This window comes from Acinetobacter sp. Gutcm_16, from assembly GCF_028649355.1.
Taxonomy (GTDB): domain Bacteria; phylum Pseudomonadota; class Gammaproteobacteria; order Pseudomonadales; family Moraxellaceae; genus Acinetobacter; species Acinetobacter johnsonii.
Window position 1 is genome coordinate 1 of the sequence record NZ_JAQSUV010000023.1, and the last position, 101,092, is coordinate 101,092.

The 101,092-nt window shown below is 40.8% G+C and carries 97 protein-coding genes and 1 other RNA gene; 42 read left to right on the forward strand and 56 right to left on the reverse strand.

Translation table 11 applies throughout. The features are described 5' to 3' along the window. Together PTT44_RS04705 and prpB are read right to left on the reverse strand one after the other, a co-directional pair. Positions 1-950, reverse strand: a 950-nt coding sequence (locus PTT44_RS04705) for a citrate/2-methylcitrate synthase (RefSeq protein ID WP_273795553.1), incomplete at its 3' end; no start/stop codon positions are given. Between the two features lie 2 nt (positions 951-952). Next, a complete protein-coding gene (prpB, locus tag PTT44_RS04710) occupies positions 953-1,837 on the reverse strand; it encodes a methylisocitrate lyase (protein WP_062033198.1) in 885 nt (294 codons plus the stop codon). Positions 1,838-2,083: 246 nt separating this feature from the next. Here prpB and PTT44_RS04715 point away from each other — a divergent pair, with 246 nt between their 5' ends. The 3 genes from PTT44_RS04715 to PTT44_RS04725 all read left to right on the forward strand — a co-directional run bounded on the left by PTT44_RS04715 (position 2,084) and on the right by PTT44_RS04725 (position 4,340). Continuing rightward, positions 2,084-2,734, forward strand: coding sequence for a TetR/AcrR family transcriptional regulator (locus tag PTT44_RS04715; RefSeq protein WP_005401081.1), 651 nt, complete (start codon positions 2,084-2,086; stop codon positions 2,732-2,734). 121 nt (positions 2,735-2,855) lie between these two features. Beyond that, complete coding sequence (gene argF, locus PTT44_RS04720; RefSeq protein WP_010326946.1) at positions 2,856-3,776, forward strand: ornithine carbamoyltransferase; 921 nt, start codon at positions 2,856-2,858, stop codon at positions 3,774-3,776. Between the two features lie 90 nt (positions 3,777-3,866). Then, positions 3,867-4,340, forward strand: a complete 474-nt coding sequence (locus PTT44_RS04725; protein WP_168158801.1) for a hypothetical protein — start codon at positions 3,867-3,869, stop codon at positions 4,338-4,340. Positions 4,341-4,367: 27 nt separating this feature from the next. Here PTT44_RS04725 and PTT44_RS04730 read toward each other — a convergent pair whose 3' ends face one another. The 8 genes from PTT44_RS04730 to rpiA all read right to left on the reverse strand — a co-directional run bounded on the left by PTT44_RS04730 (position 4,368) and on the right by rpiA (position 12,294). After that, entirely contained in the window at positions 4,368-4,721 is a 354-nt protein-coding gene (locus tag PTT44_RS04730) for a YnfA family protein (RefSeq protein ID WP_168158802.1), read from the reverse strand. A gap of 87 nt (positions 4,722-4,808) precedes the next feature. Next, on the reverse strand, positions 4,809-7,085 hold the full coding sequence (gene clpA / locus PTT44_RS04735) for an ATP-dependent Clp protease ATP-binding subunit ClpA (RefSeq protein WP_004981809.1): 2,277 nt from the start codon (positions 7,083-7,085) through the stop codon (positions 4,809-4,811). Positions 7,086-7,094: 9 nt separating this feature from the next. Next, positions 7,095-7,511 carry an ATP-dependent Clp protease adapter ClpS gene (gene clpS / locus PTT44_RS04740; RefSeq protein WP_004981811.1) on the reverse strand — a complete coding sequence of 139 codons (417 nt, stop codon included), beginning with the start codon at positions 7,509-7,511 and terminating at the stop codon, positions 7,095-7,097. Between the two features lie 17 nt (positions 7,512-7,528). Then, positions 7,529-8,275, reverse strand: coding sequence for a DUF6776 family protein (locus tag PTT44_RS04745; RefSeq protein ID WP_004696694.1), 747 nt, complete (start codon positions 8,273-8,275; stop codon positions 7,529-7,531). A 79-nt stretch (positions 8,276-8,354) separates the two neighbouring features. After that, positions 8,355-9,410: an N-acetyl-gamma-glutamyl-phosphate reductase gene (gene argC, locus PTT44_RS04750; protein WP_171304193.1), complete on the reverse strand. Its 1,056-nt coding sequence runs from the start codon at positions 9,408-9,410 to the stop codon at positions 8,355-8,357. A 110-nt stretch (positions 9,411-9,520) separates the two neighbouring features. Further along, positions 9,521-10,552, reverse strand: coding sequence for a GGDEF domain-containing protein (locus PTT44_RS04755; RefSeq protein WP_168158803.1), 1,032 nt, complete (start codon positions 10,550-10,552; stop codon positions 9,521-9,523). Between the two features lie 259 nt (positions 10,553-10,811). After that, positions 10,812-11,495 carry a YgjP family zinc-dependent metalloprotease gene (locus PTT44_RS04760; protein WP_168158804.1) on the reverse strand — a complete coding sequence of 228 codons (684 nt, stop codon included), beginning with the start codon at positions 11,493-11,495 and terminating at the stop codon, positions 10,812-10,814. Between the two features lie 127 nt (positions 11,496-11,622). Beyond that, on the reverse strand, positions 11,623-12,294 hold the full coding sequence (gene rpiA, locus PTT44_RS04765) for a ribose-5-phosphate isomerase RpiA (RefSeq protein ID WP_004696685.1): 672 nt from the start codon (positions 12,292-12,294) through the stop codon (positions 11,623-11,625). A 107-nt stretch (positions 12,295-12,401) separates the two neighbouring features. On the opposite strand from rpiA, the gene ilvA reads away from it, so the two are divergent. Continuing rightward, complete coding sequence (ilvA, locus tag PTT44_RS04770; RefSeq protein ID WP_168158805.1) at positions 12,402-13,940, forward strand: threonine ammonia-lyase, biosynthetic; 1,539 nt, start codon at positions 12,402-12,404, stop codon at positions 13,938-13,940. A 40-nt stretch (positions 13,941-13,980) separates the two neighbouring features. On the opposite strand, the gene PTT44_RS04775 is transcribed toward ilvA, so the two are convergent. Then, a complete protein-coding gene (locus PTT44_RS04775) occupies positions 13,981-14,475 on the reverse strand; it encodes a hypothetical protein (RefSeq protein WP_168158806.1) in 495 nt (164 codons plus the stop codon). Between the two features lie 150 nt (positions 14,476-14,625). Here PTT44_RS04775 and PTT44_RS04780 point away from each other — a divergent pair, with 150 nt between their 5' ends. Then, positions 14,626-15,279, forward strand: coding sequence for a potassium channel family protein (locus PTT44_RS04780; RefSeq protein WP_168158807.1), 654 nt, complete (start codon positions 14,626-14,628; stop codon positions 15,277-15,279). Beyond that, positions 15,276-16,625 carry a TrkH family potassium uptake protein gene (locus tag PTT44_RS04785; RefSeq protein ID WP_168158808.1) on the forward strand — a complete coding sequence of 450 codons (1,350 nt, stop codon included), beginning with the start codon at positions 15,276-15,278 and terminating at the stop codon, positions 16,623-16,625. Before PTT44_RS04780 ends, PTT44_RS04785 begins: the two co-directional genes overlap by 4 nt. A gap of 62 nt (positions 16,626-16,687) precedes the next feature. Here the strand turns inward: PTT44_RS04785 and PTT44_RS04790 are convergent, their stop codons facing one another. From PTT44_RS04790 to PTT44_RS04800, 3 genes are all read right to left on the reverse strand, one after another. Then, positions 16,688-17,827, reverse strand: coding sequence for a phospholipase A (locus PTT44_RS04790; protein WP_168158809.1), 1,140 nt, complete (start codon positions 17,825-17,827; stop codon positions 16,688-16,690). 17 nt (positions 17,828-17,844) lie between these two features. Continuing rightward, entirely contained in the window at positions 17,845-20,784 is a 2,940-nt protein-coding gene (locus PTT44_RS04795; protein ID WP_168158810.1) for an insulinase family protein, read from the reverse strand. A 159-nt stretch (positions 20,785-20,943) separates the two neighbouring features. Continuing rightward, positions 20,944-21,393: a GNAT family N-acetyltransferase gene (locus tag PTT44_RS04800; protein WP_058869792.1), complete on the reverse strand. Its 450-nt coding sequence runs from the start codon at positions 21,391-21,393 to the stop codon at positions 20,944-20,946. Between the two features lie 139 nt (positions 21,394-21,532). Between PTT44_RS04800 and PTT44_RS04805 the strand changes: the two genes are divergently transcribed. The 8 genes from PTT44_RS04805 (at position 21,533) to PTT44_RS04840 (ending at position 27,548) form a co-directional block, all read left to right on the forward strand. Further along, complete coding sequence (locus PTT44_RS04805) at positions 21,533-22,537, forward strand: adenosine kinase (protein WP_168158975.1); 1,005 nt, start codon at positions 21,533-21,535, stop codon at positions 22,535-22,537. Positions 22,538-22,551: 14 nt separating this feature from the next. Then, positions 22,552-22,863 (forward strand): Rieske (2Fe-2S) protein, encoded by a 312-nt coding sequence (locus PTT44_RS04810; RefSeq protein ID WP_010326961.1) that lies wholly within the window; start codon positions 22,552-22,554, stop codon positions 22,861-22,863. 18 nt (positions 22,864-22,881) lie between these two features. After that, positions 22,882-23,499 (forward strand): OB-fold-containig protein, encoded by a 618-nt coding sequence (locus PTT44_RS04815; RefSeq protein WP_058951796.1) that lies wholly within the window; start codon positions 22,882-22,884, stop codon positions 23,497-23,499. Positions 23,500-24,202: 703 nt separating this feature from the next. Continuing rightward, on the forward strand, positions 24,203-24,394 hold the full coding sequence (cydP, locus tag PTT44_RS04820) for a cytochrome oxidase putative small subunit CydP (RefSeq protein ID WP_004696660.1): 192 nt from the start codon (positions 24,203-24,205) through the stop codon (positions 24,392-24,394). Beyond that, the gene (locus PTT44_RS04825) at positions 24,394-25,974 is read left to right on the forward strand and encodes a cytochrome ubiquinol oxidase subunit I (RefSeq protein ID WP_004696658.1); all 1,581 of its coding nucleotides are present in this window, start codon (positions 24,394-24,396) and stop codon (positions 25,972-25,974) included. Before cydP ends, PTT44_RS04825 begins: the two co-directional genes overlap by 1 nt. Further along, entirely contained in the window at positions 25,971-27,116 is a 1,146-nt protein-coding gene (cydB, locus tag PTT44_RS04830) for a cytochrome d ubiquinol oxidase subunit II (protein ID WP_168158811.1), read from the forward strand. The genes PTT44_RS04825 and cydB overlap by 4 nt, the downstream gene beginning before the upstream one ends. A gap of 24 nt (positions 27,117-27,140) precedes the next feature. Beyond that, entirely contained in the window at positions 27,141-27,242 is a 102-nt protein-coding gene (cydX, locus tag PTT44_RS04835; RefSeq protein WP_002120988.1) for a cytochrome bd-I oxidase subunit CydX, read from the forward strand. Positions 27,243-27,245: 3 nt separating this feature from the next. Further along, positions 27,246-27,548, forward strand: coding sequence for a cyd operon YbgE family protein (locus PTT44_RS04840; protein ID WP_004696655.1), 303 nt, complete (start codon positions 27,246-27,248; stop codon positions 27,546-27,548). 54 nt (positions 27,549-27,602) lie between these two features. Here the strand turns inward: PTT44_RS04840 and PTT44_RS04845 are convergent, their stop codons facing one another. Together PTT44_RS04845 and PTT44_RS04850 are read right to left on the reverse strand one after the other, a co-directional pair. Then, positions 27,603-28,217 (reverse strand): MarC family protein, encoded by a 615-nt coding sequence (locus PTT44_RS04845; protein WP_004981851.1) that lies wholly within the window; start codon positions 28,215-28,217, stop codon positions 27,603-27,605. Between the two features lie 12 nt (positions 28,218-28,229). After that, positions 28,230-30,290 (reverse strand): choline transporter, encoded by a 2,061-nt coding sequence (locus tag PTT44_RS04850; protein WP_067767122.1) that lies wholly within the window; start codon positions 30,288-30,290, stop codon positions 28,230-28,232. A gap of 546 nt (positions 30,291-30,836) precedes the next feature. Here PTT44_RS04850 and betI point away from each other — a divergent pair. The 6 genes from betI (at position 30,837) to PTT44_RS04880 (ending at position 38,735) form a co-directional block, all read left to right on the forward strand. Next, entirely contained in the window at positions 30,837-31,463 is a 627-nt protein-coding gene (betI, locus tag PTT44_RS04855) for a transcriptional regulator BetI (protein ID WP_168158812.1), read from the forward strand. Continuing rightward, positions 31,456-32,928 (forward strand): betaine-aldehyde dehydrogenase, encoded by a 1,473-nt coding sequence (gene betB / locus PTT44_RS04860; RefSeq protein WP_168158813.1) that lies wholly within the window; start codon positions 31,456-31,458, stop codon positions 32,926-32,928. Before betI ends, betB begins: the two co-directional genes overlap by 8 nt. 120 nt (positions 32,929-33,048) lie before the next feature. After that, a complete protein-coding gene (gene betA / locus PTT44_RS04865) occupies positions 33,049-34,713 on the forward strand; it encodes a choline dehydrogenase (protein WP_168158814.1) in 1,665 nt (554 codons plus the stop codon). 497 nt (positions 34,714-35,210) lie between these two features. After that, entirely contained in the window at positions 35,211-36,845 is a 1,635-nt protein-coding gene (gene mqo / locus PTT44_RS04870) for a malate dehydrogenase (quinone) (protein WP_168158815.1), read from the forward strand. 73 nt (positions 36,846-36,918) lie between these two features. Continuing rightward, the gene (locus PTT44_RS04875; RefSeq protein WP_168158816.1) at positions 36,919-38,193 is read left to right on the forward strand and encodes an MFS transporter; all 1,275 of its coding nucleotides are present in this window, start codon (positions 36,919-36,921) and stop codon (positions 38,191-38,193) included. A gap of 56 nt (positions 38,194-38,249) precedes the next feature. Continuing rightward, complete coding sequence (locus tag PTT44_RS04880) at positions 38,250-38,735, forward strand: hypothetical protein (protein ID WP_168158817.1); 486 nt, start codon at positions 38,250-38,252, stop codon at positions 38,733-38,735. 82 nt (positions 38,736-38,817) lie between these two features. Here PTT44_RS04880 and rodA read toward each other — a convergent pair whose 3' ends face one another. The 6 genes from rodA to PTT44_RS04910 form a co-directional block, all read right to left on the reverse strand. Then, complete coding sequence (gene rodA, locus PTT44_RS04885; protein ID WP_004696637.1) at positions 38,818-39,954, reverse strand: rod shape-determining protein RodA; 1,137 nt, start codon at positions 39,952-39,954, stop codon at positions 38,818-38,820. Between the two features lie 113 nt (positions 39,955-40,067). Further along, positions 40,068-40,787 (reverse strand): 2-C-methyl-D-erythritol 4-phosphate cytidylyltransferase, encoded by a 720-nt coding sequence (gene ispD / locus PTT44_RS04890; protein WP_168158818.1) that lies wholly within the window; start codon positions 40,785-40,787, stop codon positions 40,068-40,070. Beyond that, the gene (locus PTT44_RS04895) at positions 40,747-41,148 is read right to left on the reverse strand and encodes a septum formation initiator family protein (RefSeq protein ID WP_010326966.1); all 402 of its coding nucleotides are present in this window, start codon (positions 41,146-41,148) and stop codon (positions 40,747-40,749) included. The genes ispD and PTT44_RS04895 overlap by 41 nt, the downstream gene beginning before the upstream one ends. Positions 41,149-41,155: 7 nt before the next feature. Then, positions 41,156-42,445 (reverse strand): phosphopyruvate hydratase, encoded by a 1,290-nt coding sequence (gene eno / locus PTT44_RS04900; protein WP_004696631.1) that lies wholly within the window; start codon positions 42,443-42,445, stop codon positions 41,156-41,158. A gap of 60 nt (positions 42,446-42,505) precedes the next feature. Beyond that, positions 42,506-43,363, reverse strand: coding sequence for a 3-deoxy-8-phosphooctulonate synthase (gene kdsA, locus PTT44_RS04905; RefSeq protein WP_005401052.1), 858 nt, complete (start codon positions 43,361-43,363; stop codon positions 42,506-42,508). A 31-nt stretch (positions 43,364-43,394) separates the two neighbouring features. After that, positions 43,395-45,035 carry a CTP synthase gene (locus PTT44_RS04910; protein ID WP_168158819.1) on the reverse strand — a complete coding sequence of 547 codons (1,641 nt, stop codon included), beginning with the start codon at positions 45,033-45,035 and terminating at the stop codon, positions 43,395-43,397. A gap of 226 nt (positions 45,036-45,261) precedes the next feature. Here PTT44_RS04910 and PTT44_RS04915 point away from each other — a divergent pair, with 226 nt between their 5' ends. Beyond that, on the forward strand, positions 45,262-45,663 hold the full coding sequence (locus PTT44_RS04915) for a hypothetical protein (protein ID WP_004696625.1): 402 nt from the start codon (positions 45,262-45,264) through the stop codon (positions 45,661-45,663). A 58-nt stretch (positions 45,664-45,721) separates the two neighbouring features. On the opposite strand, the gene PTT44_RS04920 is transcribed toward PTT44_RS04915, so the two are convergent. Further along, entirely contained in the window at positions 45,722-46,612 is an 891-nt protein-coding gene (locus PTT44_RS04920) for a LysR family transcriptional regulator (RefSeq protein ID WP_168158820.1), read from the reverse strand. A 110-nt stretch (positions 46,613-46,722) separates the two neighbouring features. Here PTT44_RS04920 and dkgB point away from each other — a divergent pair, with 110 nt between their 5' ends. Together dkgB and PTT44_RS04930 are read left to right on the forward strand one after the other, a co-directional pair. Next, complete coding sequence (gene dkgB, locus PTT44_RS04925) at positions 46,723-47,529, forward strand: 2,5-didehydrogluconate reductase DkgB (RefSeq protein ID WP_168158821.1); 807 nt, start codon at positions 46,723-46,725, stop codon at positions 47,527-47,529. Between the two features lie 8 nt (positions 47,530-47,537). After that, entirely contained in the window at positions 47,538-48,707 is a 1,170-nt protein-coding gene (locus tag PTT44_RS04930; protein WP_168158822.1) for an MFS transporter, read from the forward strand. Positions 48,708-48,767: 60 nt separating this feature from the next. Here the strand turns inward: PTT44_RS04930 and PTT44_RS04935 are convergent, their stop codons facing one another. The 3 genes from PTT44_RS04935 to PTT44_RS04945 all read right to left on the reverse strand — a co-directional run bounded on the left by PTT44_RS04935 (position 48,768) and on the right by PTT44_RS04945 (position 52,576). Then, the gene (locus PTT44_RS04935) at positions 48,768-49,865 is read right to left on the reverse strand and encodes a YheT family hydrolase (RefSeq protein WP_168158823.1); all 1,098 of its coding nucleotides are present in this window, start codon (positions 49,863-49,865) and stop codon (positions 48,768-48,770) included. Between the two features lie 81 nt (positions 49,866-49,946). Beyond that, on the reverse strand, positions 49,947-50,360 hold the full coding sequence (locus PTT44_RS04940; RefSeq protein WP_168158824.1) for a nuclear transport factor 2 family protein: 414 nt from the start codon (positions 50,358-50,360) through the stop codon (positions 49,947-49,949). 191 nt (positions 50,361-50,551) lie between these two features. After that, positions 50,552-52,576, reverse strand: a complete 2,025-nt coding sequence (locus tag PTT44_RS04945; RefSeq protein ID WP_168158825.1) for an NADPH-dependent 2,4-dienoyl-CoA reductase — start codon at positions 52,574-52,576, stop codon at positions 50,552-50,554. Positions 52,577-52,745: 169 nt separating this feature from the next. On the opposite strand from PTT44_RS04945, the gene PTT44_RS04950 reads away from it, so the two are divergent. Then, positions 52,746-53,285, forward strand: coding sequence for a PadR family transcriptional regulator (locus PTT44_RS04950; protein ID WP_039890479.1), 540 nt, complete (start codon positions 52,746-52,748; stop codon positions 53,283-53,285). 22 nt (positions 53,286-53,307) lie between these two features. Beyond that, the gene (locus PTT44_RS04955) at positions 53,308-54,219 is read left to right on the forward strand and encodes an alpha/beta fold hydrolase (protein ID WP_168158826.1); all 912 of its coding nucleotides are present in this window, start codon (positions 53,308-53,310) and stop codon (positions 54,217-54,219) included. A 158-nt stretch (positions 54,220-54,377) separates the two neighbouring features. Here the strand turns inward: PTT44_RS04955 and PTT44_RS04960 are convergent, their stop codons facing one another. Genes PTT44_RS04960 through PTT44_RS04970 form a run of 3 tightly spaced genes read right to left on the reverse strand, consistent with a single transcriptional unit; the run spans position 54,378 to position 56,393 of the window. Further along, complete coding sequence (locus tag PTT44_RS04960) at positions 54,378-55,157, reverse strand: glutathione S-transferase N-terminal domain-containing protein (protein WP_094148189.1); 780 nt, start codon at positions 55,155-55,157, stop codon at positions 54,378-54,380. A gap of 49 nt (positions 55,158-55,206) precedes the next feature. Beyond that, positions 55,207-55,719: a ribonuclease E activity regulator RraA gene (gene rraA, locus PTT44_RS04965; RefSeq protein ID WP_062033117.1), complete on the reverse strand. Its 513-nt coding sequence runs from the start codon at positions 55,717-55,719 to the stop codon at positions 55,207-55,209. Between the two features lie 8 nt (positions 55,720-55,727). Then, a complete protein-coding gene (locus tag PTT44_RS04970) occupies positions 55,728-56,393 on the reverse strand; it encodes a nucleoside-diphosphate sugar epimerase (protein WP_094148188.1) in 666 nt (221 codons plus the stop codon). 213 nt (positions 56,394-56,606) lie between these two features. On the opposite strand from PTT44_RS04970, the gene rpsT reads away from it, so the two are divergent. After that, positions 56,607-56,873, forward strand: a complete 267-nt coding sequence (rpsT, locus tag PTT44_RS04975) for a 30S ribosomal protein S20 (protein ID WP_004696602.1) — start codon at positions 56,607-56,609, stop codon at positions 56,871-56,873. 231 nt (positions 56,874-57,104) lie between these two features. Here rpsT and PTT44_RS04980 read toward each other — a convergent pair whose 3' ends face one another. Further along, on the reverse strand, positions 57,105-59,720 hold the full coding sequence (locus tag PTT44_RS04980) for a M66 family metalloprotease (RefSeq protein WP_273795556.1): 2,616 nt from the start codon (positions 59,718-59,720) through the stop codon (positions 57,105-57,107). Between the two features lie 468 nt (positions 59,721-60,188). Here PTT44_RS04980 and PTT44_RS04985 point away from each other — a divergent pair, with 468 nt between their 5' ends. After that, entirely contained in the window at positions 60,189-60,629 is a 441-nt protein-coding gene (locus tag PTT44_RS04985; protein ID WP_004981895.1) for a hypothetical protein, read from the forward strand. Positions 60,630-60,766: 137 nt separating this feature from the next. Here the strand turns inward: PTT44_RS04985 and PTT44_RS04990 are convergent, their stop codons facing one another. The 4 genes from PTT44_RS04990 to PTT44_RS05005 all read right to left on the reverse strand — a co-directional run bounded on the left by PTT44_RS04990 (position 60,767) and on the right by PTT44_RS05005 (position 63,724). Then, positions 60,767-61,498, reverse strand: coding sequence for a histidine phosphatase family protein (locus PTT44_RS04990; protein WP_159128723.1), 732 nt, complete (start codon positions 61,496-61,498; stop codon positions 60,767-60,769). A gap of 54 nt (positions 61,499-61,552) precedes the next feature. Beyond that, positions 61,553-62,407, reverse strand: coding sequence for a 3'(2'),5'-bisphosphate nucleotidase CysQ family protein (locus tag PTT44_RS04995; RefSeq protein ID WP_168158828.1), 855 nt, complete (start codon positions 62,405-62,407; stop codon positions 61,553-61,555). Positions 62,408-62,905: 498 nt separating this feature from the next. Further along, entirely contained in the window at positions 62,906-63,157 is a 252-nt protein-coding gene (locus PTT44_RS05000; RefSeq protein ID WP_125273307.1) for a hypothetical protein, read from the reverse strand. Between the two features lie 321 nt (positions 63,158-63,478). After that, the gene (locus tag PTT44_RS05005; protein WP_004696593.1) at positions 63,479-63,724 is read right to left on the reverse strand and encodes a hypothetical protein; all 246 of its coding nucleotides are present in this window, start codon (positions 63,722-63,724) and stop codon (positions 63,479-63,481) included. A gap of 653 nt (positions 63,725-64,377) precedes the next feature. On the opposite strand from PTT44_RS05005, the gene PTT44_RS05010 reads away from it, so the two are divergent. The 4 genes from PTT44_RS05010 to PTT44_RS05025 all read left to right on the forward strand — a co-directional run bounded on the left by PTT44_RS05010 (position 64,378) and on the right by PTT44_RS05025 (position 67,358). Next, positions 64,378-65,052, forward strand: coding sequence for an HAD-IA family hydrolase (locus PTT44_RS05010; RefSeq protein WP_273795554.1), 675 nt, complete (start codon positions 64,378-64,380; stop codon positions 65,050-65,052). Then, complete coding sequence (locus PTT44_RS05015) at positions 65,045-65,488, forward strand: RNA-binding S4 domain-containing protein (protein ID WP_004696588.1); 444 nt, start codon at positions 65,045-65,047, stop codon at positions 65,486-65,488. The genes PTT44_RS05010 and PTT44_RS05015 overlap by 8 nt, the downstream gene beginning before the upstream one ends. 114 nt (positions 65,489-65,602) lie before the next feature. Continuing rightward, on the forward strand, positions 65,603-66,646 hold the full coding sequence (gene recA, locus PTT44_RS05020; protein WP_005401034.1) for a recombinase RecA: 1,044 nt from the start codon (positions 65,603-65,605) through the stop codon (positions 66,644-66,646). A 106-nt stretch (positions 66,647-66,752) separates the two neighbouring features. After that, on the forward strand, positions 66,753-67,358 hold the full coding sequence (locus PTT44_RS05025; RefSeq protein WP_168158829.1) for a regulatory protein RecX: 606 nt from the start codon (positions 66,753-66,755) through the stop codon (positions 67,356-67,358). Between the two features lie 110 nt (positions 67,359-67,468). Here the strand turns inward: PTT44_RS05025 and PTT44_RS05030 are convergent, their stop codons facing one another. Together PTT44_RS05030 and ffs are read right to left on the reverse strand one after the other, a co-directional pair. Then, complete coding sequence (locus tag PTT44_RS05030) at positions 67,469-68,683, reverse strand: hypothetical protein (RefSeq protein WP_252726128.1); 1,215 nt, start codon at positions 68,681-68,683, stop codon at positions 67,469-67,471. A 33-nt stretch (positions 68,684-68,716) separates the two neighbouring features. Continuing rightward, an RNA gene (gene ffs, locus PTT44_RS05035) (signal recognition particle sRNA small type) lies at positions 68,717-68,813 on the reverse strand. A gap of 274 nt (positions 68,814-69,087) precedes the next feature. Here ffs and PTT44_RS05040 point away from each other — a divergent pair. Continuing rightward, positions 69,088-69,933 carry a YbgF trimerization domain-containing protein gene (locus tag PTT44_RS05040; protein WP_058869820.1) on the forward strand — a complete coding sequence of 282 codons (846 nt, stop codon included), beginning with the start codon at positions 69,088-69,090 and terminating at the stop codon, positions 69,931-69,933. Positions 69,934-69,992: 59 nt separating this feature from the next. Here PTT44_RS05040 and lpxA read toward each other — a convergent pair whose 3' ends face one another. The 12 genes from lpxA to rimO form a co-directional block, all read right to left on the reverse strand. Then, positions 69,993-70,781, reverse strand: a complete 789-nt coding sequence (gene lpxA / locus PTT44_RS05045) for an acyl-ACP--UDP-N-acetylglucosamine O-acyltransferase (protein ID WP_168158830.1) — start codon at positions 70,779-70,781, stop codon at positions 69,993-69,995. Then, complete coding sequence (fabZ, locus tag PTT44_RS05050; RefSeq protein ID WP_010326983.1) at positions 70,778-71,263, reverse strand: 3-hydroxyacyl-ACP dehydratase FabZ; 486 nt, start codon at positions 71,261-71,263, stop codon at positions 70,778-70,780. The genes lpxA and fabZ overlap by 4 nt, the downstream gene beginning before the upstream one ends. Positions 71,264-71,270: 7 nt before the next feature. Next, positions 71,271-72,338, reverse strand: coding sequence for a UDP-3-O-(3-hydroxymyristoyl)glucosamine N-acyltransferase (gene lpxD, locus PTT44_RS05055; RefSeq protein ID WP_168158831.1), 1,068 nt, complete (start codon positions 72,336-72,338; stop codon positions 71,271-71,273). Positions 72,339-72,341: 3 nt separating this feature from the next. Then, the gene (locus PTT44_RS05060) at positions 72,342-72,836 is read right to left on the reverse strand and encodes an OmpH family outer membrane protein (RefSeq protein WP_010326985.1); all 495 of its coding nucleotides are present in this window, start codon (positions 72,834-72,836) and stop codon (positions 72,342-72,344) included. Between the two features lie 33 nt (positions 72,837-72,869). After that, a complete protein-coding gene (gene bamA / locus PTT44_RS05065; protein WP_029575049.1) occupies positions 72,870-75,359 on the reverse strand; it encodes an outer membrane protein assembly factor BamA in 2,490 nt (829 codons plus the stop codon). A gap of 44 nt (positions 75,360-75,403) precedes the next feature. After that, positions 75,404-76,759, reverse strand: coding sequence for an RIP metalloprotease RseP (rseP, locus tag PTT44_RS05070; protein ID WP_168158832.1), 1,356 nt, complete (start codon positions 76,757-76,759; stop codon positions 75,404-75,406). 2 nt (positions 76,760-76,761) lie between these two features. Beyond that, positions 76,762-77,958 (reverse strand): 1-deoxy-D-xylulose-5-phosphate reductoisomerase, encoded by a 1,197-nt coding sequence (gene ispC / locus PTT44_RS05075; RefSeq protein WP_010326988.1) that lies wholly within the window; start codon positions 77,956-77,958, stop codon positions 76,762-76,764. Then, complete coding sequence (locus PTT44_RS05080; RefSeq protein ID WP_004981939.1) at positions 77,959-78,783, reverse strand: phosphatidate cytidylyltransferase; 825 nt, start codon at positions 78,781-78,783, stop codon at positions 77,959-77,961. It abuts the gene before it with no gap. Between the two features lie 3 nt (positions 78,784-78,786). After that, complete coding sequence (gene uppS, locus PTT44_RS05085) at positions 78,787-79,539, reverse strand: polyprenyl diphosphate synthase (protein ID WP_058869827.1); 753 nt, start codon at positions 79,537-79,539, stop codon at positions 78,787-78,789. Positions 79,540-79,547: 8 nt separating this feature from the next. Beyond that, complete coding sequence (gene frr, locus PTT44_RS05090) at positions 79,548-80,102, reverse strand: ribosome recycling factor (RefSeq protein WP_010326990.1); 555 nt, start codon at positions 80,100-80,102, stop codon at positions 79,548-79,550. A gap of 79 nt (positions 80,103-80,181) precedes the next feature. Next, a complete protein-coding gene (gene pyrH, locus PTT44_RS05095) occupies positions 80,182-80,910 on the reverse strand; it encodes a UMP kinase (protein ID WP_004696558.1) in 729 nt (242 codons plus the stop codon). 43 nt (positions 80,911-80,953) lie between these two features. Further along, a complete protein-coding gene (gene rimO / locus PTT44_RS05100; protein WP_004696556.1) occupies positions 80,954-82,297 on the reverse strand; it encodes a 30S ribosomal protein S12 methylthiotransferase RimO in 1,344 nt (447 codons plus the stop codon). 351 nt (positions 82,298-82,648) lie between these two features. Between rimO and glnL the strand changes: the two genes are divergently transcribed. After that, the gene (gene glnL, locus PTT44_RS05105; RefSeq protein WP_004696555.1) at positions 82,649-83,758 is read left to right on the forward strand and encodes a nitrogen regulation protein NR(II); all 1,110 of its coding nucleotides are present in this window, start codon (positions 82,649-82,651) and stop codon (positions 83,756-83,758) included. After that, the gene (gene glnG, locus PTT44_RS05110; RefSeq protein ID WP_168158833.1) at positions 83,745-85,226 is read left to right on the forward strand and encodes a nitrogen regulation protein NR(I); all 1,482 of its coding nucleotides are present in this window, start codon (positions 83,745-83,747) and stop codon (positions 85,224-85,226) included. Before glnL ends, glnG begins: the two co-directional genes overlap by 14 nt. A 41-nt stretch (positions 85,227-85,267) precedes the next feature. On the opposite strand, the gene PTT44_RS05115 is transcribed toward glnG, so the two are convergent. Next, positions 85,268-85,594 carry a hypothetical protein gene (locus tag PTT44_RS05115; RefSeq protein WP_168158834.1) on the reverse strand — a complete coding sequence of 109 codons (327 nt, stop codon included), beginning with the start codon at positions 85,592-85,594 and terminating at the stop codon, positions 85,268-85,270. A gap of 62 nt (positions 85,595-85,656) precedes the next feature. On the opposite strand from PTT44_RS05115, the gene PTT44_RS05120 reads away from it, so the two are divergent. Together PTT44_RS05120 and PTT44_RS05125 are read left to right on the forward strand one after the other, a co-directional pair. Continuing rightward, positions 85,657-86,088, forward strand: coding sequence for an HD domain-containing protein (locus tag PTT44_RS05120; protein ID WP_094148173.1), 432 nt, complete (start codon positions 85,657-85,659; stop codon positions 86,086-86,088). 111 nt (positions 86,089-86,199) lie between these two features. Then, positions 86,200-87,108: a LysR family transcriptional regulator gene (locus PTT44_RS05125; protein ID WP_168158835.1), complete on the forward strand. Its 909-nt coding sequence runs from the start codon at positions 86,200-86,202 to the stop codon at positions 87,106-87,108. A 302-nt stretch (positions 87,109-87,410) separates the two neighbouring features. On the opposite strand, the gene map is transcribed toward PTT44_RS05125, so the two are convergent. Then, entirely contained in the window at positions 87,411-88,205 is a 795-nt protein-coding gene (gene map / locus PTT44_RS05130; RefSeq protein ID WP_168158836.1) for a type I methionyl aminopeptidase, read from the reverse strand. A 350-nt stretch (positions 88,206-88,555) separates the two neighbouring features. Between map and brnQ the strand changes: the two genes are divergently transcribed. Further along, the gene (brnQ, locus tag PTT44_RS05135) at positions 88,556-89,842 is read left to right on the forward strand and encodes a branched-chain amino acid transport system II carrier protein (RefSeq protein ID WP_058951725.1); all 1,287 of its coding nucleotides are present in this window, start codon (positions 88,556-88,558) and stop codon (positions 89,840-89,842) included. A gap of 493 nt (positions 89,843-90,335) precedes the next feature. Continuing rightward, positions 90,336-90,572, forward strand: a complete 237-nt coding sequence (locus tag PTT44_RS05140; protein WP_004696541.1) for a hypothetical protein — start codon at positions 90,336-90,338, stop codon at positions 90,570-90,572. 67 nt (positions 90,573-90,639) lie between these two features. Here PTT44_RS05140 and PTT44_RS05145 read toward each other — a convergent pair whose 3' ends face one another. Continuing rightward, positions 90,640-91,098: a hypothetical protein gene (locus tag PTT44_RS05145; protein WP_078424894.1), complete on the reverse strand. Its 459-nt coding sequence runs from the start codon at positions 91,096-91,098 to the stop codon at positions 90,640-90,642. Between the two features lie 123 nt (positions 91,099-91,221). Between PTT44_RS05145 and PTT44_RS05150 the strand changes: the two genes are divergently transcribed. From PTT44_RS05150 to PTT44_RS05160, 3 genes are all read left to right on the forward strand, one after another. Further along, positions 91,222-92,079: an alpha/beta hydrolase family protein gene (locus PTT44_RS05150; RefSeq protein ID WP_168158837.1), complete on the forward strand. Its 858-nt coding sequence runs from the start codon at positions 91,222-91,224 to the stop codon at positions 92,077-92,079. A gap of 216 nt (positions 92,080-92,295) precedes the next feature. Continuing rightward, on the forward strand, positions 92,296-93,660 hold the full coding sequence (locus PTT44_RS05155; RefSeq protein WP_168158838.1) for an amino acid permease: 1,365 nt from the start codon (positions 92,296-92,298) through the stop codon (positions 93,658-93,660). A 216-nt stretch (positions 93,661-93,876) separates the two neighbouring features. Next, complete coding sequence (locus tag PTT44_RS05160) at positions 93,877-94,362, forward strand: Lrp/AsnC family transcriptional regulator (RefSeq protein WP_004696532.1); 486 nt, start codon at positions 93,877-93,879, stop codon at positions 94,360-94,362. Positions 94,363-94,592: 230 nt separating this feature from the next. On the opposite strand, the gene gltS is transcribed toward PTT44_RS05160, so the two are convergent. From gltS to PTT44_RS05185, 5 genes are all read right to left on the reverse strand, one after another. Continuing rightward, entirely contained in the window at positions 94,593-95,816 is a 1,224-nt protein-coding gene (gene gltS, locus PTT44_RS05165) for a sodium/glutamate symporter (protein WP_168158839.1), read from the reverse strand. Positions 95,817-96,018: 202 nt separating this feature from the next. Continuing rightward, positions 96,019-98,241 carry a TonB-dependent siderophore receptor gene (locus tag PTT44_RS05170; protein ID WP_168158840.1) on the reverse strand — a complete coding sequence of 741 codons (2,223 nt, stop codon included), beginning with the start codon at positions 98,239-98,241 and terminating at the stop codon, positions 96,019-96,021. 415 nt (positions 98,242-98,656) lie between these two features. Beyond that, entirely contained in the window at positions 98,657-98,872 is a 216-nt protein-coding gene (locus tag PTT44_RS05175; RefSeq protein ID WP_168158841.1) for a hypothetical protein, read from the reverse strand. Positions 98,873-98,937: 65 nt separating this feature from the next. Next, positions 98,938-99,585, reverse strand: a complete 648-nt coding sequence (locus PTT44_RS05180) for a hypothetical protein (protein WP_273795555.1) — start codon at positions 99,583-99,585, stop codon at positions 98,938-98,940. A 7-nt stretch (positions 99,586-99,592) separates the two neighbouring features. Then, positions 99,593-100,066, reverse strand: coding sequence for a hypothetical protein (locus PTT44_RS05185; RefSeq protein WP_168158843.1), 474 nt, complete (start codon positions 100,064-100,066; stop codon positions 99,593-99,595). Positions 100,067-100,107: 41 nt separating this feature from the next. On the opposite strand from PTT44_RS05185, the gene PTT44_RS05190 reads away from it, so the two are divergent. After that, a complete protein-coding gene (locus tag PTT44_RS05190; protein WP_195728735.1) occupies positions 100,108-101,040 on the forward strand; it encodes an IS5-like element ISAha1 family transposase in 933 nt (310 codons plus the stop codon). Positions 101,041-101,092 lie beyond the last annotated feature (52 nt).

Consider the following 101,092-nt stretch of genomic DNA (forward strand, 5'->3'; position numbering starts at 1 on the left):
GATGCATGGAAGAAGTCTGCGTTACAGAATAATTTCTTCTCACGCCACATCACTTCTTCACAACGTACTGATACTGGATAAAGAACCGTGTCACCGACATCTTTGGCTAAGCGCTCTGACCAGATTTTGATGATGCCATTACGTGGGTCATTGTCTTTGTAGATTGCATGTCCAAAGCCCATGATCTTTTCTTTACGTTCCAATTTGCCCAGCATTTCTCGCTCAGCTTCTTCAGGGGACGTCCAGTTTTCAATCATTTCCATCGCTGCTTCGTTTGCTCCACCGTGTAATGGACCCCGCAGTGAACCAATTGCACCGGTGATGCATGAATGCATATCGGATAAGGTTGATGCGCATACACGTGCGGTGAAAGTCGATGCGTTGAATTCATGCTCTGCATAGAGGATCAGTGATACGTTCATCACTTGTTCATGCAGTTCATTTGGTTTTTCACCACGCAGCAGGTGTAGGAATTGAGCACCGATTGAATCGTCATCAGTGTTTTCTTCAATGCGTACGCCATCATGGCTAAAACGGTACCAGTAGCAAATGATTGCTGGAAGCGTTGCGAGAATTCGGTCTGCAACATCTTGCTGTTCGGCAAAGGATTGTTCTGTTTCTAGGTTGCCCAGCATCGATACGCCTGTGCGCATCACATCCATTGGGTGTGAATCTGCTGGGATACGCTCAAGGACTTCTTTGAGTGCTTGTGGCAGTTGGCGCAGTGATTTGAGTTTAGCTTTGTAAGCGGTGAGCTGTTCTGCTGTGGGTAGTTCACCAAAGAAGATCAGGTAGGCCACTTCTTCAAACTGGCAGTTTTCAGCGAGGTCTTGGACGTCATAACCACGGTAGGTTAAACCTGCCCCGCTTTTGCCTACGGTTGATAGTGCTGTCTTTCCTGCGACTTGTCCGCGCAATCCTGCGCCTGTGAGGACTTTTCCTTCAGCCATTTTTAATTCTCCTGTTTAAACAGCTTGTCTAATGTGTTTTCAAAGGTGTGGTAATCGAGAAATTCGTAGAGTTCTTTGCGCTGTTGCATTTTGTCGAGGACGTTGACTTGGGTACCGTCATTGCGAATGGCATGCATGACTTCCAGTGCTGCCTTTTGCATGGCACGGGTCGGTGACAGTGGGTACAGCACCATCGAGATGCCTTGTTCTGCCAGTTGTTCTTTGGTGTAGTATGGGGTATCGCCAAATTCGGTGATGTTGGCTAGTACAGGGACACCAACTGCATCACAGACGGTTTTGTACATGGTAATGTCAGTCATTGCTTCAGCAAAGATCGCATCAGCACCGGCTTCTACACAAGCACAGGCACGGTCAATCACCGCTTGTAGGCCTTCTTTTTGTAGAGCATCGGTACGTGCCATCACCACAAAGTTTGCATCGGTTTTGGCATCGACAGCCGCTTTGACGCGGTCGACCATTTCTTGTTGGGTGACGATTTCTTTATTTGGGCGGTGGCCACAACGTTTTTGGGCCACTTGGTCTTCGATGTGAACTGCGGCTGCCCCTGCGGCAATCATTTGTTTCACAGTGCGGGCAATGTTAAATGCCCCACCCCAACCCGTGTCGATATCGACCAGTAACGGGGTGTCTACACGTTCGGTAATCCGGCGTACATCTTCCAAAACATTATCCAGACTGGTCATGCCTAAGTCAGGCAATCCATAAGAGTAGTTGGCTACACCAGCACCCGAAAGGTAGATGGCCTTGTAGCCCACCTGTTTCGCCATCATTGCTGCATAAGCATTGACTGTACCGATAATTTGTAATGGTTTTTCCACTTCCAGTGCTTGTCTAAATCTTAAGCCTGCAGATTTTTGTTCTGTCATCGTCCTTTCCACGGCATTTACTTTAATTTTCGAGTTTTGAGTATAGCCATAATGACTGAATTGGCTATGACATTTTAGAATGAAAACTCTAAAACTTTAGTCCCATGGTTCACGCTTTTATTGTGTAATTTTCTTCCATGCATTGGGGTTTAGTGGTAAACAGGTAAGCCCCAAAACAACAATGTGTACATATTTTTGCTATGATAGCAACTAGAGACCCACATTTATTAGGCTGTTGTTAGTTATATGCACGACTCAGTTCAACTAGAACCCCTTACACGTGACATACCTCACACAAAACGAGGTCATGAACGCTGTCTTGCATTTTTATTAAGTGCAAACGAGTTGTTTTTGCAACATGGCTACGATGCAGTTTCACTTGATGATATTGTCAATCATGCGGGTGGTTCAAAAGCATCGATTTACAAATATTTTGGAAATAAAGACGGTCTTTTTACAGCAATTTGCGACTACCGTCGTGAGCTGTTTTTTAAAGATATTTGTATGCCTTTTGATTTCACTAAGGACAATTTGCGCGTTTATTTAATACAAACCATTTTAAATATTCAAACGCATCTTGTGCTTCCAGAAAATGCCTCTTTTTTAAGACTCATTATGGAACAAGTACAACGTAATCCACAGTTGGCTTTTCATATTCACAAACAAGGACCTAAACATATTGAAGATGCCGTGGCTTGTGTTTTAACCAAAGCAGATGAAATAGGCATTATTCGATGTGAACATCCGAATTATTCTGCGCAGCTTTTTTTTGGCATTGTGCGCGAATTAGAGTGGCGAGTACTCATGAACATCTATGTTGAAGAAAATGAACAAGAAAATCTAGAATATGTTCATTATTGTGTAGATCGTTTCTTAGCAGGTCATCAAAAAGTCTAGTTTTTTTGCAATTTCCTTTGCATATAGTATATTAATCGACTCTCTTTTTTCTTTTCACCAACCAACAACTAATTGTTGTTCTGTACCTATTTCGGTTTTCAGCAATTATTGTGGAGTAACAATGGCTCTACGTCACTTTCTTACCTTACGCGATTTATCTACTTTAGAACTGAACCAAGTTGTGCAACGCGGTATCGAACTAAAGCGTAAACAGCACAACAGCGAAGTATTCCAACCGTTTGTTGGTAAAGTCATGGGTATGATTTTTGAAAAATCGAGCACCCGTACCCGTGTATCGTTCGAAGCAGGCATGAGCCAGTTTGGTGGCAGTGCAATTTTCCTCTCACCACGAGACACCCAATTGGGTCGTGGTGAACCGATTGAAGATTCAGCACGCGTAATTTCAAGCATGTTGGATATTGTGATGATCCGTACTTTTGGACATGACATTGTTGAACGTTTTGCCTCTTATTCAAAAGTTCCTGTGATTAATGCTTTAACCGATGATCACCACCCTTGCCAACTACTTGCAGATGTTCAAACTTTTGTTGAACATCGTGGGCCCATTGCAGGCAAAACGGTAGCGTGGATTGGTGATGGCAACAACATGTGTAATTCATATATTGAAGCTGCACATATGTGGGGCTTCAAGTTAAAAATTGCTGCACCTAAAGGTTATGAACCCAAAGCAGAATTTTTAAGTGAATTTGCGCATTGTGCAGAACTGGTTAACTCAGCTGAAGATGCTGCCGTAAATGCAGACCTCATCGTGACCGATGTATGGGCAAGCATGGGCCAAGAAGAAGAGCAAAAAATTCGTGAAGCTGCTTTTGCAGACTATCAAGTGAATGAACGTCTTATGGATCTTGCTCATCCTGATTGTTTATTTATGCATTGTTTACCTGCGCATCGCGGCGAAGAAATTTCTGAAAAGATGCTCGACCATAAAAATGCTGTGGTTTGGGATGAAGCTGAAAACCGCTTACATGCACAAAAAGCATTGGTTGAGTTTTTAATCAATGAAAATACCAAGAAAGATTAATTAATTTTCCCAACGAAAAGCACCTAAGGGTGCTTTTTTTATACGGGCAAAGCTATAATCAGAACATAATTTTTATAAGCGACACTTTCCATGCATTTCAAAAAAACTGGCCTGTGCCTTGCTACAATCCTAAGCTCTACTTTTTTTCAGGTTCAAGCCTCAGAATTTGATGACTACTTACAGTCCAAAAAAATTATTGATCAAAATTTTAAAATTAAACAGCCTGAAACCCTGAACGAGATTTTAACTGTATTAACCGCAGAAGACTCACGAACTCTCCCAATTGAAATTGATAACAACACCATCATTGAACAATTTAATCTATATGCAGACCGTACTGAGCTTAAAGGCTTGATCATTACCCCTGATTTCGCGCAGTTTGAGCAAGATTTAGGTGCTAAAGAAGTTCAAAAAGTGATTAAAAAGAATGTTGTGCAAAACTGCAATATTTTCTTCGAGCATCAATATCAACGCCATAACCCCTACATTGTAAAATTACAGCTCAGCTCTGAGAAAAATAGCTACGATTTAGAATTAAAGCAAAAAGATTGTGGTATCAAATAGTACCTTTCTAGCGATTGGTTCTCTACTTTAGCGAACCAATCCTTGCGGTTGTAAGATAATCATGGCCGCACCAATTAATACCACTGCCCCACCCATTATGTCCCAACGGGTCAAATATACTTGATCAACATAACGCAACCATAGCAATGCGGTAAAAATATAAATTCCGCCATAAGCGGCATAAATACGTCCTGACGCAGCCGGATGTAAAGTCAACAACCACACAAAAGCACCTAGCGCTAAAGTTGTAGGAATCCACAACCAATGGCTTCTTCCCTGATTTAAAATCAAATAAGGGAAATAACAGCCTAATATTTCCATCACAGCGGTTACCAAAAACAGTACAAATGTACTTAAAACTTTCGTCAATTGAATATCCATGCAACCTACTTTTATTACTTCTAACTGTTAAATACTTTTTCAATAAAAAACCCGTGCGAACACGGGTTTTAAATTATGTAGCAATTCTTAAGCAGGCTCAGCCGTTTGGTCTTCAAAAACTTCAAGTTTTAGACCCACCGCTTTACCATTTTCGTTCTTCACAGAGACCGCAACATTGCCACCATGTTCTGCAAGCTCACCAAATAGAATCATTTCAGCCAGTGGTTTTTTCAAATGCTCTTGGATGAGTCGTTGCATTGGGCGAGCGCCCATTAAACGGTCATAGCCATTTTCAGCCATCCACTCACGCGCACTTTGATCCACTTCTAGAATGACTTTTTTCTCATCCAGTTGCGCTTGTAGTTCAGTTAAGAACTTATCCACCACATTTTCAATTACTGTCGTTGGTAAAGCTTTAAACTGAATCACACTGTCCAAACGGTTACGGAACTCTGGAGAAAATGCTTTCTTCATTGCATCTTGGTTATCATTACTGTTGTCTTGATCCATAAAACCAATACTCACGCGAGAAATACTTTCCGCGCCAATATTTGTGGTCAGGACCAACACCACATTACGGAAGTCTGATTTACGACCATTGTTATCGGTCAATGAACCATGATCCATGATTTGTAGCAATAAGTTGAACACGTCTGGATGCGCTTTTTCAATCTCATCTAGCAATAATACACAGTGCGGATTTTTATGAATCGCATCAGTCAATAGACCGCCTTGATCAAAGCCCACATAACCTGGAGGCGCACCAATCAAACGTGAAACTGCATGGCGCTCCATATACTCTGACATATCGAAGCGAACCAGCTCAACACCTAGTAATTTCGCAAGCTGCTTGGTGACTTCTGTTTTACCTACCCCAGTTGGGCCTGCAAAAACAAAACTACCCACAGGTTTATCTGGTGATTTTAAGCCTGCACGCGACAGTTTAATTGCTGAGCCTAAAGCTTCGATGGCTTCATCTTGACCAAAGACCACACGTTTTAAATCACGTTCAAGATTTTCAAGAACGGTCTTATCATCTTTAGATACGGTTTTTGGTGGAATACGTGCAATTTTCGACACGATATCTTCAATATTTTCCACGGTAATCAAGGTGTCATCTTGTTCAGCTTTCAGACGACGTTGTGCCCCTGCTTCATCAATGACATCAATGGCTTTATCCGGCAAGAAACGATCATTAATGAACTTCGCAGATAACTCAACCGCAGAAATTAAAGCTTTGTCATCATATTTAACATGATGGAAATCTTCAAACTTGCTCTTCAAACCGCGTAAAATATCAATCGTTTCTGAAATAGATGGCTCATTGACATCAATTTTTTGGAAACGGCGTGACAATGCATGGTCTTTTTCAAAGACTTGGCGGTATTCTTGGAATGTGGTTGAACCGATGCAGCGCAATGAACCATTGGCCAAAGCGGGTTTAATCAAGTTTGACGCATCCATTGTGCTGCCCATACTTGAGCCTGCACCAATAATCATGTGGATTTCGTCAATAAACAAAACTGCTTCTGGTTTCTTTTTCAACGCGTTCAAAAGCTGTTTTAAACGTTTTTCAAAGTCACCACGGTATTTGGTTCCTGCCACCAAAGCACCAATGTCCAAGCTATACACTTCAGCATTTGCCAATGGTTTCGGTGCTTTACCATTAACAATGAGCCAAGCTAAGCCTTCAGCAATCGATGTTTTACCGACGCCAGGATCACCGACCAATAACGGGTTATTTTTACGGCGACGACATAGAATTTGTGCTGCGCGCTCAATTTCTTTTTCACGACCAATTAAAGGATCTGTTTTACCCTTTTGTGCCTCAACATTTAAGTTGGTTGTATACAGCTCTAAAGGGCCTGCGTTGCTTGAACTGGTCGATTCACCATCAAGATCTTCAATTTCTTCTTCCACTTGCACTTCGTCTTTACGTGTGCCGTGGGCCAAGTATTGTGTCAGTGTTAAACGGTTAATTTGATGGCGTTTCAAGAGGTAGACTGCAAAAGAGTCACGCTCAGAGTACATCGCCACTAAAATGTCTGCGCCTTCAACTGTACGATCACCACCGCTTGATTGCACATGAAAAATTGCACGTTGTAAGATACGGTCAAAACTTTCAGTTGGATGCGGGGCTTGGTCACTGTTTTCGCCCAGCTTAGGAGTGTGCTGTTCTACATATTCTTCAAGCTCTTTGCGAAGCACAATAATATCTGCACCACAGGCTTTCAATGCATTTACGGCCGAATCATTATCGAGTAAAGCCAATAATAAATGTTCAACGGTTAGGAATTCATGTCTCTTTTGTCGAGCCATACTAACAGCCAAACGTAAGGATACTTCTAATTGACGACTGAGCATGGAACCCCCTTAATCTTTCGGCTCAATCTGACAAAGTAAAGGATGACCTTGAGACCGAGCGTAATTATTGACTTGGTTTGCTTTTGTTTCCGCGATGTCTCTCGGGTAAACGCCTGCAACACCTTTTCCTTCATAATGTACAGTTAGCATTACTTGAGTGGCTTGGTCAAGATTCAAAGCAAAGTATTGTTGTAAAATTTCAATAACAAAGTCCATTGGGGTATAGTCATCGTTCATTAAAACGACAGCATAGAGTGGAGGACGCTTAAGTTCAGGTGGTGCGGTTTGGACAGCGACATCCCCATTTTCTTCTTCATGCGGTTCATCATTGCTCAAGCGCGGGCTGATATGCCAGTCGACATAGCCAGATTCATGAAAAGACTGCTTGATTTCATTTAAACACGTTGAACGCTTAGAGATACCCATAAACTTACAATTCACAATTATTGTGCATTCGCCTCAGCCTGAGGAATTTCAGAGACAAATGCTGATTGACTTTCTACGGCTTCACCACGTGACCAACTAAAGCGTCGTGTCACTGGTGTGCTACCTGTTAAACGGACTTCGATAAACTGTGGCGTAAAGCCTTTAGGCATTGTCCAACGCCCTGTTAAACGCTCATAGTTTTCAAAGTTAAAGTTTTTGTCTTCAAGAGGTACAACTAAAACCTCTGTACCACGAATGAGTCGGAGTTCAACGGTACCTGAAGCTGCACGTTTAGATGGACTAACTTGAACCAAGTCAAGTTGATATTCAAATGCATTTTCAGGCAACGGTTTAATCGCAATATGCTGCACAGCCAGTGGAATACCACCGCGTTGACGCAAAACCTCACGGTAAATCACAGCAGTGGTTTCAGATTGCGCTTGTTGATCTAGAGCTTTTTGCAATGACAAATACAGCTCATTTGAATTGGTTACAGCAACGTCACGCTCCTGAACAGCAGCATTGTAGTTTTTATTTAAAGCATCCAGACTGGTCTTTTGCTTTTGTACCACTTCCACCAGTTGCTCAGCATCTGCATCAAAACCTACCACCGTTAAACCCTGACGATGTCCGACGGTATAGCCCAATACCCCACTTGCAACCATCAATATTGCAGCACCAATTGCCAAGGGCTTATTGGTCTGTAAAAACGGCTTTGCAGGTTCAGGCTGTTGTGACGTCATATTTGTGTCAGTGTTCGGCATCGTCATCTCTTATTTTGATTCAATTCAAAACACACATTTAAATCGAAATCTAAATGTGTGTGAAGTTTTAAAACGTTTTTTATGGTAATAAACCAATTCCGTCTAGGCCTGCAGTTTCAGCAAACCCAAACATTAAGTTCATGTTTTGAACGGCCTGACCTGCTGCCCCTTTAACTAAATTGTCTTGTACAGAAATTACCACTAATTTTTTCGGTTGTGGTTTATACAGCGCAATACGTAGTTGATTTGCACCCCGCACAGAACGTGTCTCTGGTGAACTTCCCGCAGGCATCACATCGACAAAAGCTTCATTGGCATAAAACTGTTCATATAAACTTTGCACATCAGCAGCTTCACCCGCATCGGTTAAGTCCACATAAATCGTGCTCAGCATGCCACGAATCATTGGCACCAAATGCGGAACAAACAAAATGTGGTTAAACACCTCTTTTAAGCCTGAAATATTTTCCAACGCTTCCACAATTTCAGGATGATGACGGTGACCTGCAACGCCATAGGCTTTAAAATTATCAGCATTTTCAGAATAGATCATACCAAGGCTGGCTTTACGGCCTGCACCAGACACACCCGATTTTGCATCAATAATAATACTTTCAGGTTTAACTAATGTGTCATTTTGCTTAAATAACGGCGCTAAACCCAGTTGTACTGTCGTTGGATAACAACCAGGGTTACCAATAACATTGGCTTGTTTAATCTGCTCACGGTTTAATTCAGACAAACCATAAACCGAGTCTTTCAACAGTTCAGGGCACGCATGCTGCATACCATACCATTTTTCAAACTGTTCTAAATCTTGTAAACGGAAGTCTGCGGCAAGGTCAATCACTTTAGTATTTGCAGCCACCAACTCTTCGGCATGCTTCATGGCAACGCCATGCGGTGTCGCAAAGAACACCACATCACATTTTTTCAGTTCATCAATATTCAAATCTGAATATTTGAGTTCGGTATGTCCACGTAAGCTTGGGAACATATCATCTACACGGCGACCGTCTTCTGTACGCGATGTTAATACGCTTACTTGCACATTTGGGTGTCGTAGTAAAAGACGCAATAATTCAACGCCTGTATAACCTGTACCGCCGACAATACCAACTGAAATCACGTGTATTACCTCAAACTTAAACTGTCCATTTCGTAACTGCCTAGTATGACAGGAAGTTTCTGCTTTCTAAACTGTTTTACTTGGAATTTATGCGTTTTTAGTGCTATCGACACCTATTAAGGCACATCCAATATACTCTGTGCAGGCTCAAAACCAATCTGATTTCGTCCCGAATGTTTCGCCTGATATAACAATTGATCGGCAGCTTGTATGGCATATTTTAAGTTGGAATGATGTACTGCAGCCAGTCCAAAACTTGCTGTCACGGCAATATTTTTTGAGGATAATCGTGCATCGGCAATACCTAAACGAATACGATTGGCAATGTTATAAGCCAGCGTGGGGTCATCAATTTGCAATAAGACAATGAACTCCTCTCCGCCGAAACGCCCCACCAAATCGTGCGCACGGACATTTTGCCCAATAATTTGACCGACTTGTTGTAAAATTTGATCACCCACCAAATGCCCATAGGTGTCATTAATTTTCTTAAAATGATCAATATCACACATGAGCAAGAAATAAGACTGTTTAGAGAGCTGATGCAACTTTCGTTTAGCCGCTTCGTTAAAGCCACGTCGATTGAATAAATGTGTTAGCGGATCTCTGAGCCGCTCATCATTGAGTTGATGGATAATATCGCGTACCAAGGTTCCGAGCAGCACTATTGCAAACCACATACTTAAGATAATGCTCGCAGCAAGCATCATCAGCCACCAAACTGAATTTGCCAGCATATCTGCTTCAATATTTCTTAAAAAGAGAAAAATAATGATTCCGCGAACAAAGGTATACAGCACAATAAACAAGTAAGAAAAATCGACTATTTTATTGAGCAAATCAATCCCTTGATAATGTTTAAACATTGAAAACAAAACCAAAGACTCAACCAATGCAATTGAAATGTTCAGAATCAGCATTCTGATCCACAGTTGATCATCTACGTAGGAATAATAACTGAGTGAAAGTAAAGCCATCACGACCAAGGCCAGACACCAATATGGACGTGCATTGGCATTCTTTCTTAAGCCCATGACGTAGGCGCTGGCCCATGCGCCAAACAAATACATACTGCCTAAAATGGGTGCCGACAAAGCCAACTGCTTATTCGACATCAAACTTTGTGCCGCCACAGAAAACGAAGGCACAATATATCCAAGCCCGAGCCACAATAAATATGAGGGAGCCCTAAAAGCAAAATGACATATTAAAAGCAAGCTTCCCATTAAAATCAGGCAAGCTGGAACGATTAATATAAAATAGTGGATATCTGTAAAATTCACATTTGAGGTCTTTGGACTAAAATTGAGGAATGTTTACCTTAGATCATGAAGTTTAGAGCATTTTTTGACTAACGCTCAATCAATCAGAAAAAATTATTTTTAAATTCTGCACGTAAAATTAACTTTAAACGCTTGCCCACCAATGCGGCAATGCGGTTGTTTTTAAGGTTTTTCGATGCTGTTGAAAAGCAGCATCATATTTGGCAACTTCCGCCCAAAAACGTGCACTATGATCAAAATGTTGCGTATGTGCGAGTTCATGCACACAGACATAACGCGTAATGGCTTCAGGAAACAACACTAAAGCACTGTTAAGCATAATGTCGTGTTTGGCACTACAACTCCCCCAACGTGTTTTGGGCTGACGAATTGAACATTGTGCAAATTTTAAACCAGTTTCATGACTAATCTGTTGCAAATAAATAGGCAAGTGCTGTTTGGCATATACAATCACAAAAGATTTTAAATAACTTTCAGGCTGACGGTCACTGATCCAAAGCTGGTGATTGTGCTCATCCAAAATATACGCATTTTTTTGTGTTTTATAGCTCACCGTTAAAGCATTTTGGCGATTAAATAACTGCAACTCTGTGGGCAGGGTTTGATCTATCTGTACCAGATTGGCTTGCTGCTTCTGCCACGTTTCAACCATCCACTGTTCAGATTGATTTAAAAAATCCTGAATTTGCCGTTTGCTACAAAACTTAGGCACGGTTAAACGAATTTGAGTCGGTTCAACACGAAGTCGTAACCGGGTCGCACGTGCATGATGGGTGATTTGAATTTCAGGTAGGTCTGCTAAGGTCATTAATATTATTCTTTTATTGAATCATCCTCCCGACCCTCCTTTTGAAAGGAGGGAGAAAAACATAAGATAAAAATGTTTTTGCTTTTAGCCCCTCTTTTTCAAAGAAGAGCTTAGGGAAGATTTAAAATTAAACAGCGGTACGTTCTTCAATACCGCTGTCTGTTGCAACAACTGCCACATCTGCTTTATTGATTGCAAAAATACCATTACACACCACACCTGGAATGTCGTTAATGGTTTTTTCAAGCTCAAGCGCATTTAAGATATTTAAGTTATAAACGTCTAAAATCACGTTACCATTATCCGTCACCACGCCTTCACGGTAAGCAGGATCACCACCGAGCGCTACAATTTTACGTGCCACAGCTGAACGAGCCATTGGAATCACTTCAATCGGAAGTGGGAAGTCACGCCCCAATTGATCAACCCACTTAGAGTCATCCACAATACAAACAAATTTTCTCGCAATTGAAGCTACAATTTTCTCGCGAGTAAGTGCAGCCCCGCCACCTTTGATCATATGCATATGACGGTCAATTTCGTCCGCCCCATCTACATAAGCATCTAGACCGCCCACAGAGTTCATATCAACCACTTCAATGCCTAATTTCTTTAAGCGCTCAGCCGTTGCTTCTGAACTTGCCACAGCAGCTTCAAGCTGAAGCTCTGGTAAAAGTTCAATTAAGAAATTCACGGTACTGCCTGTCCCTACCCCTAAAATGCCACCTTTAGGTAAGTGCTTTAAGGCAGCTTTTGCAGCAGCTTGCTTTTTTTCATCTTGGGTAGCATACAGACTCATAATTTGGCTCAACTATTTTTTGACATTTGTTGCTGATTTTACAGCCCAAATGTACAGGGGTTTGTTACAATGATCCTCTATTTTAAACTGTTAAATGGGAAATTAACATGCTGTCTCGTTTGGTTCGACAAATATTACAAGCAACAGTCTACGATGTTGCAATCGAAACTCCACTCGAAGCGGCACCTCGAATTAGTGAGAAACTCAATAACAACATTCGTTTTAAACGTGAAGACTTACAACCAGTTTTTTCATTTAAGCTGCGCGGTGCCTATAACCGCATTAGCCAACTTCCTAGAGCTCAACTTGAACGTGGTGTGATTACTGCATCTGCTGGCAACCATGCGCAAGGCGTAGCACTGTCAGGTAAAAAACTCGGCATTCGTGCCATTATTGTGATGCCGAAAACCACCCCAGATATTAAAGTTCAGGCAGTCAAACGCTTAGGCGGTGAAGTGGTTCTCCACGGTGACTCTTTTGATGTTGCCAACAAATATGCAATTCAACGTGCCACAGAAGACGGTATGAGTTTTATCCCTCCCTATGACGATGAACTGGTCATGGCAGGTCAAGGCACGATTGGCAATGAAATTTTGCGTCAATGGCGCGATGTCGACTATGTCTTCGTCGCTGTTGGTGGCGGCGGTTTAATTGCTGGTGTAGCAGCCTACTTAGGCGATGTTGCACCACATGTCAAAGTCATTCCTGTTGAATATGACGAATCTGCTTGTTTAAAAGCCGCATTTGAAGCAGGTGAACGTGTTGTACTGCCTCAAGTCGGTCTATTTGCTGATGGTACTGCGGTAGCACAGATTGGTGAAAAACCATTTGAAGTGATTCAACTCCAAAAGTCGGATAACTCAGGTCCGATCGTTGAGCGTGAAGTGGTTTTAGTCAATACCGATGAAATTTGTGCCGCCATTAAAGACACCTATGATGAGTGTCGTAGCATCGTTGAACCATCAGGTGCCATGGCCTTGGCAGGGATTAAAAAATATGTTGAAAAACACGAGCTGATTGGGCAAAACATCGTCTCAATTGTATGCGGTGCCAACATGAACTTTGACCGTTTACGTTATATTGCAGAACGTACCGAATTGGGTGAACGAAAAGAAGCTATTTTTGCTGTGACCATTCCAGAGAAAAAAGGTTCATTCCTGAATTTCTGCCGAGCGCTACAGGGCCGTAATATCACCGAGTTTAACTACCGTGCGAGCGATGCCAGTGCAGCACAAGTCTTTGTCGGGATTAGCTTAAAAGGCGGCGAAAAAGAGCGTCACGATATTTTTGAAGCGCTGAAAACTCAGTTCGATGTCGATGACTTATCTGATGATGAAGTGGCAAAACTGCATATTCGCTACCTAATTGGTGGGCATGCAGACCTTGAAAACGAGCGTTTGTTCCGTGTTGAGTTCCCTGAACGTCCAGGTGCGCTATTAATGTTCCTCGAACGCCTTGGCCCTACGCATAACATTACCCTATTCCACTACCGTAACCATGGTGCGGCGGAAGGTCGTGTCCTTGTTGGTTTAGAAGCAAGTGATGCGAAACAAAACCCAGATGGTTTGATTGAAACCTTAGAAAGTATTTCGTATCCATATGAAGAAATTACCAATAACCTAGGTTATCAACGTTTCTTAAAATAAAAGATTCAATACATACATAAAACCGCCCTTCGAGGCGGTTTTATTCTATGAGCTGAATCGGCTCTTCATCACCGAACGTATGGTTATACGTGACAATAATTCTGTCAATCAGTTCATCATTATGCGGTACCAACAGCCAATAGGGGTTCTGCCGCTCGATAACCAGTAAACTGAGTTCATAAGGCTCAATAAAAATTTTAATGTGGTTAAAAATAACATCAAAACTAAATTCAAAATCATAACCATGCATGTCTGAGGTTTCTTCTTCCTCACTCTCATACATTTGATAAAAAGACGCCATATCATCATTGATTTGGTTTTTCAGCTCGTCTAAGTCAATACCTAACTGTTGGAGTCGATGGCATTCATCAATACCATTTTGTCGAAAATCATCGAGTTCTATTTTTTGAATGTTTGAATAATAGCTATTCAACCAACGTACAAAGTGCTCGAACTCATCTTGTTCTTCTGGAATTGCGGTATCATTCAATTCTGGAAACGCGATCCTGAGGGATTCATACAGTGTCTTCCGCATTTATATACTCCTTTGGATGAGTGATATATTGGTATAAGGCAAAGCGCGGTTGATCGAAAAAAGCGTGTCTGTATAAAGATGACATCTTGTGAAATTTGGCACAACATTCGTTAACAATCGACGTATAAAAAAATTTAAAGGAAAGATGACATGGCACAATTTGCAGTGATTGGTTTAGGAAGCTTTGGAGCCACAGTTGCAACTCAACTCATTGAACTGGGACATGATGTCATTGGTATCGATAGTGAAAAAAAATATGTTGAAAATATTTCTGAGCAGGTGACCCATGCTGTCATCGCCGACGCAACAGATGAACATGTCCTCGATGAATTAAATATTAAAAACTGCGATGCCGTGGTGGTCGCAATTGGTGAAAATATTGAAGCCAGTATTTTGTGTGTGCTGCACCTCAAAAATATTGGGGTTGAAAAAATTTGGGTCAAAGCCAAATCAAAGTCGCACCATATGATTTTAAGCCATTTAGGGATTAGTAAAATTATTCACCCTGAAGAGGACATGGGCGTACGGATTGCGCAGTCTTTATGCTACCCCATGGTCAGTCGCTATATGGCGCTTGAAGATAACCACTATATTGTCAAAATTGAAATTGATGAAAAACTACAAGGGACTCGCTTCCGCCAATTGATGGATCAAGCACCTGATGTGAAAACATTACTCCATAAACGTGGCAAAGACGTTTTGTATAGCATTGACCCCAATTTAATTTTACAAGTGGGTGATATTCTAGTTGTTGAAGGTTTACTCGAAACATTACGTCGTCTTTCAGCACGGTTCAAATCATGAAAAAAGTCAAAGAATGGCAAACCCAACCAAACAGCACCATTAATTTAAGCCCGCCCAGCCTGCTGGCCTTGGGTTTTTTGAGCTTTATTATTATTGGGACTCTATTATTAAAGCTACCCATTTCACACCACGGTGAACTCAGTTGGATTAACTCTTTGTTCACCGCCAGCTCAGCCGTCACCATTACTGGACTGTCTGTGGTGAATGTCGGTGAAACTTTTACCGTAACAGGTAAAATCATCATTATGCTGCTGATTCAAATTGGTGGCTTAGGCTTTATGACTTTTGCAATTTTAGCCGCACTAAGTCTGTCGACTAAACTGGGTTTAAAGCAACAAATCATGGCGCAAGAGACCATTGGCCAAACCAGCTTATCCAAAGTGTCTTTCACCATTAAAGGGGTACTGCTGTATTCCTTATTTTTTGAAGCGATCGGCACGGTTATTTTGACCATAGCATGGTTAGAAGATTACAACTTCAATCAAGCTCTGTTTTATGCGGCTTTTTATAGTGTATCCGCATTTAACAATGGTGGCTTTTCACTGTTTCCCAACAGTCTAATGAGCTTCTCGGGTCAGTATCTCATTACCTTTACCATCAGTATGTTATACATCATTGGTGGGACAGGTTTTGTGGTATTAATGGACATTAAACGCAGCAAACGTTGGAAAGGCTTAAGTACCAATAGCAAACTGATTTTATCAACCATTGCAGGTTTGAACCTGATTGCTTTTGTTCTTTTATGGGCAATTGAATCGAACAACCCCCTCACCTTAGCGCCAATGAGCTTAGGTGACCAAGCTTTAAATGCATGGTTCCATGCCACAGTGCCTCGTTCATCGGGTTTTAACAGCCTCGATTTGGCACAAATGAAAGATGCCTCGACCCTCGTCACCATGTTACTGATGTTCATTGGGGGCGGCTCGATGAGTACCGCGGGCGGGATTAAAGTAGGTACTTTTATTATTGTTTTACTCAGCGTGATTAGCTTCCTTAGACGTGAAGATGAAATTCGTGTGTTCAATCACTCTGTTTCTCAAAAAACCTCTTTTAAGGCAATGGCTGTCGTCTCTATTACCGCAGCACTTATTTTCTTAGGCATCTTTACTTTATCCTTAATCGAGCCTAATCATCAGTTTATGGATTTGTTATTTGAAGCCATTTCAGCCGCGTGTACAGTCGGTTTATCACGGGGCATCACCGGTGAACTTCAACCTGCAAGTTTATTTATTCTGATGCTCTTGATGTTTGCAGGTCGTTTAGGTCCTTTAACGCTAGCCTACCTGATTGCGACGCCAAAAAAGAGCCGTTTAAAACATCCAGCTGCCGATATTCAAATTGGTTAAAACACCTAACACTTAAACATAAAAAAACCACGTATCAAACGTGGTTTTTTTATGTTTCTAAATTAGTACCAATTCATTAAGGACACGCCCAAGCCCACATAAGTCGCTCGGTGGTTATAATCAATTAAGCTCTCGCCATAACCATCAAACAACTGGAAATGGCCACGCAACTTCCCTGAAATAGGAAAAGCCCAGTCAAACTGTGCAGCACCGCGCGCGTCATCGCCACCTTTTAAACTATGACGCAGCATGAGTGAAAAGTCATGTTCATTCCAACGGTAGAATGCTGTTAAGTCACCCCGTCCGATATAATCCTTAATATCCGGGTTATTATCATCACCTGCATCTTCATCTAGACGGTACCAAGGGCGCAGCATGAGCGCAAAGTTGTCTCTTTCAAACCCCACATTCAACATGACACGGTTCCAACTACGTGACAACGGATCGGAACGACCATTAGACTGGTGGTTGAAAGTTAATCCCAGTAAGCGACCATTTAAACCCAACAGTTCATAATTGGTACGGAAAACCAAACTGGCTTCAGGCTCATAGTTCGTTTCACGGAACGGACGTGATTCATCACTATTATAAAGCTGCCAACGAGAAGACTGGGTATAACCTAACCAAACATCGCCATTGTCCCCAAATAGGTTTTCCACAGCTTTGGTTTTTAAAGACAGTTGGAATTTCGCTTCCATTGACTTTAGGTTCTGATCTTCATCCACCGTATTGGTCGGATTTGGACTTTGTGGAAATTCATTTTTATCTGTTGTCCAAAAACCAGGCATTAAATAGACAGGTTGATAGGCACGAATATTCCAAGTCCCCAGTTTACTTTCGGGTGAAAGCTCCCAACGACTATCCATTAAAGATAAATTTGGCGATATTTTAGGACCTTCAGAAGCGAAAACAGAGCTCACACTTTGTGTAATCTTCCCCGTGATATTTTCGGGTTCTGGCGCAATTTCCATAGCTGCACGTTGCTCAGAAACAATGCGCGGCTTTACTGCTTCAGGAATTTTAAATAATGCATCATAACAAGCCAAACGGTCTGCATTCGATGCCAATGCAACACATGCCTCGGCTGTTGCAGGAGCTGCAGGTACTTCGGAAATTTGTGCATGTGTTTTAGCGACACCCAAAGTACTGAGCACAGTCATGCTCAGTACTAAAGTTGAACGCTCAAATGATTTGAACGCCATACGACCCTCTTATTGTTTTACTGAACTTGTTGAATACTAAAACCTAACTCAATTAAAGTATCACGCTTCGCCATAGGTGCAACCACGGCTTTCGTTGGTTTTTGTTCAAGCAAGTATTGTACCGCCACACGTTGCAAGTCCTCTAAACTCACAGCCAAAAGACGGCTACGTAACTGCTTACGGAAGGCTGGTGTACGTGCATGCAAAAGTGCATAACATGCCGTAATCGCTTCACCCGCTGGTGAACCTGGTTTGTCCATACCAGCAATCAAACCTAAAATTGCTTCTTCAAGCTGATGTGGCTTTTGCTCAGTATTGAGCAACCATTGCACACTGGCTTCAAAGTCATTGAAGGTTTCAGCCAAACGCGGGTCACGGTAGCTATAGAAGCGGAATGAGCATGCGTTGCCATCATAGCTTGCACCACCACCATAGGCCCCACCTTTTTCACGAATTGCACTGTGTAAGAAACCATTACGCAAGTACGCTGCCAGCACCATCAGCGGGGCAGCATCTGGATGTGACACCTCAACGGCTTGATAAGCCGATGAACAGAATTGAACATTCGCTTGAATTAACCATGCCTCATCTGCATCGGTATCAACCTGCTCAGTAGCTTTTAAAGTCACAGTTTGCTCAGGAATAGCTAACTTGTCCCACACGTTTTGAACTTCTTCAACCAAACGGTCTGACTGATGTTCTTCACACACCAGTAAGAACTGTTTTGGTGCTTGTAAAAGTTTTAAGTGAATCGCTTTTAATTCATTGATCAAATCATCATAAGCTGCTGCATCTTTTTCAATACGGCTGACTAGATCGCCTAACCAGTTTAATGCACCCAAGCCCGTGTTGTGATAATCACGTTTTGCCAAAGCACTGTGGTTACGTCCTGCAATTTGCATGGCATAACTGTGGCCTGAACCTGAAAGACGGGATGCCCAACGTGTTTTACGTTGTTGCAATAACTCAACAATGCGATCTTTTTCGTCAAAACGCAGTTGTTCAAAAGCCAGTTTCAACAATGCAATACTGTCAAAATTACTCACCAACGATTTTGTGGTCAGCGTTAACCATGCACTGATTTGATTTTTATCATTTACTTGAGATCGTAAAGAGGCGCCCATACCTAAACCACCACTCACCGCAGTTTGTAGTTGTTGTAGTTCTAGATAGTCATATTGACCTGCACCAACTTCACCCATCAAAATGGACAGCAAGTTAAAGTATGGCGATTGCACTACATCTTGCGGAATCTGGATCAGCACTTGGTTGTAGTAAATACCATTCGTACCCGCATGATAAAGATTCAACGGATAATCGATACGATTTGAGATAATCTCGCGCAACTGCCCTTGTACAATGTGCAGTTCAGCAGGCACATCTTCCAAGCCCACTTTTGGCAAAAGATTAAGGTCATCTGGGGTATCTTGACGGACTTTGAGTGCTTCAGTTTGTGCTTCAATTTCTGCTTTTTCAGCTTCTGTTAGCTGCGCACCAATTTCGGTTAAACGTGCTTTTTCTGCCGCCGCTTCCACCGCAGATTTATTGGCATCAGGCACCAACGTCATTTGTACACGGTGCGGGTTATCAATCAAATAGGTTTTGATTAAGTTTGACAACCACATTGGATCTTTCAGTTCTTCTTTCACCGCAGCAATGGCTGAGTCTACATCCCATACAGTGACTGGGTCACTGTGGTGAATTGCACTGCCCAAACCATTTAAAATCAGGCTTAGACCATAAGGCATGCCATCACCATTGATTTCACGTTGGTGCAATTCAATTTGATGTAAAATCGCATCGACCATATTTCGATCGACAGGTTTTGAAGCGACATCTTCTAAAACCTTAAACACACCTGCTTTAAACTCAGCTGTATGCTCAGGATTTGAACCTTGTACGCCACAGTAGAAGGTCATTTCATAATTTGAATCATCTACTCCCATAATCGGGCCAGTAGACTGTGCATAACCACAGGTCTCAAGGTAGTGACGTAACGGAGAAGCCGAATCTTCTAACAGCACACCTTCGACAAGGCGCATACCTAAGCGTAGTTTGATCTCACTGGCTTTAGGCAATAACCACGAAATGATGTGATAAGTTTTGTCTTTTAAATCTTCTGCATCTACCGCATAGGTTTCAGTCACTTCTAGCGGCGCAGTCAAACGGCGCTCTTCTTTAGAAAAGAGCGTTTCACCTTTTGAAAACTTGGCCAAGGCTAAAGTTTCAAACTGCTCTTGTAGATTGTAAGCAGGCTCATTACCAAAGGTCATAAAAACTGCGTTACTTGGGTGATAATGCGACTTGTAGAAATCCACCAACTCAGGATAAGTCAAGTCCGGAATATCTTTAGGGTCGCCACCTGAGTTGTAGTGATAAGTGGTTTCAGGGAATAAGTGGTGCGCTAACTGATGATACAACTGGTCTGAAGGCGAACTCATAGCCCCTTTCATTTCGTTGAAAACCACACCTTTATAAACAGGCTCACCGTTTTCAAGCTCAATGCGGATTCCTTCTTGGGCAAAATCCAACGGATTCAAATTGGCTGCAAAAGCCGCATCTAAATACACTTCAAGTAAATTTTGGAAATCTTTTTTATTCTGAGTCGCAAATGGATACGCTGTCCAGTCCGCCGCAGTAAAGGCGTTCATAAAAGTGTTCAGTGAACGACGAATCATTAAGAAGAACGGATCACGAACAGGAAATTTTTCCGAACCACACAGTGCTGTGTGCTCTAAAATATGCGCTTCGCCTTTTGAATCCATAGGTTGGGTGCGAAATGCAACCAAGAATACATTTTCATCATGATTGGTGGCTAAGTGATAATGCACTGCCCCAGTGACTTTATGTTTATATTCAGACACTAAAATGTCTAAAGCTTCAACATGGTGTTGACGTACCAACTGAAACGCAGGATGTACAGTTTGAGAAATGGTTTCAGTGACATCTACAGTCATGTGATCTCCTAACAATAATTAATACACTGCCTGCATTATAGCTGTAGTTGTCAAAAGATTTCACGCTGAAAACCCGAGTAATTTGCTGGAAATTTGAAAAGCATCTCGGTGCTTTCCAATTTTCAGTCTTTTTGAGGGAAGTGTTCTCAGAAAGTAAAACTAGATGAGATATTTAAAATAATTATAGTTCGGGTGATTTTCCACAAAAACATAGTTTTGCTTTTGATAAAAACTGGCTGCGGATAAATCTGCGGTATTTAAACACAGTGCAGAAAAGTTTGGACGCGCACATTTTTCTAGATGCGCCAACAACTGACGACCCACACCGCTCTTACGGTATTTAGGATGTACATAAAAACGGCGTACGCGCCCAATCCGCGCCTCGATTTCATTTTCACCCCATTGTTGATTTAAACCGCCACAGGCAATCAATTGGTCTTGATCATAGGCCAATAACAACACTTCACCCTTTTGATCAAAACGATTTTTTCCACTTTGATATTCTTCGATCAAGCGGGTCAACGGTTCATATCCTTCTTTTGCTGCATGTTGTGCCAAAGCTTGTATTTGAGGAGGTAATTGTTCTGCCGCTTGAATTAAAATTTCCATCTAAACTTCCTTGAATATGAGCAAAGCCATTTCACTACATTTGCCACGTAAATAAAATGAATTTTCCTCAACAAACTACAGCAATCTTGAGCATTGGTGTAAAATGTCGCTTTATTTTCAATACGTGACGAAAAAAGACATGGCAACTGTTGATCTTTTTGCAATTGGTAATGCACTAATCGACCAAGAATTTAAAGTCTCTGACGACTTCCTTATTCAACAACATTTGCAAAAAGGCACTATGCAGTTAACTGATGGTGAAACACAAGCAGATCTTTACAAAAAATTAAAAGAAACACAAAGCTATAAAGGTCAGGCTTCAGGTGGTTCAGCAGCCAACACCACCGTTGCTTTTAGTGCCTTGGGTGGTTCAGCATTTTATGCATGCCGCGTGGGTAATGATGAGCTAGGGCAAACTTACCTCAATGGTTTACACGAAGCAGGCATTAAAAACACTGAAAAATCAATCAGTGAAGGCGTAACAGGCACGTGTATGGTTTTAGTCAGTGAAGACTCTGAACGCACTATGCATACCTATTTGGGGATCACGGCCGAGTTAACTGAGCAACAAATTGACTTTGAACCCTTAAAAACAGCGAAATGGCTCTATATCGAAGGTTATCTTTCTACCAGCGATAGCGCACGTTTAGCTGTTAAGCAGGCGCGTAAAATTGCCAAAGCTCATGGTGTTAAAATTGCATTAACCCTATCTGACCCTGCGATGGTGCAATACGCGCGTCATGGTCTAGATGAAATGATTGCGGATGGTGTGGACTTATTGTTCTGTAACCAGCAAGAAGCCATGATGTACACTGAAACTGAAACAGTTGAGGCAGCTTTAGCAAAACTTAAAACACTGAGCCAGCATGTGGTGATTACGCTTTCGGCGGAAGGTGCACTTATTTCAAATGCACAGGAAACATTTAGTGTTGAAGGTCGTAAAGTACACGCTATTGATGCCAATGGTGCAGGTGATGCCTTTGCTGGTGCCTTCCTCTATGCCGTGAATGCAGGCTTAGGCTTACATACAGCTGCGCAACTTGCAATTTTGATTTCAAGTGAAGTGGTGTCACAGTTTGGCCCTCGTTTGGCTGTGGCAGATTACGCTGAATTGTTCCAACAACTGCAAAAGGAATGTGCATGATGCAAAAAATTTGCATGACGGAAGACATCCCAGAACGCGAAGCGCGTTCTTTTGAAACACCTAAAGGGGATACGATTTTTATCACCCAACGTGACGGTGCCTTCTTTGCTTACCAAAACATTTGCCCACATTTGCAAGTTGAACTTGAATTTTTGGAAAACCAGTTTTTAGACCGCGACCAAGAATTTATTGAGTGTTCGACCCATGGTGCGCTATTTATGGTGGAAACAGGTGAATGCATTTCTGGCCCATGCCAAGGTGAAGCACTTGAAAAAGTAGCGATTACCGTGCATTCTGACGGCGGGATTTATCTCACAGAAGAATAATGAAATTGGACGTTCACCATGTATGAGTTGCTACATCACCCTGACTTGATGCTCTTTCATTTCAGCTTATTGACTTTAGTCATACTCAGCATGGTGGAAACCTTAGGCTACTTTTTTAAATCACGTCCAAGTCATTTCCTCAAAAGGCTCTCCCCGCAAAAACTGACTGAATCTCCACTGCTGGACGTTAAGTTTTCTAAAGTGCTGATTGTGGTTTTTCTCTTACTTAATTTTAGTGTTGCAGGTTATTTCCTTCAGTTCTGCATCTATGCCAAAGAACAAACGTTTACTTCAGCTTACTATCTGATTTTGCCCGCGCTAATTATTGCAATTTTCTTTACCGTTTTTATGATCCACTGTTTGGATCAAGTTATTAAACCCAGACCTGATAAAAAACAAACCAACTTACTGGGGCGTCTGGCAACCATCTCCAGCGGGAATGCACGTCCTGGTTTTTCGGCTCAAGCTCGCGTTCGCGATGAATATGGTCAACTCCACTATGTGCAAGTTGAACCTGAGTTTGGTGAGCTTGAGTTTCAGTCACAAATTATTCTCATTCGTCTAAAAAAGTCGCATTACATAGCAAAGAAAATTTCAAAATCCAATCAACTTTTTAGTGGTGAAAATACGCGCTAAACAAGCACTCAATCTGACCTCGTTTCAACGCTGTACGTCTATATAAGCATGTTTATCCTTTGCCATGGCCTATACCCTACCAAGATATTGATAGCGTCAGCCTTCAACAAACGCCTTACAACGCGCTGTTTAAATCGAACCCTTGCCTCATCTTCTTGCTCAATCTTTTTAAAGTAATCTTTCATTCACAATCCAGCTTTCTACAATTTAAAAATATTTGCGCAAAATAAGATCAGGATGAGAATTTTACTCTCCGCCTCTGCCTTCAAGCTCATATGACACAATAAAAGACTTTTTAAATATTAATTCGATTTTCAATTCCTAATTTCCTTGTGATGTATGCGACAGATCAAATCATCCATGATTCATATCCGTTAAAATCCATCATTTAAAAGCCCTATCACTTTTATTATCTTAAGACGAATTATCAATAAAATAACGATGAACGTTAAATATAAGCGTTTTAGTCGGATTTAAAGTAAATATATACAAGTATTTTAGTCAGGTATTTAAATATAAACATAAGTAATTTGGTCAACTTTAAAATACAAAAATATTAGTTTATTTTTCATCACATCATTATTTTAAGTTCATGTATTTAAAAGACTTAATAATATATTTTTTATTTAAGTTTAAAGACTATTTATCTTTTGTATGTTTTTGTTTAATAATATATAGCAAGTTAAAAAATAGGCTTTGTGAAATGAGCTTAGTCCCCAAAAATCTCAATCAAAAAGTCACCAGAGAGATTGTGGCCATTTTAATCATTAAGGTGATTATTTTAATGGTTATTAAGAACATCTGGTTTGACGCCCCGACTATTCCTAAAAATTTTGACAATCAAGTTGCTGAGCGTATTGCAGGCAATCCATCCCCAATCAAGGAGACACGTTGATGATATCTGAAAGCGTGGTCGATCTTTCGCGGTTCCAGTTCGCTATGACCGCGATGTATCACTTTATTTTTGTTCCACTTACACTGGGGCTTGCCTTTATTCTTGCCATTATGGAAACCACCTATGTGATTTCAGGTAAAGAAATTTATAAAGACATGACCAAGTTTTGGGGGAAACTCTTCGGTATTAACTTCGCTTTAGGGGTCACTACTGGCTTAACCATGGAGTTCCAGTTCGGGACTAACTGGGCATATTACTCACACTATGTGGGGGATATTTTCGGTGCTCCATTAGCCATTGAAGGATTAATGGCATTCTTCTTAGAATCGACATTCATCGGTCTGTTCTTCTTTGGATGGGATCGCTTATCCAAAGTGCAGCACTTATGTGTGACATGGCTGGTTGCACTCGGTTCTAATATGTCTGCCTTATGGATTTTGGTTGCAAATGGTTGGATGCAAAACCCTGTCGGTTCTGTCTTTAACTATGAAACCATGCGCATGGAACTGGTAGATTTTGGTGCTCTCATTTTTAACCCAGTTGCACAGGTAAAATTTGTACATACCGTGTCTGCGGGTTATGTGACAGGTGCTATTTTCGTCCTTGCTATTTCAAGCTACTACTTACTGAAAAAACGCGATATTCCGTTTGCGCGTCGTTCATTTGCCATTGCCGCAATTTTTGGTTTAGCTTCAACACTTTCAGTGATTTTACTGGGCGATGAGTCAGGTTATGAACTGGGTGATGTTCAAAAAACTAAACTCGCGGCCATTGAAGCAGAATGGGATACTCACCCTGCACCTGCACCCTTTACTTTGTTTGGTATTCCAAATAAAGAAACCATGACTACAGATTATGCAGTGAAAATTCCATATGTGATGGGTCTTATTGCAACACGTTCTTTAGACAAAGAAGTGACTGGTATTAAAGATTTGATCGTACAGCACGAAGATCGTATTCGTAACGGTATGGTGGCTTACTCACAACTGGAAAAACTACGCGCAGGTGATACTTCTCCAGAGCTAAAAGCTGCCTTTGCTGAAACTCAAAAAGACTTGGGTTATGGCTTACTGCTGAAGAAATACACACCAAATGTAGTTGATGCATCTGAAGATCAAATCAAATCTGCTGCAAAAGACACGATTCCGCACGTACCAAGCTTATTCTGGGCATTCCGTGCCATGGTTGTATCTGGTTTCCTTATGCTGTTGTTATTTGCTCTAGCAACCTTTGCTGTGGCAAAACGCAATGCAGAAAACAAACCATGGTTACTGAAGTTCGCACTTTTCGCTCTGCCTCTGCCATGGATTGCTGCACAAACAGGTTGGTATGTTGCTGAAGTAGGTCGTCAGCCGTGGACGATTGGTGAAGTTCTACCTACACACTTGTCAGCATCGAGCTTAAGCACAGGTGATGTATGGGGTTCTATCGCTGCTTTAGCTGCGTTCTATACCGTTCTTTTGATTATTGAAATGTATTTAATGATCAAATTCTCACGTCTTGGTCCAAGTTCGCTTCACACTGGTAAATACCATTTTGAAAAACTTGAAGCAGCTCGTAATGAGGAGACTCAAGCATGATCGAATATGAATTACTCAAAATCATTTGGTGGGTTTTAGTCGGCGTCTTGCTGATTGGCTTTGCCCTCACCGATGGCTTCGATATGGGCTCTATGGCGATCATGCCATTTGTGGGCAAAACAGATGAAGAACGCCGTGCGGCCATCAATACCATCGCTCCGCACTGGGATGGTAACCAAGTTTGGTTCATTACTGCTGGCGGTGCATTGTTTGCCGCATGGCCAATGGTTTATGCAACAGCATTCTCAGGCATGTATTGGGCGCTACTGTTGGTACTGTTTGCCCTATTCTTACGACCTGTAGGTTTTGACTACCGCTCTAAACTGCAAAATACCAAATGGCGTACGTCATGGGACTGGGGTTTAGCCGTGGGTGGTGCTGTGCCTGCACTGGTCTTCGGTGTGGCGTTTGGGAACATGTTCTTAGGCGTGCCATTTAGCTTAGATGATACCGTCCGTTCAACTTATACAGGGAGCTTCTTTGCCCTACTCAACCCATTTGCTTTAGTCTGCGGTCTCGTTAGCTTATCAATGCTATGTGCACACGGCGGTGCATGGCTCATGCTTCGTACCAATGGTGACTTACGCAGACGCTCAGCTCAAGCAACGAAACTTATGGGCATTGTTTACCTCATCTGTTTCTTAGGTGCTGGTGCTTGGTTGTACTTTGGTGGAATCGAAGGTTATACCTTAGTCACTCCATTTGACACCAACGGTGTTGCTAACCCATTGGCAAAAGAAGTGTTGACCAATGCCAACCATGGCTGGATGAACAACTACTCGACTTACCCAATTACCATGATTGCGCCTATCGCTGGTATCTTAGGTGGTTTAATTGTGGTGCTTGCAGCAGGCAAAAACAAAGCGGGCTTTAGCTTCTTAGGTTCGAGTTTAGCGGTCGTGGGTGCAATTTTAACTGCTGGTTTTGCGCTGTTCCCATTCTTAATGCCATCAAGCATTCAACCTGTTGCAAGCTTGACCATGTGGGATGCAGTTTCAAGTAAAACGACGTTAACTGTAATGACAGTTGCAGCATGTATCTTTGTCCCACTCATTTTGTGCTATACCACTTGGTGTTACTACAAAATGTGGGGTGTTATTACCAACACACACATTAAAGAGAATTCACACAGCCTTTACTAAGGCTGTGTCTAAGGAGATCAAATTATGTGGTATTTTGCATGGATTCTCGGCATTTTGATGGCTTGCTTTGCAGGTGTACTCAGTGCTTTGTATATCGAACATCATCAAGACCTTGATGAGGAATAAACCATGACAGACGTTGCTATGGAAAACCAAACTGTAGATAAAAAGCCGAACAAATTTGCGATGCTAATTTCCTGCCTATTGGCCTTTCCACTTGCAGCGGTGTTGTTAGTGCATCCTGCTGCTATGTTGGATGACAATGGTCACTATAGCCATAGTGCACTGATGTATATCATGATTGGTATCTCAGGTGGCTTTATCCACGGCGTCGGGTTCGTGCCACGCCACTGGATTTGGAAATGGCTATTTAGCCCGTTTCTATCGTGGCCACTGATGATCTGGGGTTATTACACCTGGTTCTTCAGTTAAATAAAAAAGCCCTCATTGACTGAGGGCTTTTTTATAGTTCGTTTTTCTTGGATTCTACATTTCAGCCATGACACCAATAATGCCATTAATAATCATATCTACCGCAATCGTTCCAATCAGTAAGGCCGACAGTCGCCCGACAATATCAACATAACGGTCAATATATTTGGCATGCTTATAACGCAAATGGTCATGCGCAAATTTCATTAAAATCATCAAACCACAGGTCAACGCCAAAGTCAGGAAAATAATCATGGCTGCGCCGCTGATTGGCAGTGCCATACCTGTCACCACAGCAGCACTGATGGTTCCTGGGCCAATCATAAAAGGCATGGCAATGGTTCCTGCCAAATGCTCAGGCGCACCACGCATTTCACCAATGGTATCTGCCCCCTGAAACACGTAACGATAACCAATCACCAAGAAGATCAGACCACCAAATATTTGAAAGGCTTCAAAGCGTACATTTAAATATTTACTAAAAATCGCTTCTCCGCCCCATGCAAACAGCATAAATACTATAAAGGCAATGAGACAGCCCTGAATCAAGGCCTTATTAAACACTTTAGCTTCGGAGTTCCGAATCATGCCAATCATGTAAATACTCATTAAAAACGGATTCAGCAATGAGAAAAACAAAGCAAAAGCATGTAAATATGAGGTCAACATGGTTCCTCCTAATTATCCTTGAGGGTCTGGAAATAAGGGACGATTCCCTGGACTGATTCGATTGATATGTAAGAAGGTCATGTGACGTTCATAACGATCCAGCACATCATTAATCACTTGCTCTTTGGTATAACCAACAAGGTCGTTGCCTTGAGAACCTTCATACAAATAAGTTTCAAGACGGTAGTAGAAGCGTTTACCTAGTTTGCCACGCTCACTAAAGGTCGGCGCGATATAACGTACTGGCCAAATTTGATAGACAAAGTTTTGTTCTTCTTCCAAATGTATCATCAAATCTAAATGATACAGATTAGGATCTTCTTCTAGCGCACTCTCTTGAACACTGATGTCGATACCTCGTTTTTGCATTTCCTCTGCAACCGCCATCACAGCCGGTCGGCAGATGTCATCGAGCATACGCCGAGTATCAGTTGTTCCTGGATGGTGCATGACTCGGGACAAACGCTTTTTCCAGTTGAGGATGTCGACATTGCCCACCACGGGTGCAGCATTTAAACTGCTACTGGCTTGTCGGTAGTCTTCTAACCGCAGTGATTTATACAAACCTGCCATGACCAAGAACATCACAAAACTAAACGGCAACCCCATAATAATCGTGGCATTTTGTAGTGCCGTAATCCCGTTAGCCATCAACATTGCAAGGGTCAACAAACCAATGGCTATGGCCCAGAATACACTCAACCATCGCGGTGCATCATGATCGACATTGGTAAATTGAGTGGTGAAATTACCCAATACCAGTGCACCAGAGTCCGCTGAGGTCACATAAAACAATAAGCCCGTAATTGTGGCTACACCTGCAATAAACGGAAACCATGGATACTGTGCTAGCAAGTCATAAAAACCATGCGCAGGATTTGCAATGACACTTTGTGCAAGGGCCAAATTACCATCAAAAATCACACTATGTAGTGCACTATTTCCAAATATTGATAACCACGTGAGTGTGAAAAATAAAGGAATAATGAGCGTTCCGCTAACAAATTCACGAATGGTTCGACCACGTGAAATCCGTGCTAAAAACAAACCTACAAATGGTGACCAAGCCACCCACCATGCCCAAAAGAACAATGTCCAACTGTTCATCCATTCTTTGGGTTGTTGAAAGGCAAAACTTTCCAAAGTCATACTTGGAAAACGGTTAATGTAGTCCCCAATATTTTGCACAAAAGCATTCAGTAAAAATTCGGTATTGCCTAAAAACAAAATAAACAGCATCAACCCGACAGAAACATAAATATTGATCTCGGAGAGAACTCGCAGTCCCTTATTCACCCCTGAAGTCACTGAAATAATGGTCATTGCCACCGCAACCACAATTAATGCGGTTTGCATCCAGAGGTTTTCAGGTAAATCGAACAACACATGTAAGCCATAGTTCAGCTGTACTACCCCGATCCCGCAGGTCGTGGCAATACCAAAAATAGTCCCGATGACCGCAGCGGTATCAACACTATGACCGATCGGCCCATGAATCTTATTGCCAAAGATCGGATATAAAGCAGAGCGAATGGTCAGTGGTAAGTTATAGCGATAACTAAAATACCCTAATGCCATGCCAATCAAGGCATACATACACCATCCAGTTAGACCATAGTGAAATAGCGTCCACACCATGCCTTGACGTGCAGCTTCTAAGGTCTGCCCCTCACCCACAGGTGGATGCATATAGTGGGATAAAGGTTCCGCCACCGAGAAGAACATTAAATCGATGCCGATCCCAGCTGAGAACAACATTGCAGACCAACTTAAAAGACTAAATTCAGGTTTGGAATGTTTGGGGCCTAATTTGATGTTGCCGTAGCGAGAACAGGCAATAAAAATGACAAAGACCATATACAAAGTCGCTGCGAGTAAGTAATACCAACTAAAAGTTGAACTCACCCACGCCAAGACTGTATTTAAGGTTCGATTGGCAAAGTCATTAAACAAAATGGTGGTAATAGAAAAAATTAAAATAATGAGAGCTGAAATATAAAAGACCACACCATTTAAACGGTCTTTAGGCGCTAATGTTTGATCATCAACTGCTCTTGGATTATCTGTCGCCATACAATCCTCAAGAAAGTAAATAAAAAAAGACAAAAGCCAATTTTTAAACTTCTCGTGGTCGAGAGCTTAAAAATCGACTAACGAAAACGACAGTATTTTTATCAGAAATAAAAACGCTATCTTCTTTAAACCTGAAGGTTTAAATCATTTATGCGGTGCATTTGCTACACAGTTTTAAAATGTGAGCCACCCTTGTTCATCGATATTTTGATAGAAATCTTACACATATCTCCCTTCAACATGACTATAAGAGCTTTCTCAACTCGAAAAAAGTATAAAACCGTAAGCCTATAGCTCATCAGCTCACTTTTCTGAATGATGTTCTGCAATTAAACCCTTATGGCACATCCTTTTGATAAATAAAAAGTTATTTCGAATACTCAAAGCAATTTAGCAGTATTTTGCTTCGAATTTAACCATAAGTGTACTTTTTATTGATTGAACGTTCAATCAATAAAAAGTATCATAAAAAAATGCTATGATGCTTTCCATGTAAGTTATTGAATCTAACGTCTTTAAATTTAAGGAAAATTGTTCTGGATTGTCATGAATAAACGTAGAGTAAAACCTGAGCATGAGCGTCGTGAAGAAATCATTAATGCTGCCTATGCAGTCATTTATGAGGTGGGCTTATCCAACACCACCATTGCTCAAATTGCGAAAAAAGCACAGCTTTCTACGGGCATTGTGAGTCATTATTTCGGTGATAAACAAGGCCTCATTCACAGTTGCATGCGTCAAATGCTGAATGTCTTAGCCGAGACCACGGCGAGCTATAAAGCAAAGGTGGTGCAGCCCAGTCCAGAACATTCGCTCAAAGCCATTATTGATGCAAACTTTGACATCAGTCAGGTCAACAACACTGCTATGCGGGTTTGGCTCGATTTTTGGTCTGCCAGTATGCACCTACCCGACTTAGGTCAACTGCAACGAATTAATGACCAACGTCTTTATTCAAATTTGAAGTTTTATTTCTTGCAGCTCATGCCGAAGTCACAGGCAAGCCAAGCCGCTAAAGGGCTAGCAGCACTGATTGATGGATTATGGTTACGTGGAAGTTTAAGTGGTCATCAAGCATTTGATCGTGATTTGGCACGTTCTATTGCATACGACTATGTCGATATGCAACTTCGCTTAATTCAACAGATACGGCAGGAACAACAAAATGAATGATGTACAGCTTCACTCGCTTTATATTCACGGACAATATTTCAATGCCACCAGTGGTCAAACCTTTGACAGTATCAACCCTGCTACAGGTGAAGTCATTGCTACCATTCAACAAGCATCCAAAGCTGATGTCGATACAGCCGTGCAAAGTGCTGTACAAGGGCAGCGTGAATGGGCTGCCAAGACGGCAATCGAACGTGCCCGTATTTTACGTCGAGCAGTCGATATTTTACGTGCACGTAATGATGAGTTAGCACGCCTAGAAACACTCGATACAGGTAAAGCATTTAGTGAAACTTCTACTGTGGACATTGTCACTGGTGCAGACGTTTTAGAATACTACGCAGGACTTGCAACTGCCATTCAAGGTGAACAAGTGCCACTACGTGAAAGTAGTTTTTTCTACACGCGCCGTGAACCTTTAGGCGTAGTGGCAGGGATTGGCGCTTGGAATTATCCAATCCAAATTGCACTTTGGAAATCAGCTCCTGCCCTCGCTGCTGGGAATGCCATGATTTTTAAACCCAGCGAAGTGACCCCTCTTACCGCCTTAAAGTTAGCAGAGATCTATAATGAAGCAGGCGTACCTGCTGGTGTTTTCAACGTGGTACAAGGTTTTGGTGCTGACGTGGGTCAATGGTTGACTGAACACCCCGACATTCAAAAAATTTCGTTCACAGGTGGTGTGGCAACGGGTAAAAAGGTCATGGCGAGTGCTGCGGCTTCTAGTCTCAAAGAAGTCACCATGGAACTTGGCGGTAAATCCCCTCTGATTATTTGTGCTGATGCCGACCTTGACCACGCAGCCGATATTGCAGTGATGGCAAACTTCTTTAGTTCAGGCCAAGTGTGTACCAATGGGACACGCGTTTTTGTCCCTAAAAATTTGAAATCTGCATTTGAACAGGCTGTGATTGAACGTGTCAAACGTATCCGTATAGGTGACCCTATGCAGGCTGAAACCAACTTTGGACCTTTAGTCAGCTTTCCGCATATGGAAAAAGTCTTGTCTTATATTGAGTCGGGCAAACAACAAGGTGCGACCTTATTGACTGGTGGACAACGTGCCACTGAAGCAGCGCTTGCTCAGGGCGCATATGTATTACCGACCGTGTTCACCGACTGTCATGACGACATGCACATTGTGCAAGATGAAATCTTTGGTCCGGTCATGAGCATTTTAAGCTATGACAGTATTGAAGAAGCTATTCAACGTGCCAACAACACCAGTTATGGTTTAGCTGCGGGTGTGGTAACACAAGATATTTCCCAAGCGCATCGCATTATTCATCAGCTTGAGGCAGGGATTTGCTGGATCAATACATGGGGCGAATCCCCTGCTGAAATGCCTGTAGGGGGTTATAAACAGTCAGGAGTCGGACGTGAAAATGGCATCACCACACTTGAACACTATACCCGTATCAAATCGGTTCAAGTTGAACTGGGTGAATACCAAAGTATTTTTTAAAGTCTGAATTTTAACTATCTAAATCCTTACTTCCTTTTTATTTATTCTTTTTTTCATCCTCAACTCAACATGTGGCCACGTTCTCATGCAACGTGGCCCTGCCATAGAAAAAGGATCATTATGCATTCTCAACACTACGATTATATTATTATTGGTGCAGGTTCTGCGGGTAACGTACTGGCTGCTCGTTTAACAGAAGACCCCGATGTTTCGGTACTGTTACTCGAAGCAGGTGGTCCTGATTATCGTCTCGACTTCCGTACCCAGATGCCTGCTGCCTTAGCCTATCCCTTGCAAGGTCGTCGTTATAACTGGGCGTATTTAACCGACCCAGAACCTCATATGAATAACCGCCGCATGGAATGTGGTCGCGGCAAAGGCTTAGGCGGCTCATCCCTAATTAATGGCATGTGCTATATCCGTGGAAATGCCATGGATTTAGAACAATGGGCCAGCTTGAAAGGCCTTAAAGACTGGAGCTATGCGGACTGTCTGCCTTATTACAAAAAAGCTGAAACCCGTGATATTGGTGGCAATGACTATCATGGCGATGCTGGCCCTGTTTGTGTCGCCACACCTAAAGCAGACAATAACGTGTTATTCCACGCCATGGTTGAAGCGGGTGTGCAAGCAGGCTATCCACGCACTGATGACTTAAATGGTTATCAACAAGAAGGTTTCGGCCCAATGAATCGAACCGTAACCCCTAATGGGCGACGCTCAAGCACAGCACGTGGCTATTTAGATATGGCCAAAGGCCGAGCGAATCTAACCATTATCACCCACGCCATGACCAATCAAATTTTGTTTAGTGGCAAACAAGCGATTGGTGTTGAATATATTCAAGGTGCTAATCAAAACAACTTGCTTCAGGTCTATGCCGATAAGGAAGTTTTACTTTGTGCAGGGGCGATAGCATCACCGCAAATTTTGCAACGTTCAGGTGTGGGTTCAAGCACCTTACTTCAATCCCTCGACATTCCAGTCGTGCATGACTTACCGGGTGTCGGTGAAAACCTGCAAGACCATTTAGAAATGTACTTACAATATAAGTGTAAGCAACCTGTTTCTCTCTACCCTGCTTTAAAATGGCAAAATCAACCTGCAATTGGTGCAGAGTGGTTGTTTAACGGAACAGGGATTGGAGCAAGCAACCAGTTTGAAGCAGGTGGCTTTATTCGATCATCCAAAGAGTTTGCTTGGCCAAATATTCAATACCACTTCTTGCCTGTTGCAATTAACTATAATGGCAGTAATGCCGTCAAAGAGCATGGATTCCAAGCCCATGTCGGTTCGATGCGCTCACCTTCACGCGGTCGAGTACAGGTGACATCTAAAAACCCTTTCGACCATCCAAGTATTTTATTTAACTACATGTCGACAGAACAAGACTGGCAGGAATTTCGTGACGCGATTCGAATCACCCGCCAAATCATGCAGCAACCTGCGCTTGATCCTTACCGTGGCGAAGAAATCAGTCCCGGAAAAGATGTGAGTAGCGATGCTGAATTAGACGAATTTGTACGTAATCACGCCGAAACGGCTTATCATCCATCCTGTAGTTGTAAAATGGGTGAAGATGATATGGCGGTAGTTGATGGGCAAGGTCGCGTGCATGGCCTGCAAAGTTTACGTGTGGTGGATGCATCAATTATGCCGCTGATTATCACGGGTAACTTAAATGCAACCACCATTATGATGGCTGAAAAAATCGCGGATCAAATCCGTGGCCGCACAGCCCTACCTCGCTCTCATGCACCTTTTTATCAAGCTGAAACTGAATAAGTTTTAATAGCTCAGCACCTGACTTTAATTATCTTTAAAATAATAAGGTCAGGTGATTATTCATTTTTTCTTAAACAACCATGCTGCGTTTTGTATACATAATGCTATTTCTATTAGTATCCAATTTATTCATTTTAGCTTTTAAAATATTGAATGCCTGTATATATATTCAACATCAATATCTTAATTATCAAATCTTAACAAGAATAAACACCAATAAAAACAATGATTAATCTTACACATCACTCATATTTATAGTTCAACCCAACCCATTTACAATAAAAATTACTAAGTCAATACATATTTAGTCTAAAATATTCATAAATCAGGACTGTGTGATAGGCTCAAAACTTATATTTTTGTGCGCTTTTCAGCTTTTAAGTATTACTTCAACTATACCAAGCTGGTCATTTATAAGCAGCTCTATCATTCTTCTTATTTTTTTATTCTTTTCGCTATAAAGCGATCCAAAACCTGCTCCCCAAGGTCATAATCGCATGAACAAATTCTTAAAATACCTTTTGGTATTAATCGTACTGCTTATTATTGCAGTCGTAATTTTCTTATTTAGACCCGTCACGTCTAAAAAAATCCAAACCACCAGCAATGAGCCTGTTGTTGACGCAGTCTTAGTCGGCGGTGGGATCATGAGTGCAACTTTAGGCACATATCTAAGCGAGCTTGAGCCAAACTGGCAAATTCGCATGTATGAACGCCTAGACAATGTTGCACAAGAAAGCTCAAACGGCTTCAACAATGCTGGCACAGGCCACTCTGGCTTTATGGAAATGAACTATACCTCTGAAAAAGATGGAAAAATGGACATTTCTAAAGCTGTGAACGTTGCGGAACAATTTGAAGTTGCAAAACAGTTCTGGTCTTATCAGGTGAAAGAAGGCGTTTTGGGTCAACCAAATAGCTTTATCAACCCTGTACCGCACATTGCCTTCGTTTGGGGCGATAACGTGAATTTCCTCGAAAAACGTTATGCTGCAATGGTTAAAAACCCAATGTTCTATGGCATGAAATTCTCTGAGAATCCTGCTGAAATTAAACAATGGGCACCATTGGTAATGAATGGCCGCGATGCTGCACAGAAAGTAGCTGCAACACGCATGGATGTAGGTTCGGATGTGAACTATGGTTCGATCACCACTCAATTGGTCGATCACCTTAAAAAACAATCTAACTTCAAACTACAAACATCGACTGAAGTGACTGGCATTAGCCAAAACGATGATAAAACTTGGACGGTTGCATTTAAAAACCTCACCACAGGTAAAACAGATCACGTGAAAACGCGCTTTGTCTTTATTGGTGCAGGCGGTGCAGCGGTTAAGCTTTTACAAATGACAGGCTTACCAGAAGCGAAGCAATATGCTGGCTTCCCTGTAGGTGGCGTGTTCTTAATGACCGACAACCCGAAAGTCACTGAAGGTCATACTGCAAAAGTTTATGGTCGTGCTGAATTAGGCGCGCCTCCAATGTCTGTTCCACATATTGATACACGTTATATCGACGGTAAAAAATATGTATTATTTGGTCCATTTGCGACTTATTCAAACAAGTTCTTAAAACAAGGTTCTCAGCTTGATTTATTGAAATCAACCACGAAGAACAACGTTTTACCAATGACTGCTGTTGGTATGGAAAATCTTGATTTGGTGAAATACTTAGTTAGCCAAGTCATGATGACCGATGCCGACCGTTTTAATGAATTGAAAAAATACTACCCTGATGCAAAACCAGAAGACTGGCGTATGAATCAAGGTGGTCAACGTGTACAAATCATTAAGAAAGAACCAGGCAAACCTGCAAGCTTACAATTTGGTACCGAGATTTTTGCATCACAAGATGGTGCTGTGACTGCCCTATTAGGTGCTTCACCAGGCGCTTCGACTTCTCCTTATATTATGTTGAGCTTGCTTGAAAAAGCATTCCCACAACAAGTAGAAGGTAAATGGAATCCGAAATTACATGAAATTGTAAAATCGTACCAACAAGAACTCAGCACCAATCCTGTTCTTCTTGACCAAATTCGCCAATACACCAGCACAACCCTAGGTTTGAAATATACACCTATGGCTAAAGCTGCAAATGACGAAACTGTTGCGGTAGCAAAAGCACAGTAATCTGTTTTAAACCCTAAAAAGGATGGACTTTGCACCATCCTTTTTTTAATTCATATTTGAAACTATTCTGTTTATGTCGCTTTTCCATTCCGACGCTTTTTTGGCTTTTCGTTCACGTGATTTTTCACTTCTGAGTGTAAATCAATTGTGCTTAATTCTAGCCATCATGATTCAAGAAGTCGTCATTGCCTATAGTGTCTATCAACTCACTCAAAATCCACTCAGCCTTGGCATGATTGCCTTAATTGAGTTACTTCCCTTTATTTTCCTCTCCCTTATTAGTGGCGACTGGGCTGACCGCTATAACCGACAAAAAATTGTGCAGTGGAGTTTTAGCTGTAGCACCCTAATTCCCTTATTATTTATTGTTCTTTTTTCTCAATACCAACAACAGCACATTCAACAAAATACACTTTTATGCGGCATTTATAGCCTCATCTTTTGCTTAGGTATACTTAGAGGTATTTACAGTCCATCTTTTAATTCATTACGCCCTTTTCTAACCCCAGAGTCAGCCTATAGCAATGCAGCCACATGGACTGCCCTCATTTGGCAAATGGGCGGGATTTTAGCGCCCTTATGCGCAGGACTTTTACTCGGCCAACTTGGGCTTAAAAAAACCCTCTTGATTGTTTTTTTCTTGTGTTGCGTGGGTAGCATCTGCTTATTCGGATTAAGCGCTCGCGACTTCCCTAGCACGCATAAACAACATTTAAGCAAAAGCTTAAAAGAGGCCTATTTATTTATCTTTAAACATCCACTGATGTTTTGGAGTATGTTACTTGACCTCAGTGCCATGCTTTTTTGTAGTGTCATTATCTTACTGCCTATTTTTGCACACGACATCCTACATCTCGGCGTTGAAGGCCTAGGTATACTCAGAGCAGCACCAGCCATTGGCGCCTGTATCATGATGTTGATGTTGACCTGTTATTCTCCGATGCAAAATGCATGGAGAAACATGCTCTATAGTAGTTTTGCAATTGCTTTGTGCACTTTAGCCTTTGCACTATCCCCCCATATTTGGCTCTCAGTCTTCTTCCTTGTTTTGATTGGCGCCTTTGATAGCATCAGCATGATCATTCGACAAACTTTATTACAGCAACTCCCCCCAAAAGCACTATTAGGACGTGTAGCAGCTTTAAATGGCATCTTAGTGACTTCAGGTAATCAACTCGGTGCCCTACACATGAGCCTGATGACGCGCTATTTTTCTGTGGTGCCAGCAGTACTTATTGGCGGGACGCTGTGTTTAATAATCTGTGGTCTAAGCTCTACTCGTACGCGACATTTACTCAACCCATCTCCAACACAACAAAAACATGTCACCGTCACAAGAATCAAATAGCATGTTAAGCTTCAAATCTCCTTTTAATATGATGTGAGTTTTCAATAGAGCAAATTATGAAACAGATTCTCCCCTTTTCACACACTCTCTATGTCAAACTCTATTCTTTCGTACTATCCATGTTGTTGGCTTATTGCCTATTCAATGCAATCTATAGTGTGATTATTGGTGGAAAAAGTGCATACCTTTTCAGTAGTCTGATTTTAATATTTCAAACAATTACTGTTTTTAAAGCATCTGTAAATAAAAAGATCTATAACTACATGGGATTGATTGGACTCATTCTAATTCTGATTTATCTCAATCATTGGATGTTTCTTTCTCAGTATGAAAGTATTGCCATTCTTCCCTCAGTCATACTCACCGCACTTAGCTTAGGCTATTTTTCACAGCAGCACTTGCATTTAAATCTATTGAAGGCGGCTTTAATTTTTGGGCTTTTAGTATTAGCCTATACGCAATACCATGACTTGAATACTCTACAAAACTATTATAATAGCCTGCATACAGGTGAAACATGGCAGCAATATGGTGCTTTATAAAGATCAAAAAAACCGTTAGAGTTTTCTTCTTATTTTAAGCACAAAAAAGCCAGCAATATCGCTGGCTTAATTCTTTTAGACTTTAGCGATGAGTATGAATTGACATCACGATACCCATGCTGGCCAACATGGTAATCACCGCGGTTCCACCATAACTCATCAGTGGCAATGGATCACCTGTTACAGGTAAAATCCCACTGACCATCCCCGAGTTTAACAACACAAAGAAGAAGAATGTTAAGCCCACAGCACCCGCGTATAAACGCCCAAAATTATGAAAGCTGTTCATACCAATAATCAAACAACGAATGATAATGGCCGCAAACAAACTAAACAGCAAGAACACCCCAATAAAGCCAAACTCTTCCGCATACGTAGACATAATGAAGTCGGTATGGTGCTCAGGCAAATACCCCAAATGTGACTGTGTGCCCTCTGTAAAACCCTTCCCCATTAAACCACCTGAACCAATGGCAATCTTGGATTGGATAATATTCCAACCCGCACCCAATGCATCTGACTCTGGATCAAATAAAGTGAGTACTCGCTTTTTTTGGTACTCTTGCAAAAAGAACATCCAAAGTAAGGGAGCGACAACAGCCAATGCGCCACAGGCCAAAGCAATGAGCCGCCAAGAGATACCGCTGAGGAAAATGACGCACACACCAGGAATCAAGAGACCTAAGTTTAAGTCGGGCTGCAAAGCCGCCAATAAAAACGGCAACATCATGATACCCAACGAAATCACAATATGCATAAACTTAGGCGGGAATGCGCGGCCTGCAAAGTACCACGCCATCATCAAAGGCATGGCAAACTTCATAAACTCAGAAGGCTGCATACTCCCAATACCCGGTAGACTAATCCAACGTCTGGCTCCCATGCGGGTTTCGCCCACCACCAAGACCAATACCATTAAAATCACAGCGAAAATGAAAAAATAAGGACTAATGGCCTGATAGACTTTGGGTGGAATTTGCGCACAGATAATCATCACAATGAAGCCAACAGCAAAACTCGTGGCTTGGCGAAATACCATGCCCATATCTTGTGCTGACGCACTATAAATAACCAACAATCCCAACACGGCATTTAAAATCAGAAAGCATAAAAGCCATGGATCTAAATGTAATTTAGCCCAGCGAGATGAGTCATGTTTAATGCTTCTACCGTCACGTAAAGACTGACGTAAAAAACGATACTGCTGTGATGGTATCATTTGCGTAAATTGAATGAGCTAAAGACAGGGCAAATTATAAGTTCAAAGTGTTTTAGATAACATCATTCAAACCCATATTTCTGTAGTTTTAGCTCAATAAATCTAAATAATTTTTATTGTGCCGCCAAAATCAGGCGCGCAAGCTCAAGGTCATCTGGATAGGTAATTTTAATATTATCGGAGCGCCCTTGTACGACTTGAACCTTTTCACCAACAAACTCTAAAGCACTAGCTTCATCTGTAATTAAGGCTTGTGCCTCTAGTGCATGTTCAATTGCTTTTTTCAGTACCCCCAGTTTAGCAATCTGCGGGGTTTGTGCCTGCCAAAGCTGTGAACGGTCAATGGTTTCTTGAATATCTTGCGCTAAAACCACACGCTTTAAAGTATCTCTAACAGGAATAGCTAAAATCGCCCCTGTATTGGACTGAATAGCAGTATCAACCAGTCTCACTAAACAATCCTGCGTGACACATGGACGTGCTGCATCATGCACAAAGACCCAGTCGTCAGCATCAGCGATTGTGGCAAGATAGTTGAGCGCATTAAGCACTGAGTCTACACGCTCAGCACCACCTTCACAAAAATGTGCTTTTTCTATGTTGGTAAAAGGCAAGCTTTGAGCAACATCATCATCTAAACCAATCGCCAAAACATAGCCCTGCAATGGCAATTGATTAAGACGTGAAACCGTATGTTCAAGTACGGTCTTTTGTCCAATCATTTGATATTGTTTTAGTTCAGTTTTAGAAAAGCGACTACCCGAGCCAGCAGCAGGAATAATAGCCCACAATTTATGGGGTAGCTGGAGGGGTTTCAGGCTCATCGTCTTCATTGGTTCGCAAATCAATTTGGGCGTTAGGATCAATATAAACAGGCTTATATTGAGTACTGATGGTACTCATTTGAATAAACGTTTCTCGAGGTTTGATTAAACCCAAGTCCAAGCGCGCATGCTCTTCAATGGCTTCAATACCATTTTTCAAATCATACACTTCTGCCGCCAAGACACGATTACGTTCTTTTAAGTCGTTATTAATTTCAGTTTGTTGTTGGATTTTTTGTGTGAGTTGTAAATGGTCTTGATAACCACCCTCACCAAACCAGTATAAATACTGAAACCCTGCGATCAAAATGATCGCAAGGCCTAGTAGTACTTTACTCATCAACGAGTCGAATACATTGAACATTGACATCAGTCGCTTAGTTTAAACCTTTAAACTCAGCTTTACCGCGGTAAGCAGCATTTGTCAATTCTTCAATACGAAGCAATTGGTTGTATTTCGCTACACGGTCAGAACGGCACAGTGAACCTGTCTTGATTTGACCAGCCGCAGTACCCACCGCAAGATCAGCAATCGTAGAATCTTCAGTTTCGCCAGAACGGTGTGAAATTACAGTAGAGTAACCATTTTCTTTCGCAAGATAGATTGCATCTAGAGTTTCAGTCAACGTACCAATTTGGTTGTATTTAATTAAGATAGAGTTACCTACTTTCTCATTAATACCACGTTGAAGGATTTTCGGGTTTGTAACGAACAAGTCATCACCCACCAACTGGATTTTGTCACCAAGGATTGATGTCAAGTAAGACCAACCTTCCCAATCTGACTCATCTAGACCATCTTCAATAGAGATAATTGGATATTGGTTTACAAGTCCAGCTAAATAGTCAGAGAACTGGTTGCTTGTGAATGCTTTATTGCCTTCACCAGCAAGGATGTACTGACCATTTTTGTAAAATTCTGAAGACGCACAGTCAAGCGCAAGCATAATGTCAGAACCTGCTTTGTAACCAGTTTGACCAATCGCTTCAAGAATAACTGTGATTGCTTCTTCGTTTGAACGTAAGTTCGGCGCAAAACCACCTTCATCACCTACAGCAGTGTTTAAACCTTTTTTGTTTAAAACTGATTTTAGAGAATGGAAGATTTCAGCACCCGCACGTAATGCTTCAGAGAATGAGGTGAAGCCTACAGGCTCAATCATAAACTCTTGAATGTCTACGTTGTTGTCTGCATGCGAACCACCATTGATGATGTTCATCATTGGTACAGGCATAGTCAAAATGGTTTGACCACGTAAGTCTGCGATGTATTGGAAAAGAGGAATTTTCTTTTCATCAGCAGCAGCACGTGCAGCAGCGAGCGAAACAGCTAAAGTTGCATTCGCACCCAATTTTTCTTTGTTTTCAGTACCATCAAGTTCGATCATCGTATTATCGATGTCTTTTTGTTCAAATACTGATTTACCCACTAAAGCATCACGGATAATCGTGTTTACGTTGTTAACCGCAGTTTTAACACCTTTACCCAAATAGCGTGCTTTGTCACCATCACGAAGTTCTAAAGCTTCACGAGAACCAGTTGAAGCACCAGATGGTGCACATGCACGGCCAACTACGCCAGATGCTAAGATTACGTCTGCTTCGATGGTTGGGTTACCACGAGAGTCCAAAATTTCACGTGCACGAATGTCAACGATTTGGCTCATGAACAATTCCTCAGTTGATTAATAACGAGATGCTTTAGATGGCATCAATGAGTTTATAATTTAGTGTGTATCTAGCTTTTTGAAACCTTTAACCAAGGTGTCCAATTCTTTTAGCTGTGCCAAGAAAGGCTCAAGTTGAGACATACGCAATGCGCATGGTCCATCACACTTAGCTTTTTCTGGGTCTGGATGCGCTTCTAAGAATAGACCTGCTAAACCTGTTGCCATTCCCGCGCGAGCAAGTGTCGTGATTTGCGCACGACGACCGCCCGCAGAATCCGCACGACCACCCGGAGTTTGAAGCGCATGGGTCACATCAAAGAACACAGGGACATTCATTTCTTTCATGATGTCAAAGCCCAACATGTCTACAACCAAATTGTTGTAACCAAATGCCGAACCACGTTCACAAATAATGAGCTTGTCATTCCCAGCCTCTAAACACTTATGCAAAATATGGCGCATTTCATGTGGTGCAAGGAATTGTGCTTTTTTGATGTTAATGATGGCATCAGTTTTTGCCATCGCTTCAACCAAATCAGTCTGACGACTTAGGAAAGCAGGAAGTTGAATAATATCCGCAACTTCCGCTACAGGGGCAGCTTGGTAAGGTTCATGTACATCAGTAATGATGGGTACATTAAAATGTTTTTTAATGTCAGCTAACCACTCAATCCCTTTTTCTAGGCCTGGTCCTCGAAACGAGTTCAAGCTTGAACGGTTGGCCTTATCAAAACTGGCTTTAAATACGTAAGGAATCTCCAAACGCTTGCAGATATCGACATAGGTCTCTGCAATTTCAAAAGCCAAATCTTTAGACTCAAGTACGTTCATGCCGCCGAATAGTACAAATGGCAAGTGGTTTGCCATTTGTATATCGCCTAAACGTACAATTTCTTGTGGTTTTAATTGTGACATTTAAACTTCCTAGTTTATTGCTTAACCCAAATTACTTCGCTTTTTTGTACTGTGCTTTCGCAGCATCAATAAAACTAGCAAATAATGGGTGTCCATCACGTGGTGAACTTGTAAATTCCGGGTGGAATTGTACAGCAATAAACCAAGGATGTTGAGGAATTTCAACTGTTTCTACTAAGTGCTGTACAGGTGAATAGCCCGAAATTTTCATGCCAGCTTCTTCAAGCGCTGGAATAAAACGGTTATTCATCTCATAACGGTGACGGTGACGTTCAATAATATCTGCTGAACCATACACTTCACGTGTTTTAGTCCCTTCAACCAATTCTGATTTTTGAGCACCAAGACGCATCGTACCGCCAAGATCAGAGTCAACATTACGCTGTTGAACTTCACCACGCTCATCTAACCATTCAGTGATTAGACCAATCAATGGAGACTTAGTCGAACGGTTGAATTCAGTCGAACTCGCGTCACTAATACCCACGACATTACGTGCATATTCGATCACAGCCAACTGCATACCTAAACAGATACCCAAGAATGGAACACCGTTTTCACGTGCGAATTTAATCGCTTGCATTTTCCCTTCAGTACCACGTTCACCAAAACCACCCGGTACCAAGATTGCATCCATATCTTTCAATACTTCATTGACATCTTGGCTTTCAAGTTCTTCAGCATTGACATAGTCAATTTGAACTTTAACGCGATTTTGAATGCCCGCATGTAAAAGCGCTTCATTCACAGACTTATACGCATCTGGAAGTTCAACATACTTACCAACCATTGCAACACGAACCGTGTATTCAGGGTTTAGTAGCGCTTCTACAACATTGTCCCAATCTGTTAAATCAGCTTCAGGCAAGTCATTGAAACCAAAACGTTCACAGATTAAGTCGTCAACATTTTGCTCATAGAATGTACGCGGAATTTGGTAAATGCTGCGCGCATCTTTACACACCACAACTGCACGTGCTTCAACGTTTGTGAACAAGGCAATTTTACGGGTCGTGTCTGCATCAACATCATATTCAGTACGACAAATTAAAATGTCAGGCTGAATACCAATCGATAACAATTCTTTTACCGAGTGCTGAGTTGGTTTAGTTTTCAACTCTGCCGCAGATTTGATATATGGAAGCAAAGTTAAGTGCATAAGCATAGTGCGCTTATGACCTAGTTCAACCATAAGTTGACGTACAGATTCCATGAATGGGAGAGATTCAATGTCACCTACTGTGCCGCCAATTTCAACAATCGCAACGTCATAACCTTCGCCTGCGCGAAGTACACGTTCTTTGATGTTGTCTGTAATATGTGGAATAACTTGAACAGTTCCACCAAGGTAGTCACCACGGCGTTCTTTATTTAAAACGTCTTGGTATACGCGACCAGAAGTAAAGTTATTTAACTTGGTCATTTTCGCATGACGCAAGAAACGTTCGTAATAACCCAAGTCTAAATCGGTTTCTGCACCATCCTCTGTGACAAAAACTTCACCATGTTGGAACGGGCTCATAGTCCCTGGATCGACATTAATGTATGGATCCATTTTTACCATGGTTACTTTTAATCCACGGGCTTCTAAAAGCGCAGCAACTGAAGCAGCTGAAATACCTTTACCTAGTGATGAAACTACACCACCAGTCACGAAAATAAAATGGGTCATTGGGTTTCTCGTACAATCGAGCCTAATTCGGCCTGCAATGTTGCGCAATTTTACTTTACCTTGTACCAATAAAGCAAAGTCAATCCGCATCAATTCATAGAACAATAAACAATTGGATATTCTATCAGCATTTGGCAGATAAAATTAAGCTAAGTTCATAGGATTTTCATCTTGCATTTTGCTGTTATAATGGCGCGATCCTTCAAACACTCGATTTTATGTAATTATGAATAAAAAACTTTTAATTTGTGGTGCCATTGCAGCAGGCTTACTATTAACAGCATGTGTAAAGAAAGAAGCACCTAAAGAAGATGAACAAGAACAAGTTGAAGTCGTTACTACAGAGCAACAACAAACTGTTGAACTTCAACCTTTAGCAGCATCTGAGCCTGAGATTCCAGCGCAAGTTGAAGTGATTCGCGAAGAAACGCCGAATACAACTACTGAAATCCGTCGTGAAACGCCAGCACCTGCTCCAGCAGCTCAGCCTGCACCTAAAGCAGAAGCACCAAAAGCTGAAGAAAAACCAACGCAAGCACGTCCAAGTAATACAAACCCAAATACGCAAACTGAAGACGATGCGGTTGCAGCAGCCATTGCAGCAGCGACACCAGCTTTAGAAAACTAATCATCGCTATTTAGATGATTAAAAAACCCGATTGATATCGGGTTTTTTTAATGCTGGCTTATAAATAGGCTTTTAATTTTTCTGCAAGAAAGTCGATAAACAAGCGAATACGCTTTGGCACATAATTCTGTTGATAGTAGACCGCATGTATTTTCTGCTCTTTGATCTGAATTTGATCTTCCAACAAAGCAATAAACCGCCCATCTTGAATATCTTGCTCGACCATAAAGCGTGATAAACAGGCAATCCCTGCCCCCTGCAATGCCAACTGACGAACCGTTTCACCATTTGAACATTTAATTTTAGCCTGAATAATTAAAGGCTCATCCTCCAACTGAATAGGCCACGTATTTAAATGTGCAGGCTGACTAAAACCAAGCAAAGTATGTGAGCTTAATTCTGCTGCATTTTTAGGTAGACTATGTTTTTGCGCATAAACAGGACTAGCCACAATATATAAACGGCTTTTACAAAGCAGCTTGGCATGTAAGCTGGAATCCGCTAACTCACCAAACCTAATCGCGACATCGGTTTTATGTTCAAGTAAGTCTATAACCTGATCGTGATTGGTAATTTCTATATCAATTTTTGGGTAGTGCTGCATAAATTCTTCAATCAGCGGCACTATCACATGCAGTACAAAAGGCGTTGCTGAATCAATCCGAATTAAACCAGACGCCTCAGCATCAGTATTTTGCAGACTTTCTTCAGCTTCGGTCAGATCCAGTAAAATTTTACGCGCCTTTGCCAAAAACTGCTGTCCTTCATAGGTCAGCTTGAGCTTCCGTGTCGTTCGTTCCAGCAACGTCACATTCAACTTCGACTCTAAACGTTGCAAGGCACGGCTGACACCCGATGTGGTTTGATCCAACTGCTGCGCAGCTTTAACGATAGAGCCACTATCAACAATGCTCACAAAAGCCGTTAATTCTTCTATGGTTGATTTCATGTTTAATTATTGATTAATAGTCAATAATATTTTGCAAATTACCCAGTTTTTAAGCAAGTCTTTTTTCTACAAAATAGCCTCATTCCATAAAACAAGTTATCGAGTAAAAAATGAATATCGTTCCTCAATTCGGCTTAGGTACTTTCCGTTTAACAGGTGACACTGTCATTCAGTCTGTGAAAACTGCACTAGAAGTCGGTTATCGTGCGGTCGATACTGCTCAAATCTATGCGAATGAAGCTGAAGTTGGTCAAGCTATTGAACTCAGTGGTATCAATCGTCAAGATCTTTTTCTCACCACAAAAATCTGGACGGAAAATTACTCAGCAGAAAAATTGATTCCAAGCTTAAAAGAAAGTTTGCATAAACTAAAAACCGATACCGTGAATCTAACCTTGATCCACTGGCCTGCCCCAAGTACAGGTGTGAGCATTACAGAACTCATGCACAACTTATTGGAGGCAAAACAACAAGGTTTGACCGAACACATTGGTATTTCTAACTTCAATATTGAGCTAACTCAACAGGCGATTGAGAGTATTGGGCTGGAAAACATCGCAACCAACCAAATTGAACTCAGTCCTTACCTACAAAACCATCAACTGGTTGATTTCCTCCAAGCGCAAAACATTGATGTCACTTCATATATGACACTGGCTTACGGTAAGGTTTTGAATGATCCTGTTTTAATGAACATCGCGCAGCAGCATCAGGTATCGACTGCACAAATTAGTTTGGCTTGGGCATTACAGCGTGGTTTTGCAGTCATACCGTCTTCAACCAAACGTGAACACTTAATGTCCAACTTAAAGGCGCAAGAGATTCAACTGTCGACTGAAGAAATGATGGCAATTACGCAATTAGACCGAAATCAACGTGAAGTTAATCCTGATGGATTAGCACCGATTTGGGATTGAGCATCGCTATGAAAATTAATTTTCCACTTTTGGCGCTTGCGGTAGGTGCTTTTGCCATTGGAACCACCGAGTTTTCACCCATGGGCTTTTTACCTGAAATTGCCAATGATTTGTCCGTTTCAATTCCACAAGCCGGACTGCTGATTAGTGCCTATGCAGTAGGCGTCATGATTGGGGCTCCGCTCATGACCTTATGGCTGGCACGCTTTCCTAAGAAAACAGCTTTAATCCTATTGATGGCGATTTTTACGATTGGGAATGTGTTGGCAACCGTTGTACCTGATTATATGAGTCTCATGGGGGCACGTTTAATTACCAGTTTAAACCATGGTGCATTCTTTGGCTTAGGTTCGGTGGTGGCAGCCAGTGTTGTGCCTAAAGATAAACAAGCCAGTGCGGTCGCCATGATGTTTATGGGTCTCACCATTGCCAATATTGGCGGTGTGCCACTTGCAACGTGGCTCAGTCAGAATACCAGTTGGCGCATGGCTTTTGCTGCGATTTCAATCTTAGGCATTATGACCATGTTGGCACTATGGAAAGCACTCCCGCAAGATCACGATGTGGTTAAACCGAATGTAGCAAAAGAATTGCGCGTTTTAACACGTGCGCCTGTCGTCCTTGCTTTATTAACCACAGTCATGAGCGCGGGCGCCATGTTTGCGTTATATACCTACATTGCTCCGAGCCTACACGTATTTATGCAGGCATCACCGCAAACCATCACCTTAATGTTGGTGTTAATCGGGATCGGTTTCTCCATTGGTAATCATTTGGGTGGAAAGTTTGCCGATCTATCCCTTGAGAAAACCCTGATAGGCTTCCTTATACTTTTAATGGTGATGATGCTTGTTTTCCCAGTATTAGCGCAAACAACCGTTGGTGCGGCAATTGGCTTAGTGATTTGGGGTGCGGCAGCATTTGCGGTAGTACCGCCACTGCAAATGCGCGTCATGTCAGTCGCAGCAGATGCGCCTGGTCTCGCCTCTTCAGTTAACATTGGCGCGTTTAACTTAGGCAATGCCTTAGGTGCCTTTGCAGGTGCAACGGTACTGAGTATGCAACTCAGCTATGCAGCAGTTTCATATGCAGGTGCCGCACTCAGCTTTATGGCCTTGATCTTGGTCTTACTGCAAATGAAGTTCGGTCTTAGCAAGAAAGCCTGTGAAGCCGTTTAAGCCTTTACACTGCTGAACCAATCAAAAAAAGACCTACACAACTGTAGGTCTTTTTTATATCTAGTGTTTTTGTTGTTCCAGTTTCAAAAAGTCCGCAATCAGCTTGGTTGCCCAAGACTCGGTATTAAGTGCCCCTTCATAGAAGCCACAATGGCTGCCTTTTTTGGTGGTCACAACGGCAATATTCGGCATTTGACGGATCATGTCTTTATACGGTTCAAAATTTTTAATGTGACAAACGGGATCATCCTCTGCATTTAAAATCAGCAATGGAATGGTGACATTTTCAAATACATAGATTGGGTTTGTAGCTTGGTTATAACTGTCATAGTCCACAAAACCCGCCATTTCATAATAACTCGACTCAAACTCAGCCAAGGTTTTGGTCATTAAGACTTGCGACACAGACGCTGTTTGTTGCCACGTTTGTTGGTAGGGAAAAATAAATTTCTTAAATAGCTTTTTAGTCATGACCTTACTATAAAAGGGATGCACATTGACAAAACCCAACTCAGTGTTATAGCCCGGACACAGCGCAAAAGCCGCTTTAAAAGGGGTTTGACTCCCTTCTTCGCCTAAGTAACGCACCAAAAGCCCCGTTCCTGCAGAAGAGCCTACCGCATACAACGTTGAACTTGGAAATGTGCTTTGAATAAAGGCAATTTGCTCACGTAAATCATCGGTTGAACCGAAAAGATTCATTTTGGGTACAGGCATTGGAAGGTCTGCATGTCCACGGCGTAAGCACAGTGCAACACGCCAACCCGTATAGCGATTTAAGTCACGCACCACCTCACGCATACTTTCAGGAGAGCCTGTAATCGTATGCATAACCACAACCGTTGGCGTCGCTTCAGGCAAGTCATAACCGAACCACATAATGCCAGTGACCCCACCGTCTTGCATCTCTAACTGATCAAAATGATCGTATTCCAATTGAATCCGACGCTTACGAATCACATCAAAATACAAAAGATGGGCATGCGTGTTGGATAACCACGGTGTTGGTCGGTACTTTTCTTGAAGCTGTGTAAGCGCCCCAACAGTCTCTTGAATTTGCCCTTTCGGATTAATATAGAGCTTCGGTTGTTCCGCACCAGTCACTCGATCCCACGCCGTTTGGCTTAATTGGTTTAGCAAACTGAACACAGCATTCATATCAGTACCTTCTTTTTTCCTATCTTTCTTGGTGATGCATCAATTTTCGTGCCTAACTATAAATAACAAGTCACACGTTTATCATCCAGCTTGAGGTGCAAAAGCTGCCATTCGCCGTCCCATTTGTACAGCCAAGGCCTCTAACCCCGATTTAGGACGGATCATCACTTCAAAATCTACAATTTGACCTTGCTCATTAAAACGAATCATGTCAATCCCTTTGAGCTTTTTTTCGCCGACATTGGCAGAAAACTCAAGGACGACACTTAAACCATCTTCTGTAAAAAATTCACGGTGGTAAGTAAAGTTTTCAAAAACCTGAATCACATTACTTAAAATAAAAAAAACCACTTGCTTACCCGGATAAGGATTAAATGCCACCGGTGAACGGAACACGACATCTTCTGCTAAAAGCTCATTTAAGATGCTCATATCACGAGTCGTGACCATATCATGCCAGCGTACCAATGCTTGTTTTGTTGTTGCTAAACTCATTCTTATGTCCTTATGAAAGTGAATCTACTCAAATCTGCAATAAAGGCACCTTCTCTTACACCACATACGTTTCATGGAAAAGGCAACACGAGGGAAAAGATAATATTTTGGAAAATGTCTCTCCCAAACCCTCTCCGTATAGGAGAGGGAGCTTTATTACAAATTTTAAGCTGATAAATTATTGTTATCGATTAAATGGTCGCAGCCAGTTCAGCGCCTTGACGAATCGCACGCTTCGCATCCAACTCACCTGCTTCTTTCGCACCACCAATCAAATGCACATTTTTACCATCGGCTTTTAATTGGTCGTACATTGCAGTATAAGACTCTTGTCCTGCACAGATAATCACGTGATCAACCTCTAAAACCGCTGGCTGATCATTCACTGTAATGTGGAGACCTTGATCATCAATTTTGTCGTAGCTTGCACCTGCAATCATTTTTACATCGCGATGTTTTAGCCCTGTGCGGTGAATCCAACCCGTGGTTTTACCTAAGCTTGCACCGACTGCCTTCGCTTTACGCTGTAGAAGGTAAATTTCACGATCCGATTGCTCCAAGACTGGCTGTTTTAAGCCACCGACATGTGCATAGCTGGTATCGATTCCCCACTCATCATAGAATTTTTGTGGGTTTAAACTACCGCTTTCACCTTCATGGCTTAAGTATTCTGCTGTATCGAAACCAATACCACCCGCACCAATAATCGCGACTTTTTTACCAACAGGCTTACGCTCACGTAGAACTTCGATATAGCTCAACACTTTCGGGTGATCAATCCCTTCAATAGTCAGCTCACGTGGAGTAACACCTGTTGCAACCACAATGTCATCATAATTTTCAGCGCTCAGTTCCTCATAAGTTGCGGTATGATTCAGCACCAATTTGATATTGGGTTGTAATTCAATTTTACGTTTGAAATAACGCAGTGTTTCGTAAAACTCTTCTTTACCAGGAATAGTCTTCGCAATATTAAACTGACCACCAATCTGACTAGCTGTATCAAAAACAGTTACTTGATGCCCGCGGTCAGCAGCATAAGTCGCAAAACTCAAACCTGCAGGCCCAGCACCAATCACCGCAATATTTTTCTTAACTGCACTTTCTTTAAAGATCAGTTCAGTTTCATAGCATGCACGTGGATTGACTAAACACGTCGCAATTTGCATGGAGAAAATTTGATCCAAACAGGCTTGGTTACAACCAATACACGTATTGATTTCATCACTACGGCCTTGTTCTGCTTTGAGTACAAACTCAGCATCTGCAAGCATTGGGCGTGCCATCGACACCATATCCGCATCACCCTGAGCCAAAACATGTTCAGCCATTTCAGGGGTATTAATACGGTTAGACGTCACTAAAGGAATCTGAACCGAACCTTTTAGCTTCTTGGTCACCCATGTAAATGCCGCACGTGGCACTTTGGTTGCAATCGTTGGAATACGCGCTTCATGCCAACCAATACCTGTATTGATAATGGTTGCACCCGCCTTTTCAATTTCTTTGGCAAGCTGAATCACTTCTTCTAAAGTCGAACCACCTTCAACCAAATCCAACATTGAAAGACGATAAATAATAATAAAGTTTTCACCAACTTCTGCACGAGTGCGTTTTACGATTTCAATCGGGAAACGAATACGGTTTTCATAGCTTCCACCCCATTCATCATCACGATGATTGGTACGTGCCGCAATGAATTCATTGATTAAGTAGCCTTCTGAGCCCATGATTTCAACACCATCATAGCCAGCGATTTTCGACAATTTTGCACAATTTACAAAGTCTGCAATAGTCTGATTCACTTCAGCAGAAGTCAAAGCATGAGGTTTTACTGGGTTAATCGGTGCTTGAATTGCAGAAGGTGCAACGTTTTCAGCCTGATAAGAATAACGACCTGTATGTAAAATCTGTAATGCAATTTTACCACCCGCATCATGTACGGCTTGTGTGATGACTTTATGCTTTTCCGCTTCTTCTAAAGTATCTAACTTAGAACCACCGTGAAAAGTCACACCATGATCATTCGGTGAAATACCACCTGTTACGATTAGCCCTACACCGCCAGCGGCACGCTCTGCATAAAATGCCGCCATGCGATCATAACCACCTTCAACTTCTTCAAGTCCAACGTGCATAGATCCCATTAATACGCGGTTTTTTAATGTGGTAAAGCCTAAATCTAAAGGCGCAAGCAAATGCGGATAATTAGACATGTGTACTCCTTGGCGTGCTTTCGCTGGCTGGTATTTTAAATACAAGGTTAGATCAAATTATTTAATGCAACAAGTTGCATAATGTTTATCTTTATAATCGAGATTTGTTTTTTATGCAACATGTTGCATAATGACTCTACGTCCATTTTATTTGCGAAATATTACCGAAATGTCATTAGCTCATGTTTTATTGACCAGTTTGATTGAAAAACCAAGCACAGGTATTGAGTTAGCGCGTCGTTTTGACCGTTCAATGGGCTTCTTTTGGAATGCAACACATCAACAGATATATAGAGAACTCAGCGCTATGCAGAGCAAAGGCTGGATTTCAACAGTAGAAGATGATGGTGCTACCTCGCGTAAAAAAACCTATCAAGCAGAACAGCTTGGACGTACAGAACTTGCGGACTGGTTAGTAAAGCAAAGCCCACCTGCCCAGCTCCGTGAAGAACTGATGGTGAGACTGCGTGTTGAGGCTCAGCTTGGTGGCAATACAGTTTTGCCTGAACTTGAACGCCATCTGATCCTACACAAAGAAAAATTGCAGATCTACCAAAGTATTTTTGCCAAAGACTTTGGTCATGCTGAAGAAAATGATCGTACCTTATATATTCATAAAATGATTTTACAACTTGGAATTAATTTAGAATGTGGTTGGATTGAGTGGCTAGAGACCATGATTCCAGCGCTTAAAAACTTCGAAAAATAATAAGCCACGCAAAGGATGGACCATGCCACATTATTTAATGCCAGATGGCGAAAAACTCTATGTTCGAGAATTTGGACAAGGCACACCTGTACTGGTTTTATCTGGCTTAGGGATGCAAAGTTGGCAATGGCTGCCTTTTTTATATCAACACCGTAAAAAGTACCGCTTTTACATTCCTGACTGGCGGGGTTTTGGTGGTTCAGCACAGTGCAAAATTCCCACACTGGATGCAATTTCCAGCCACTGGCAAGATTTAAACTGCTTTCTAAATCAATATGCTGATACAGCATTCCATGTGATTGCCTATTCTATGGGCGCCACGACAGCCATGCATGGTATGCAATATGGTCGCTTTCAAGACCATATCAGTAGCTATTTACACATTGACCAAACTCCCAAGATTAGCGTAGATGCAGACTGGCCACATGGTTTATTTGCTGAAAAGCATGCTGACTTCAAAGTCATCCTACAAAACATTGCAGATCTATTGGCCCAAAATGCACAGTACCGTTTGGTCTCAGACTTAACAGCGTCTATGCGTACAGAACTGGTTAAACAATGGTTGGCTTTTCTTCAACTACAAGCCACACCATCTCGAACTGCGGCCTTATTTCAAAAAGCATTTCAACAGCCATACTTGCAAAAATTCATGCTCCCGATCCAGCGTTTAGACTATATGGCTTGGTATATTCAAAATTATCTTGACCATCAAGAAGACTATCGCAGTGCCCTCCGTCAGCTTGACCGACCAGCTACATTTTTTATTGGTGAAGACTCTAAACTTTATCCTGCTCAAGGACAAAAGCTGATTGCCTCAAGCGTACCGCATGCCAAAACGGTGATCTTTAAAAAATCTGGGCATACGCCTTTATTGAGTGAACCGCGCAAATTCTCCCAAGAAATTACACGTTTCCTCAACGCCACGAATATTTAAATGCATGCCGTATTATCAGCCAAATGATGAATATTTTTATAACAGCTGAAGATAAACACACTTAATCATTCCATTGTAATGACAAAAAATCAGATCAACCCTATAAAACACCAATGTTTAGGAATTAAAAAAGGCATCTCTAATTAGATGCCTTTTTCTTATGCTGCATAGGTCTGCTTGAGATAAGCAACAATATCTGCCGACTCAAACAAAGCCGTTTCTGTATTCGGATCAACCAAATATGGCACTTGAATATCACGCCCCATCACCTGCATGACTTGCTCACGCTTTCCACCTGCCAAAGGTACATACTTGCCCGGCTTTAAACGCAGTACTGCTGGGCCTTGATCTTGCCAACGTTCTTTAGGCACATTATGAAACTTAAAAGGGAGTTCCAACTCGGTCAGTAAACCACGGACAATCCTAGTATAAGGACTGGCTTCAAATCCCCAAAGTTGTAACAGCTGTTCTGGCGCTACGCGATCTTTAATACTCTTGTTGATCCACACCCCACTCGCACCATTTACCAATGTCCCAACATAAGCAACATAAGGTGTTTTGGGATAATGTGCATACTTTTTCGGTGTTTTACCACTGCGTCCATACTGTTCAAACAAGTAGTGAATAATATCTTCAGATTCGTACAGCTTGGTGTCAGTGTTCTCATCGAGTAAAAAAGGAAATTGGGTTTTTCCACCCAACTGTTTCACCAAAGGACGATATTTAGTTCCACCCTTAGGACATGGATACACTTCATAATCCAAGTTCAACAAAGTCAGTACTTCACGCACACGACGACAATATGGCGAGCCTTCAAACTCATAGAGCTTTAAAGGTTGTTTAGGTTGTTTAGGATGCGGCGTTCCAGTTACACCACGCCCACCTTGCGCAAGCCCCGAAAAAAGAGCCTGAATCACTTTAATTTGATGCTTCACCATATTACAGGTCCATATCTTTTGTTGATGTTATTATGAGTCTGGTTGCTACTTATGCATCGACCAGTTTTTCTTTTGCAATGACAATGCCGTTATTATCCGCATAGAGATAATGACCTGATTGAATGGTGACACCACCAAAATGCAGGCTGATATCAACTTCTCCTACACCCTTACGATTACTTTTTTGTGGAATGGCGGCTAAAGCATGCACACCTAAATCTAGTTCAGCAATGGCATCTACATCACGGACACAGCCATAAATCACCACACCATTCCAGTGATTTTTGACTGCTGACTCTGCAATTAAGTCTCCCATCAAGGCACAGCGCATCGAAGCGCCACCATCCACAACCAATACTTTACCCGTACCATCTGTTGCTAACAGCTCTTTCACCCGAGAGTTATCTTCAAAGCATTTAACCGTAACCACCTCACCACCAAAGGTTTTACGTGCACCATAGCTCCTAAAGAACTTACCATCCATCGATGGGCTGACCACTTGTAAATCAAGTTCAGGATGATCATCCAATAAATCGCATGTCACAAATGCTGTCGTCACCACACTTCCCCTCATTTTGTCTTTTGTATGCGTAAATTATCATATATTTCAAATTTCTCGGTCTGCGTTTGGGCAGCCTCGACCATAGTATGAGCCACTTGTTCTGCTGTCACTGGCTTATATTTAAAATGCTTTGGTATAAAATGCGATAGTTTGGTATAAGCCTTTTGGAATATATCTTCCAACATGCGACCTTCATTACGCTGTCCGATCAGTAAGGATGGCTGCAAAATACTGACCTTATATAAATCGAGTCCTCGAATAGTCTCTTCAAGCTCACCTTTGACGCGATTATAGAAAATTTTTGAATTGGCTTGCGCACCCAAGGCACTGATCAACACATAATGGGTTTTGGTCAAAACAAACAACTCAGCAAAATGTGCATTCACCACATAGTCGATGGCATAAAACTGCTCTTTTGAGCCAGCTTTCTTTAAAGTCGTCCCCAAACAACTAAAAGCATGACTGTAGCCCTGAACATCTTCATGGTTAAGTAATAAAAAATCATCCAGCTCCAGTTGCTGAACTTTGTCATAGTGATCGAGCTGCACATTATGCTTTCTGACCACAGCCAGTATTTTGCTACAACTTGGCAGTTGTTGTAATTGTTGAATCAGGTTTAAGCCCACCAAACCCGTTGCTCCAATCACAATCGCTTGTTCTATATTTTGTGTCATTTTTATACAAACTCCCATGCAGATGGCTAATCTTACCTTTTCTTTAGAATTTTTATGTATCTTAAATATAGTCAAAGCATGTCAAGACTTGACTTCACTGCGTATATTAATCAAAATATGCCACTTGTTTACGGGCTGGTGATTGTTCTTCTGATGTGGTTTTCAGTTTGAATTTCAGCCCGCCCAGACCAATCTATTTCAAGGAGTGCACGAGTGGCAAACTCTGCTCAAGCTAAAAAACGTGCTCGTCAAAACGTTAAAGCACGCAAACACAACGCAAGCTTACGTTCTATGGTTCGTACTTACATCAAACGTACAGTAGCTGCTATCGCTGCTGGTGATTACGCAGTTGCTTCTGAAGCATACAAAACTGCTGTACCAGTAATCGACCGTATGGCTGATAAAGGCATCATCCATAAGAACAAAGCTGCTCGTCATAAGAGCCGTTTAAATGCACAAGTTAAAGCTTTAGCTAACTAATTTATGCATTAAAAAAAGCCCTTTTTAAAGGGCTTTTTTTGTATCTATTTTTTGAACTTTCTAACGCCTATACCTTTTCCAATACATCTGCTACCTAAGAATACAACTTAAAACCCAAATACAATCCATCAGCCGTCTCTCGCACCCACGAGAACATCTACTTACAAAAAAAGCCCCCTTTAGGGAGCTCCTTTCATTTCATGTTAAATCATGTGCGAGATGAGCAGTGGTTTAATTCAAAGATTGAGTTTTCAGGTTTTTCACTAAAATACCAATATTTCTTGATGTTGCCCCAGCTAAAATCAAGCTTGTATTTTGGTTCAGCATTGTCCATCTTTGATTATTATTTCCAGAGCAGCCATATCGAATTGCAATCTGACGGTTATTTACCAAATTACCCGAGTTTAGATCTAAGCACTGTCCTGATTGTTTAATAGCAGACGTCGTCGCATCCATTGACCACACTTGTGCTGTATTATTCGCCACACAGTCAGTCAAGGTGACTTTAGCACTTCCTCCATTACCCGTTAAACATTGTCCCATAGCCGCTTTACTATGGATACGTCCTAAACTGTCATAAACCCACTGCTCGGTATCATCAGCAGTACAAGCCGATGGACCACTAATGTAAACATCCATTTTTTGGTTAGATGCCAGCTCTGTTTTCAAGCAATTCTTGTTATTTTTTAACAATCCACTTTGTGCAAGTGGGTCATCTTGTTGTAAACCCAGCTGTTTGATAAAAGCCTTGAGTGCATCAATCGCAGCAGGTACATCTTTGGCCAAATCATCATAATAAACATTTACCCAACGATTTAAACGCATCCATCTAGTTTCTTGCTCTTCATAACGCTCAAGTACCTGCTGTGCAGCTAAACTCATCTCATTTTTATACGATTTATAAGCCTGATAAAGCATTAAACCGTTTGGTGACAAAACAATAAGATTGTTCGCCGCCTGATTCAGTAGCTCTCGCTCAAGTAGAGGCAACTCTACATCGCGTAAGGCTTTATAACCCTGTGCTTTACCAATCTTAACTGCAGGCGTAATAGCCGTAGCATATTGGGGAATCACTGTCGTCGATAATAATTTGGCAGCAGCATTGACCTGCTTACAATATAAATCAACTTTCTGAGGATGATCTGCAAGCGCTAAATTGACATGTAATTTATTGGCATTACTACCTAATCGTGTCGGAGCCAGTGCAATATTGGTCACTGTATTTGGATACTGTACATTTAACCAACATGCATCCTGATTTAACGCAGTATCTGCAGCAGGTAAATCATAGACATTGCCCCAATTTGAACGTGCTGCAGGATAGAGTAACCCAACCTGCGCAACAGGGTCATAGCCACCCAAAATGGTCACTACAGGCTCACCAAACACACGTGGGCGTAAATAGTTTTGCTTTGGTTGATACCAAACAGGTGCAGCAGAATCTGGCATAGTAGGTTGAGCCACTTCCATCTGTCGTGTTACTTCATTCCATTTTTTATAACCCGTCGGTGAAGTCTTGTCCCACACATAACGGTTAAAGTGCGGTTGAATTTTTAAATAAGTGCTATAGCCCGTATAGTGGGTATAACGTGAAACTGAGCTTGATGCATAACCACCAGACATTGCATCTCGGCTATGTGGATATAAAGCTAAGAAATTTGCAATTCCTGTAGAAGCAGCCCATAAATCCTTATTATTCCAAATCAAATTACCCCGCATCATATTACGATACGGAATATAACCCCAACCACTGTCTGCATGATGTGAAGTCCAAAACTGGTTATCACCCGCCTGCCCAGGATAATGCCCCAGTCCATAGTGATGTCCAATTTCATGACTAAACTCATTTCCAACCGAATCATACAACGTCAGCATGCCATTACCACCACTTAAACCATGATTACTTTCGCCATTGGCATATTTTCCACGACTATGGTGCGCAACTACGGTTTGGGTTAACTGTGGTTGATTCTGACTTGCCATCGAAGCACTGGTAATGCCCCAGTTTGCTAGGTTAATGCCCACGCTAAATGTCGACTTACCCACGTTTTCACGCATGTCACCATCATAAACCCCGCCTTGGCTAACACTTACAGTATCGTAAATGGTCCCGTCTGCAATCATGACGCGATCTAACTGAATATCATCATATTTTGCAACGGTCATTTCAGCAGCTGGAATCGTTTGAAAGTAATCTGAACCTGCCCGAACAGGATCATTCAGCATATAGTGACCATTGGAAACAGGGGGAGCAGTTAACATGCCGATACGAATATTATTTAAGACCAACTCTCCCGGAGAGGCAAAATCAATTTTATCTTCCGCGATTTGCCCCTGACGTCCAAGAGAATCTTTGAGCTGAATACGCAAACCTGGACGTATCTCATCCCAATTGAGTTGAGCACTCCACGCACGCTTACTATATTGCACACGCGCACGCTCATCGGTATTGGTTTGATCAGACTGAGGAATCTGAGTTGGATCGTTAAATGTAACTGTGCGGAGCAACTGATTATTCATGTAAATATCAGCACTCAGACCATCAATTTTCCCCATGCTATCAGTTGGCGTAACTAACAATAGCGCTTCTTTTTCCATCGTCAGACGCGGCATTTTTTTACTTTCATTACCATTTGGATCAACCACATGACTCTGACCAAATTGCAGCATTGCTTCGAAGTTACCAGTTAAGTCATTTCGTATCATACGTGTTCTTGAGTTTGCATCGTAATCAAAATAACCCAATGTATTTCCATCAGCCACATCCTGTGTAGGTTCAGCATAGGTTTTCACTACAGACGTTGTAGAGTTTTCGGTTCCACTTTCTCCACCACACGCAGCTAACATCAGTGTTACAACGCAAAGACTTAGCTTGCAATACAAGAACTCATTCACACTTTTCACATCTTCCCCCAAAATAGTCACAAATAAAAATTAAGAAACCATTAATAATTTATATAAATCAAAAGCTTAATTATTTAACACTATTTTCTATACATATTCAATTTACATAATTTGTCACTTCAGGACATATTTTTTATCGGTCTTGAAACTAATGCCCGAAAAATAAAAGTTCTGTGACAGGGCTTGAATTTATGAAAAATAATGATGAGTTATACATTTAAATTTGCACCAATATAGTGCCAATATTTGTCAATCAATAAAAAAAATATATTTCAATTAATTTTCTTTGTAAGCATGTAGCTTATTTTAATTTTTAAATCCAAAATGATTAAAATTAAAATCCCATAAATAAATTATGGTATTCTGTTTTCTTATAATGAAACCACATAGAATGTTCTACTGGGGAATAGCATGATTAATAAATTTCTTCCAACACTTGAAAAATTCCAACTGACAGAACAACAATATATTGAGTATTTTCATGCCAAAGGTGAAAAAGACATACTCGCCAAAGTCATCTCAAATATGCGCGGAACCGCAGAAATTCAGGCTTCTCAGGGCGTTGACGCGTGGTTAGGCTATGGTGTCTATTTACCTGCAATTGAACGTATTTTTGCACTGCATCAAGGAGAAACGGAAGCTGAGTTTTATGACCGCACTCAATATCCAGCCGATGTTGTCAATGCTTATACCCTTTCGAATCATGAGATTGCCACGCTCATTGCTGCAGATAAATACAATCGCATTCATCAGCACAGCGTAGCGGTGAATACCTCATTATGGCCTTTAAATGATGAAGGCCTAAGTATCGACTTGCTCGACTTTCCTAATCGACTCAAAGCAAAAATTTAAACTGATGCGGTATAGCATTTAATAAAGTTGACGAATGATCGATCTATAAATCTCGTATATTCTTTTTTTCGTTCAAATGACCGCCTAAATGAATGAACGAGATTTATAGCTGATTTTTTTATTAATAAAAAAAGCACTTACAGATTTTGAAATTCATGAATATTCAGTTCATTAATTTCCCCACGCCAAATCCATTTCAATTTTGATTCCAAAAACACATCTCCCTCAAACCATACGAAAAGACCTTCCATCATTTTCGGCCAGTCTTCTTTGGTCACAATCGTGCGCCCTGAAATAACCGCCAAAATTGCGGCTAAAATAGTGTCATGACTGACCGCAAGGCTCAAACCATAAGGATTGTTCGGATGCGTGTTATATATAAGCTCCAATACATCTACGACGCCATGAATCGGATGCTTCATACCGGGTAAGGCATTATTCACAAAGCTATTAATAAACCCTAAAGCGCCTTGACGCTGAAAATAAGGCCCAGCTTGCTTAATATCCAAAACAAAACTACCTGGCTCAACCAATAAACCTTGTTCGATAATTTCAATACGGTGGGTATTCGGCTCAAGGGTTTGTCCATCTGCCCCTTGAATCATTAGCGCAGCGGTATCAATACAACGTTGAATTGGGCTAGAAATACAGTGTTGTATCACTCGATCCGTATTATCGATCAGATAGGAACCCCACGCCTCCGCCAAATCTCGCCCTTGATGCGTCAACTGTAAATCATAGCCTGCAAGCCCCTGACCCGTAACAACTTCACGAATGGAATGACGTGTAAACAACGTCACTGGCGTTTTTGCATCTGGCAATAAATCGATTGCCTTCAACATACTAGGCGGGAGTAACTCTAAGGCCATAATCACTAGCAACTCAATAATTCAAAAAACACTATAGCACGCTCAGTTTTTAGCTCAAGCCGACGAAGGCATTAGTTCAAGTGCTTGTAATGCCAGTTTTTTCATATCGTTATTTCGATATGCAATAAAACCGCCATTCAATAAACTCAATCTTTGGTTATATACGAATGGTCGTCCCTGAAAATCAACCAAACCACCACCGATCCGCTCCAATAAACACTGTCCAGCACTGGTATCCCACTCACTCGTTGGGTGAAAGCGCGGGTAAATATCGACTCGATCTTCCAACACCATACAGAACTTATATGCACTCCCAGCGCGATACTCTTGAATAGGCGTAAGTTTTTCCAACTGCTCTAAATATACTTGATACTGCGGCTTACTCTGACTACTTTGACTTAAGCCGACTTGAACAGCACTGTGGTTTTCAACTGGAACATATTCAGACCATACGTCTTTTTCAATATTGTATTTTAAAGGCTGACCTTGTAGTGGACAGAAGTAAATTTGCTGTTCACAAGGAATAGCCAGCACAGCAAAAGTTGTATGCGCACCCTCGATAAGACTGAGATTAATGGTGAATTCAGGACGTTGATGCAAAAATTCTTTGGTACCATCTAAAGGATCAAGCATCCAAAAAGACTGCCACTGCTGTCTATGCGCATGCTGACCTTCTTCAGAAAGAACAGGCAAATGAGGGAAGGTATTATTTAAAGCATCGGTAATAAATTGATTGACGCGATAGTCCGCTTGCGTGACGGGTGAATGATCGGATTTTCGTTCAACTGTAAAATCACCACCTGCAACATAAGCTTGATACTCTGCTCGTAAAATCTCACATGCCTGAGTCACAATCGGTACAAGTTGCAATATCAGCGCATCTTGAGGTGCAGTTGTGGGCTTAAACATGAGACCGCCTTTTTATTCATTAAGTTATAGATCGAGAAGTTTATCTATTGGGATAGCAGCATGCTGAGCGCCTCGTATTCAACGGTATACAGTCACCTCAGAGGAGAACACGCGAACACTTTTTCAACACTGCCTTAAAAATATTATACGCCTAAGACACTCAGGAAATATCACTCAATTCCAATTCTTCTTTTGACTTTGGGTTGAGTGGTCCAATCAACCTGACTTTACCTTTACCCACACCTAAAATATTGAGACTAGAGAAAGTCACAAGCTGACCGTTTCTAATTTGTACTCATTCTTAATTTCTTTTCAGCGCTTTTGTACATCCAAGTACTTTCTTTATGAAAAATCATCGCGCAAAAAAATCCCACGCATGGGAGCGTGGGATATAAAACAAGAAAAGCTACAGCGCTTTAATTTCGAGTGTAGTATAAACCTGCATTTAAAATACATCAATTAAAAAATGCACTCTTTCTCCAGTTTTTTTAAATTACTTTACAGCGACTCATTTTTATCTGAACACTTCACTTCTAATTGATACTCATCCTGCGTCACTTTGATCTTAATCCTTTGATACTTTCTTTTATTCGGATCCATAGCCGAACTAGCGACTTCATGCAAAAACTTTCGGTCATTCATAAGCTCGCTATATGCTTTATAACCAATCAAAATCTTTTCAGGCTTTTTATTTTTGGAAATTAATTCTTTTAGAATATCGTCTAGTTCATTTGCAGTAACAATTGACATATCGAAGCAACTCAAAATAAAAAAGATTATCCATGAATAATATGATCAAAAGATGTCAGAAATCATCTTTCTCACTATTTTCATTTCAATAGAAAAATAAAAACCCGATCAGTATGAAAACAAATCGGGGTTTTTGTCTGTAATCACTCAGACCAGAAAGTTATTATAATAAAAAACCTGTTTACCTCTCTCCAAATAAACAGGTTTAACTGCACAAACATCATCTAATTATTATATTTTCATTTCTTTATGCCACACACTCTACAGCCCAAATATTTCAAATAAATGAAACCTTAAGGCTTTTTTATCACAATTGAATACTTAATCATCATTACGTAAAAAGGTTAACTCATATTCATCATGCGTAATTTTAATCTTGGTATTACGATAAGTCCGCTTATTTGGATCTAAAGATGAACTCATTACATTTTCTGCAAATTTTTTATTCGACATAAATTTTGCATAAAGCATATAACCAATACGGATTTTTTTAATGGCCTTTTTTTTACCTTTTGCTTCATATTTATCTAAGGTTTCATCTAAAAAATCTAAATTTAATTCACTCATCCATTCCTCTCTATTTTATTCTCATTCGCCACATCTTTTTTAACCGATTCTTGTGTAAATAACCAGAAAAACCACTTTATTTTTTATTTTTGTCAGAAAACTTACTTTTATTGCGCTGGGCTGTATACAACGAATCTTTCTCCATCAGTTGAAGTGATTTAAATTTAGCTTAAAACATAAAAAATCACCCTCAGGTGGTGTTAATGGTATCGATGTAAAATGAACATTTGATGAAATAGATTAAATAGACATGAGAGCTGAAAAGCTGACCAAAACTAATGATGCTGTCCATTGTAATCCATGGCTGATTTAGGTCAGCAGCAACAGTAGAGATTTTCCATAATAATTACAGCGCTAAGCGCTCTCATCGGATGTTTACAAAAACTCTTCCTTCTCCATAAGATGAATCATTCCTTATGCTGAAGTTCAATATTGCTGTGGATCAATGTGCGATTAACACATCTTATATGCTCTTACTTAAAAAATTGAGATCCCGTATTCTTCAATTTCTGACAATGGGCTATGCAAATCCGTCATCTTATGCAGCTATACGCTATAATTACGCCATATTTGCATAAAGCAAAACTGCTAGATCGGCTGCTAACTGTTTTTTATAGCCATTGCTGAATTTTGAAACATTGGAGATTTTTTGAGTGGAAAAGCCAATTATCATTTTTGATATGGACGGTACATTACTGGATCTTGCCTATGATGATTTTATTTGGAATCATCAGCTTCCTATCCGTTATGCTGAACAACACCAGTGCTCTTTAGAACAAAGTACTCAAGCGCTGTTTCAGTTTTATAAAACTCATAATCACACACTCAATTGGTATTCTACGCGCTTTTGGACAGCTAAAGTTGGCGTAGATACGCTCGCTTTGCAGCAGGAATTTAAGCACAAAGTTGGCCTGCGTGAAGGCTGTCTTGAACTTCTCGACTATTTAAAAAGTAACGGCTACCCTTGCTGGCTTGCCACTAATGCGGACTGTGAGGGACTCAAGTTCAAACTCGAACACACAAAACTAGCCTCATATTTCGATGTCATTATTAGCAGCGAAACCCTCGGTCATGCCAAGGAGTTTACTGAGTTTTGGCAACATCTCCATGAACGCCATCCTTTTGCAGCCAAACAATGCTACTTTATCGATGACACCGAAAAAGTATTAAAAGGTGCTGAAAGTTATGGTATTCAAAACCTATTTACCATTGCTCAACCCTCATCACTAGGTCTAAGCAAGACATCCAGCCCTTATCCGATCTTAAATCAGCTCACCGATTTAATTCCTTATTTAGAGCAAGCTGAGGTCACGGCCAAATATGCGTAAATCCACTTTAGCGGAAGATGCTGTAGGCATGCGCATTGACAAATGGTTATGGGCAGCACGCTTTTTTAAAACGCGCTCCATTGCCAAAAATGCAATTGAGGGGGGCAAAGTTCACCACAATGGCGAACGTGTCAAAGTGTCAAGAGAAGTTCGGGTTGGAATGGAACTCACCATACAACAAGGTATTGACAAGAAAACCGTAGTGATCAAAGAACTCTCTGACGTGCGTGGCCCCGCTCCTGTTGCACAAAAATTATATGAAGAAACTGAAGTCAGTATTACACGACGGGAATTGATTGCAAGCCAAAGAAAGTTGCATAATCTAGCTCGACCTGATCATCGTCCAAGTAAAAAAGACCGACGCGATATCAGTAAGTTTAGACAAGAAAATGATCAACAATTTGACCAATATTGGTCTTATAATGATGATGAATGACATGCGTCATATTGTGTCGCACACGATCTGACTTTTATAGAAGATACAGACTAAATCTGTCACTATACTGAGCATATTCAGTAAATATCCGTGACATCGTTTTGAGGTTGTAAGATGGATGATAATAAAAGCAAGGCGCTCAATGCTGCGCTAAGCCAAATTGAAAAACAGTTTGGTAAAAACACAGTAATGCGTCTTGGCGATAACACCGTACAAGCTGTTGAAGCGGTATCAACGGGTTCTTTGACACTTGATATTGCACTAGGCATTGGCGGCTTACCGAAAGGTCGTATCGTTGAGATTTATGGTCCTGAATCTTCAGGTAAAACAACCATGACTTTACAAGCGATTGCCGAATGTCAAAAAGCAGGTGGTACATGTGCATTTATCGATGCAGAACACGCTTTAGACCCACAGTATGCGCGTAAACTTGGCGTAGATATTGACAACCTCTTGGTTTCTCAGCCTGACCATGGTGAACAAGCACTTGAAATTGCAGACATGCTGGTTCGCTCTGGTGCCATTGACCTCATCGTTGTCGACTCTGTTGCAGCATTGACACCACGTGCGGAAATTGAAGGTGAAATGGGCGACTCGCACATGGGCCTCCAAGCGCGTTTAATGAGCCAAGCATTACGTAAAATTACAGGTAATGCAAAACGTTCAAACTGTATGGTAATTTTCATTAACCAAATTCGTATGAAAATTGGTGTAATGTTTGGTAGCCCTGAAACCACAACTGGTGGTAATGCGTTGAAATTCTATGCATCTGTGCGTTTAGACATTCGTCGCGTAGGTCAGGTCAAAGAAGGCGATGAAATCGTTGGTTCTGAAACCAAAGTAAAAGTTGTCAAAAACAAAATGGCACCTCCATTCCGCGAAGCGCTCTTCCAAATCCTATATGGTAAAGGCGTCAACCACTTGGGCGAACTTGTAGACCTGGCTGTTCAACAAGAAATCGTACAAAAAGCAGGTGCTTGGTATTCATACCAAGGTGATAAAATTGGTCAAGGTAAAAATAATGTGATCCGTCACCTTGAAGAAAACCCTCAGTTGGCTGAAACCATTGAGAAAATCATTCGAGAAAAACTACTGACGACTGCAAACGCTGCGCCTGTAGAAGAGAATGAAGAAGAGCCAGACTTTTTAGATGCTTAATTAAAAGTATCTAAAAAGATTAAATGTTATTACACGACATTTAGGCTTACACTAAGAAACGCCCTACGGGGCGTTTTGCTTATTCAGATTCATTTCATAGCCGATTATGCCTAACTCAAAATTCCCTAAACTCCTTGACTATGATGCTCTCAAACAACAATTTGGCGAGGAAGATCCCCCTGCTACTCAATACGGTCACACGCTGGTAACACAAGAAACTGCTGCTGCTTTAGATTTTGATGAAGAGAATCAACCCAAACCCACAGGTTTAACAGGTTCCCGTCTACGCTCTTATGCCTTTGCTGTATTAACACGTAAGGAATATTCAAAAGCAGAATTGATTGAAAAATTGGCCACATGGGCAATGCACCGCGAAGAAGTGATTAAACTGGTTGAAGAGCTTTCAGCACAAAACTATCAGAGTGATCAACGTGTGGCTGAGATCACTTTATCGAGCCAAAAGCGTAAAGGCAAAGGCCCTAATCGCATTAAACTGGCGCTTAAAACTAAAAAGATTGACACTGGTTTAATTTTAGAAGAACTAAAAGAAACAGATTGGGTCGAACAAGCCTATCAACTCAAAGTTAGAAAGTATGGAATTGAGGTCGCAACAGATCCAAAACTAAAAGCCAAGCAAATCCGTTTTTTAATGTATCGTGGCTTTGAAATGGACGCGATTATGAAAGCGATTTCTAGAAAAGTGGAAGATTAAACGGCTATTTACCTGCACTAGCCCACACATGGTTAATCTGTCATCTAGCTATATCAAGAAAACGTAAACAGGCTTATCATCTATTAAACCTTAAATGCTAAAAATCTAATTTACTGCAGCTCATAAGCTGACCAAGTGATGCCTAAGTTACCTTTATGTAGTGTCATCTTATAACCACTATCAACACTTGTATTATAGTATTCACTAGATCTTACTTTGAGACGCCGCACCTCACCATCAGACATTCGAACATCCAAATAATAATTTGCATATCTATTTCTTCTACTGCTGCTCTCACTTTTTTCCTTATTTACGACCTGCACATCTTGAGAACTTAAAATACTGTTATCATTTATGCTATTCACAATACCCACCAAACTCACAGAATAAATACCGACAATAGGTAGAGCAAGTGCGATCACCATGATCATTTGCCGCTTCATTTTTTGAGCAAACTTCTTTTTAAATACAACATATAGAGCTGATAGCAGAAAGCTCATACATATCAATGAATAAAATAAAAAAGCTAAATCGTGGTGCTGGATAATATCCCGTAAAAATAAAATATTGCATGCAAGCATAATTAGAAAAGCCAGCATCTCGGTAGAGATTTTAGCCTTTTGCATATAAACAATATAAAAATTACGATGCTTTGGATAACTAAGATATAGATAAACCAATGCCATACCATGAAATAAAAAATCTGACCAATCAAATATAGTAGCTAAAAAGAAAATAATAACCGTCAATGAATCTAAAATTTTTCTAATTCTTAATGCATATTTTAAATATTTTTGTTGCTGTTCACTGGAAATATTTTTTGTATGTTCTTGTATAAAATTTTGTTCTTGCTCTCGTTTATTGACGGCCTCAATATCTTCAAAATGCGCCATAAACATATTACAAATTCTTTTATATGACTCAAAATCTGAACTAATATTGACAACTTGATGATGCTGATCGACCAACAATAGACGACTTCTTTTTTTAAAATGTAAGATTTGGTAGCCTTTTATTTCACTATAGAGTACTTTTTTGACTGAAAAAACTTTACGATAGAGAAGATGGTCTTCATTAAAAACAATTTCGGTATTTATACTTTCCAACAACAAATAAAAAATACAGAATAAAACACACAAGCAAGATAGAAAAATACCTACGACAATATAATTTGAGAATCCATTTGAAATAAAATATAGAATTGAGAAATAGATAAAAATAATGGTAATTGCAAAAAATAGAAGAAAAAGCAGAATACTTTTCACTTTCTCAGAGGATTCAATACTTACAACTAGACCTGCATCAATGCCATAGTAGTCTTTCATATTTATTCTTTTTATTTATAAAACTGGTGGCAACCCTACCAGCAAGCCTTCGGCACATCATATTTCTACTACCGTTGCTACCTTCCGGTCCTGGCGGGGTTCGTAGAGTACAATTGCGAAGTAACCGGCAGGGCTACCATTGCAAGAACAGAGTATAAAGATTTTTCCCTAAGTTGCAAGCCTATAAACGACTTTTCAATAAGTATTTCATTCAATTGACTATTTATAAAACAAAATCAAGAAAAATCGCTCAATTTTTGGTAACGACTAGGCTACATTCATTTACCTAAATATACGACAACAATGTAAAAGGTTATTGCAATTCATAACGTTGCCGTTTTTAATGAGGGAAATGAATTTTGTTTGATGTGTCCCCCATCAAAGCCTTATAACACGGATATTTTATGATGCTAAAGAAGCATAGCCTATGTGCCCTCACCCTACTTTGCACAACGCCTGTTTTCGCCAATATTCCAATTGAATCTCGCGGCTTAAGCCAAGCAACGAACAATAGTGTCAATCCAACCAGCGTCGCAGTAGACACAGGTGCGAGTGCAACAGCAACCAATATTAATTGGCAAATCATGCAAAAGAACCAACAATTAGAAAGTGATTTGCGTAGCTTACGCGGTAAACTTGAAGAGCAAGACAACGAGATCGCTCAACTCAAACATGAGTTGGAAAATCGTTACGCTGACCTAGATCAACGCTTAGAGTTACTTCAGCAAAAAGTAGACCCTGAAGCGAGTACCACAACGGAGGATAACCAACAGGATACTCCTCCCAGTAACACCACAATCACCAACCCCAGCAGTAACACAACCGCAGCCGCAGTAAACAAAGCACCTGTAGTGGTCAGTACGCAAAACACATCAGAGCCATCTGAGCTAGAAAAAGCCGCGTATACTGTCGCATTGGATGCCTATAAGCAAGGTGGTGCGAAGAAAGCGATTGCACCCATGCAAAATTTTATTAAAAACAATCCCAACAGTGTTTACATCAGCAATGCATATTTCTGGTTAGCGGAATTTAATTTAGCGATTGAACCTACCAACTATGCAGAAGCGAAAAAGAACTACGGGATTGTGGCAAACCAATACCCAAACTCTTCGCGCGCACCTCGAGCCGTCTATCAACTCTATAATATTGCCAAAGAAGTGGATAAAAACTCGACTCAGGCCAACCAATACAAAGCCAAACTTCTTAAGCAATATCCCAAGTCTGAAGAAGCCTCTTTCTTTAAAAAATAATTTTCCTACAGATATAAAAAAAGACACGCGAAGTGTCTTTTTTTATCTTTGGATTAAACTTAACGCACAATGCCACGCTCTGACTGTTCTAAGGAGTCAATGAGCAATTGTACCTCAGCGACTTCAGGCAAAATTTCTGCACGGATACGTTCTAAAGCCTGCTCTGTCGTCAAACCTTCTTTATAGATCAGTTTAAATGCTGTACGTAAACCTTGAATCACATTTTTAGACCAACCTTTACGACGCATACCTTCAACATTCATCGCAAAAGCATGTGCAGGATTACCAGAAACCATCACATAAGCAGGTACATCTTTCACAATCAATGATGCACCACCAATCATGCTATAAGAATCAATCTTACAGAATTGGTGTATACCCGAGTTACCGCCGACAATCACATAGTCACCTACGTGAACATGGCCAGCCACGCCGACGTTGTTTGCAAAAATATTATGATCACCGACCACACAGTCGTGCGCAATATGCGTATTTACCATCAATAAATTATGGCTACCAATCTTGGTTATACCGTGATCCTGAACCGTGCCACGGTGTAAACTACAATGTTCACGAATTTTATTATGGTCACCAATTTCTAACCAGGTTTCTTCACCTGCATATTTTAGATCTTGGCAGACCTCACCCACGCTTGCGAATTGGAAAATTTCATTGTGTTCTCCAATACGTGTATAACCACCGACCACTACGTGCGAATGTAACTGCGTACCTGCACCAATAGTGACATTTGGACCAACAATACAATACGGTCCAATCTTTGCATCTGCTGCAATCACGGCAGATGCATCGATGATTGCTGTTGGGTGAATAAATTCGTTATTGCTCATGATTGCTCTATTTTCTGATGCGAAACCATAATTTCCGCAGATGCTGCTACTACACCGTCAACGGTGGCAATACAATTATATTTGTAAATACCACGTTTCTGCATAACCAATTCTGATTTTAACACCAATTGGTCACCTGCAACGACTTGCTTTTTAAAGCGAACTTTCTCTGCCCCTGCGAACAAGAACAAAGAACCTTCACTTGGTTTCTCATTGTTCATGATGAAACCAAGAATACCTGAAACTTGCGCTAATGCTTCGACAATCAAAACACCAGGCATAATTGGATAATTAGGGAAATGGCCTTGAAGAAATTCTTCATTAATAGACACATTTTTATACGCCACAATTCCATTTTCAGTCACATCAACAACACGATCGACCAATAAAAAAGGATAGCGGTGTGGTAAGTACTCACGAATAGTTTGAATCGTCATTGGCAATTCAGGTTTCGTGAAACTAGTAGAATTCGACTCAGTCATCATATTTCTATTTACGCAATTTAATTGTTGATTCAAGGGACTCAATTTGAGCCTGCATATGATCAAGTTTTTTTACCAATTGGGTCAATGGCACATCTGCTAATTGTCTTAAACGAACAACGGTGCGTTTCCACTTTTGATTTTCAAACAGCCCAATTCCTGAAGAATACGTTCCAGCCACAGAAATATTATTTGTGACCATTGACATTCCAGTTAACGTAACATTATCAACAATATTTAAGTGCCCTGCAATTGCAGACCCACCACCTACGATGCAATTTTTGCCAATGGTTGTACTACCGGCTATTGCAGTATTGGCAGCAAAAGCCGAATTAGCACCAATTTTAGCGTTATGGGCGATTTGCACAAGGTTATCAATAATGACACCATCTTCCAAAATTGTGTCATCCAATGCACCGCGATCAACACTACAATTTGAACCAATCCGTACATCATTTCCAATGATGACCGAACCCAATTGAGCAATTCGATGCCATTTCCCTTGATAAGGGGCAAAACCAAAACCCTCACTACCAATCACAGTATTGGCATGAATACGAACACGATCGCCAATTTTGCATGACATCAGATTTACATGCGATTCAATTAAACCGCAGCGACCAATTTCAACCCCATCATGTATGCTGACATGTGAATGAATAATCGTGTCATCGCCAACAACGCAATTTGCACCAATGACCACATAATGTCCAATATAAGCAGTATCTGAGATGATTGCAGAAGGATGTATCTGCGCAGTGCTTTCGATGCCCTGTTCAGTGTGTTTAACCTCAAAAGCATGGGTTAAAATGGCAAAGGCTAAATAAGGATTGGCAACAACAATAAAGTTTTGATGTTCAACCAAGTGATCTTTCAGATCAGCTGTAACAATGAATGCTCCAGCTTTAGACTGCTGCGCTTGTTCTAAGTACTTTTCACCATTTACAAATGCAAGATGTCTAGATTCTGCTGAATCTAGACTTGCTAATCCCTTAAGGATTAAATCAGCTTGACCTACACACTCACCTTGGACTAAACGAGCAAGATCTTCTAAGCGATACTGTTGAGGATTCATTGATTACTTAATTGCGTTAACCTTTTGAATCATTTTATCAGTTAAATCATACTTAGCGTCATAGGCAAGTGCTGAGTTTTTATTCAAAACAACATCTAATTGATTTTCTTTACGCAATTGTTCAGCAACTTGCTTCACGCGACCATCAAATACACTACGTACTTGCTGAATAGAGCTTTGCACACTGCTTTGCATGGTTTGCTGCAAAGTATTGAACTCATTCATTTTGGTTTGATACTGAGTCACCATTTTTTGCTTATCCGCAGCGCTCAGCTTATCACCTGTTTGTAAACGCTGTTGTAAGTCTTGAAGCTCTTTACTAAGTTGATCAAGCTTCGTACTTTGCGGTTGAATTTTCTGTTGAAAACTCGAATTTTGCTGTTTTAAATAGCTACTATTTTCAACAACACGCTCAAGATCCACTACACCATAGCCAGCAGCATTCACCACTGTAGAAGTTAATGCTGTAAGTGTTAAAGCTGTAAGAAATTTTTTCATATTTATATCTTTCATGTAGAGAAACGGTCGACCTTAGAAGGTACGACCGATTTCAAATTGAATGTTCTTTGTTTCATCGCCATCTTTATCATTCAATGGGTATGCATAGCTGAGAGACAATGGACCAATCATGGTAATCCAAGTAAAGCCTACACCCACGCTATAACGCATGTTATCAACATCGAAACCGAAGTTGTCTTTACAATATTGCTTAGAGTCTACATCAGCACCATTCACATAAATGGTTGAACTCGATACATTACATTGAGTATCAAAAACTTGTGCACCTTCAGCAAACAGCACTGGACGGACTTGACGTGTCCAATCCCCTTTAAATGGTAAAGGCAAAGCCAATTCTGTACCAAATTGAATCAACGCATTACCACCGACTTCTTCAGGGTCATAATCAACATCATCAGATTCACTGTACGTTACACCTGGATACTTTGGACCTAATGTGCTGTTGTCATAACCACGGACTGAACCAAAACCACCTGCATAGAAGTTTTTATAGAATGGTAAGTCATTACCATAGCCTAACTTACCATAACCGCGAAGTACGAAGTCTTTGCCTAATGGGAAATAAGCTTGAGCATCATAAGTCAGTTTTTGATATTCAACATCACTGCCTGGTAAGGCAATTTCACCATTTACACGATGTGACATACCTGATGTAGGAAACACTGGACGGTTTAAAGTGTTATATGACCAACCCAAGTTTAAGTTATACGTTAAGAAATCACCCTTAAACTCGTTATCAAATGATTCTGTTGCAGAACACTCACTAGTTGTCTCATCCCAATTCGCATCTGGACAATATGACCCTTTACTACCCGTTGCCTTTCCACCATTTGCCAATAAATAATCACGTACATAGGTCGATACATACGGACCTGTAGTCACTTCAGTTTGGTCAATGTTTAAACCTGCACTGATGCTTTGGTTTTCATCAATTGGATAACCGAAATTGATACCACCACCAAAACTATCCGTCACATAATTGTTGACGTTATAGTCTTCATCCAACTTGGTTTTACGGTAGTACATGTTATAACCACGACGTACACCATCAATCGTAAAGTACGGATCGGTCACACTTAGGTTGTAGTAATCTTGTGTTTCTGAGCGTGATAAATCAATAGCAACAGAGTTACCTGTACCCATGAAATTAGTTTGACTTAGACCCGCTTGGAAGGTTATACCGCCGCTTTGCGAGAAACCAACTGCTAAAGTACTGGTACCTGAGTGCTGCTCTTCAACATTAATGTTTAAATCAACCTGATCAGCTGTGTTCGGAACACGTGCAGGCTTGATATCTACAGTCTTAAAGAAGCCTGTACGCTCTAAACGAACTTTAGATAAATCAATTTTCTCATTACTTGCAAGTGCACCTTCCATTTGGCGCATTTCACGACGTAATACTTCATCCGCAGTTTTCGTGTTGCCGGTAAAGTTAATACGACGCACAGTTACTTGCTGACCTGGATTCACATAATAATTTAAATCCACCAGATGAGTTTCTTTATCGATCTGAGGCACGACGTTCACTTCTGCATAGTAATAACCCGCATTACCGTATTTACGCAGAAGCAACTGTTTAACAGCATTCACTTTTTCTTGTGAATAGATATCGCCATCTTTATAAATTTGCAAAGCTTTCAGTTCTGCTGGCGTGTATAAAGCATCGCCCAAAAATTTGGTTTCGCCAAATTTAAACTGTTCGCCTTCATCCACTGAAACTTCAACAAAAATATTCTTTTTATCTTCACTTAAATTTAAGCTTGAGTGATTGATATTAAAGTTGATATAGCCTTTGTTTAAATAAAGTGCACGTAAAGACTCTAAGCTTGCAGCCATCTTTTCACGTGCATAACGGTCATTACGTGAAATAATGGAAGTCCAACCACTTTCTTTTACCGCAAACGCTTGTTCAATTTCGCTTTCTTTAAATACGGTATTACCAATAATATTGATATCTACAACTTTTGCAGCCTTACCTTCAACAAACTCAATAGTAAGATCTACACGGTTGTTCGGCTTCGCTGTTGTCACAACTTTTACATCAGCATCATAACGACCTTGCTGCATGTACTGTTGTTCAAGCTCAGACTCAACCGTCTGTAGCGCTGATTTTTTCAGCACTTCACCTTCGGTAATCCCCATCTTCTTCAAGCCTTCTTCCAAGGCCTCTTTAGGAATGAGTTTATTACCTTTAAATTCAACTTTAGAAATTAGTGGACGTTCGACAACTTTGAAAACCAGCGTATCACCCTGCTTTTCTGTTTTAATGTCATCAAACAAACCTGTTGCATATAAACTACGAATGGCATTGGCAAGTGCTGCATCGCTCACACGATCCCCACTATTCAACGGAATCATTCCATAGACATTTGCTGGCGTTAAACGAACAAGTCCATCAACCTTAATATCACGTACTATATAATCTTCTGCTGCATATACTTGTTGTACTGTTGCCATAGCACTGATGAGCGCCAAAGGCATAAATAAATGTGTGTGCTGCATGCCAGTTTTTTCCGATGTAAAATTTAATTCCGTATCTACGCTTTTTACAAACGCATAAAATCATTGAATAGTGCCAAAAGCATCATACTTCCGAGCAATACCATACCAATTTTTAAACCAACCAATTGTATTTGTTCAGAAACAGGTTTACCACGTATTAGTTCTATAAAATAATAGACCAAATGTCCACCATCAAGCATAGGAATAGGCAATAAATTTAATATCCCTAAACTTACACTCATCAGTGCCATAAATGAGATAAAAGTTTGCCAACCCATTTCCGCACTTTGTCCTGCGACTTTGGCAATCGTGATCGGTCCTGATAGGTTGTCTAGACCAATCAAACCGCGCACCATTTTCACAATCGAGTTCAAAATCATACTCGACAGTTGACCGGTTTTATCCACCGCCATCATGAAGGCTTCAGCAGGATTATATTGTATCGTTTGTTTATATTCTGTAGGAATACTGATTTTCCCAGGGTCACTTTGTACACCTAAGACACCAGAAACCTTGCCCATATTGTCGCGCTTACCTTGCGGCATCACCTCAAGTTGTACTAATTTATTTTGACGAAGCACATCAATTTTTAACAATTTCTCAGGTGAAGCTTGAACCACTTGAACCACATCAAACCAATCATTCATCTTAATGCCATCAATCGCGACAATTTTGTCACCTTGTTGCATACCCTGACGAATGGCTGCACCATCTTCGCTCAACTTAGTCACGACCGCAGGAATTTTAGGTCGATAAGGCGTAAAACCCAGAACATCAAGCGGAGACTGTGTTTGATCTTTCAAGAAGTTTTGAATAGGCAAACTAAATGTCTTAACTTGTCCCGCACGTTCGGCCTGAATTTGGATTGATCCCGTTTCACCTACACGATCAACCAAGGCAAAATTCAACTTTTCCCAAGTGGGTGTCGTTAAGCCATCAACAGCGGTAATTTTATCGCCCACTTGCATTTGAACTTGTGCTGCAGGTGTATTAGGTAGCACTTTACCCACACGTGTATTCAACTGCTCTTGTGCAGGTAAAAACAAAATCCAAAACAGAAAAATGGCGAATGCCAAGTTAATCAATGGGCCAGCTGCAACAATTGCGATACGCTTCCAAGGTGACTGACGATTAAATGCTTTGGGCGCATCCTCTTCAGCAACATCACCTTCACGCTCATCCAGCATTTTGACATAACCACCCAAGGGCAATGCCGAAAGCTGATATTGAATACCTGACTTTTTAGAAGTCCACTTTAAAACCGTTGGCCCAAAACCAATGGAATAAACTAAAACTTTTACGCCCAATTTACGCGCAACAAAATAGTGCCCAAACTCATGTATTGCAATAAGTGGGCCTAAAAGCAAAATTGCCGCAACAATCATAAACAAGGCGCTCATGCTTAAATTCCTATATTCACCACATATTGCTGAGCAACATGACGTGCGTTTTGATCGGCTTCTAAAATAACATCAAGTTGTGTTGCTGCTTGATGTGGGATGGTATTCAAAGTGTGTTCAACAATAGCAGGAATACCCATAAACCCCACCTGTTGATTTAAAAATGCAGCAACCGCAATTTCATTGGCTGCATTTAAAATCGCTGGGGCTGTGCCCCCAGTTTTCATCGCTTGACGTGCCAAGCTTAATGCAGGGAATCGATGCGTATCTGGCGCTTGAAAATCCAACTGATGATTTTTAAATAAATCTAAAGCTGGAACATGGGTTTGAATACGCTCAGGCCATGCCAACGCATGTGCAATCGGCGTACACATATCAGGATTTCCCATTTGCGCCAATGTTGAACCATCCACATATTGCACCATGGAATGAATAATACTCTGCGGATGCACAACTACTGTAACAAAATGTTCTTCGATTGAAAAAAGATGACAAGCTTCAATTAGCTCTAACCCTTTGTTCATGAGGGTCGCCGAATCAACCGAAATTTTCTGCCCCATGGACCAATTCGGGTGTTTGCACGCCTGCGCAGGCGTTACATTATGTAATTCATCTAAACTATGCTTAAGAAATGGCCCACCGGATGCGGTCAGAAGAATACCAGAGACTCCGAGTTTCGGCTGTCCGTGACGCTCAGCTTGTAAATAGGTCTGGGGCAAGCATTGAAAGATTGCATTATGTTCAGAATCTACAGGAAGTAAAAGAGCCTGATGATCATGAGCAGCCTGCATCATGATGTCACCCGACATCACCAGCGCTTCTTTATTTGCCAAAAGGACACGCTTTCCTGCTTTTACCGCTGCTAGCGTCGGCATTAAACCTGCCGCACCAACAATCGCCGCCATTACCACATCCACTTCTGGATGTTCAGCAACTGCGATGAGGCCTGCCTCATCCGCCAAAATTTCAATGTTTTGTAAATTGGCTGCGACTAGAAGCTGGCGCAGTTCATCTACTTTGGCTTGAGGTACAACTGCAATTTCAGGTTGAAACTGCTGACAAATATCGACAAGTTCTTGCATCCGACTATGTGCCGTAACAGCAAACACAGTGTAGTGTTCAGCATGTTGTTGCAATATTTTTAAGGTGCTCTGCCCAATCGAACCAGTAACACCCAAAATACAAACAGATTGAGACATTTACAAATCTACGCCAATAAGTTTTAACACATATACACCCGCAGCAAAGATAGGTGCCGCAGCCAGTAGCGAGTCAATACGATCCAATACCCCACCATGCCCTGGCAAAATACGACCTGAGTCTTTAATTCCAGCACGACGTTTAATCATAGACTCAAACAAATCACCGAGCACCGAGCTAAATACAGTCACTACAGATAAAATAAGAAATAATAAATGCTGTGCGTACGTTAGGTCTAAATAGAGGATTTCAACAGCGACCACAATGATCATGGCCGTAATCACACCACCATAGAGACCTTCCAACGATTTATTTGGACTCACTTCAGGTGCAAGTTTACGCTTACCCAGTTTACGCCCAACAAAGTATGCCCCGCTGTCAGCACCCCATACCAATAAAAACAGGTACATCAGCCACCATGGAGACATCTTCCAGAGTGCAAAAATAGCAGTCACAGCCGAAGATATCAGAACAATCCCAACCACTTTAAGGGTTGAATTATACCAAGCATCATAATTTGGATAGGATTTAACCCAATACAGACTGAGCAACCAGCATAGAATAGAGGCAGCCCAAAGTAGAAGTGCAATATCGTTAAAGTATAAAGCAAGTGTAGCAAGGCCAGCACTGAGTAAACCAAAACCCCACGCTAGAGGTTTATTAACATTTTTTGTTGTACGGGGCATGAGTTTAAACCACTCATAGCCTGCAACCCCTGCCGCAATAATCATCAGCACAAACATTGGATAGTGTGACTGGGTTGCAAACATACAACTCAGTACAACGGCCACCAAAACCAATGCGGTTATAATCCGCTCTAACATTTATTAGTTCTCAATTTTATCTTGTAGAATTTGTTCCGTCGTTTTCCCGAAACGACGTTCACGCCCACCAAATACAGCCAAGGCGTCATCAAACTCTTCTACACTGAACTCTGGCCAAAGAGTTGGAGTGAAGTAAAGCTCTGCATAAGCTGCTTGCCACAACATAAAGTTCGATAAACGAAAATCCCCGCCTGTACGAATCAATAGATCCACAGCGGGTAAATCACTCAAACTAACGTATTGGCCAAAAACATGTTCATCAATTTGCTCAGGATCTAACGCTTGAGATTGAACAGCAAGTGCAATCTGCTTAGCCGCATGCGCCATATCCCACATCCCACCGTAACTAATTGCGATGGTCAAAGTCATCTTGTCGAAATTAGCAGTGTCTTGTTCGGCATGCAACATTAAGTCACGCAATTGCGGAGATAATTTAGAACGATCACCAATAAAACGTAAGGACATTTGATATTGATGCATACGAGGCAACTGTTCATGAATCGTGTCTTCCAACAATTTCATGAGCAAATCAACTTCAGCTTGAGGGCGCTTCCAATTTTCACTCGAAAAAGCAAAAACGGTTAATGCTTGAATATTTTTTTTTCGGCAATGCTCGACAATCGGGTCAAGGACATTTTTTCCTTCACGGTGACCATCGCCCTTTTGCATTGCATTTTTTTTGGCAAAACGATTGTTGCCATCCATGATGATGGCAACATGTTTTGGAAGAGTAAGCTTATCTTCTGAATCGGTCATTATACAAATTAGACCTTCAACAACTCAGCTTCTTTATTCGCAAGACGTTTGTCGATTTCAGCAACAAACTTATCTGTGATTTTTTGAATATCATCAGATGCACGACGTTCATCATCTTCAGAAATTTCTTTTTCTTTCAACAATGCTTTGATGTCGCCCAGTACATCACGGCGAATATTACGTACTGCAACTTTTGCATTTTCAGCTTCGTTACGCGCAACTTTTTGCATGTCACGACGTGTTTCTTCCGTCAATGCAGCCATTGGAACTCGAATCGCATCAGCCGTAATTGGGTTTAAGCCCAAATCTGACTCACGAATCGCTTTATCAATTGCCGCAACCATCGTACGCTCAAATGGCTGAACCAACAATGTACGCGAGTCTTCAACACCCACGTTTGCCACTTGGTTTAATGGCACATCTGAGCCATAGTAAGGAACCATTACCCCGTTTAAGATAGATGGATGCGCACGTCCAGTACGAACCTTGGCAAAACCATGTTCTAACGAGTCAAGTGACTTGTTCATACGGTCTTCTGCGTCTTTTTTAAGATCGTTAATCATGTGATCTTCCTTACTTAATTCGAAAAGATATAAATTCTAAAATAGCGTGTAGTATAAAGAGCTTTCGAGGTCACGTACATTAGTTCGTTACGTGAGTACCCTCTTTTTCACCCATAACCACTGAAAGCAATGAACCTGCTTTATTCATGTCAAAGACTTGAAGCGGCACATTGTGGTCACGACACAAGCAAATCGCTGTTAAATCCATCACACCCAATTTCTCATCTAACACTTGGTCAAAAGTTAAGGTGTCATATTTAACGGCATCATCGTATTTGCTTGGGTCTTTGTTGTAGACACCATCAACTTTCGTTGCTTTTAGGATCAGGTTGGCTTCAATCTCGATACCACGTAAGCATGCTGCTGTATCTGTGGTAAAGAACGGATTACCTGTACCTGCGACAAACACACAAACTTCACCTTGTGTTAGATGACGAATGGCATCACGGCTTGAGTATGATTCAACTACAGCACCAATTGGCAATGCTGACATCAAACGAGTTTTGATATTACGGCGTACCAAAGCATCACGTAATGCCAAACCATTCATCACGGTTGCAAGCATACCCATTTGGTCACCGGTTACACGACCAACCAAACCATCTTTTTGTAATTGACTACCGCGATATAAGTTACCACCACCCACAACAATCCCGACTTGCACACCCAAACCCACTAAGTGCGCAATTGCCAAAGACATTTGATCAAGGACTTGAGCATCAATACCCATATCTTTATTTCCAGCCAATGCTTCGCCAGAAAGTTTCAGTAAGATGCGTTCAAAACGTGGTTTTTTAGAATCCAACATCGCAATAACTCCAATATCTAAATTTTAAAATTTTATTTGTGTCTTAATTCGATTTAATCGAAATCAATTGTGCATACAGATCATATTCATCTGCATCGGTAATTTCGACTTCTAACAAATCGCCTGATTTAATCTGGCTTTTATCAATATCTTCCACAAAGACATTGCCATCAATTTCAGGAGCATCTGCGTATGAACGTGCAATCGCAACTGGGAATTCTTCATCAAGCTCATCGACCAGCACCGTCATTTTCTGACCAACACGCTTTTGAAGTTTTGCAGCAGAAATCGCCTGTTGCACTTCCATAAAGCGTTCATAACGCTGTTGCTTAATCTCTTCAGGCACGTGATCTGGCAAGTCGTTTGCTGTCGCACCTTCAACAGGCGAATAGGTAAAGCAGCCTACGCGATCAAGTTGTGCTTCTTTTAGCCACTCAAGCAAGATTTCAAAATCTTCTTCAGTTTCGCCAGGGAAACCCACAACGAAGGTTGAACGAATTACTAAGTCAGGACATTTTTCACGCCACAGCTTTAAACGCTCAAGTGTATTTTCACTATGCGCAGGTCGTTTCATCAGTTTTAGAACTTTTGGGCTGGCATGTTGGAATGGAATATCCAAATAAGGCAAAATTTTGCCTTGTGCCATCAAGTCAATCACTGCATCCACATGTGGATATGGATATACATAGTGCAAACGCACCCAAATACCGAGTTGACCTAAGGCCTCACACATGTCATAGAACTTCGTCTTAACAGGTTGACCATTCCAAAAGTCTAATTTGTATTTGGTATCGAGGCCGTAAGCAGAAGTATCTTGGGAGATAACGAGTACTTCTTTTACACCGGCACGTTTAAGCGCAGCCGCTTCTTCTAAAACAGAACCGACTGGGCGAGACACTAAGTCACCACGCATACTTGGAATAATGCAGAAGGTACAACGATGGTTGCATCCTTCTGAGATTTTTAAGTACGCATAATGCTTCGGCGTTAAACGAATCCCTTGTTCTGGAACAAGGTCAATAAATGGGTTGTGTTTTGGTGGCTCAGGCACGTATTGGTGCACAGCTTCCATCACTTCTTGATATGCAGCCGCCCCTGTCACTTTTAAGACATTTGGGTGCATTTGGCGAATTTTGTCTTCGTCTTTACCTAGGCAGCCCGTAACGATTACACGACCGTTCGCACTCATGGCTTCGCCAATGGCATCTAAAGACTCTTGCACTGCAGACTCAATAAAACCACAGGTATTTACAACAACTAAATCCGCACCGTCATAATCTGATGCTACATCATAACCTTCAGTCTTCAACTGAGTTAAAATTCGTTCGGAATCAACCAATGCCTTAGGACAACCTAAAGAAACAAAACCGACTTTGGGGGATTTCATGAATCTGCGCTCCACTAGAATGCGCGTATTGTATGTCTTTTCTGTTTATAAAAACAGATCGATTCCACACTCTTTGTTTAATGCACCAAAATAAAACCAACACTGTAGTAGAATTAACATAACGCACCATTTTAAGCCACTTTCGGTTTACTTGATTTTTAGAATCCGCTATATCTTTAGCTAATCGTTCATTTACAGCGCATTCCGCAAAAAAAGTGTGCTCATTTCACTATACAAAATCAAAGTTGGCGTGCATTTTGCTTTATTTGCATCAATTCAGTCCGCTATTTGGAACGGTTAATGCTTTATCAAGATGCCATTGCGCTATTTTAATACAGGATACATTCGCTAATGGATCACCCTATTTCTATCGACTATCGCCTTTTAGTGGACAATTTGACCACTGCGATTTTATTGGTCGACAGTAAATTAAATATTTTTTACTTAAATTCCTCTTGCGAAGCATTATTTGATATCAGTCTTTTACGTGCCTCTGGTCAACCTGCGCTTAATTTACTCCATGCACCCAATGATGAGTTCAATACAGAAGAAGCTCTTCTCAATACTTTAAACTCGGGACAACACTACACCCGCCGTGAAGCCATCATTAAGGTCAACTTTAAAGATATTCATGTTGACTATACCGTGTCACAGTTGAATTCAAATAAGCCCTATCATCCTTTGCTTTTAATTGAGATCAACCCGATTGATCGGATGCTCAAAATTTCCAAGGAAGAAAACTTCTTACAACAACATCAGGTCGCACGCCAACTCATTCGTGGTGTTGCACATGAAATTAAAAATCCGTTGGGCGGAATTCGCGGCGCTACACAACTGTTAGCGCGTAGCCTCAATGATCCGCAATATAGCGAGTTCACCGACATTATTATCAGTGAAGTCGATCGCTTACGTAATTTAGCAGACACCATGCTTGGTTCTCGTCAGCTCCCAAGTTATGAGTTGGTCAATGTACATGAACCTTTAGAGCGTGTCCGCTCACTCATTACCAATCAGACCAAAAAGAAAATTAAGATCACCCGTGATTATGATTTGTCATTACCAGAAGTGATGGCCGATCGTGATCAACTAATACAAGTCATGCTGAACATTAGCGTTAATGCAGTGCAAGCCATGACTGAAAATAAAGAGTTCTTTGTCGACCACCAACCTGAGCTGATGTTACGTACCCGTATTCAACGTTTAGTGACCATTAATGGTGTACTGCAACGCTCCGTAGTGCGGATTGATATCGAAGACAATGGTCCAGGCGTTCCAGAAGAAATTTTAGAATCTGTGTTTTACCCGCTGGTCACGGGTCGTGCTAAAGGCACAGGACTAGGTTTAAGTATTGCGCAAAATATTATGCATCAACATAACGGAATGATTGAATGTCAATCTGTTCCCGGAAAAACAACTTTTAGCTTATATATACCTTGGGAGTTAAACCATGTCGCGAAATAAAATATGGGTAATTGATGACGATCGCGCCATGCGCTGGGTGCTGGAAAAAACATTCAAAGAAGAAGGTTTCGACGTCACAAGTTTTGAAGAAGCTCAATCCGCTTTAGACCAGCTCAGTTTAGATGCACCCGATGTGATCTTGACCGATATTCGCATGCCCGGCATCGATGGCTTAACTTTTTTAGCGAAAGTTAAAGCCAACTATCCTGATCTACCTGTCATTATTATGACGGCTCACTCTGACCTAGAGTCTGCTGTTTCAAGTTATCAAACGGGTGCATTTGAGTATTTACCCAAGCCTTTTGACATTGATGAAGCATTAGCCTTGGTGAATCGTGCGATTTTGCACATCACCAAAATGCAGCAGCAAGAGTCGGCAAAAACTGTACAACCGATTCAATCGACCGAAATCATTGGCGAGTCTCCTGCTATGCAGGAAGTTTTCCGTGCGATTGGTCGTTTGTCTCAATCACACATTACAGTGTTAATTAATGGTGAATCAGGTACAGGTAAAGAGTTGGTTGCACATGCTTTACACCGCCACTCACCACGTAGCAGTAAACCTTTTATTGCACTCAACATGGCTGCAATTCCAAAAGACCTAATTGAAACAGAGCTTTTTGGTCATGAGAAAGGTGCCTTTACAGGGGCAAATACACAACGCCAAGGTCGCTTTGAACAAGCCAATGGCGGAACACTGTTTTTAGATGAAATTGGCGATATGCCTTTCGAAACGCAAACACGTTTACTGCGTGTTCTAGCTGATGGCGAGTTTTACCGTGTCGGTGGGCATATCCCAGTAAAAGTGGATGTACGTATTGTCGCGGCAACGCACCAAGACTTAGAAAAATTGGTACATGATGGTCGCTTCCGTGAAGACTTATATCACCGTCTGAACGTAATTCGCATTCACATTCCAAAACTGGCGCATCGTAGCGAAGACATCCCAATGTTAGCGCAACACTTCTTGGCACGTGCAGGCAAAGAATTAGGCGTCAGCCCTAAAATCCTTCGCCCTGAAACGCAAGAATATATGCAACAGCTGCCTTGGCAAGGAAACGTACGTCAGCTCGAGAACACCTGCCGCTGGTTAACGGTCATGATTACAGGGCGTGAAGTTTATCCTGAAGACTTACCATCAGAGCTGAAGCAAATTCCAATTACCCGCTCAGGTGAAGATGCGCAAGCCGCGCAAAACTTAGATCGGATTGCAGTCCACCATTGGGATGAGTTGTTGGGTCAATGGGCTGTGCAAAAGCTGAAAAATGGCGAGATGAAAATCCTCGATATCGCAACCCCAATGTTCGAACGTACATTGATCATTGCTGCGCTGCAACAAACCCGTGGCCGTAAACGGCATGCTGCTGAGTTACTCGGTTGGGGGCGTAACACCCTTACGCGTAAACTTAAAGAGCTAGGTATGGATACCGCAGATGATGAAAGTGAAGAAGAAGCTTTAGAAAACTAAGGCAGATTCAAATAAAAGCGCCACAATGGCGCTTTTATTTATTAAGCCGTAAAGCCTAAATAGCGTGAATAGCCTTCAACACCAAGTGGTGCTTTTAACATGATAAAATTTGGGTAACTGGCTTGAGTTAACTCTTCAAACATAATGACTTGATCATCATGTGCATGGAGATCATCAACACTGCGCTGCATAGTCGCTTCAAATTCATCTGTGATATATTCAAAGCCAATATCCATCGCAATAAATAAGGTATGTTCACAAGGCTGAACGTATTGTTCATGAGACCAATCAATTACCTGTTGTTGGCAGTGTGGACACGCTACGGGATCTGTCGCTTCACAGTCTAGTGGGATCAATTGATAAGTCATAATTTAGTTTTTAAACAAAGATGCTGCGAAGTTTAGCATAGGATAAAGTACCTAGAATAATCATGTCGACTTTAGAAAAAGCCATTGCACTGGCTGCAACCCAACATGCGGGGCAACTCGATAAGGGCGGACAACCTTACATCTTGCATCCATTACGCCTCATGTTGCAATTTTCCAATCCTACCCTACAAATCATTGCGGTGTTGCATGACATTTTGGAAGACACCGCAACGACTGCTGAAGACTTAGAAGCGCTTGGCTTTAGTGCCGAGATCATTAAATCCATACAAGCACTGACCAAACAAACAGGTGAATCACGTTTGGAAGCGGCTAAGCGCACTACATTAAACCCTCTTGCAACCCAAGTAAAATATGTCGATGTACTCGATAATATGAACCTTTCGCGCATAAACAACCCAACAGCACGCGACTTTGCACGACTTGAAGAATATAAAGAGGTGCTTGAAATACTCAAACAAGCGAAAACTCAGTGAAACCCTTAAAATAACTGAGTATTTTCAATTAAATCTCTACAATTTCAAAATTGACAAACTGAAACGATCACTTTTTAATTAAGCCTATCGTTGCACAAATGGACATGGTGAATGTTAAGCGATTTAGATGATTTTTATTGTTTTGCTCAAGTGGTTGAACATGGTGGTTTTAGCGCAGCCGAACGCGCAACAGATATTCCTAAATCCAAGCTCAGTCGACGCGTGTATAACCTCGAAGAACGATTGGGTGTACGCCTAATTCAACGCAGCTCTCGACACTTCGCAGTGACCGATATTGGTATGAATATTTACCGTCATGCGCAAGTGATGATGAATGCAGCACAAGCCGCACACGATTTGGTCGATCATCTCAGTTTACAACCGCGTGGGGTCATTAAACTCAGTTTGCCTGTATCGATTGCACAAAATGAAATTGCACGTATTTTACCGAACTTCTTAAAAACCTATCCCGAAATTAAAGTGCAAATGATGGTAACCAATCGCCGTGTGGATATTATTAACGAAGGTTTTGATATCGCGCTGCGGGTTCGCTCCAATCTAGACGATGATCCAAGTTTGGTAATTCGTAAATTTGAAAATATCGAGCAGCATTTATTTGCCAGCCAAGCTTACTTAAATGAATTTGGCGAACTGAAACAACCTGAAGATTTAAGCCAACATCATATACTCAGTATGGTTGATGAGCATTTAGATCAACATATCATCGTGCATAATGATGCACAGCAACAAAAGAAAATACGCGTCAATCCTGTAGTGATGGGCTCTGATTTGAGTATGTTGGCTCAACTGGTCCGTAAAGACTGCGGCATTGCATTACTTCCAGATAGCATCGTACAAGATATGGTGAAAAGTGGTGAGCTGGTTCGTGTCCTGCCCGACTGGAAAGCACCACACGGTATTTTTCATGCGGTGTATCCTTCACGCCGTGGTTTACTGCCTGCTGTCCGTGTGTTTATTGACTATTTAATTGAACACCTTAGCTCAAATAAATCACTTTAAACCCTACACATGCTCAATGACATTGAGCCAATCCATGAGGCAAAAAAAAGAGCTTAACCGAGGTGGATAAGCTCATAAACTTTCAAAATAAGAAACTACAGCGAGTATCTTGGAAACAATTTTAGTGACAAAATAAAGTTTAGACCAATAGCTTACATGTATAAGTTTTAATCAAAAAATATCAAAAACACGACAAATAAAGGGTTTCAGAAATATCACTTATTGCTTCTAAGACTTAATTTAGCTTTTAGGCTACAAAGCTAGACCAAAGTCTAAAATTTAATCACCTACAAAACATCAACTTAAATTTCTGGATAAGTGCCCGTACCTTCAGGCCAAGGTGATAGTAACTCAAAACCTGTTTCAGTCACGAGTACCATATGCTCCCATTGCGCAGTTAAAGACTTATCTGCAGTCACGACTGTCCAACCATCCTTAAGTTCTTTGACATGCGCTTTGCCCATATTAATCATCGGTTCAATCGTGAACACCATGCCCGCTTTAAGCTGCATCCCCTTACCTGGTTGACCGTAGTGCAATACGCTTGGCTGTTCGTGATAAACCTTGCCGATACCATGACCACAATACTCGCGTACCACACTATACCCTTCACGGTGTGCAACTGTCTGGATGGCATAACCAATATCGCCCAAAGTTGCACCTTGCTTCACAGCATGAATACCTGCAACCATTGCATCATAAGTCGTATCGACTAGCTTTTTGGCTTCCGGTTTCACTGTACCCACATAGTACATACGACTGGTATCACCAAAGTAGCCATCTTTAATAATCGCCACATCAATATTAATAATATCGCCATCTTTGAGTACAACATTCGGCGATGGAATACCGTGACAGACCACTTCATTTGGAGAAATACAGGTGGTTTTGGTATAGCCATGATAACCAATATTGGCAGGCGTCACTTTTAAGGTATTTACAATGAAGTCATGACAAATATCATCCAGATATTCAGTCGTGACACCCGGCTTTACATGCTCACCAATCATCGCTAAAACTTCGGCAGCCAAACGACCAGATATACGAAGTTTTTCTACATCTTGTTCAGTTTTTATGCTCACATTTAAGCCACGCATTGAAATATCCTCAATTATGAAGTCGCAAGTATAGACCTTTTCTCAATATTTTTGTTCAAACTTAAATCTTAGGCTAGCCTTCAACAACTGACCTCTAAATAATTTGTGTAATTTTAAAGCATTTGCACTACAACTTTTAATTTAGGAAAAACAGTGCCTCAAGCTTTTCATATTTATAATTTTTCTATTTTAAAATGGATAATCAATCACATATATCAACCTATTTTTTACAAGTTGATATATTCACTTTTCATCTTATAAAAAAATTTAATACTACCCATGAAATAAATTAGCCAAAAAAACACATATGCACTAAAATCGTCCCCTTTGTTCAACTCGATCTCCCTTTTATGACAAGTCTGCGTACTCGGGATATTGTTGCTTTGGGTTTTATGACTTTCGCACTCTTCATTGGTGCGGGCAACATTATCTTTCCACCGATTGTGGCTCAACAAGCGGGTGAGCATGTATGGTTAGCAGCTTTTGGTTTCTTAATCACTGCTGTCGGCTTACCTGTAATCACCATTATTGCGCTGTCACGTGTCGAAGGTTCGATTCAAATTTTAAGTTCACCTTTGGGTAAAATAGCCAGCCTGATTTTAACCATTACGTGTTACCTAACTGTCGGGCCACTCTTTGCGACACCACGTACTGCAACCGTTTCTTATGAAATTGGTTTTTCATCCTATCTTGGAACATCAAGCAGTAGCTTGCTGATCTACAGTGCAATCTACTTTAGTGTAGTCACCCTCATTTCACTGTATCCAAACAAGATTTTAGACACGGTTGGTTATGTACTCTCGCCACTGAAGATTTTATCTTTAGCCATCCTTGGCATTGCGGCGATGATGATTCCAACGGGTTTCGTTCCGCCAGCCATCAATAATTATGTCGACAGCCCTGTTTCTGAAGGTTTTGTAAATGGTTATTTAACCATGGACACTTTAGGTGCTTTGGTTTTTGGTATTGTGATTATTCAAGCCATTCGTTCACGCGGTGTCAGCAACCCTAAACTGATTACGCGTTATGCAGTTATTGCGAGTATCATTTCTGGTATTGGTTTAACTGTAGTTTACCTCAGCTTATTTAAACTTGGCCTTGGAAGCCATGAAGTCGCAGCAAATGCGAGCAATGGTGCAGTGATCCTGCATGCATATGTTCAACATGCATTTGGTGACTTAGGTTCTATCTTCCTTTCTGCCATGATTTTTATTGCGTGTATGGTCACTGCGATTGGCCTGACCTGTGCATGTGCTGAATATTTCAGTTCAATCACTAAAATTGGCTATAAAGTTTGGGTCTTCATTCTGATTGGTTTCTCTTTCATTATTTCAAACTTAGGTTTAACCAAACTCATTGCCTTTTCTGTGCCTGTTTTAAGTGCAATTTATCCACCTGCAATTGTGGTGATTATGCTGAGCTTTGGCTGGAAATTCTTTAATCATCCTCGCCGAGTGATTGCACCTGTTACAGCAGTGTCTTTGGTCTTTGGTATTCTAGACGGTTTAAAAGTTGCGAACTTTGAACTGCCTTATGCGCTAACTCACTTACCTCTTGCAGAACAAAACCTTGCATGGCTTATTCCATCATTAGTGGTTTTTGCAATTGCCGTTGTAATCGACAAAGTGAAAAAGTAAGCAAAAACTGATGTTGTTAAAGTCTGGTTTTACCCAAACCTGATTTTAAGCATGATCAATATTTGTCACATTTTATCCAAATGGACACATATTGTTTCATTTCTTTCTACATCAGTTTTTGTACATACTGACACATTTCATATACACCGCTAAAGTCGTATATCAACACCTTCATATCTCTTATAAATTTAATATTAGAAAATAAAAAATTCTTTAAAGCCTGTCCTAGCAAGCCATTCATGGCATCAATATTGCTTTATATAATCTATGTATAAGCTTACATGCATCATTTATTTGCCATCTTATACCGTAACGAAATACTATTTATTCACTAAAAAAATGCTACATACATATTTTCTGATTGGTATAGCATAATTTCTCTGAAAAATAGTTGTTTTTGCTCTTGATCAACGCAAGTTTTAGCAGTACAACATTAAGAACTAATCCGACTAAACACATTGGTTTTTAGTCAAAAACTCAAGGAGGGATGGAGATGTTATCATTACATTTCAACAAGCAAGTCTTCATTAACGCTCTGAAGGCAAACAAGAATATGGTGACGTATTTAAGTACCACCATTGCCCTGATGGTCATTATGATCATGCATGGCTTAATTCAAGGTAACCTTAAAGCTGAATATTTTGCTTACGCTATTGTCGTATCATTTGCCTTTTATTTATGGGCAGTGGTCGATCAAAAATTCCGAAAGGCCACACAGTCAATTGACTAGCAAACAGGTGGATGATTAGTCATCCACCTTTGTAAAAGTATAAAAATTAAAAAACTATAAGAACAACTTAAAACAAACCTAAAAACATTCCCCACAACAAACCCAACGTCGCCACAATTTCCCCCACAACCAATGCCATCATTGCCATCAGCATGATTGATTTGGGTAAAGTCCATTTGCCTAGAACATGCGGACTACGAAATTGGTTATTGGTGTCTTGCAATACCCCATGCACAATATAGCTCAGTATAGAGAAGCTAAAAAAGAATAAATTAATTCCCACAAACAGCATGTTCACAGGTTCAGGCCAGACTGAAATTGCGGCCATTACCGCAATAATTAAACTTGCAGGTGCATATAACAAACTGCTGCGGTGGGCGATATCGACATAATAGTGTGCGCGAAACTGCGGTGAATGGCGTATTTGTGCATATTTCCATACCCCTGTCAGCATCCCAACAAACAGAAAAATCCCACTAAACAAAAGTGCAAATTTTACCGACATATCTAATTCAACAAACTGCATGTGTTTTCCTTTTTTATTTTCACTCTATTCTATACAGATCTACTTGACTTCAAAGTCATAGATTAGACAAGTTTCTTTTTGGAACTTAGGTAGAGTAGAAAAAATTTCTATGCTTAACCGATTATGCAAAATTACGAAACTTTAGCTATTACCTGCTCTGACCATTATTCACTCAGTGGACGCTTTTATGCAGCGCAAGGTACACAACAAACCCTACCTGTTTTAATCTGCCCTGCCACAGGTATTACTCAACAGTTTTACCACCATTTTGCATCATGGCTTGCAGAACAAGGCTATGCCGTTTTGGTTTTTGACTTTCGCGGCATTGGTGAGTCTTTGCATGAACCACTTAAAAAGTCGAAAGCCAGCATCGTGCAATGGGGGCAATTGGATATCCCAGCGGCGATGGAGGTGTTATTGAATAAAACCCAAGCGACACAAGTCATTTTGCTCGGTCATAGTGCAGGCGGGCAACTTTTAGGCATTAACCCAAACTATGAAAAAGTCGCAAAAGTCGTTGCTGTTGCAGGCTCAACAGGACACGTAAAAGATTTGAAAGGTCGTACTAAACTCCTGGCTCCTGTGATGTTTAAACTAATCTTCCCTATTGCACGTTATACCTTAGGCTATGGACCGACCAATGCCATTGGCATGGGCGAAAACCTACCCAAAGATGTGGCGCGTGATTGGGCACAGTTTTGCAGCAAACCGGGTTATGTAATCAATGCCTTCGGCAAAACAGTAAAAGATGACTTCCACCGTGATATTCGCTGTCCAATCACAGCCATTTGGGCATCGGATGATGAAATTGCTACGCAAGTGAATGTCAAAGGCTTACTCAGCCTTTACCCAAATGCACAAACAGATCAAATTGAACTCAAACCACAGGCTTATGGCCACAAAGCCATTGGTCATATGGCGATGTTTAAGCGTTCCCATCAAAACATATGGCCTGAAATTGCAGCACAGCTTTCATCTTAAAGCGGTACATATCAAGTCAAGCCTGTCGCCAGTTCAAGCAGCACTTGCTTGACTGGCTTTATTTTCACCGCAAAATTGCAGCTTTTAGATAAAAACCAACGCTATTGATAAATTTAATTTCATTAATCAATAAATAAATATTATATTTCCACCACGAATTTTTATTAAGTCATAGTTCATGTGATGTCTATCGCATGTGCTAGAGATGGATGAATCATGTCTGCACAACAGCAACCCCAGCTTAAGCATGGGCTGAGCAACCGCCATATTCAGCTGATTGCTTTAGGCGGCTCTATTGGTACAGGCCTATTTTTAGGCATTTCTCAAACCATTAAACTGGCTGGCCCTTCCGTTATTTTAGGCTACGCACTGGCGGGCTTAATTGCATTTTTCATGATGCGCCAGTTGGGTGAAATGGTGGTTGAAGAACCCGTGAGTGGCTCTTTTAGTTATTTTGCCTATAAGTTTTGGAGCCCTTTTGCCGGCTTTATGTCGGGCTGGAACTATTGGGTGCTCAATGTCTTGGTCTGCATGGCGGAACTCAGTGCCATCGGCCTCTATGTCCAGTATTGGTGGCCTGAAATTCCCACATGGATTTCAGCGCTTGGTTTCTTTGTACTGATCAATGCCATCAACCTGCTGCATGTCAAAGTCTTTGGTGAAACAGAATTTTTATTCTCCATGATTAAAATTCTCGCAATCATTGGCATGATTGGATATGGTGCTTGGTTACTGGCAAGTGGTCACGGTGGTGCACATGCCTCTATTTCCAACCTCTGGGCTCTAGGCGGTTTCTTTCCCAATGGGATTTCTGGCTTAATCATGGCGATGGCCATCATTATGTTTTCCTTTGGCGGGATTGAACTCGTTGGTATTGCAGCTGCGGAAACTAAAAACCCGACCACAACAATTCCTAAAGCGGTTAATCAAATTGTCTACCGTGTGTTACTGTTTTATGTGCTTACGATCATCGTTCTGCTCTCTTTGTTTCCATGGAATCAAATCGCAGAAGGCGGTAGTCCTTTTGTTTTGATTTTTGACTCCTTAGGCAGTCAAGGCGTTGCAACTGTGCTGAATTTTGTGGTCTTAACCGCAGCTATATCGGTGTATAACGGTACCAGCTATGGCACGAGTCGTATGCTATTAGGTCTGGCAGAACAAGGCAATGCCCCACAGTTTTTAAAGAAAATTAACCAACGCGGCATTCCTTATGCAGCCATTTTATGCTCTGCATTGGTAACCTTACTGTGTGTCGTCTTGAATTATATCTTTCCGGAAAAAGCCTTTAAACTACTGATGAGTCTTGTGGTTTCAGCCATTGTGATTAACTGGATGATGTTGGCGTTGACCCATTTAAAATTCAAGCAACGTATGCTGGCATTACAAAAATCAACCTTGTTTCCAACTTTGGTTTACCCTATCAGCAACTATATCTGTATTGTATTTATGCTTGGTATTTTAGTGGTGATGTGGCTCACACCTGATATGCGAATTGCAGTGATGCTGATTCCACTTTGGATTGGCTGCTTAACCCTAACTTACTGGTTTAAACAAAGATCAAAAACGCAAAAAATACAATAAATAAGTCAGCAAACAGCGCCGTTAAAAGGCACCCTTCCCTTTAAAGCCGCTGTTTGCAAATCAAAGCCAATTTCCCAAATGACTTTGATTGAATCACTTTATTGTAGTCATGACCGATGCAGAGTGTTTCTCTTTTATTTGCTTATTTTGAGTATTTATTGAGAAATATTTTCATATAAAATAGTTTATAAAGAAAATTATACGCAGGAATACGTTATGAATGACGCTCACTACGTTTTAGATAAAATTGACCGTCGTATTTTGTCTGAACTTCGCCAAGACGGCCGTTTGACCGTTACCCAGTTGGCTGAGAAAGTTGGGCTGTCCTCTTCTCCTTGCTGGACACGTGTAAAACGCCTAGAAAATCTCAACATCATTGAAGGCTATACAGCAAAGATTAATTCAAAAGCCATTGGGATTAATGAGCTGTTTTTTATTGAAATTACGCTTGAACGCCATGATGATGAAATCTTAGAGCAATTTAGTGAAGCACTGGCTTACATGCCTGAAGTGGTTGAAGCACATTTAGTGACTGGCGATTACGACTACTTACTCAAAGTTGCAGTGAAAAATGCAGAACACTATGAACGCTTTTTGCGTAAAAACTTATACTCAATGAAAGGTGTACGTCATACACGCTCAATTTTTGCCTTACGTCCTTTGAAACTCGAAAATAAATCTGACCTCATTATGATTGAGTGATTGCTGCAAATATTGTGTAAATGTGGTTTAATACACGCAGTATGAGATGAGCCTCTTACAGTATGTGCCTTAGATGTGCATACGACTAGCCCCTAACCATGGGGCTTTTTAATGTCTATAAGTTTAAATACTGATACTTTAGATAGTGAAAATCATTCAAATACAAAATGGTAGCCAATAAAAAAGCACCCCAAGGTGCTTTTTTATTAAGTGTATCATCTCTAAAAATATTAACCCAAAATACCAATTGAGAGCTGAATCACAAAAGCATTCACAATATCAACAAAGAATGCACCCGTCAGCGGAATGATCAAAAAGGCTTTATGGGATGGTCCATAGGTATTGGTTACCGCTTGAATATTGGCAATTGCTGTCGGTGTCGCACCTAAGTTGACACCACATTGGCCTGCACAAAGTACCGCAGCATCATAGTTCTTACCCATCACACGGAAGGTCACAAAGTACAAATAAAGTGCTAAGAACAGTGTTTGTACAATCAGGATAATCACCAGTGGACCAGCCAAATCTGCCAACAACCAAAGCTGTAAGGACATTAACGCCATGGCTAAAAACAGTGCCAGTGAAGCATTGCCAAATACATCGATGCAGCGGTCAAAAACCTGAACTCTCAACCCATGCTCTAAAATATTACGTAAAACCACACCACACATTAGCGCCCAAACAAAACTTGGTAGCTCAAACCACTGCCCTTTAGCCACCGCTGTCATGAAGTATGCAAAGCTGATGCAAATTGCAAACATCCCCATGGTTTTGACCGCATCATCTGCCGTAATCAGACGCGTTTTTTCAGGAAATTCAAATGGCGCCGTTTGTGCTGAGGGTGGCGCTTCATTACGCCCTGTTGCTGCTGGAATTTCTTCAGCCAGCTGGTAGCGACGTATCAGAAATTTAGCGATAGGTCCACCTATTACCCCGCCAATGATCAAACCAAATGTTGCACTTGCCATGCCCAGTACAATCGCACCCTGCACACCGTGTTCATTTTCAAATATCGTGCCCCACGCTCCTGCTGTCCCATGACCACCTGTGAGTGTGACTGAACCAGTAATTAAACCAATCAGCGGGTCTAGACCTAAAACTTTGGCAAGGCTAATACCGACCACATTTTGCAACAGGACAAATACAATAACGCAGACCAAAAATATAAGCAGAGACTTCCCACCTTCTTTGAGCTTAACTAAGCTTGCACTTAACCCCACAGAGGTGAAGAACATCAGCATAAAAATTTGCTGAATATTGGTATCAAAGTTGACAGTTATGTTTGAACTTTTAAATAAGATATAAGTGATAACAGCTGCAACCAACCCACCCGCAACAGGTTCGGGAATGTTATATTTTTTTAAAATACTGACTTTATTCACAAATACATAACCGACCAATAGCACAGCAACTGCTGCAACAATGGTCATAAATGCATCGAATTGATAATTCATGAGATATCCAATGATGCTTATTGCATTAATTCTAAAACAGATAAGTCAGTGGTGAACAGGCTAAAGTTTCTCAATGTACAATTTCTATGCTTTAGATTACATGATGTTTTAAAACTGAGCTCAGTATTTTAAGAATTAATCATCGTAAAAATAAAAAGACCCAATTGGGTCTTTTTATTTTTATAGCAGCGTTACTTAAAAATTAGAATTTATAATTAAAGCTAAGTGTTGCATTACGCGGAGCACCCCACGCCATTGCCGCTGCACCAATCCCTTCATAATATTTCTTGTCGAAAATATTATTTACGTTTACTTGCGCACTGAAATTTTGATCAAACTTATAACCGAGCATTGCATTGGCAAGATATAAGTCACCACGGTCGATACGTGTTGCACCAGTACCTGTATAAATTTTGCTTAGGTAATTTACACCTGCGCCTGCATACCAGGCTTCATTTTTATATTTCACAAATAAGTCTGCTGTGGTACGTGAACTGGTCGTGTTGTAATCATTTCCTTTAGCATCTTTGGCATCAAAATTTGCCACGCCAAAGCTCATACCCCAGTTATCATTGATTTCACCATCAACATTCAACTCAACCCCTTTACTCACGACACCATCTGTACCGTAGTAAGCGTTTTCAGAGGTCCCATCCACTTTTACATTCGCACCATTAGCATCATATAAAAGCTCCGCTGCATTATCTTGTTCGATACGGAATATTGCCAATCCAGCATTCAAACGACCCTCAAATAGCTCACCTTTGAAACCAGTCTCGTAGCTTTTACCTTCAATCGGGTCTAAATAATCGCCTGATTTCTCTCTTCTGCTTTGCGGTTTAAAAATACTGGTATAACTTGCATACCATGAGTAGTCTTTAGCAAAGTCGAAAATAATACCGGCATATGGCGTCAACTCATTTTCAAACTTACGGTTACCTGCACCCGTTTCAGACTCATATTCCCAGCTCGATACGCGTAAACCAGCAACTGCTTTTAATGGGTCTAGAATATGGAATTTCCCTGAGATATAACCCGAAGTTTGCGTGGTTTCATTCAACGGATTGGTCTTATCCATTTCCAAGGAACCAACCAAATGGGTATTCATGTTATTAAAATCAATAACATCCTGTCCTAATAAATCAATATTATTCTGTTTAGTTAATGCTGGATTATTTGAAACAAAGGTTTGACCATAGATGTTCTTTTTCAGCTCGGCTTTATTCCACGAACCACCAATGACAATTTCCTGATTCCGTCCTGCAACGGTAAAAGGTGCAGAAATATACACATCAACATTGTTTTCATCATTTTGTTTATGATCTTTATAAACTGATGCATTTTCAATACCGATGGTATTGGTTGCTTTATCAACTTGTCCTGAAGTATAGAAAATAAAGCTATCAGTATCATCACGACGGTAAGAGTAAGCTACATTTAAATCGACATTCTTAAATAGGTTTTGCTTCAAACTTGCGAAGAATGCAGTAGAAGTCACATCCCAATAAGTCCAATCCGAACTCACCGTGAGAGAACGATCAAAATTGGTACGTGTGCCATCGGTGTAAAATGCTGGTAACCCGCCCCAACGTACACCATCCCGATTTAATTCTTGATAGGTCGCCCCAAATGATAATGCAGTTTTATCACTTAAGTCATAGTCGATTGCACCATAAGCTACATTACGTTCTTTAGAATAGAAATCCATGTACGAATGTTCATCAGAGTGCTTGACAAATACACGACCACGTAACGAACCATCACTATTGAGCGGTGCAGATAAATCCGCCGAACTCGAATAACTATCCCATGAGCCAACAGACGCATCCACCTTGCCTGTAAACTCTTTAGCATTAGCATGTTTGCGAATCATATTTAAGCCCATCGCTGGGTTACCTGCGCCTGTCATTAATCCATTCGCGCCTTTTACCACTTCGACACGGTCATAAATACTGAGATCTGGATCACCTGCACCCAAAGTTAAGGTACTTGGTAAACCATCCACCAAGTAGTAATCAAGTTCGAAACCACGCGCATAAGCACGTTGACGCTCATCGGTACGAACTGTAGAAACACCAGTAATGTTATTGAGTAAATCTTGGAAAGAATCGATATTACGATCGTCCAAATATTCACGGGTATACACTTTTACCGTTTGCGGTGTTTCACGCAGTGATAAATTTAACTTGGTTGCGGTATTTGTGCTACTCGTCGTATAGCTGCCTGTATTTTCGGTAACTGCTGTTTTATCTTGGGCTGTAAGGGTAATGGTCGCCAACTGTGCATTTGGCTGAGACGTTGCATTCGCCTCATCCTCTTCCACGGTGTTTGCGTGTGTTATAGACAGCATGGCAGTTGAAGATAGGAAAATAATTTGCATCGCCAAATAAAGTGGCTTTTGCGTAGACAAAGGACGTTTAAACATATCAGGACATTCACAGCTAATGAGAAAAAATAAGACAATGAATTGATAATTTTAAAGTGCGCACGTGCCTACTATGCTTAAGTAAAACAAGCACCTTTGTAGCATCACAAATACTAAGATTCGTAAAATCCTTTTCGAACATCTCAGCGGTTTGAGTCATTACATATCAATCCATTTCGAAAAATTATAAACAAAAAATAACGCAAGTGATACTAATTATCATTAGCAAATACATCTTTAATTTAGATTTAAGATATTTGTATTGTAGATATACGTTCATTTTCACGGGAAACTGGGTAAAAAAACAACAATAGATATTTATAATGCTCTAATTTTTTATAATTATAAAGATAGCAACAAAAAAATAGACCAAGTGTATTTTGGTCTATTTTTAACTCATAGTCTTGTCGAGAAGTTAATCGATGTCATAGACCCAGTTTTTGGCTTGTTGATCTGTCGTAGTTTCACACACATAGTAGTCTTGATCCCACGAGTCTTGATGGAAAATCTCCATTTTTCGGTAGGTCACTTGTTTACCATTTTCCACACAGATAAAGCTATCACCTTGGTCTTTGACTTGGGTTCCATTGAGGAAACCGCCTATGCAGAGAAATCGGGATTGTTTGGGCATATTAAATTCGACCAATGATATATAACAATACTATACTAACTAGATTATCCTCTAACTTTCGCCACCTAAGCTAATAAATTTTCAGTACTTTCACCGCCTGAAGTTTCTGAAGTTTCTGAAGTTTCTGAAGTTTCTGAAGTTTCTGAAGTTTCTGAAGTTTCTGAAGTTTCTGAAGTTTCTGAAGTTTCTGAAGTTAGCACACCATTAACATAATCATAAATATCAACCAAAATTTCATGAATTTTTTCTACTTCACTGATATATAAATTCGGTGCATTATACGAAGCAGTAATATCACTATGATAAGTATGAGCTGCTTTATTTCGAGCTTTAATCAAATCAACATTATTTAACTTTGAACGAAGTATATCTAGTTTTCCACCTTCCTGAAATTCTTGATAAAGTTTATCAGTATTCACAATACCGAATGTTTGAATTAACAACATAATAAAATGATTATCGTAACTAAATCCTGCCACTTTTTTAATAGTATTCTCACCTATTTTTCTTAAAACGCTATTTTGAACATGGTCAACTATTTTATTCATAATAATATCAATTGAACATTCAAGCCAACCACAATACTCAATCAATGCTAATTTCGAATAAAGAATAGGTTCAATTTCATCAAATGAACTATTTGAATACAGTTCATCTAACTTACTTAAGTTACTTAATATTAGTTCTTTACTTATCTCATCAATTGTAGACATATGAATCTCAAGATCTGAAAATTTCTAGAGCTACACCTAATCGCCCTTTAACTTTTTCTTTGCTAGCCAAACCTTCCTTCAACGAAACTAAAGAAAAATTAGTATCTTTGCGAAGTTCCGTTACTCGCTCTATAAAATATTCAGAATTTTTTAAATTAACATTATCTAAATTTTTGTATACACCAAATAGTATTGCCTCTACCACCGATTTACTAAATTTAGAAATTCTTACATCTTGATAAACAATATCTAATGTTGCTAATAAGTTGTTTTTCCAGTCTGTTAAAATTAGATCATTAGGATTTTTATTATCATCCATAAAATCATTAAGGAAACTTGAGAGCTTTCCATTATAAATATCTAAACGATCTGAGAATGCTAAAACTCTTAAATATAGCTCTTCAAATTGATATCTATAGCTACTTCTATGTAATGGTTTACTTTTTGACAAAGGTGTATTTTTATAGTGGCTTTGTTGCACAAACCTATCTCTAAAGGCTTACTCCACAATATAATTCTCAAATGAATAAGCCCACACCTAAAATCTATCGTACAACCAATTGGTCTTCTTATAACAGTGCATTAATAAATCGAGGAAATCTCTCAATTTGGTTTGATCCCAAGACTCAATGGTACGCTCAACCCAAAGGTAAACATGGTCGAAATCAAACTTATTCAGATACAGCCATCCAATGCTGTTTAATGATCAAATCCTTATTTCATCTTTCTTTACGCATGGTCACTGGCTTTGTGCAAAGTCTCATTCATCTTTGTAGATTAGATTGGACAGCACCAGACTATTCCACCATCTGCAGAAGACAAAAGCATATTGATATTGCAATTAACTATCAAAAAAGCAGTAATGGCCTCCAGCTACTCGTCGATTCTACTGGCTTAAAGTTTCTAGGCGAAGGTGAATGGAAGCGTAAGAAACACCAACCTGAATATCGTCGCCAATGGCGTAAACTTCATATTGGTATAGATGCTGAAACCCTTCAAATACGCGCTATTCAACTCACTACAAATAATGTGAGTGATTCACAAGTGCTTGGTGATTTACTCGATCAGATTCCACAAGATGAGCAGATTGACTCTGTCTATACTGATGGGGCTTATGACACCAAGCAATGCCGTCAAGTAATTGCAGACCGACAAGCACATGCGGTGATTCCGCCAAGAAAAAATGCGAAACCTTGGAAAGATACAAAGACCAGCTCGCTAGAGCGAAATGAATTACTTCGAACAGTTAAACGTTTAGGAAGAACAATATGGAAAAATTGGTCAGGCTATCATCGCAGAAGTCTGATAGAAACCAAGATGCATTGCATCAAATTATTAGGCGATAAACTCCGTGCGAGAAACTTTCAAAGCCAAGTCAATGAGATTCATGCACGTGTGGCCGTATTAAATAAATTTACAGATTTAGGTCGACCTCACACCCAAGTTGCCACTTAAATTTAGATAACTTGGAAGAAGTTTAGCTTTTGAATGTTTGTGCAACAAAGCC

Coding starts and splice junctions, on each gene's coding strand:
- prpB (WP_062033198.1), bottom strand. CDS start 1,837: ATGACAGAACAAAAATCTGCAGGCTTAAGATTTAGACAAGCACTGGAA.
- PTT44_RS04715 (WP_005401081.1), top strand. CDS start 2,084: ATGCACGACTCAGTTCAACTAGAACCCCTTACACGTGACATACCTCAC.
- argF (WP_010326946.1), top strand. CDS start 2,856: ATGGCTCTACGTCACTTTCTTACCTTACGCGATTTATCTACTTTAGAA.
- PTT44_RS04725 (WP_168158801.1), top strand. CDS start 3,867: ATGCATTTCAAAAAAACTGGCCTGTGCCTTGCTACAATCCTAAGCTCT.
- PTT44_RS04730 (WP_168158802.1), bottom strand. CDS start 4,721: ATGGATATTCAATTGACGAAAGTTTTAAGTACATTTGTACTGTTTTTG.
- clpA (WP_004981809.1), bottom strand. CDS start 7,085: ATGCTCAGTCGTCAATTAGAAGTATCCTTACGTTTGGCTGTTAGTATG.
- clpS (WP_004981811.1), bottom strand. CDS start 7,511: ATGGGTATCTCTAAGCGTTCAACGTGTTTAAATGAAATCAAGCAGTCT.
- PTT44_RS04745 (WP_004696694.1), bottom strand. CDS start 8,275: ATGCCGAACACTGACACAAATATGACGTCACAACAGCCTGAACCTGCA.
- PTT44_RS04760 (WP_168158804.1), bottom strand. CDS start 11,495: ATGACCTTAGCAGACCTACCTGAAATTCAAATCACCCATCATGCACGT.
- rpiA (WP_004696685.1), bottom strand. CDS start 12,294: ATGAGTCTGTATGCTACCCAAGATGAAAAAAAGCAAGCTGCTGCAAAA.
- ilvA (WP_168158805.1), top strand. CDS start 12,402: ATGCTGTCTCGTTTGGTTCGACAAATATTACAAGCAACAGTCTACGAT.
- PTT44_RS04775 (WP_168158806.1), bottom strand. CDS start 14,475: ATGCGGAAGACACTGTATGAATCCCTCAGGATCGCGTTTCCAGAATTG.
- PTT44_RS04780 (WP_168158807.1), top strand. CDS start 14,626: ATGGCACAATTTGCAGTGATTGGTTTAGGAAGCTTTGGAGCCACAGTT.
- PTT44_RS04785 (WP_168158808.1), top strand. CDS start 15,276: ATGAAAAAAGTCAAAGAATGGCAAACCCAACCAAACAGCACCATTAAT.
- PTT44_RS04790 (WP_168158809.1), bottom strand. CDS start 17,827: ATGGCGTTCAAATCATTTGAGCGTTCAACTTTAGTACTGAGCATGACT.
- PTT44_RS04795 (WP_168158810.1), bottom strand. CDS start 20,784: ATGACTGTAGATGTCACTGAAACCATTTCTCAAACTGTACATCCTGCG.
- PTT44_RS04800 (WP_058869792.1), bottom strand. CDS start 21,393: ATGGAAATTTTAATTCAAGCGGCAGAACAATTACCTCCTCAAATACAA.
- PTT44_RS04805 (WP_168158975.1), top strand. CDS start 21,533: ATGGCAACTGTTGATCTTTTTGCAATTGGTAATGCACTAATCGACCAA.
- PTT44_RS04810 (WP_010326961.1), top strand. CDS start 22,552: ATGACGGAAGACATCCCAGAACGCGAAGCGCGTTCTTTTGAAACACCT.
- PTT44_RS04815 (WP_058951796.1), top strand. CDS start 22,882: ATGTATGAGTTGCTACATCACCCTGACTTGATGCTCTTTCATTTCAGC.
- cydP (WP_004696660.1), top strand. CDS start 24,203: ATGAGCTTAGTCCCCAAAAATCTCAATCAAAAAGTCACCAGAGAGATT.
- PTT44_RS04825 (WP_004696658.1), top strand. CDS start 24,394: ATGATATCTGAAAGCGTGGTCGATCTTTCGCGGTTCCAGTTCGCTATG.
- cydB (WP_168158811.1), top strand. CDS start 25,971: ATGATCGAATATGAATTACTCAAAATCATTTGGTGGGTTTTAGTCGGC.
- cydX (WP_002120988.1), top strand. CDS start 27,141: ATGTGGTATTTTGCATGGATTCTCGGCATTTTGATGGCTTGCTTTGCA.
- PTT44_RS04840 (WP_004696655.1), top strand. CDS start 27,246: ATGACAGACGTTGCTATGGAAAACCAAACTGTAGATAAAAAGCCGAAC.
- PTT44_RS04845 (WP_004981851.1), bottom strand. CDS start 28,217: ATGTTGACCTCATATTTACATGCTTTTGCTTTGTTTTTCTCATTGCTG.
- PTT44_RS04850 (WP_067767122.1), bottom strand. CDS start 30,290: ATGGCGACAGATAATCCAAGAGCAGTTGATGATCAAACATTAGCGCCT.
- betI (WP_168158812.1), top strand. CDS start 30,837: ATGAATAAACGTAGAGTAAAACCTGAGCATGAGCGTCGTGAAGAAATC.
- betB (WP_168158813.1), top strand. CDS start 31,456: ATGAATGATGTACAGCTTCACTCGCTTTATATTCACGGACAATATTTC.
- betA (WP_168158814.1), top strand. CDS start 33,049: ATGCATTCTCAACACTACGATTATATTATTATTGGTGCAGGTTCTGCG.
- mqo (WP_168158815.1), top strand. CDS start 35,211: ATGAACAAATTCTTAAAATACCTTTTGGTATTAATCGTACTGCTTATT.
- PTT44_RS04875 (WP_168158816.1), top strand. CDS start 36,919: ATGTCGCTTTTCCATTCCGACGCTTTTTTGGCTTTTCGTTCACGTGAT.
- PTT44_RS04880 (WP_168158817.1), top strand. CDS start 38,250: ATGAAACAGATTCTCCCCTTTTCACACACTCTCTATGTCAAACTCTAT.
- rodA (WP_004696637.1), bottom strand. CDS start 39,954: ATGATACCATCACAGCAGTATCGTTTTTTACGTCAGTCTTTACGTGAC.
- ispD (WP_168158818.1), bottom strand. CDS start 40,787: ATGAAGACGATGAGCCTGAAACCCCTCCAGCTACCCCATAAATTGTGG.
- PTT44_RS04895 (WP_010326966.1), bottom strand. CDS start 41,148: ATGTCAATGTTCAATGTATTCGACTCGTTGATGAGTAAAGTACTACTA.
- eno (WP_004696631.1), bottom strand. CDS start 42,445: ATGAGCCAAATCGTTGACATTCGTGCACGTGAAATTTTGGACTCTCGT.
- kdsA (WP_005401052.1), bottom strand. CDS start 43,363: ATGTCACAATTAAAACCACAAGAAATTGTACGTTTAGGCGATATACAA.
- PTT44_RS04910 (WP_168158819.1), bottom strand. CDS start 45,035: ATGACCCATTTTATTTTCGTGACTGGTGGTGTAGTTTCATCACTAGGT.
- PTT44_RS04915 (WP_004696625.1), top strand. CDS start 45,262: ATGAATAAAAAACTTTTAATTTGTGGTGCCATTGCAGCAGGCTTACTA.
- PTT44_RS04920 (WP_168158820.1), bottom strand. CDS start 46,612: ATGAAATCAACCATAGAAGAATTAACGGCTTTTGTGAGCATTGTTGAT.
- dkgB (WP_168158821.1), top strand. CDS start 46,723: ATGAATATCGTTCCTCAATTCGGCTTAGGTACTTTCCGTTTAACAGGT.
- PTT44_RS04930 (WP_168158822.1), top strand. CDS start 47,538: ATGAAAATTAATTTTCCACTTTTGGCGCTTGCGGTAGGTGCTTTTGCC.
- PTT44_RS04935 (WP_168158823.1), bottom strand. CDS start 49,865: ATGAATGCTGTGTTCAGTTTGCTAAACCAATTAAGCCAAACGGCGTGG.
- PTT44_RS04940 (WP_168158824.1), bottom strand. CDS start 50,360: ATGAGTTTAGCAACAACAAAACAAGCATTGGTACGCTGGCATGATATG.
- PTT44_RS04945 (WP_168158825.1), bottom strand. CDS start 52,576: ATGTCTAATTATCCGCATTTGCTTGCGCCTTTAGATTTAGGCTTTACC.
- PTT44_RS04950 (WP_039890479.1), top strand. CDS start 52,746: ATGTCATTAGCTCATGTTTTATTGACCAGTTTGATTGAAAAACCAAGC.
- PTT44_RS04955 (WP_168158826.1), top strand. CDS start 53,308: ATGCCACATTATTTAATGCCAGATGGCGAAAAACTCTATGTTCGAGAA.
- PTT44_RS04960 (WP_094148189.1), bottom strand. CDS start 55,157: ATGGTGAAGCATCAAATTAAAGTGATTCAGGCTCTTTTTTCGGGGCTT.
- PTT44_RS04970 (WP_094148188.1), bottom strand. CDS start 56,393: ATGACACAAAATATAGAACAAGCGATTGTGATTGGAGCAACGGGTTTG.
- PTT44_RS04980 (WP_273795556.1), bottom strand. CDS start 59,720: ATGTTAGCTGCGTGTGGTGGAGAAAGTGGAACCGAAAACTCTACAACG.
- PTT44_RS04985 (WP_004981895.1), top strand. CDS start 60,189: ATGATTAATAAATTTCTTCCAACACTTGAAAAATTCCAACTGACAGAA.
- PTT44_RS04990 (WP_159128723.1), bottom strand. CDS start 61,498: ATGGCCTTAGAGTTACTCCCGCCTAGTATGTTGAAGGCAATCGATTTA.
- PTT44_RS04995 (WP_168158828.1), bottom strand. CDS start 62,407: ATGTTTAAGCCCACAACTGCACCTCAAGATGCGCTGATATTGCAACTT.
- PTT44_RS05000 (WP_125273307.1), bottom strand. CDS start 63,157: ATGTCAATTGTTACTGCAAATGAACTAGACGATATTCTAAAAGAATTA.
- PTT44_RS05005 (WP_004696593.1), bottom strand. CDS start 63,724: ATGAGTGAATTAAATTTAGATTTTTTAGATGAAACCTTAGATAAATAT.
- PTT44_RS05015 (WP_004696588.1), top strand. CDS start 65,045: ATGCGTAAATCCACTTTAGCGGAAGATGCTGTAGGCATGCGCATTGAC.
- recA (WP_005401034.1), top strand. CDS start 65,603: ATGGATGATAATAAAAGCAAGGCGCTCAATGCTGCGCTAAGCCAAATT.
- PTT44_RS05025 (WP_168158829.1), top strand. CDS start 66,753: ATGCCTAACTCAAAATTCCCTAAACTCCTTGACTATGATGCTCTCAAA.
- PTT44_RS05030 (WP_252726128.1), bottom strand. CDS start 68,683: ATGAAAGACTACTATGGCATTGATGCAGGTCTAGTTGTAAGTATTGAA.
- PTT44_RS05040 (WP_058869820.1), top strand. CDS start 69,088: ATGATGCTAAAGAAGCATAGCCTATGTGCCCTCACCCTACTTTGCACA.
- lpxA (WP_168158830.1), bottom strand. CDS start 70,781: ATGAGCAATAACGAATTTATTCACCCAACAGCAATCATCGATGCATCT.
- fabZ (WP_010326983.1), bottom strand. CDS start 71,263: ATGACTGAGTCGAATTCTACTAGTTTCACGAAACCTGAATTGCCAATG.
- lpxD (WP_168158831.1), bottom strand. CDS start 72,338: ATGAATCCTCAACAGTATCGCTTAGAAGATCTTGCTCGTTTAGTCCAA.
- PTT44_RS05060 (WP_010326985.1), bottom strand. CDS start 72,836: ATGAAAAAATTTCTTACAGCTTTAACACTTACAGCATTAACTTCTACA.
- bamA (WP_029575049.1), bottom strand. CDS start 75,359: ATGCAGCACACACATTTATTTATGCCTTTGGCGCTCATCAGTGCTATG.
- rseP (WP_168158832.1), bottom strand. CDS start 76,759: ATGAGCGCCTTGTTTATGATTGTTGCGGCAATTTTGCTTTTAGGCCCA.
- ispC (WP_010326988.1), bottom strand. CDS start 77,958: ATGTCTCAATCTGTTTGTATTTTGGGTGTTACTGGTTCGATTGGGCAG.
- PTT44_RS05080 (WP_004981939.1), bottom strand. CDS start 78,783: ATGTTAGAGCGGATTATAACCGCATTGGTTTTGGTGGCCGTTGTACTG.
- uppS (WP_058869827.1), bottom strand. CDS start 79,539: ATGACCGATTCAGAAGATAAGCTTACTCTTCCAAAACATGTTGCCATC.
- frr (WP_010326990.1), bottom strand. CDS start 80,102: ATGATTAACGATCTTAAAAAAGACGCAGAAGACCGTATGAACAAGTCA.
- pyrH (WP_004696558.1), bottom strand. CDS start 80,910: ATGTTGGATTCTAAAAAACCACGTTTTGAACGCATCTTACTGAAACTT.
- rimO (WP_004696556.1), bottom strand. CDS start 82,297: ATGAAATCCCCCAAAGTCGGTTTTGTTTCTTTAGGTTGTCCTAAGGCA.
- glnL (WP_004696555.1), top strand. CDS start 82,649: ATGGATCACCCTATTTCTATCGACTATCGCCTTTTAGTGGACAATTTG.
- glnG (WP_168158833.1), top strand. CDS start 83,745: ATGTCGCGAAATAAAATATGGGTAATTGATGACGATCGCGCCATGCGC.
- PTT44_RS05115 (WP_168158834.1), bottom strand. CDS start 85,594: ATGACTTATCAATTGATCCCACTAGACTGTGAAGCGACAGATCCCGTA.
- PTT44_RS05120 (WP_094148173.1), top strand. CDS start 85,657: ATGTCGACTTTAGAAAAAGCCATTGCACTGGCTGCAACCCAACATGCG.
- PTT44_RS05125 (WP_168158835.1), top strand. CDS start 86,200: ATGTTAAGCGATTTAGATGATTTTTATTGTTTTGCTCAAGTGGTTGAA.
- map (WP_168158836.1), bottom strand. CDS start 88,205: ATGCGTGGCTTAAATGTGAGCATAAAAACTGAACAAGATGTAGAAAAA.
- brnQ (WP_058951725.1), top strand. CDS start 88,556: ATGACAAGTCTGCGTACTCGGGATATTGTTGCTTTGGGTTTTATGACT.
- PTT44_RS05140 (WP_004696541.1), top strand. CDS start 90,336: ATGTTATCATTACATTTCAACAAGCAAGTCTTCATTAACGCTCTGAAG.
- PTT44_RS05145 (WP_078424894.1), bottom strand. CDS start 91,098: ATGCAGTTTGTTGAATTAGATATGTCGGTAAAATTTGCACTTTTGTTT.
- PTT44_RS05150 (WP_168158837.1), top strand. CDS start 91,222: ATGCAAAATTACGAAACTTTAGCTATTACCTGCTCTGACCATTATTCA.
- PTT44_RS05155 (WP_168158838.1), top strand. CDS start 92,296: ATGTCTGCACAACAGCAACCCCAGCTTAAGCATGGGCTGAGCAACCGC.
- PTT44_RS05160 (WP_004696532.1), top strand. CDS start 93,877: ATGAATGACGCTCACTACGTTTTAGATAAAATTGACCGTCGTATTTTG.
- gltS (WP_168158839.1), bottom strand. CDS start 95,816: ATGAATTATCAATTCGATGCATTTATGACCATTGTTGCAGCAGTTGCT.
- PTT44_RS05170 (WP_168158840.1), bottom strand. CDS start 98,241: ATGTTTAAACGTCCTTTGTCTACGCAAAAGCCACTTTATTTGGCGATG.
- PTT44_RS05175 (WP_168158841.1), bottom strand. CDS start 98,872: ATGCCCAAACAATCCCGATTTCTCTGCATAGGCGGTTTCCTCAATGGA.
- PTT44_RS05180 (WP_273795555.1), bottom strand. CDS start 99,585: ATGTCTACAATTGATGAGATAAGTAAAGAACTAATATTAAGTAACTTA.
- PTT44_RS05190 (WP_195728735.1), top strand. CDS start 100,108: ATGAATAAGCCCACACCTAAAATCTATCGTACAACCAATTGGTCTTCT.